This is a genomic window from Massilia sp. KIM, from assembly GCF_002007115.1.
Taxonomy (GTDB): domain Bacteria; phylum Pseudomonadota; class Gammaproteobacteria; order Burkholderiales; family Burkholderiaceae_D; genus Telluria.
In genome coordinates, this window is record NZ_MVAD01000001.1 from 1,993,609 (window position 1) to 2,105,257 (window position 111,649).

103 protein-coding genes, 6 tRNA genes and 1 pseudogene (2 of these 110 running past the window's edge) are annotated in these 111,649 nt (G+C 68.0%); 36 read left to right on the top strand and 74 right to left on the bottom strand.

Annotation, left to right across the window (positions count from 1 at the left end; all coding sequences use genetic code 11):
- Positions 1-232 carry the 3' end of a hypothetical protein gene (locus tag B0920_RS08550; RefSeq protein WP_078032098.1) on the top strand. 545 nt of this gene lie to the left of the window's left edge, so 232 of the gene's 777 nt are visible here — the last part of the coding sequence; its start codon lies beyond the left edge, outside the window; its stop codon occupies positions 230-232.
- Here the strand turns inward: B0920_RS08550 and B0920_RS08555 are convergent.
- The 4 genes from B0920_RS08555 to rnr all read right to left on the bottom strand — a co-directional run bounded on the left by B0920_RS08555 (position 192) and on the right by rnr (position 5,374).
- Positions 192-875, bottom strand: a complete 684-nt coding sequence (locus tag B0920_RS08555; protein WP_078032099.1) for a YceH family protein — start codon at positions 873-875, stop codon at positions 192-194. The two genes, B0920_RS08550 and B0920_RS08555, sit on opposite strands and share 41 nt — an antisense overlap.
- Positions 876-895: 20 nt before the next feature.
- A complete protein-coding gene (gene cysE / locus B0920_RS08560) occupies positions 896-1,633 on the bottom strand; it encodes a serine O-acetyltransferase (protein ID WP_078033347.1) in 738 nt (245 codons plus the stop codon).
- A gap of 283 nt (positions 1,634-1,916) precedes the next feature.
- Positions 1,917-2,660: a 23S rRNA (guanosine(2251)-2'-O)-methyltransferase RlmB gene (gene rlmB, locus B0920_RS08565; RefSeq protein ID WP_078032100.1), complete on the bottom strand. Its 744-nt coding sequence runs from the start codon at positions 2,658-2,660 to the stop codon at positions 1,917-1,919.
- Complete coding sequence (rnr, locus tag B0920_RS08570; RefSeq protein WP_179119121.1) at positions 2,660-5,374, bottom strand: ribonuclease R; 2,715 nt, start codon at positions 5,372-5,374, stop codon at positions 2,660-2,662. Before rnr ends, rlmB begins: the two co-directional genes overlap by 1 nt.
- 332 nt (positions 5,375-5,706) lie before the next feature.
- On the opposite strand from rnr, the gene B0920_RS08575 reads away from it, so the two are divergent.
- From B0920_RS08575 to B0920_RS08590, 4 genes are all read left to right on the top strand, one after another.
- Positions 5,707-5,791, top strand: a tRNA-Leu gene (locus B0920_RS08575).
- A 57-nt stretch (positions 5,792-5,848) separates the two neighbouring features.
- Positions 5,849-5,933: transfer RNA gene (locus B0920_RS08580), tRNA-Leu, on the top strand.
- A gap of 39 nt (positions 5,934-5,972) precedes the next feature.
- Positions 5,973-6,057, top strand: a tRNA-Leu gene (locus B0920_RS08585).
- Between the two features lie 40 nt (positions 6,058-6,097).
- Positions 6,098-6,182: transfer RNA gene (locus B0920_RS08590), tRNA-Leu, on the top strand.
- Positions 6,183-6,275: 93 nt separating this feature from the next.
- Here B0920_RS08590 and cueR read toward each other — a convergent pair.
- Positions 6,276-6,698, bottom strand: coding sequence for a Cu(I)-responsive transcriptional regulator (cueR, locus tag B0920_RS08595; protein ID WP_078032101.1), 423 nt, complete (start codon positions 6,696-6,698; stop codon positions 6,276-6,278).
- Between the two features lie 355 nt (positions 6,699-7,053).
- On the opposite strand from cueR, the gene B0920_RS08605 reads away from it, so the two are divergent.
- Entirely contained in the window at positions 7,054-7,620 is a 567-nt protein-coding gene (locus tag B0920_RS08605; protein WP_078032103.1) for a phasin family protein, read from the top strand.
- 50 nt (positions 7,621-7,670) lie between these two features.
- Here the strand turns inward: B0920_RS08605 and tssA are convergent, their stop codons facing one another.
- Together tssA and B0920_RS08615 are read right to left on the bottom strand one after the other, a co-directional pair.
- On the bottom strand, positions 7,671-8,666 hold the full coding sequence (tssA, locus tag B0920_RS08610; protein ID WP_078032104.1) for a type VI secretion system protein TssA: 996 nt from the start codon (positions 8,664-8,666) through the stop codon (positions 7,671-7,673).
- A gap of 10 nt (positions 8,667-8,676) precedes the next feature.
- Positions 8,677-9,222: pseudogene (locus tag B0920_RS08615) on the bottom strand (AAA family ATPase); the annotation flags it as partial.
- A gap of 62 nt (positions 9,223-9,284) precedes the next feature.
- Between B0920_RS08615 and B0920_RS25525 the strand changes: the two are divergent.
- From B0920_RS25525 to B0920_RS08635, 3 genes are all read left to right on the top strand, one after another.
- On the top strand, positions 9,285-10,112 hold the full coding sequence (locus tag B0920_RS25525; RefSeq protein ID WP_143745680.1) for a hypothetical protein: 828 nt from the start codon (positions 9,285-9,287) through the stop codon (positions 10,110-10,112).
- Between the two features lie 101 nt (positions 10,113-10,213).
- The gene (locus tag B0920_RS08630) at positions 10,214-11,860 is read left to right on the top strand and encodes a VRR-NUC domain-containing protein (RefSeq protein WP_078032107.1); all 1,647 of its coding nucleotides are present in this window, start codon (positions 10,214-10,216) and stop codon (positions 11,858-11,860) included.
- Complete coding sequence (locus B0920_RS08635) at positions 11,857-14,115, top strand: ATP-dependent DNA helicase (protein ID WP_078032108.1); 2,259 nt, start codon at positions 11,857-11,859, stop codon at positions 14,113-14,115. Before B0920_RS08630 ends, B0920_RS08635 begins: the two co-directional genes overlap by 4 nt.
- On the opposite strand, the gene B0920_RS08640 is transcribed toward B0920_RS08635, so the two are convergent.
- From B0920_RS08640 to B0920_RS08665, 7 genes are all read right to left on the bottom strand, one after another.
- Positions 14,112-14,840 (bottom strand): LytTR family DNA-binding domain-containing protein, encoded by a 729-nt coding sequence (locus tag B0920_RS08640; protein WP_078033348.1) that lies wholly within the window; start codon positions 14,838-14,840, stop codon positions 14,112-14,114. The two genes, B0920_RS08635 and B0920_RS08640, sit on opposite strands and share 4 nt — an antisense overlap.
- Positions 14,840-15,913, bottom strand: a complete 1,074-nt coding sequence (locus B0920_RS08645) for a sensor histidine kinase (protein WP_078032109.1) — start codon at positions 15,911-15,913, stop codon at positions 14,840-14,842. The genes B0920_RS08640 and B0920_RS08645 overlap by 1 nt, the downstream gene beginning before the upstream one ends.
- Positions 15,913-16,623, bottom strand: a complete 711-nt coding sequence (locus B0920_RS08650; RefSeq protein ID WP_078032110.1) for a LiaI-LiaF-like domain-containing protein — start codon at positions 16,621-16,623, stop codon at positions 15,913-15,915. The genes B0920_RS08645 and B0920_RS08650 overlap by 1 nt, the downstream gene beginning before the upstream one ends.
- Entirely contained in the window at positions 16,613-16,990 is a 378-nt protein-coding gene (locus tag B0920_RS08655) for a LiaI-LiaF-like domain-containing protein (RefSeq protein WP_078032111.1), read from the bottom strand. Before B0920_RS08655 ends, B0920_RS08650 begins: the two co-directional genes overlap by 11 nt.
- Before the next feature lie 607 nt (positions 16,991-17,597).
- A complete protein-coding gene (locus B0920_RS08660; protein WP_078032112.1) occupies positions 17,598-17,783 on the bottom strand; it encodes a hypothetical protein in 186 nt (61 codons plus the stop codon).
- A gap of 63 nt (positions 17,784-17,846) precedes the next feature.
- The gene (locus B0920_RS25925) at positions 17,847-18,008 is read right to left on the bottom strand and encodes a hypothetical protein (RefSeq protein WP_179119122.1); all 162 of its coding nucleotides are present in this window, start codon (positions 18,006-18,008) and stop codon (positions 17,847-17,849) included.
- A gap of 299 nt (positions 18,009-18,307) precedes the next feature.
- Positions 18,308-21,307: a TonB-dependent receptor gene (locus tag B0920_RS08665; protein WP_229455289.1), complete on the bottom strand. Its 3,000-nt coding sequence runs from the start codon at positions 21,305-21,307 to the stop codon at positions 18,308-18,310.
- Between the two features lie 241 nt (positions 21,308-21,548).
- Between B0920_RS08665 and B0920_RS08670 the strand changes: the two genes are divergently transcribed.
- Both B0920_RS08670 and B0920_RS08675 read left to right on the top strand, forming a co-directional pair.
- Positions 21,549-22,496 (top strand): N-acetylmuramoyl-L-alanine amidase-like domain-containing protein, encoded by a 948-nt coding sequence (locus B0920_RS08670; protein ID WP_078032113.1) that lies wholly within the window; start codon positions 21,549-21,551, stop codon positions 22,494-22,496.
- Between the two features lie 522 nt (positions 22,497-23,018).
- On the top strand, positions 23,019-24,857 hold the full coding sequence (locus B0920_RS08675; protein ID WP_267873374.1) for a nucleoside-diphosphate sugar epimerase/dehydratase: 1,839 nt from the start codon (positions 23,019-23,021) through the stop codon (positions 24,855-24,857).
- Positions 24,858-24,979: 122 nt separating this feature from the next.
- Here the strand turns inward: B0920_RS08675 and B0920_RS25930 are convergent, their stop codons facing one another.
- From B0920_RS25930 to B0920_RS08700, 6 genes are all read right to left on the bottom strand, one after another.
- On the bottom strand, positions 24,980-25,123 hold the full coding sequence (locus tag B0920_RS25930; protein WP_179119123.1) for a hypothetical protein: 144 nt from the start codon (positions 25,121-25,123) through the stop codon (positions 24,980-24,982).
- A gap of 11 nt (positions 25,124-25,134) precedes the next feature.
- Entirely contained in the window at positions 25,135-26,229 is a 1,095-nt protein-coding gene (locus tag B0920_RS08680; protein ID WP_229455302.1) for a polysaccharide biosynthesis/export family protein, read from the bottom strand.
- Positions 26,230-26,491: 262 nt separating this feature from the next.
- A complete protein-coding gene (locus tag B0920_RS08685; protein ID WP_143745681.1) occupies positions 26,492-27,922 on the bottom strand; it encodes an energy transducer TonB in 1,431 nt (476 codons plus the stop codon).
- 497 nt (positions 27,923-28,419) lie between these two features.
- The gene (locus tag B0920_RS08690; protein WP_218669345.1) at positions 28,420-29,376 is read right to left on the bottom strand and encodes an MBL fold metallo-hydrolase; all 957 of its coding nucleotides are present in this window, start codon (positions 29,374-29,376) and stop codon (positions 28,420-28,422) included.
- 241 nt (positions 29,377-29,617) lie between these two features.
- Positions 29,618-29,962, bottom strand: coding sequence for a DUF5710 domain-containing protein (locus B0920_RS08695; protein ID WP_078032116.1), 345 nt, complete (start codon positions 29,960-29,962; stop codon positions 29,618-29,620).
- Between the two features lie 104 nt (positions 29,963-30,066).
- Complete coding sequence (locus B0920_RS08700) at positions 30,067-30,972, bottom strand: LysR family transcriptional regulator (RefSeq protein ID WP_078032117.1); 906 nt, start codon at positions 30,970-30,972, stop codon at positions 30,067-30,069.
- Between the two features lie 103 nt (positions 30,973-31,075).
- Between B0920_RS08700 and B0920_RS08705 the strand changes: the two genes are divergently transcribed.
- Complete coding sequence (locus B0920_RS08705; RefSeq protein ID WP_078032118.1) at positions 31,076-31,486, top strand: TerB family tellurite resistance protein; 411 nt, start codon at positions 31,076-31,078, stop codon at positions 31,484-31,486.
- A gap of 18 nt (positions 31,487-31,504) precedes the next feature.
- Positions 31,505-32,491, top strand: coding sequence for a TerC family protein (locus tag B0920_RS08710; RefSeq protein WP_078032119.1), 987 nt, complete (start codon positions 31,505-31,507; stop codon positions 32,489-32,491).
- Between the two features lie 65 nt (positions 32,492-32,556).
- Here the strand turns inward: B0920_RS08710 and B0920_RS08715 are convergent.
- From B0920_RS08715 to B0920_RS08740, 6 genes are all read right to left on the bottom strand, one after another.
- Positions 32,557-32,633 (bottom strand) — tRNA-Arg (locus B0920_RS08715).
- Between the two features lie 112 nt (positions 32,634-32,745).
- Positions 32,746-32,822, bottom strand: a tRNA-Pro gene (locus tag B0920_RS08720).
- A 77-nt stretch (positions 32,823-32,899) separates the two neighbouring features.
- Positions 32,900-34,240 (bottom strand): phosphoglucosamine mutase, encoded by a 1,341-nt coding sequence (glmM, locus tag B0920_RS08725; protein ID WP_078032120.1) that lies wholly within the window; start codon positions 34,238-34,240, stop codon positions 32,900-32,902.
- A 20-nt stretch (positions 34,241-34,260) separates the two neighbouring features.
- Complete coding sequence (gene folP / locus B0920_RS08730; protein WP_078032121.1) at positions 34,261-35,109, bottom strand: dihydropteroate synthase; 849 nt, start codon at positions 35,107-35,109, stop codon at positions 34,261-34,263.
- 73 nt (positions 35,110-35,182) lie between these two features.
- The gene (gene ftsH / locus B0920_RS08735) at positions 35,183-37,066 is read right to left on the bottom strand and encodes an ATP-dependent zinc metalloprotease FtsH (RefSeq protein WP_078032122.1); all 1,884 of its coding nucleotides are present in this window, start codon (positions 37,064-37,066) and stop codon (positions 35,183-35,185) included.
- Positions 37,067-37,254: 188 nt separating this feature from the next.
- On the bottom strand, positions 37,255-37,935 hold the full coding sequence (locus B0920_RS08740) for an RlmE family RNA methyltransferase (RefSeq protein WP_078032123.1): 681 nt from the start codon (positions 37,933-37,935) through the stop codon (positions 37,255-37,257).
- Between the two features lie 44 nt (positions 37,936-37,979).
- On the opposite strand from B0920_RS08740, the gene yhbY reads away from it, so the two are divergent.
- Entirely contained in the window at positions 37,980-38,450 is a 471-nt protein-coding gene (gene yhbY, locus B0920_RS08745; RefSeq protein ID WP_078032124.1) for a ribosome assembly RNA-binding protein YhbY, read from the top strand.
- Positions 38,451-38,783: 333 nt separating this feature from the next.
- Here yhbY and B0920_RS08750 read toward each other — a convergent pair whose 3' ends face one another.
- The 4 genes from B0920_RS08750 to carA all read right to left on the bottom strand — a co-directional run bounded on the left by B0920_RS08750 (position 38,784) and on the right by carA (position 44,264).
- Positions 38,784-39,272, bottom strand: coding sequence for a DUF4149 domain-containing protein (locus B0920_RS08750; protein WP_078032125.1), 489 nt, complete (start codon positions 39,270-39,272; stop codon positions 38,784-38,786).
- Positions 39,272-39,745 carry a transcription elongation factor GreA gene (gene greA, locus B0920_RS08755; RefSeq protein ID WP_078032126.1) on the bottom strand — a complete coding sequence of 158 codons (474 nt, stop codon included), beginning with the start codon at positions 39,743-39,745 and terminating at the stop codon, positions 39,272-39,274. Before greA ends, B0920_RS08750 begins: the two co-directional genes overlap by 1 nt.
- Before the next feature lie 105 nt (positions 39,746-39,850).
- The gene (gene carB / locus B0920_RS08760) at positions 39,851-43,081 is read right to left on the bottom strand and encodes a carbamoyl-phosphate synthase large subunit (RefSeq protein ID WP_078032127.1); all 3,231 of its coding nucleotides are present in this window, start codon (positions 43,079-43,081) and stop codon (positions 39,851-39,853) included.
- Entirely contained in the window at positions 43,074-44,264 is a 1,191-nt protein-coding gene (carA, locus tag B0920_RS08765) for a glutamine-hydrolyzing carbamoyl-phosphate synthase small subunit (RefSeq protein WP_078032128.1), read from the bottom strand. The genes carB and carA overlap by 8 nt, the downstream gene beginning before the upstream one ends.
- A 418-nt stretch (positions 44,265-44,682) precedes the next feature.
- Between carA and B0920_RS08770 the strand changes: the two genes are divergently transcribed.
- Positions 44,683-46,362, top strand: a complete 1,680-nt coding sequence (locus B0920_RS08770) for an alkaline phosphatase (protein ID WP_078032129.1) — start codon at positions 44,683-44,685, stop codon at positions 46,360-46,362.
- 21 nt (positions 46,363-46,383) lie between these two features.
- Here the strand turns inward: B0920_RS08770 and B0920_RS08775 are convergent, their stop codons facing one another.
- The 12 genes from B0920_RS08775 to alr form a co-directional block, all read right to left on the bottom strand.
- Complete coding sequence (locus B0920_RS08775; protein WP_078032130.1) at positions 46,384-46,791, bottom strand: heme-binding protein; 408 nt, start codon at positions 46,789-46,791, stop codon at positions 46,384-46,386.
- Between the two features lie 26 nt (positions 46,792-46,817).
- On the bottom strand, positions 46,818-47,744 hold the full coding sequence (locus B0920_RS08780; RefSeq protein ID WP_078032131.1) for a patatin-like phospholipase family protein: 927 nt from the start codon (positions 47,742-47,744) through the stop codon (positions 46,818-46,820).
- 133 nt (positions 47,745-47,877) lie between these two features.
- Positions 47,878-49,170 carry a phosphate regulon sensor histidine kinase PhoR gene (phoR, locus tag B0920_RS08785; RefSeq protein WP_078032132.1) on the bottom strand — a complete coding sequence of 431 codons (1,293 nt, stop codon included), beginning with the start codon at positions 49,168-49,170 and terminating at the stop codon, positions 47,878-47,880.
- 116 nt (positions 49,171-49,286) lie between these two features.
- On the bottom strand, positions 49,287-49,973 hold the full coding sequence (locus B0920_RS08790; protein WP_078032133.1) for a response regulator: 687 nt from the start codon (positions 49,971-49,973) through the stop codon (positions 49,287-49,289).
- Positions 49,974-49,975: 2 nt separating this feature from the next.
- Positions 49,976-50,677, bottom strand: coding sequence for a phosphate signaling complex protein PhoU (phoU, locus tag B0920_RS08795; protein WP_078032134.1), 702 nt, complete (start codon positions 50,675-50,677; stop codon positions 49,976-49,978).
- 67 nt (positions 50,678-50,744) lie between these two features.
- Complete coding sequence (pstB, locus tag B0920_RS08800) at positions 50,745-51,545, bottom strand: phosphate ABC transporter ATP-binding protein PstB (RefSeq protein ID WP_078032135.1); 801 nt, start codon at positions 51,543-51,545, stop codon at positions 50,745-50,747.
- A 19-nt stretch (positions 51,546-51,564) separates the two neighbouring features.
- Positions 51,565-52,425: a phosphate ABC transporter permease PstA gene (gene pstA / locus B0920_RS08805; protein WP_078032136.1), complete on the bottom strand. Its 861-nt coding sequence runs from the start codon at positions 52,423-52,425 to the stop codon at positions 51,565-51,567.
- Positions 52,425-53,450, bottom strand: coding sequence for a phosphate ABC transporter permease subunit PstC (gene pstC / locus B0920_RS08810; RefSeq protein WP_078032137.1), 1,026 nt, complete (start codon positions 53,448-53,450; stop codon positions 52,425-52,427). Before pstC ends, pstA begins: the two co-directional genes overlap by 1 nt.
- A 76-nt stretch (positions 53,451-53,526) precedes the next feature.
- Positions 53,527-54,564, bottom strand: a complete 1,038-nt coding sequence (gene pstS / locus B0920_RS08815; RefSeq protein WP_078032138.1) for a phosphate ABC transporter substrate-binding protein PstS — start codon at positions 54,562-54,564, stop codon at positions 53,527-53,529.
- Between the two features lie 502 nt (positions 54,565-55,066).
- Positions 55,067-55,387 carry a PilZ domain-containing protein gene (locus B0920_RS08820; RefSeq protein WP_078032139.1) on the bottom strand — a complete coding sequence of 107 codons (321 nt, stop codon included), beginning with the start codon at positions 55,385-55,387 and terminating at the stop codon, positions 55,067-55,069.
- A 62-nt stretch (positions 55,388-55,449) separates the two neighbouring features.
- The gene (radA, locus tag B0920_RS08825; protein ID WP_078032140.1) at positions 55,450-56,826 is read right to left on the bottom strand and encodes a DNA repair protein RadA; all 1,377 of its coding nucleotides are present in this window, start codon (positions 56,824-56,826) and stop codon (positions 55,450-55,452) included.
- Complete coding sequence (alr, locus tag B0920_RS08830) at positions 56,819-57,925, bottom strand: alanine racemase (protein ID WP_078032141.1); 1,107 nt, start codon at positions 57,923-57,925, stop codon at positions 56,819-56,821. Before alr ends, radA begins: the two co-directional genes overlap by 8 nt.
- 138 nt (positions 57,926-58,063) lie before the next feature.
- Between alr and lplT the strand changes: the two genes are divergently transcribed.
- Positions 58,064-59,329 (top strand): lysophospholipid transporter LplT, encoded by a 1,266-nt coding sequence (gene lplT, locus B0920_RS08835; RefSeq protein ID WP_078032142.1) that lies wholly within the window; start codon positions 58,064-58,066, stop codon positions 59,327-59,329.
- 3 nt (positions 59,330-59,332) lie between these two features.
- Here the strand turns inward: lplT and B0920_RS08840 are convergent, their stop codons facing one another.
- From B0920_RS08840 to tsaB, 4 genes are read right to left on the bottom strand one after another with little or no spacing between them, the layout of a single operon-like run.
- The gene (locus B0920_RS08840; protein ID WP_078032143.1) at positions 59,333-60,304 is read right to left on the bottom strand and encodes a DUF1853 family protein; all 972 of its coding nucleotides are present in this window, start codon (positions 60,302-60,304) and stop codon (positions 59,333-59,335) included.
- The gene (locus B0920_RS08845) at positions 60,288-61,205 is read right to left on the bottom strand and encodes a uracil-DNA glycosylase family protein (RefSeq protein WP_078032144.1); all 918 of its coding nucleotides are present in this window, start codon (positions 61,203-61,205) and stop codon (positions 60,288-60,290) included. Before B0920_RS08845 ends, B0920_RS08840 begins: the two co-directional genes overlap by 17 nt.
- Positions 61,202-61,672 (bottom strand): ribosomal protein S18-alanine N-acetyltransferase, encoded by a 471-nt coding sequence (rimI, locus tag B0920_RS08850; RefSeq protein WP_078032145.1) that lies wholly within the window; start codon positions 61,670-61,672, stop codon positions 61,202-61,204. The genes B0920_RS08845 and rimI overlap by 4 nt, the downstream gene beginning before the upstream one ends.
- Positions 61,669-62,379, bottom strand: coding sequence for a tRNA (adenosine(37)-N6)-threonylcarbamoyltransferase complex dimerization subunit type 1 TsaB (tsaB, locus tag B0920_RS08855; RefSeq protein WP_078032146.1), 711 nt, complete (start codon positions 62,377-62,379; stop codon positions 61,669-61,671). The genes rimI and tsaB overlap by 4 nt, the downstream gene beginning before the upstream one ends.
- Before the next feature lie 129 nt (positions 62,380-62,508).
- On the opposite strand from tsaB, the gene B0920_RS08860 reads away from it, so the two are divergent.
- Complete coding sequence (locus tag B0920_RS08860; protein WP_078033352.1) at positions 62,509-62,931, top strand: thioredoxin family protein; 423 nt, start codon at positions 62,509-62,511, stop codon at positions 62,929-62,931.
- Here B0920_RS08860 and B0920_RS08865 read toward each other — a convergent pair.
- Both B0920_RS08865 and B0920_RS08870 read right to left on the bottom strand, forming a co-directional pair.
- Positions 62,928-65,249, bottom strand: a complete 2,322-nt coding sequence (locus B0920_RS08865) for a molybdopterin cofactor-binding domain-containing protein (protein WP_078032147.1) — start codon at positions 65,247-65,249, stop codon at positions 62,928-62,930. The two genes, B0920_RS08860 and B0920_RS08865, sit on opposite strands and share 4 nt — an antisense overlap.
- Entirely contained in the window at positions 65,203-68,364 is a 3,162-nt protein-coding gene (locus B0920_RS08870) for an EAL domain-containing protein (RefSeq protein ID WP_373887877.1), read from the bottom strand. Before B0920_RS08870 ends, B0920_RS08865 begins: the two co-directional genes overlap by 47 nt.
- A gap of 207 nt (positions 68,365-68,571) precedes the next feature.
- Between B0920_RS08870 and B0920_RS08875 the strand changes: the two genes are divergently transcribed.
- Positions 68,572-69,084 carry a DUF1993 family protein gene (locus B0920_RS08875; protein WP_078032149.1) on the top strand — a complete coding sequence of 171 codons (513 nt, stop codon included), beginning with the start codon at positions 68,572-68,574 and terminating at the stop codon, positions 69,082-69,084.
- Between the two features lie 434 nt (positions 69,085-69,518).
- Here B0920_RS08875 and B0920_RS08880 read toward each other — a convergent pair whose 3' ends face one another.
- Both B0920_RS08880 and B0920_RS08885 read right to left on the bottom strand, forming a co-directional pair.
- Positions 69,519-69,728: a DUF1289 domain-containing protein gene (locus tag B0920_RS08880; RefSeq protein ID WP_078032150.1), complete on the bottom strand. Its 210-nt coding sequence runs from the start codon at positions 69,726-69,728 to the stop codon at positions 69,519-69,521.
- Positions 69,709-70,278, bottom strand: coding sequence for a DUF1415 domain-containing protein (locus tag B0920_RS08885; RefSeq protein WP_078032151.1), 570 nt, complete (start codon positions 70,276-70,278; stop codon positions 69,709-69,711). The genes B0920_RS08880 and B0920_RS08885 overlap by 20 nt, the downstream gene beginning before the upstream one ends.
- A 366-nt stretch (positions 70,279-70,644) precedes the next feature.
- Between B0920_RS08885 and B0920_RS08890 the strand changes: the two genes are divergently transcribed.
- Together B0920_RS08890 and B0920_RS08895 are read left to right on the top strand one after the other, a co-directional pair.
- A complete protein-coding gene (locus B0920_RS08890; RefSeq protein WP_078032152.1) occupies positions 70,645-71,985 on the top strand; it encodes a transglycosylase SLT domain-containing protein in 1,341 nt (446 codons plus the stop codon).
- A gap of 351 nt (positions 71,986-72,336) precedes the next feature.
- Positions 72,337-73,950 carry a DEAD/DEAH box helicase gene (locus tag B0920_RS08895; RefSeq protein WP_078032153.1) on the top strand — a complete coding sequence of 538 codons (1,614 nt, stop codon included), beginning with the start codon at positions 72,337-72,339 and terminating at the stop codon, positions 73,948-73,950.
- Between the two features lie 56 nt (positions 73,951-74,006).
- Here B0920_RS08895 and B0920_RS08900 read toward each other — a convergent pair whose 3' ends face one another.
- Complete coding sequence (locus B0920_RS08900) at positions 74,007-76,370, bottom strand: DUF4214 domain-containing protein (RefSeq protein ID WP_179119124.1); 2,364 nt, start codon at positions 76,368-76,370, stop codon at positions 74,007-74,009.
- A gap of 171 nt (positions 76,371-76,541) precedes the next feature.
- On the opposite strand from B0920_RS08900, the gene senB reads away from it, so the two are divergent.
- On the top strand, positions 76,542-77,540 hold the full coding sequence (senB, locus tag B0920_RS08905) for a selenoneine biosynthesis selenosugar synthase SenB (RefSeq protein WP_229455308.1): 999 nt from the start codon (positions 76,542-76,544) through the stop codon (positions 77,538-77,540).
- Positions 77,537-78,595, top strand: a complete 1,059-nt coding sequence (gene selD / locus B0920_RS08910; RefSeq protein ID WP_078032156.1) for a selenide, water dikinase SelD — start codon at positions 77,537-77,539, stop codon at positions 78,593-78,595. Before senB ends, selD begins: the two co-directional genes overlap by 4 nt.
- 1 nt (position 78,596) lies before the next feature.
- Here selD and B0920_RS08915 read toward each other — a convergent pair whose 3' ends face one another.
- The 10 genes from B0920_RS08915 to egtD all read right to left on the bottom strand — a co-directional run bounded on the left by B0920_RS08915 (position 78,597) and on the right by egtD (position 88,242).
- Positions 78,597-79,802: a glycosyltransferase gene (locus B0920_RS08915; RefSeq protein WP_143745683.1), complete on the bottom strand. Its 1,206-nt coding sequence runs from the start codon at positions 79,800-79,802 to the stop codon at positions 78,597-78,599.
- 35 nt (positions 79,803-79,837) lie between these two features.
- Positions 79,838-81,766: a CocE/NonD family hydrolase gene (locus B0920_RS08920; protein ID WP_218669346.1), complete on the bottom strand. Its 1,929-nt coding sequence runs from the start codon at positions 81,764-81,766 to the stop codon at positions 79,838-79,840.
- Between the two features lie 202 nt (positions 81,767-81,968).
- Complete coding sequence (locus B0920_RS08925) at positions 81,969-82,577, bottom strand: PH domain-containing protein (RefSeq protein WP_078032158.1); 609 nt, start codon at positions 82,575-82,577, stop codon at positions 81,969-81,971.
- A 79-nt stretch (positions 82,578-82,656) separates the two neighbouring features.
- Positions 82,657-83,289 (bottom strand): DUF1906 domain-containing protein, encoded by a 633-nt coding sequence (locus B0920_RS08930; protein ID WP_078032159.1) that lies wholly within the window; start codon positions 83,287-83,289, stop codon positions 82,657-82,659.
- Between the two features lie 32 nt (positions 83,290-83,321).
- Entirely contained in the window at positions 83,322-84,017 is a 696-nt protein-coding gene (locus B0920_RS08935; protein ID WP_179119125.1) for a DUF2589 domain-containing protein, read from the bottom strand.
- A gap of 218 nt (positions 84,018-84,235) precedes the next feature.
- Complete coding sequence (locus B0920_RS08940; protein ID WP_078032161.1) at positions 84,236-84,745, bottom strand: DUF2589 domain-containing protein; 510 nt, start codon at positions 84,743-84,745, stop codon at positions 84,236-84,238.
- Between the two features lie 6 nt (positions 84,746-84,751).
- On the bottom strand, positions 84,752-85,009 hold the full coding sequence (locus B0920_RS08945; protein WP_078032162.1) for a hypothetical protein: 258 nt from the start codon (positions 85,007-85,009) through the stop codon (positions 84,752-84,754).
- A gap of 94 nt (positions 85,010-85,103) precedes the next feature.
- On the bottom strand, positions 85,104-86,033 hold the full coding sequence (locus tag B0920_RS08950; RefSeq protein WP_078032163.1) for a YihY/virulence factor BrkB family protein: 930 nt from the start codon (positions 86,031-86,033) through the stop codon (positions 85,104-85,106).
- Complete coding sequence (egtB, locus tag B0920_RS08955) at positions 86,030-87,268, bottom strand: ergothioneine biosynthesis protein EgtB (RefSeq protein WP_078032164.1); 1,239 nt, start codon at positions 87,266-87,268, stop codon at positions 86,030-86,032. Before egtB ends, B0920_RS08950 begins: the two co-directional genes overlap by 4 nt.
- 2 nt (positions 87,269-87,270) lie before the next feature.
- Positions 87,271-88,242 carry an L-histidine N(alpha)-methyltransferase gene (egtD, locus tag B0920_RS08960; RefSeq protein WP_229455310.1) on the bottom strand — a complete coding sequence of 324 codons (972 nt, stop codon included), beginning with the start codon at positions 88,240-88,242 and terminating at the stop codon, positions 87,271-87,273.
- Positions 88,243-88,416: 174 nt separating this feature from the next.
- Here egtD and B0920_RS08965 point away from each other — a divergent pair, with 174 nt between their 5' ends.
- The 6 genes from B0920_RS08965 to B0920_RS08990 all read left to right on the top strand — a co-directional run bounded on the left by B0920_RS08965 (position 88,417) and on the right by B0920_RS08990 (position 92,866).
- Positions 88,417-89,292: a putative selenate ABC transporter substrate-binding protein gene (locus B0920_RS08965; protein ID WP_078032166.1), complete on the top strand. Its 876-nt coding sequence runs from the start codon at positions 88,417-88,419 to the stop codon at positions 89,290-89,292.
- A gap of 18 nt (positions 89,293-89,310) precedes the next feature.
- Positions 89,311-90,126 carry a phosphonate ABC transporter ATP-binding protein gene (locus B0920_RS08970; RefSeq protein ID WP_078032167.1) on the top strand — a complete coding sequence of 272 codons (816 nt, stop codon included), beginning with the start codon at positions 89,311-89,313 and terminating at the stop codon, positions 90,124-90,126.
- Entirely contained in the window at positions 90,126-90,947 is an 822-nt protein-coding gene (locus tag B0920_RS08975) for an ABC transporter permease (protein WP_078032168.1), read from the top strand. The genes B0920_RS08970 and B0920_RS08975 overlap by 1 nt, the downstream gene beginning before the upstream one ends.
- Positions 90,944-91,738, top strand: a complete 795-nt coding sequence (gene phnE / locus B0920_RS08980) for a phosphonate ABC transporter, permease protein PhnE (RefSeq protein WP_078032169.1) — start codon at positions 90,944-90,946, stop codon at positions 91,736-91,738. The genes B0920_RS08975 and phnE overlap by 4 nt, the downstream gene beginning before the upstream one ends.
- An 11-nt stretch (positions 91,739-91,749) precedes the next feature.
- A complete protein-coding gene (locus B0920_RS08985) occupies positions 91,750-92,394 on the top strand; it encodes an ABC transporter ATP-binding protein (protein ID WP_078032170.1) in 645 nt (214 codons plus the stop codon).
- A 178-nt stretch (positions 92,395-92,572) separates the two neighbouring features.
- Positions 92,573-92,866, top strand: coding sequence for a hypothetical protein (locus B0920_RS08990; protein WP_078032171.1), 294 nt, complete (start codon positions 92,573-92,575; stop codon positions 92,864-92,866).
- 271 nt (positions 92,867-93,137) lie between these two features.
- Here the strand turns inward: B0920_RS08990 and B0920_RS08995 are convergent, their stop codons facing one another.
- From B0920_RS08995 to B0920_RS09010, 4 genes are all read right to left on the bottom strand, one after another.
- Positions 93,138-93,593: a hypothetical protein gene (locus B0920_RS08995; protein ID WP_229455633.1), complete on the bottom strand. Its 456-nt coding sequence runs from the start codon at positions 93,591-93,593 to the stop codon at positions 93,138-93,140.
- 67 nt (positions 93,594-93,660) lie between these two features.
- Positions 93,661-94,803 carry a two-component system response regulator gene (locus tag B0920_RS09000; protein WP_078032173.1) on the bottom strand — a complete coding sequence of 381 codons (1,143 nt, stop codon included), beginning with the start codon at positions 94,801-94,803 and terminating at the stop codon, positions 93,661-93,663.
- Positions 94,800-97,898 (bottom strand): hybrid sensor histidine kinase/response regulator, encoded by a 3,099-nt coding sequence (locus B0920_RS09005; protein WP_078032174.1) that lies wholly within the window; start codon positions 97,896-97,898, stop codon positions 94,800-94,802. Before B0920_RS09005 ends, B0920_RS09000 begins: the two co-directional genes overlap by 4 nt.
- Positions 97,876-98,673 carry an ABC transporter substrate-binding protein gene (locus B0920_RS09010; RefSeq protein WP_078032175.1) on the bottom strand — a complete coding sequence of 266 codons (798 nt, stop codon included), beginning with the start codon at positions 98,671-98,673 and terminating at the stop codon, positions 97,876-97,878. The genes B0920_RS09005 and B0920_RS09010 overlap by 23 nt, the downstream gene beginning before the upstream one ends.
- 228 nt (positions 98,674-98,901) lie before the next feature.
- On the opposite strand from B0920_RS09010, the gene B0920_RS09015 reads away from it, so the two are divergent.
- On the top strand, positions 98,902-99,864 hold the full coding sequence (locus B0920_RS09015) for an MYG1 family protein (RefSeq protein ID WP_078032176.1): 963 nt from the start codon (positions 98,902-98,904) through the stop codon (positions 99,862-99,864).
- Between the two features lie 13 nt (positions 99,865-99,877).
- Here the strand turns inward: B0920_RS09015 and B0920_RS09020 are convergent, their stop codons facing one another.
- The 3 genes from B0920_RS09020 to B0920_RS09030 form a co-directional block, all read right to left on the bottom strand.
- Complete coding sequence (locus tag B0920_RS09020) at positions 99,878-100,828, bottom strand: hypothetical protein (RefSeq protein WP_078032177.1); 951 nt, start codon at positions 100,826-100,828, stop codon at positions 99,878-99,880.
- Between the two features lie 65 nt (positions 100,829-100,893).
- Positions 100,894-102,066, bottom strand: a complete 1,173-nt coding sequence (locus B0920_RS09025) for a GGDEF domain-containing protein (protein ID WP_078032178.1) — start codon at positions 102,064-102,066, stop codon at positions 100,894-100,896.
- A gap of 1 nt (position 102,067) precedes the next feature.
- Positions 102,068-102,343, bottom strand: coding sequence for a hypothetical protein (locus B0920_RS09030; protein ID WP_078032179.1), 276 nt, complete (start codon positions 102,341-102,343; stop codon positions 102,068-102,070).
- Between the two features lie 118 nt (positions 102,344-102,461).
- Here B0920_RS09030 and B0920_RS09035 point away from each other — a divergent pair, with 118 nt between their 5' ends.
- The 3 genes from B0920_RS09035 (at position 102,462) to B0920_RS09045 (ending at position 106,603) form a co-directional block, all read left to right on the top strand.
- A complete protein-coding gene (locus tag B0920_RS09035) occupies positions 102,462-103,244 on the top strand; it encodes a transferase spermidine synthase (protein WP_078032180.1) in 783 nt (260 codons plus the stop codon).
- Positions 103,245-103,400: 156 nt separating this feature from the next.
- Entirely contained in the window at positions 103,401-106,241 is a 2,841-nt protein-coding gene (locus B0920_RS09040) for an EAL domain-containing protein (protein ID WP_078032181.1), read from the top strand.
- A gap of 146 nt (positions 106,242-106,387) precedes the next feature.
- Positions 106,388-106,603: a hypothetical protein gene (locus B0920_RS09045; RefSeq protein ID WP_078032182.1), complete on the top strand. Its 216-nt coding sequence runs from the start codon at positions 106,388-106,390 to the stop codon at positions 106,601-106,603.
- Between the two features lie 48 nt (positions 106,604-106,651).
- Here B0920_RS09045 and B0920_RS09050 read toward each other — a convergent pair whose 3' ends face one another.
- A complete protein-coding gene (locus B0920_RS09050; protein ID WP_078032183.1) occupies positions 106,652-107,023 on the bottom strand; it encodes a hypothetical protein in 372 nt (123 codons plus the stop codon).
- A 105-nt stretch (positions 107,024-107,128) separates the two neighbouring features.
- Positions 107,129-107,266: a hypothetical protein gene (locus B0920_RS25935; protein ID WP_179119052.1), complete on the bottom strand. Its 138-nt coding sequence runs from the start codon at positions 107,264-107,266 to the stop codon at positions 107,129-107,131.
- A gap of 189 nt (positions 107,267-107,455) precedes the next feature.
- On the opposite strand from B0920_RS25935, the gene B0920_RS09055 reads away from it, so the two are divergent.
- Positions 107,456-107,692, top strand: a complete 237-nt coding sequence (locus B0920_RS09055) for a hypothetical protein (RefSeq protein WP_078032184.1) — start codon at positions 107,456-107,458, stop codon at positions 107,690-107,692.
- 5 nt (positions 107,693-107,697) lie between these two features.
- Here B0920_RS09055 and B0920_RS09060 read toward each other — a convergent pair whose 3' ends face one another.
- On the bottom strand, positions 107,698-107,892 hold the full coding sequence (locus B0920_RS09060) for a hypothetical protein (RefSeq protein WP_078032185.1): 195 nt from the start codon (positions 107,890-107,892) through the stop codon (positions 107,698-107,700).
- A gap of 147 nt (positions 107,893-108,039) precedes the next feature.
- On the bottom strand, positions 108,040-108,216 hold the full coding sequence (locus B0920_RS25940; protein WP_179119126.1) for a hypothetical protein: 177 nt from the start codon (positions 108,214-108,216) through the stop codon (positions 108,040-108,042).
- Positions 108,217-108,359: 143 nt separating this feature from the next.
- Between B0920_RS25940 and B0920_RS09065 the strand changes: the two genes are divergently transcribed.
- Complete coding sequence (locus tag B0920_RS09065; RefSeq protein WP_078032186.1) at positions 108,360-109,268, top strand: alpha/beta hydrolase; 909 nt, start codon at positions 108,360-108,362, stop codon at positions 109,266-109,268.
- Between the two features lie 19 nt (positions 109,269-109,287).
- Here B0920_RS09065 and B0920_RS09070 read toward each other — a convergent pair whose 3' ends face one another.
- A complete protein-coding gene (locus B0920_RS09070) occupies positions 109,288-109,584 on the bottom strand; it encodes a 2Fe-2S iron-sulfur cluster-binding protein (protein WP_078032187.1) in 297 nt (98 codons plus the stop codon).
- Positions 109,585-109,702: 118 nt separating this feature from the next.
- Here B0920_RS09070 and B0920_RS09075 point away from each other — a divergent pair, with 118 nt between their 5' ends.
- Together B0920_RS09075 and B0920_RS09080 are read left to right on the top strand one after the other, a co-directional pair.
- On the top strand, positions 109,703-110,749 hold the full coding sequence (locus tag B0920_RS09075) for a L,D-transpeptidase (protein ID WP_078032188.1): 1,047 nt from the start codon (positions 109,703-109,705) through the stop codon (positions 110,747-110,749).
- A 28-nt stretch (positions 110,750-110,777) separates the two neighbouring features.
- Positions 110,778-111,536, top strand: a complete 759-nt coding sequence (locus B0920_RS09080) for a M23 family metallopeptidase (RefSeq protein ID WP_078033354.1) — start codon at positions 110,778-110,780, stop codon at positions 111,534-111,536.
- Here the strand turns inward: B0920_RS09080 and B0920_RS09085 are convergent.
- A protein-coding gene (locus B0920_RS09085; protein ID WP_078032189.1) for a M4 family metallopeptidase crosses the window boundary here: on the bottom strand, positions 111,508-111,649 show its 3' portion. The gene runs 1,718 nt beyond the window's last position; only the last 142 of its 1,860 coding nucleotides appear in the window; the start codon falls outside the window, past its right edge; the stop codon is at positions 111,508-111,510. The two genes, B0920_RS09080 and B0920_RS09085, sit on opposite strands and share 29 nt — an antisense overlap.

Below are 111,649 nucleotides of genomic sequence, written 5' to 3' on the forward strand. Positions count from 1 at the left end.
CTGGTGCGGCTTCTTCAACGACAGGCAGCGCGGGTTCTGGTTCAGCACCCAGTTGCCGGCCAGCGCCGCCGTGCTGAAGGAAGGTGAACGCAGCGAGCCGCTCCAGAGCAGTGCACGGGGTTTCCGCATCCCGTTGCACGAGGGTGACTGGAGCGACGAGGCCCTGGTGGAGCTGACCCCGGCCGAGACGCCTACTGGAACTGCTGGCGAAACGCCTCGAACTGCGCCTTGAGCTCCTCGAGCTCGCCGCGCAGGGCCGCGACTTCCTGCTCCAGCTGGCCGATGCGGCCGCCCTGGGTCAGGCCGGCGGCGGCGCTGCTCACCTGCTCGGCGCCGCCGACCACGGTGATTTCGCCGCCCAGCAGCTGGCCGTAGCGCGGCTCCTTGGTGCCCGGGGCGCGCTCCAGGCGCGCCACCAGCGGCGGGTATTTATCGATCAGGAACTGGAGCGCGGATTCGACCTCGGCCACGCTCTTGAATTCGTGCAGGCGACCGGTGCGGGTGCGGATCTCGCCGGCGGTCTGCAGCCCGCGCAGCATCAGGACCGCGAGGACGGCGACCTTGTCCTGCTCCAGGGTCCACTTGATGCGCATGCGGTGCTCGTACTTGATGACGCGCGCGCCGGCCTGCGAGATGCCGTTGACCAGCTTGCGCTCGATGAGGCGCTGCAGGGTGTCCTGCACCACCTCGTCGGTGAGCTGCATCACCGGGTCGCGGCTGGACAGCTGGTTGCAGCCGTTGACGATGGCGTTGAGCGACATCGGGTAATTGTCGGGTGTGAGCGCCTCTTTTTCGGCGAGCACCGCGAGCACGCGGATCTCGATCGGGTCCAATACGGCTGCGGCGTCCATGCCGCCAGTCGTTTCATTCGTCATGCGCGTTCCTGGAAAAGTGCTTAGTCGACCAGCCGGTTGAGCTGTTCCGAATCGAGTTTATCACCCTCGGCGATGTTATTGCAGCACAGGCCGGCCGCCTTCATGGTGGCCTTCATGCCTTCGATCTGCTCGTCCTGGTTGGCGACGTGGTCGATCAGGTGGCGCAGGGCTTTCGAGAGCGGGTCGTCGCCGTTGGGCGTGATGCCGTAGGCCGCGAACACACGCGCGCTGCGCGACTGGTCTTCCTTGCGGATGATGTGGGCCGGGTTGCCGACCGCGGTGGCGCCGGCCGGCACCGGCTTGATGACCACAGCGTTGGAGCCGATCTTGGCGTATTCGCCCACGGTGAAGGCGCCCAGGACCTGGGCGCCGGCGCCGACGATGACGCCGCGCTCGAGGGTGGGATGGCGCTTGGCGCCGGCCACCAGGGTGGTGCCGCCCAGGGTGACGCCCTGGTAGATGGTGCAGTCGTCGCCGACCACGGCGGTTTCGCCGATGACCACGCCGAAGCCGTGGTCGATGAATACCCGGCGGCCGATCACGGCTCCCGGGTGGATCTCGATGCCGGTGATGATGCGGGCGATGTAGGAAATGAAGCGGCCGAGCCACTTCAGGTTCAGCGTCCAGCAGGCGTGCGCCCAGCGGTGCAGGATGACGGCGTGCAGGCCGGGATAACAGGTGAGCACCTCCCAGCCGTTGCGGGCGGCGGGGTCACGTTCGATGATGCTCCTGATATCGTCGCGAAGAGAGGAAAACATGGTGGTCACCAATGCAAGTCAACGCCCATGGTAGCGTATGTGGGGGCGGATTGCTGAATGTGAAGTCAAAGCGGGGGGAAGGATGGGGAGGTGGCTGCGGAGCGAACTTGGGTCACGGCGGGGCCGCCTAGGCCTTCGCCGGGACGACGTGCTGTCGCAGCAGCATAGAGCCGACCGTATCAGTCTTCTTAGTGACCGTACCGTCTTCTTGGTTAGCTTGTAAACGTCGTCCCGGCGAAGGCCGGGACCCAAGTTTGCCAGCAGCCCAGCTGCTCAGAACGAATCAGCCCTCCCGCCCCATCCTCTGCCGCCGCGCCTCATACAGGCACACGCCCGAGGCCACCGACACGTTCAGGCTCTCCACCGAGCCCATCATGGGAATGCTCACCAGCACGTCGCAGGTCTCGCGGGTCAGGCGGCGCATGCCCTCGCCTTCCGAACCCATCACCAGCGCCGCCGGCCCGGTGAAGTCGGCTTCGTACAAGCCCTTGTCCGCGTCGTCCGAGGTGCCGATCAGGAGGATGTCGCGCTCCTTCAGCTCGCGCATGGTGCGCGCCAGGTTGGTCACGGTGATGTAAGGCACGGTCTCGGCCGCGCCGCTGGCCACCTTGGCGGCGGTGGCGTTCAGCCCCACCGCGCGGTCCTTGGGCACGATCACCGCATGCGCGCCGACGCCGTCGGCCACGCGCAGGCAGGCGCCGAGGTTGTGCGGGTCGGTGATGCCGTCCAGGATCAGCAGCAGCGGCGGACCCTCGATCGCATCCAGCAGCTCGTCCAGGTTGCGCGCCAGCGCCAGCTGGGCCGCGAAGGCGATCACGCCCTGGTGGCGGCGGGTGCCGACGATCTTGTCCAGGCGCGAAGCCTCCACCGGCATGACCCGCACGCCGGCCGCTTTCGCGTTGGCGATCAGGTCCTGCATGCGGCGGTCATGGCGCTCGGCGTCGACGAAGATCTCTTCCACCGACGAGGCTTCGTGACGCAGGCGCGAAGTCACCGCGTGGAAGCCGAAAATCATTTTGTTTTTCATTACTTACTTCTTTTACTAGTTTTGGATGCGGTCTTGGCCGCCTTGGGTGCGCCTTGGGTTTTCCCCTGGTTTTTCCCTTGGGTTTTCCCTTGGGTTGCGTCTTGGGTTCCCCCTTGGGCTCCCCCTTGAGTTCCCCCTTGGGCTCCCCCTTGGGGTGCGCTATTGGAGGCAGCTTTCGCGGCGCTCTTGCTTGCCGCCGACTTCCTGGCGGCGGACTTGCCTGCCGACCCGCCCCGCGACCCGCGCGAAGTGCGTGGCGGCGGGACGAACACGACTTCTTCTTCGACCTCCTCGACCACCAGCTCGGCCTGGATGGGCGGGGCCAGCAGCTCGTCGGCCTGGGCCCGGGCGCGCGCCTTGCGCGACTTGGGCGGCTTCGGTTCCAGCGCCTCCTGCGCGGCCTGGCGCGCACGCTCGAGCGGGCTCGGCAGCGCGGCAGCTTCACCGCTGGCGCCGAGCGCCGTGCCCGGTGCGCCCAGCGCCTGCTGGTCGCCCAGCACCAGGTCGATCTTGCGCGACTCCAGGTCCACGCGCGCCACCTTGACCACCACGCGGTCGGTCAGGCCGAAACGCTTGCCGGTGCGCTCGCCACGCAGCTCGTGGCGCGCCTCGTCGTACTGGAAGTAGTCGTTGCCGCCCAGCTCGGAGATGTGCACCAGGCCTTCGACATACAGGGTGTCGAGGGTGACGAAGATGCCGAAGGTGGTCACGCCGGAAATCGTGCCGGTGAATTCCTCGCCCAGCTTGTCCTGCATGAAGAAGCACTTCAGCCAGTTCTCGACGTCGCGCGAGGCTTCGTCGGCGCGGCGCTCGTTGGCCGAGCAGTGCACGCCGAGGGCGTCCCAGATGGTCAGGTCTTTTTCCTGCTTCTGCTTGCCTTCGGCGCGGTCCTTGGCGGCCTGCTTGCGGGCCGAGTTCGACAGGGTGGTGTTGAGCTTGCCCAGCTCGATGCCCTTGGGCTCGTACTTCTTGCCTTGCAGCAGGGCCTTGATGACGCGGTGGGTCAGCAGGTCCGGATAGCGGCGGATCGGGCTGGTGAAGTGGGCATAGGCCTCATAGGCCAGGCCAAAGTGGCCGACGTTGTCCGGGCTGTAGACCGCCTGCTGCATCGAGCGCAGCAGCATGGTCTGCAGCAGGGCTGCGTCCGGGCGCTCCTTGATCTGCTGCATCACCTCGGCGTAGTCACGCGCGCTCGGCTTGCTGCCACCGCCCAGGTTCAGGCCCACCTGCTTGAGGAAGGTGCGCAACTGGTTCAGCTTTTCTTCGGTCGGCACCGCGTGGATGCGGAAGGTGCCCGGGTGCTTGTGGCGGATCAGGAAGTCGGCGGCGCACACGTTGGCGGCCAGCATGCATTCCTCGATCAGGCGGTGCGCATCGTTGCGGGTGCGCGGGATGATCTTCTCGATCTTGCCCAGCGGGTTGCAGACGATATAGGTTTCGGTGGTCTCGAAGTCGATCGCGCCGCGCTCCTGGCGCGCCTTGAGCAGCGCACGGAACACCTCGTTGAGGTTGAGCAGGTGGGGCACGATGCCCGGACGGCGCTGGGCTTCCGGACCACTGGTGTTGCCGAGGATCTCGGCCACTTCGTTATAGGTCAGGCGCGCCGCCGAGTGCATCACGGCCGGATAGAACTGGTAGGCCTTGACCTCGCCCTCGGCGGACACGACCATGTCGCACACCAGGGTGCAGCGGTCCACCGCCGGGTTCAGCGAGCACAGGCCGTTGGACAGCTTCTCGGGCAGCATGGGGATCACGCGGCGCGGGAAGTAGACCGAGGTGCTGCGCTCGAGCGCGTCGGCGTCGAGGGCGTCGTTGGGACGCACATAATGACTGACGTCGGCGATCGCGACCAGCAGGCGGTAGCCCTTGCTGCGGCCGATCTTCACCGGTTCGCAGTACACGGCGTCGTCGAAGTCGCGCGCATCCTCGCCGTCGATGGTGACCAGGGGCACGTCGCGCAGGTCGACGCGGTCGGCCAGGTCGGCGGGCAGCACTTCGTTGGGCAGCTTGGCGGCCTGCTTGAGGGCGCCGGCGGAGAACACGTGGGGCACGCCGAACTTGCGCACCGCGATCTCGATCTCCATGCCGGGGTCGTCCAGCTCGCCGAGCACTTCGACGATGCGGCCGGTCGGCTGCTGGAAGCGGCCCGGCTGTTCGATCAGCTCGACGCTGACCACCTGCCCGGCCTTGGCCTTGCCGGGTGAGCCGGCCACCAGGATGTCCTGGCCGATGCGCTTGTCCTCGGGCGCGACGATCCACACGCCGCCCTCGTTGAGCAGGCGGCCGATCACGTGGGTGTTGGCGCGTTCGACGACTTCGACGATCGAGCCTTCCGGACGGCCGCGGCGGTCGGTGCCGGTGACGCGCGCGAGCACGCGGTCGCCATGCAGGACCTTTTGCATCTCACGGTCGGACAGGAACAGGTCGTCGCCGCCTTCCTCGGGAATCACAAAACCAAACCCGTCGCGGTGCGCACTGACACGGCCGGCGACGAAGCCGGTGTGGTCGGTCAGCATATAGGTGCCGGACTGGCGGTCCGCACGGATCTGGCCGTCGCGCTCCATGGCGTTCAGGCGGCGTCCGAGCACTTCCTGCGCGGCTGGCTTGACCTTCAGGACGCGCGCCAGCGCGACCGCGTCGAGCGGTTCAGCGGCGTCGCGAAAGACGGCGAGGATTTCCTCGCGGCTTGGAATGGTATGAGTAGGTTGCTTCAAATCGGTTTCTTTATTCTTGTTGCCGTTGATGTGAGAGATGTGGCGCCGCATCCGGCCCCAGGTTTCGTTGACAGCTTGACAGGCGTAGTGTAACGGAGGTCCACGCGATTCGCCTAACGCCATGCGCGAAGCGGACATGCTTTCGCCATGTCGGCTTGCTCTTTGACTTTTGTATTTCGTCCGCTATAATCTCGGTCCCTTCAGCAGTGAGCGCAAGCTGGTTGCGAGAGGGATGCAGCGGTAGCGGGACAGTGTTTGACGCGGCGATCGACGAAAGTTGATCTAGCGAAAAATGACAAAGTCTGCTATTGTAGCAGAGTTAGCAGTTCAGTGCCCACGTGGCGGAATTGGTAGACGCGCATGGTTCAGGTCCATGTGCCGCGAGGTGTGGGGGTTCGAGTCCCTCCGTGGGCACCACTCTACCGGAGTTGTTATCCGCAGCAGTAAGGTAGTAAAGTAGTCGAGTATTGATTGGCCCACGTGGCGGAATTGGTAGACGCGCATGGTTCAGGTCCATGTGCCGCGAGGTGTGGGGGTTCGAGTCCCTCCGTGGGCACCAATGAATACGAGACGATAAAGCAGTGCAGATTGATTCAGTGCCCACGTGGCGGAATTGGTAGACGCGCATGGTTCAGGTCCATGTGCCGCGAGGTGTGGGGGTTCGAGTCCCTCCGTGGGCACCAAAATCTACCTCAGCAGTACAGTAGTGTCAGCAGTATCAGTGCCCACGTGGCGGAATTGGTAGACGCGCATGGTTCAGGTCCATGTGCCGCGAGGTGTGGGGGTTCGAGTCCCTCCGTGGGCACCAAACTCTACCGGACATCGGACCTTGGTCCCGCAAAACGCCGTAGCCTTTGCAAGAGGGTTACGGCGTTTTGCGTTTCCGCCCTCCCTCTACTGCTCAGTGCGCCGCCAGGTCGTCCAGGATCGGGCAATCGGAACGCGCGTCGCCATGGCAGGAGGCTGCCAGCGCTTCCAGGGTGCGGCGCATCGCTTCCATCTCCGCGATCTTGCGGTTCAGCTCATCGATATGGGTGCGAGCCAGGGCGCGCACGTCGGCGCTGGCGCGCTCCTTGTCCTGCCACAGCGCCAGCAGGTCGCGGATCTGGTCCAGGGAAAAGCCGAGCGCCCGCCCGCGGTGGATGAACTGCAGCACGCGCACGTCCTGCTCGGCGTAAACGCGGTAGCCGGCCTCGGTGCGCCGCGCGGCGCCGATCAGGCCGATGGACTCGTAGTGGCGGATCATCTTGGCGGACACGCCGGACGCGGCGGCGGCGTCGCCGATGTTGAAGCTGCCGCCGGACGGCGGGCAATGCTGGGCCATGGTGTTCTCCTGTTGTTTCCCGGAGCAGCATACACCTTCCCACGATGGGAAGCTCAAGACCCCGCTTGACTTGGCGCCCAGTACGGTTAAGCTGGGGCCATGCACTTCCCTCGCTTCGCGGCCACCGCCGCCCTCCTGCTTGCCGCAACGTCCAGCTTCGCCGCACCGGCGCCCTACTTTCAATGGCGCAGCACGGTCGACGGCGCCCTCGCCTGTTCCCAGACTCCGCTGGGCGAAGGCTGGGTGAAATTCGCGGGTCCGTATCGTGACGCGCGTTGCGAAAAGCCACTTGTTGTTAAATAATACAAACGCAGGCGCAGCGCTCACTTCACAATCCCATCACTGAGGAGACAGCATGTTTACCAGCCCGGAGCAGTTTGCCAACGCCACCAAGACCTTGTTCGACCTGCAGGTGCAGACCTTCAACGCCCTGGCCAGCAAGACGGTCAAGGGGGTCGAGCAGGTTGTCGCCCTCAACATGAACACGGCGAAGAACTCCCTGGCCGGCGGCCTGGAGACAGGCAAGAGCATGGCCCAGGCCGGCGATCCGAAGTCGGCCTTCGAGACCCTGTCGGCGCGCATGCAGCCGGGCGCGACCAGCGCGGCCGAGTACCACAGCCAGCTCAAGGCCATCATCGACGAGATGCACGAGGAGTTCCGCCACGCCGCCGACGCTCACGTGGCCGAGGCCAAGAGCACGCTCTCGGCCCTGATCTACGACGTCACCCAGAACGTCAAGCCGGGCCAGGAGAACGCGGTCGAGATCATCAAGAAGGCGATCGACAATGCCTTCCAGGGCTATGAGCAGGTGACCCAGGCTACCCGCCAGGCGGTCCAGACCGTCGAAGCCCAGTTCGAGCGCGCCACATCGCTGGTGCAGCCGGGCGCCGCCAAGCCGGCCAAGGACGCCCAGGCCGGCTGATTTCCGCTCTTCCGGAAGAAACCCACCACGGCATGCCGGGTGGGTTTCTTTCATTCCGCCGCTTCGATTCCCAGCAATTCCTCCAGCCGCGTCAGCGAGGCGTCGTCCTTGATGACCGAACGCAGCCAGGCGTGCAGCGGCTGTTCGCCCCAGCGCGCGGCCTTCTCGGCAAGGTAGGCCACCGGGCTGTGCGGCTCGGTGCGGCGGAAAAAGGCGGCCACCTGGCGCAACTGGGCCAGGGCCTGGTCGCGGTGCTGGAGCGGCCCCTCGCCCAGCACGATAGCCGCCGGCGAGTGGCTCAGGGCCGTGCCGGTGACCACGCCCGCCCCCTGGGTCGTCAGGGCCGTCGTCGGGGTGGCGACCGTAGCGGGCGTGGCGAATTCCTTCAGGTCGCGCAGCACCGCGCGCGCCACGCTGAAGCTCGGCCCATCCGCGCCCAGGCGCGCGTCCACCACCCTTTCCAGCTCTTCCAGCGCGGTCAGGCAGGCGTCGGCATCCTCGGCGAGGCCCTGGAAGAAGGCGGTGGAGCTGCGCTTGCGCGCGGCGTCCAGCTCGGCCGCCGCTTCGGCGTCGCGTCCATGCGCGGCCTCCCACTGCATCAGGCTCGCGCCGCTTTCCAGCACCGGCATGCCCTTGGCCAGCGGCGAGATGCGCGCCGCGATCCAGGCCAGGTTGCCGATGCGCCGCTCGAAGCCGTCCTCGTCCGCCAGCGGGTGCAGGCCGTCCCAGTAGCGCTCGCACAGGGCGGCCAGCAATTGCAGGCCCTCGGCCAGGCCGCGCAGGCCGGCCGTCTTGGCGCTGGCCTCGGCCAGCCAGACCGCCAGTTGCAGGTCCTTGCTGCGGGTCTCGATCAGCAGGGCGCAGCGCTTGCCGACGAACTTCCAGTCGGCTTCCTTGAGCGCCGTGACCCAGGCGCCCTGCTCCAGCGAGGGATCGTCGGCCAGGCGGGCGCGCGCGATTTCGTCGACCTCCGGCGAGAAGGCCAGGTCTTCGCCGCAAGGGTGCTCGGGACTGATGGGCGCGAGCAACGCCTCGATGTTCAGCATGACGTTCTCCTCAGGCCGCTTCGACCGTGTACTTGAACTTGCCGGCCTTGGTGGCGCTCAGCTTGACCCGGGCGATCCCGCCGCCTTCGGCCATGCGCGCCAGCACGCTGTCCGCGATCTCGGGCAGCAGGGTCCCGTTCAGGACATTGTCGACGTTGCGCGCGCCCGAATCGACTTCGGTGCAGCGGCTCAGCACCGCGTTCACCAGCGCCTCGTCGTACTCGAAACCGGCGCGGTGGTTGGCCGCCACGCGCTCGCCGATGCGCTCCAGCTTGAGGCGGATGATGTCCGCCAGCACCTCGTCGCGGATCGGGTAGAAAGGCACCACGCTCAGGCGCCCGAGGAAAGCCGGCTTGAAGTGCTTCGTCAGCGCGGGCCGCAGGAGTTCCGACAGCTGCTCCGGCGTCGGCAATTCGCTGGCGGGCTTGTTCAGGCAGGCCTGCATCAGCTGGCCCGAGCCCAGGTTCGAGGTCAGGATGATGATGGTGTTGCGAAAATCGATCTGGCGCCCTTCGGCATCGTCCATCACGCCCTTGTCGAATACCTGGTAGATCAGCATCGGGGCTCCCTAAATTGTTTCTAATCAGAACCAGGAAAGCCCATCTTAGGAGTACTGCCGTGCGTCCTTCAGACGAAAATCAAGCCAGCTCCACGCGCCCCAACCTGATGTCGGCGTCGCACCGCGGCGGCGAGGACAGCATCCTCGCCAAGCTCGAACGCGACCCGGCGCGCCGCCACCGGAACCACTCGCCGCTCCGGGTGCTCTGGTACGGCGCCAGCGCCCTGGTCGCGGTCGGGCTCACCGCGACCCTGGTCTGGCTGGCCTCCGGCACCGGCAAGCAGCAGCCCATCCTGGCCCAGGCCACGGTGCTGGCCGCGCCCGCCGCCGATCCGCCGCCGGTGAGCGGCGCCGCGGCCCTGGTCGACGAGCCGCCGCCGCCTCCGCCGCCGCTGCGCATGCTCGAGAAGGAGAAGCTACCGCCGGCCGTGGCCACGCCGTCCGTAGCGGCCGTGGCGACGTCGGCCGTGCCGGAGCCGGCAATGGCGGCGCCGGCACGGCAGGCGGTTCCTCGCCCCGCCCCCGCCCCCACGCCCCGTTCCGCTTCCGCGCCCGCGCCCGCGCCGAAAGGCGGCGCGCGAAGCGCGGCCAAACCGGCTGCGCTGGCCAAGGCCGAGCGCGCCCCCGCGCCGGCCCAGCGCGAGCGGGCGGCGGCGCGTACCGAGGCGCGTGCCGAGGTCCGTCCCGCAGCCCGTCCTGCGCCCCGTCCCGCCGTCCGCCCTGCCCGCCCGGCGACGCCGGCCAAGCCGGCCGAGCAGCCGGTCGACAGCGACGTCGCCCTGATCTCGGCGGTCATCGTGCACGCCAATGGCCATGCCGAGGCCCGCACCGAGGAGAACCCGCCCTGCGCCGACGACGCCTGCCGGGCCCGCAGCACCCGTCCCTAGCGTGGTAAAAAGCCAGCGCTCGCACCCGTGGCGGGCGAAACTGCTGGGGTTTGCGGGCGCGGGACGTTATACTGTACATAAGTACAGTAAGGCGTTCGGTCATGCTCAGGGTGTTGGAAAACGAGTTTTATTATCTGGATAATTTCCAGCGCGTCCTCGACTGGATCGGCGAGCGCTATGCCGACCTGCTCGACGAGGGCGAGCACGCCTTCCTGTCCGCCTTCCCGCGCCTGCCGCAGAACGCCCGCGCGCTGTTCGTGCGCATGGTCATGCGCAAGGGGAACCTGTTCAGGGCCAGCAAGCTCGCCTACGCCGAAATCGGCTGCCCGGTCGAGGCGGCCCGCCACCTGGCCGGCGCCGGCTGGGTCGAGGCCGATCCCGAACTCACGCTGGACGAATTGTTCGAGCTGCTGCTCAAGCCCGAGATCGCCCAGGTCTTTCAGCTCCACCTGCGCCACAAGAACGCACGCAAGGCCGAGCAGCTCGAAGCCCTGCGCGCGGAGTTCGGCGACAGCCGCCGCTTCTCCCAGTGGCACCGCGAATGCACCGACGTGGCCCTGCGCATCCTGGTCAAGCCGCTGTGCGAGCGCCTGCGCCTGATCTTCTTCGGCAACCTGCATCAGGACTGGACCGAGTTCGTGCTGTCCGACCTGGGCCTGTACCGCTTCGAGCAGGTCGAGTTCTCGCAGGACTCGCGCGGCTTCCGCCAGCGCTGCGACGTCGACCATTATCTCCAACTGCACGCCTGCAAGGAACGCTTCGCCAATGGCGAGCCGCCCGACGAGGTGGTGCGCGACCTGCCACGCCAGGCCTTCGGCAACGACTGGCTGGAGAGCCGGCGCGAAAAGCTGCTGTTCCAGATCGGCCAGCACTACGAGCGACTGAAGGACTGGAGCCAGGCCTACGCCGTCTACCAGGAGTGCCGCTTCCCCGGCGCGCGCGGACGCGCGATCCGGGTGCTGGAAAAGCACGAGCGCTTCGACGAGGCCTATGTCCTCCTTCAGCAGGCCCAGGCCGCACCCGAGAACGAGGCCGAGCGCCAGCACCTGTCGCGCATCGGGCCGCGCCTCGCGCGCAAGCTCGGCCACGCGAGGCTGGCCCCACGCCGCAAGCAGGAGGTGGCGCGCATCGACCTGCGCCTGCCGCTGCCGGCCGGCGACTGGTGGGTCGAGGGCGTGGTGCGCGACCACCTGGCCCACGAGGAAGCGCCGGTGTTCTACGTCGAGAACGCGCTCGCCAATTCGCTGTTCGGCCTGCTGTGCTGGCGCGCCGTGTTCGCGGCCATCCCCGGCGCCTTCTTCCACCCCTTCCACCGCGGCCCGGCGGACCTGCACAGCGCCGACTTCCACCAGCGCCGCGCCGCCGAGTTCGCGGCCTGCCTGGCCGGCCTGGAGGATGGCAGCTATCGCGACACCATCCGCCGCAACTACGCGGACAAGTCCGGCCTGTCCTCGCCCTTCGTCTACTGGGACGCGCTCACGCCCGAGCTGCTCGAGCTGGCCCTGGCCTGCATCCCGGCCGCCCACCTGCGTCGCTGGTGCGAGCGCATCCTGGCCGACGTCAAGGAAAACCGCAGCGGCTTTCCCGACCTGATCCAGTTCTGGCCGCGCGAGGCGCGCTACACCATGATCGAGGTGAAGGGTCCGGGCGACCGCCTGCAGGACAACCAGCTGCGCTGGATCGACTACTGCGCCGCCCACGGGATGCCGGTGGCGGTGTGCTACCTGCAGTGGGAGCAGGCTGCTTGAGCTATACCGTCGCGGTCCGCGCCCTGTGCGAGTTCACCGCCAAGCAGGGCGACCTCGACCTGCGCTTCACGCCCTCGCCCAGCGCCCAGGAAGGCATCGTCGGCCACGCGGTGGTCCAAGGCCGGCGCGGCGGCAACTATCGCGCCGAAGTGGCCCTGTCGGGCCAGTGGCAAGACCTCACCGTGCGCGGACGCGCCGACGGCTACGACCCCGACGAGAACCTGATCGAAGAGATCAAGACCCACCGCGGCAAGGCGGAATCCATTCCCGACAACCACCGCCAACTGCACTGGGCCCAGTTGCGGGTGTATGGCCACCTGATGTGCGTGGAGCTGGGCATGCAACAGGTAAACCTGGCCCTGGTCTACTACGACATCGGCAGCGGCGTCGAAACCGTGCTCCGTGAAACCCGCGACGCCGCCTGGCTCGCCGCCCACTTCGAGGACTTGTGCGCGCGCTTCTCGCACTGGGCCGCGCGCGAGGCGGCGCATCGCGAGAAGCGCGACGCCGCGCTCTCCGATCTGCGCTTCCCGCACCCGGACTTCCGGCCAGGCCAGCGCCAGCTCGCCGAGAACATCTACCGCGCCAACACCAGCAAGCGCTGCCTGCTGGCCCAGGCCCCGACCGGCATCGGCAAGACCGTCGGCAGCCTGTTCCCGGTGCTCAAGGCCATGCCCCAACAGGGCATCGACAAGGCCTTCTTCCTGGCCGCCAAGACGCCGGGCCGCCAGCTCGCCCTGCACGCGGCAGCCAGCCTCGGGGCCGGTCCGGGCGGCCTGCCGCTGCGCGTGCTGGAGCTGAGCGCGCGCGACAAGCTGTGCGAGCATCCGGACAAGGCCTGCCACGGCGAATCCTGCCCGCTGGCCAAGGGCTTCTACGACCGTCTGCCCGCCGCCCGCCTGGCCGCGTCCGAGGTGCCGGTGCTCGACCGAGGAGCCCTGCGCGTAGTAGCGGCGGCGCACGAGGTCTGCCCCTACTACCTGGGCAGCGAAATGGCGCGCTGGGCCGACCTGCTGGTGGGCGACTACAACTATTATTTCGACGGCGGCGCCATGCTCTACGCGCTCAGCCTGAACAACGGCTGGCGCGTGAGCGTGCTGGTGGACGAAGCCCACAACATGGTCTCACGGGCGCGCGCCATGTACTCGGGTGAACTGAGCCGCGATCTGCTGCGCCTGGCCCGCGCCGGCGCCCCGCCCCAGCTCAAGAAGGCGCTGGAAAAGGTCGGCCGCGCCTGGACCGAGGTCGATCGCGGCGCGGCCGCGCCCTACCAGGTGCTGGAAGGCGTGCCGGAAAAACTCGTCAACGCCCTGCAGAACGCGACCTCCGCCGTCAACGACTTCCTGGCCGAGTTCCCCGGTCCGCTCGACCCCGACCTGCAGCGCTTTCACTTCGACGCCCTGCACTTCATCCGGCTCGCGGAATCCTTCGGCGAGCACTCGCTGTGCGACCTGGCGCGCGAGGGCGTGCGCGATTCGACCATCAGCATCCGCAACGTGGTGCCCGCGCCCTTCCTCGGCCCGCGCTTCGCGCTGGCGCATTCGAGCACGCTGTTCTCGGCCACGCTCAGTCCCTGGCACTACTTCGGCGACCTGCTCGGGCTGCCGCTTGACACCGCGTGGATCGACGTCGAATCGCCTTTCCGCGCCCACCAGTTGCAGGTGCACGTGGCGGCGGACATTTCGACCCGCTACCAGCACCGGGCGGCATCAACGCGGCCGATCGCGGACCTGATCGCGCGCCAGTACGATCAGCAGCCGGGCAACTACCTGGCCTTCTTCAGCAGCTTCGACTACCTCGAGCAGGTGGCGGCGGAGCTCGCACGGCGCCATCCCGAGGTGCCGGCCTGGCGCCAGGAGCGGCGCATGAGCGAGGCCGAGCGCTCGGCCTTCCTGGATCGTTTCGCGCCGGGCGGGCGCGGCGTCGGTTTCGCCGTGCTGGGCGGGGCCTTCGGCGAAGGCGTCGACCTGCCGGGCGAGCGCCTGATCGGGGCCTTCGTGGCGACCCTGGGGCTGCCACAGGTGAATCCGGTCAACGAGCAGCTCAGGGAAAGAATGCAGAAACTGTTCGGCGCCGGCTACGACTACACCTATCTCTACCCCGGCATCCAGAAGGTGGTGCAGGCGGCGGGGCGCGTGATCCGCACCGAGAGCGACCGGGGCGTGGTCTGGCTGATCGACGACCGCTTCGCCCAGGCCAGCATCCGTTCGCTGATGCCGGCCTGGTGGGAGCTCGATGGCGCCGCGCCGAGCTAGCCGAGCAGCTCGCGGATCTTCTGGTAGCCGCTGCGGCTGATCGGCAGGCGCGCCTCGTTCTTCAGCACCGCGCAGTGGTTGTCCTTGCTGACCGCCTCGATCCGCGCCACCGCGCCTACGTTGACGATGTAGGAGCGGTGGATACGCACGAACACCGCCCCATCCAGCTGGCTTTCCAGTTCCGACAGGCGCTGGTTCTTCAGGTAGCTCTTGCCCGCCGCCGCGATCTGCACGTAATCGTCCTGGGCCTCGATGTAGTCGATGCTGGCCGCCGCCACCACGTGCACCCGCGCCCCGTCACGGATCAGGATCCGCTCCAGCGGCGCATGGCGCTGGGCCGCCTCGGCCACCACCGCGGCCATGCGTTCCGGCTGTGGCGCCCGCGCGCGCGCATGGGCCAGGGCCTGGGCCAGGCGCTCGCGCGAAAAGGGCTTGAGCAGGTAGTCGAGCGCATGCACCTCGAAGGCCCGCAGGGCGAACTGGTCGTAGGCGGTGGCGAAGATGTAATGCGGCTTGCTGCCGGCCAGCTCGACCACCTCGAAGCCGTCCAGCTTGGGCATCTGGATGTCGAGGAAAACCAGCTCCGGATCCAGCTCGGCGATCGCCTTGACCGCCTCGAAGCCGTTGGCGCACTCGCCCACGATCTCGACGTCCGGCCAGGCTTGCAGGTACTCGCGCAACAGCGCGCGCGCCAGATGTTCATCGTCCACGATCAGCACTCGCATCATGCGTCTCCCGTTTCCGCGGGCAGCACCAGGTCCACCCGGAAGTGATTGTCGTCGCGCGCCCAGTGCACGCTGCCTTCCCGTCCATAGGCCGCCGCCAGGCGCTGGCGCACGTTGAGCAGCCCGATCCCGTTGCCGGCGCGCGGCCAGGCGCCATCCTCCCCGTCCACCTCGTTCTCGACCCGGATGCGCAGCAGCGAGCCGCTGCGCCGCGCGCTGACCCGCACCACCCCGCCCTCCAGGCGCTGTCCGATGCCGTGCTTGACCGCATTCTCCACCAGCGGCTGCAGGATCATCGGCGGCAGCAGGCAGGACGCCGCCTCCGGCGCGACTTCGCTCGCGAAGCCGAGGCGCGGGCCGAAGCGCACCTGCTCGATCGCCACGAACTCCGCCACCAGGGCCAGTTCCTCGGCCAGGCTCACCTTGCGGTGCGCTTCCAGCCCCAGGGTGCGGCGGAAGAACCCGGCCAGCCTCAGGGTCATGTCGCGCGCCTTGCCCGGGTCGATCGCGGTCAGCGCGCTGATCGAGTTCAGGCTGTTGAACAGGAAGTGCGGATCGATCTGGGTGCGCAGCATGCGCAGTTCCGCATCCTGGGCCAGCAGGCGCAGCTCGAGTTCGCGGGTCTCCAGCCTGCGGGCGCGCTCGAACTCCATCGCCAGGTAGTGGGCCGCCGCCGTCATCCCGTACAACAGCATCCCCACCCCGAACATCACCGCCACCAGGGGCCGCGACACCGGCACCCCCGGCCACTGGGGCGCCGCCCAGGCCCACAGCCCGGCCCAGGCGGCCCCCGCCGCGCACCACAACAGCGCTGCGGTGGCGGCGCTGAAGAAAAATACCGCCAGCACGACGCCGAGGGGGCGGGCCGCCAGCGGATAGGCGCGCGACAGGTAATAGCTTGAAAAGCCGCAGGCGGCGGCATAGACCAGGGCCAGCGGCACCGCGAACAGCAGGCTGGCGGACGCGCCGGCGCCGGTGCTGGCGTCGATCAGTCCGGCCAGCAGCAGGCCCAGCATCAGCCAGGCCAGCAGGTAGAGCGCGGCGCTGCGCCGCGCCCAGAAGCCTGCTCCCATCAGTTGCGCACTTCCACGCCGCCCATGATGGCGTAGCCGCGGATCACCAGGCGCTTGGCGCCCTCGGGCGGCGTCATGGTCTTGTCCTCGAAGCCGCCCATCAGGGGCGTGCCTTCCATGACGATGCTCCAGTCGGGCGGGCACTTGAGGGTCACGCCGCCCCAGAAGGCGAACACGTTCAGCACCGCTTCCTTGTCGATCGAGGCGTTGCGCAGGTCGAGCGAGCAGCCGCCCATGACCGCCGTGATCTCGCCGCCCCGGAAGTGCTGCGTCGTCACGCGGCGCTGGACGGCGGCGATGATGGCGGTGACGTCGACCACGTCGTGGTCGTAGACGCCCTCCTTCAGTCCGCCGCCTTCGACCAGGCGGCGCCCACGGATGGCCTTGGCCAGCACCACCGCGCCGAAGCCGATCAGCAGCAGCGGCCAGACCACCGCCCAGTTGAAGTGGATGAGGTCCATGCGGTCGAGCGCCAGCAACCCGCCCCAGGCCGCCAGGGCCACGCCCACCAGGCGGCCGCCGCTGGATTTGCTGTCGATGATCTTGACGGTGCCGATCGCCATGAAGAACAGCGGCCAGAACGAGAAGGCGCGGTGGGTGTCGATGATGTCGAGGGTGTCGAGCAGGAACACCAGGCCGATCGTAATCACCATCACGCCCAGGATCACCTGGCTGGTCACGGCATAGCGCGGCTGGATCTCATTTTTCATGACGGTTCTCCGGATTGTGATTGGCGAGGCGGCGGGCGATGAAGGGGTCTAGCACCATCTTGATACCGGCGACCAGGATGAACAGCGGCCAGCTGTTGCGGAAGGTCAGGCCGAACAGGTTCTCGAACACGGCGAACAGCCAGAGGCCGATGAAGACCAGCCACAGCCCATTGCCGAACTCGCGCGGGGTCGGATAGCCGATTGTCTGGTTGATGCCGATCAGGACCAGCAGCAGCGGCCAGTAGTGCCACAGCGTTTCTGCTTCCATGTAGCCCAGGCGGTCGGCGAGGAACACCGCACCCACCAGAATCATGATCAGGCCCCAGACGACCTGCTTGCGCCAGCGATAGGACTCTTCGGAATTCATGGACTGCTCCCTGTGTGTTATCGAACTGGAAGCACGATACCGGAAGCCGAGGCGGGGGCGGAAGTCCTTTTCGGCGAATGGCGGTCGGGAGGCGGCGAATGGCGAAGCATTCGGCGGGTGGAGAGGATGGAACGGGCGTGTCAGCCGGGTCGGGGGCGGATCGGTGGAACACCATGCAGGCCGCATGCGTGAAAGGTAACAGACGTAACGAGGTGTAATCCGGGCGCGATTTAAGGCGCAAGCGGGTGCTTAAACGAGCGCGTAGACTTGCCCGTGAGTGGGCGCGTGAACAAGCGTCTCAGTGAACGCATGAGCGAACGCGTATTGGACGCGAAAGTGAATGCGAAAGCGAAAGCGAAAGCGAAAGCCTAAGCGAATGCGAATGCTTAAGCGAATGCGTAAGCGAACGCGGAAGCAAGCGCGTAAACGTCGTTCCGGCGAAGGCCGGAACCCAAGTTTGCGTGCGTGGCTGCTCAACGAAACTTGGGTTCCGGCCTTCGCCGGAACGACGTGCTGGTGCTAACTATATATGGTTCCGAAGGTCCCACGGATCCCCGGGGGATCGAGCGGATATCCAGTGGTTTCCTAGATGGTTTCCCGCCCCGAATCAAGAAGGAGAAACGATCCCCACCTCTTCCTCGCGCCGTGCCAGGCCCTTCTGCTGGTGCCGGTACTTGGCCCGGGCCTCGGCCTGGCGCAGGGCTTCGCGCGCCACGTTGGCGCGCTTGATCTCGAGCCTTTCTTTCTTCCCGCGATGCTGGGCGACGTGCTTGCTGCCGATCTTGCTGGTCATGTTCCCTCCTTGGTCAACTGGTCGCGATGGCGGACCCGCCGGGGCGAGGCCGCCGCCGCCGTGTCAGGAGCGGTTGCTGGCCATCTTCATGTCGGAAGGCATCAGCATCCCCCAACCCAGCTGGCGCCGGATTTCTTCCGGGGTAGGAGGCGGTTTCGGGTCCTTGGAGCGGCGCTCGAGGTATTCGCGAACCAGATGCTTGGGGGGGTGCTTGACGTCGGACATGGCTGCCTCCGCTTCGTTGGGGCCGGCGCTTGCCACAGGGCCGCGCCGGCCTGAATTCTGGTGCCGGTCCTCGAGGCGACCGGCTAACCTGTTGAGGTATCGGGCTCGCGGAACTGAATCGCGCCTCCCTCACTCACACGGCTTCATGATATCGGCGTGACCTGGGCCTTACCGTTAGGTGGCGCACAAATGCTTGTCGGACGAGATGCCGTTCATTTGAAGGGCAATAACGCATGAGCAAGAGAGCAACATAAAAAAAGGGGAGCCGAAGCTCCCCTTTCACACTAAGTGGATTGCACTCAGAACTTGTAGCGCAGGTTGACGAAGTATTGACGGCCGCTGACGTCCAGCTTCTGCTGCTCTTCTTCGCTATAGCGATACTGGGCGCGCTTGGCGTTGGTCAGGTTGGTCGCGCTGAAGGCCAGCTCGATGTTCTTGGTGAAGTAGTAGTTCAGCGAGAACGCGAGCGTGGTGACGTCGTCGGCGTAGGTCGGCGCAGTCGGCATCAGGATGCCGTTGATGGTCGACAGGCCCTGGCTGTTGGCGGTCGGCGCCGGCGCGGTGGTGCTGTTCACGTACTCGCCGCGGTAGTTGGCCACCAGGCGGGTCGAGATCTTGTCGGTCTCGTAGTACAGGCCCAGGTTGCCGGTCCACTCCGACGCGCCCACCAGCGGACGGCCGTCGTCGACCTTGGTCTTGGCGCGGCTGACGTTGGAAGTGAAGCCGAAGCCGGTGTTGCCGAAGGGCTGCTCGTACTGCACGTCGATGCCGTTGATCTTGGCGCCCTGCTGGCCGGCGGTGTTGACCACGAAGGCCTTCACCGTGTTGTCGCGCGGGTCGGTCAGGTCGATGGTCGAGGTGCCCACGCCGGTCTTCGGGTAGCCCTTGATCTTCGAGTGGTACAGGCTCACGGCGATGATCGAGCGCGGCGCGAAGTACCAGGCCCAGGACAGGTCCACGTTGTCGGCGGTCTGGGGCTTCAGGTCCGGGTTGGGGCCGGTCACGCGGCAGCCTTGCGCATCGCAGGTCGGGCTGCCGAAGCCCGCGCCCAGGATGTTGTAGTTCTGGCGGCCGATGGTGCGGCCGGCGCCGAAGCGCGCGATCATGTCCTTGCTGATCTCGTAGCGCAGGTTCATGCTGGGCAGCCAGTTGTCGAAGTCGCGCTTGGTGGCCGTCTTGTAGTACATGGTGCCGCTGAACGGGTTGAAGGGCTGGCCGTCGAAGTAGCCGACAGCGTCGCCCGCGTCCACGATCGCGCCCGGGAAGGTGGCGCAGGGAACGACCGGCTGGTTCGGCTCGATGCGCGCGCAGGCATTGCGCGGGTTGATCGGGGTCGGGATGTTGGACTTGACGGTGGTGCGAACGAAGCGCAGGCCGACGTTGCCCGACCAGCGATCCCACTCGAGGTTGGCCATCAGGTAGCCGGCGGTCTGGCGCTCACGCACGTCGAGCTCGGTGCCCACGCGGCGTTCCCAGGCGGCGCTGGTTTCCTTGGTGTTCTCGGCGGTGTACTGCTTGGTGAAGTCGCGGGTATAGGTGAAGCCGGTGTTGTCCCAGAAGCTGCCGCCCAGGTCCCCGCCGAAGTCGCCCGGATACGGCTGCCAGCCGGTGGTCGGGGTAATGGCGGCGGCGTTCAGGGCGCCGGTGGTGCCGTCGATCAGGGCGGCGCGGAAGGCCGGGCCGCGGCGCGCGGTGGTGCGCTCGTGGTCGGCCACGCGCACGCCGGCTTCCAGCGACTGCACGAAGCCGCGATTGAGCTTGTACTCGGCATCGAACTGGGCGTTCCACTCCTTGTCGATGGTCTTCACGCCCGAGGCCGCGCGGTCGACGATGCGGTAGCCGCTGCCGTCCGGGTTCAGGCCCGGCTGGTTGCTGCCGGCGCCGTGGTATTTGACGTAGGGCGCGTCGTGCAGGCCGCCCAGGGCGTAGGAGATGCCGGTGCCGTAGCGCGCCAGGGTCAGGCCCTGGTCGAGTTCGGTGCGGCCGGTGGCGCGGGTTGCCGACAGCAGGGTCTTGACGGTCAGGTCGTCATTGACGCGATACTTGGCGTCCAGGTCCAGGAAGGAGCTGGTGGCCTTGGCGCCGTCGCGGAAGAAGCCTTCCGAGTTGCCGACGTACTGGGGCGTGGTGCCGTCCGGGAAGACGATGTCGGCGGCCTTCAGCACCTTCAGCGGGTGGCCGTAGACGGTGGTCTCGTTGACGATCACCGGGTTGCGGATCTGCGCGTACACGCGCTGGCCGTTGGAGTTGGTGTTGATCGCGGTCGCGGCGGTGCTGCCCAGCGGATGGTTTTTACCCAGCAGCATGGAGTAGATCGCGCTCGAGGTCAGGCGGCCGTGGTTGTCGGCGTCCAGCACCGAGTGGAAGCCGGTGACCACCACGTCCAGGTCGCGGTTGGGCTTGAACTGCAGCGACAGCATGCCGCCCTTGCGGTCGCGGACCGATTCCACGAATTCCGAGCTCATCGAACCCGGCAGGCGCACGCCGTTCAGGTCCGAGGCCTTGTAGCCGGTTCCGGCCAGCGAGGCGTCGGTGATGCCGAGCATGGTGGCGGTGTTGATCACGTCCCAGCCGCTGTTGGTGCCGTAGGCGAAGCGCGAGACCGAGTCGCGGCGCACGTAGCGCTTCTCGGCGAACAGCGCGCCCAGCACGCCGAAGGTGCCGGCTTCGTTCTTCCAGGTGACCGAGCCGTTCAGGTCGGGCGCGTAGCGGCCCGGCAGTTCGGCATAGCTGGCGCCGGCGCTGATGTAGCCCGAGACGCGCTCCTTCTGCGACAGCGGACGGCGGGTGCTGACGTTGATGGTGCCGGCCAGGCCGCCGTCGACGATGTTGGCCTGGGTGGTCTTGTACACCACCGCTTGCTGCAGCACGTGCGAGGGCATCAGCGACAGGCTGGTCGAACGCGAGGCGGAAGCCTGGTCGGCCACGTACCAGTCGGCGCTGGCCACGGCGTGGCCGTTGAAGATGATGAGGGTCTGGTCGGGGTTGGTGCCGCGCAGCGAGACCTTCTCGGCCTCGTCGTAGTCGGTGCGCACCGCCACGCCGGACAGGCGCTGCAGCGAGTCGGCCAGGTTCTTGTCCGGCATCTTGCCCACGTCTTCGGCAGTGATCACCTCGACGTTGGCGGCGGCGTCCTTCTTCACGGCCAGCGACTTGGCCAGCGAAGCGCGGATACCCGTCACTTCCACGGTCTGCATCGGCGTACCGGCCGGAGCCTCCTGGGCCATGGCCGGCAGCGTCGCGAGGCTCCACACAGCCATCGACACCGCCACCGCGAGCGGCTTCTGTTTGAACATCATCTCTCTCCTGGGAAGGGAACTATGGATCTTGCATAAGGCGGACGAAGCGCCGCCATGCTCGGAGTATTCATGATTCCCCGTCTGCATGAATAATCACTTGTTTTAACGCCTATATAACTTGAAGGAATGTTCATATTCTGAACAACCGTGGAAGTTATGGCCGCATGATGAAATTTCATTACCCCTGCCTCGCGCGCACGCGTTAGCGTGGCGTTTCCGATCCACTCTACTTCTCACCGCCATGCGTCTTGCCAGCCTCCTGTTCGCCAGCGCCGTCCTCGCCGGATGCGCGGGCGCGCCCGCCCAGCGCGCCCCTGCGCCCGCCCCCATCCCCCTCGCCGAGGTGCTGAACAAGCAGATCTACCAGATGAAGCCGGAGGAAGCGGGCCGCTACATCGCCCACGTCCACGCGAGCGAGCCGGACCTGCGCAAGCGCATCGCGGCGATCGGCCGCAAGAACATCGGCCAGCCCTATTCGCTGCACCTGCTGGGCGAATTCCCCTACGAGATCCACGACGAGCTGCCCTTGTTCAGCCTGAGCCACAGCGACTGCGTGGTGTTCGCCGAGCACACCTATGCGATGGCGCTCTCGCAGTCCTGGGAAGAATTCTTCTGGATGCTGCAGCGGATCCGCTACCGCGACGGCGTGATCGGGGTGGCCACCCGCAACCACTACACCGAGATGGACTGGAACGTGGCCAACCGCTGGCTGCTCACCGACGTCAGCGCCGAACTGGCGGGCCCCGACGGCCCCTCCTACGCGATGACGGTCGACCGCGCGCGCTTCCTGCGCACCCGCCACAACACGGTGCGCGAGATCCCGGTCGAGACCAGCCGCCAGGCCTACGTCGCCAAGGACCAGGTGGCGGCCATCGCCGGCCAGCTGCAGGAAGGCGATTTCGTGAACGTGATCTCGACCCGCGACGGCGAATACTGGGCCTCGCACGTGGGCCTGGTGGTGCTGGGCCCGAACGGCGAGCGCCACTTCCTCCACTCGGCCGAGCCGAAAGTGCGCGAGGAGACCTTCGCGTCCTACATCGCACGCGCCGCCGAACGCGAGGCGCGCAACGCGAAGGAAGGCAAGAAGGGCCTGGTGCTGGCCGGCTTCAAGTTCCTGCGCCTGAACGAGCGCATCGAGGTGCCGCCGATGGCGCCGCAACCGCGTCCCGGCCGTCCCGCCGGGGCCTGATCCCTCTTCCGCCGCCGGCATCCAGGCCGGCGGCGCCCCTCCCTCCCCCTGCCGGCGCGCGCCGGCCCGTCCCGTCCCGGCTTCCCCTTTTCTTCCATTAATCGTTTCAGCTGTTCATTCAATTCTCGGGATTAACAAATGCTCCCGGCAATAATACGAACGGCATTTTCCAATATTAAATTTCCAGTTTGAAGCTTTAGCGATCTTTAATTAATTCCCTTGATGCTGTTGAGTGATCTCAAACCGATAATTCAGGCACAGCCAGATAATGAATTAATAAATGATCGGTTAGTCTAATCAAGGCATCATTTTCGGCAAGAATGGCCTTGAGATAAAGAGTCTTTGCGTCCGTTTTTTAATGGGCGCGGCGCTCGCTCACTGAAAAGCCACGTCATGAACATTGAAAGCCGCAGTGTCTTCGGCGTGCTGTGCGCACGCATGGTGCAGATGTCTCGCACGACAAAGGTAACGCTGATGGTGGTGGCCGACTTCGTGGCCCTTCCCCTCTGTTTTCTGATCGCGATGGTATTGCGCGGGGGTGACCTGCGCCTTGCCATGAGTTTCAGCCCCGGCTCTTATTTACTCGTCGCATTATTAACCATCGCCGCCTTTTACCTGGCCGATTTATACCGCGCCGTCATCCGCTTTATCGATCACCGATTATTGAGCATGGCCGGCCTATCGCTGGCAATTGCCATTTCCTGCGCTTATCTTTCGCTGCTGGCATTTAATGAGGTGAGTTTCCCGCGCAGCGCCCTGGCGATTTACTGGTTCATCGCTTTTTCCTATGTCGTGGTGTCGCGCATTGGCCTGCGCAATCTGTTACGGGTGCAGCGCGGCTCCCGCGCCGGCAACGCGGTGCCGGTCGCCATCTATGGCGCGGGCGAAGCAGGCGCGCGCCTGGCCCAGGCCCTGCGCGACAGCGACGACTACCGCGCCCTGTGCTTTTTCGACGACAAGCGCTCCCTGCACGAGCGCACCGTGGCCGGTCTGCGGGTCTACCCCACCGCCCGCCTGGCCGAGATGGCCGCCGAACTCGGGATCCGGACCACCGTCATCGCCCTTCCCACGGCGGCCCCCGAGCGGGTACGCGAGATCATGCAACGCCTCGGCCAGGCCGGGGTGCCGGCCAAGATCCTCAACCGCCTGGTCGACCTCGAGGGCGACAAGCCGGCCCCGCGCGACGCCATCCGCGAGCTCAAGTTCGAAGACCTGCTCGGGCGCCCGCCGGTGCCGCCCCGGCTCGACCTGTTCGCCCGCTGCGTGCGCGGTAAGAGCGTGCTGGTCACCGGGGCCGGCGGCTCCATCGGCAGCGAACTGTGCCGCCAGATCGTCACCCTCACCCCGGCCGCCCTGCACCTGCTCGACCATTCCGAATTCGCGCTCTACACCATCCGCCAGGAGCTGGGGGCGCGCTTTCCCGAGCTGCCCATCCACGCCCACCTGGGTTCGGTGTGCAACGCCGACCTGGTCGACCGCGTCCTGCGCGAGGGCCGCGTCGACACCATCTACCACGCGGCCGCCTACAAGCACGTGCCGCTGGTGGAGGCCAACATCGTCGAAGGCCTGCGCAACAACGTGCTGGGGGCCAGGGTCGTGGCCGACTGCGCGGCCCGCCACGCGGTGCGCACCTGCGTGCTGATCTCCAGCGACAAGGCGGTGCGTCCGACCAACATCATGGGCGCGAGCAAGCGCATCGCCGAACTGATCTTCCAGGCGGCCGCCGCGCAAAACGGGGGCGCCACCACCTTCTGCATGGTCCGCTTCGGCAATGTGCTGGGCTCCTCCGGCTCGGTGATCCCCCTGTTCCAGCGCCAGATTGCGCGCGGCGGTCCGCTCACCATCACCCACCCCGAGGTCTCGCGCTACTTCATGCTGATTGCCGAGGCGGCCCAGCTGGTGATCCAGGCCGGCGCCATGGCCAAGGGCGGCGACGTGTTCGTGCTCGACATGGGCGAGCCGGTGCGCATCGTCGACCTGGCCCGCACCATGATCGCCATGCACGGCCTGACCGAGCGCAGCCCGCAGAACCCGCGCGGCGACATCGACATCCAGTTCGTCGGCCTGTTCCCGGGCGAGAAGCTGCACGAGGAGCTGCTCACAGAGGGCGTGGTCTTCCCCAGCGAGCACCCGCGCATCATGCGCATGAAGGAAAGCGCCCTGCGCCCCAGCGTGCTCGACACCTGCATCACCTGCCTGATGATGGCCTGCGACACCCACGAGCGCGGCACCATCGAATCGATGGTCAAGGCAGTGGTCGCCGAGTACGTGCCCCAGGCCCCGCAAGCCGCGCCGGCGGCCGAGGAAGCGGCCGCACCGCGCACCAGCCTGGCGCGCAGGTTCGTGCCCTTCCGCATCTGATTTCCCTCATCCATCCCACCCACGAGGACATACATGCGTGACGAGAACCAATCTGAGCACCTGGAACAGCTGCTGGCGCGGCTGCACGACCGCAGCGCCGTGATCGGCATCGTCGGACTCGGCTAGAGGGTATTGAAATAGCCCTTGAGGTCGACGCTCGGTTCTTCGGGCAGCGGTTCGGGCGGGCGCGGATCGAAGGGCACCGACAGCACGGGCGGGCTGTGGTGGACGTGGCTCAGCGGGTGCGGTTCGTGCGGGCTGCTCATGGTGTCCTCCGTCAGGGCCGGGTGGTCACGCCCACCGCCGAGGTCAGCGCGCCCGGGAAGAGCAGGCTCAGGTGGCGGTTCCAGTTCGCCAGCGGCGAGGCGGCCACGTACACGACGTCCTTCGGTTTCAGCTCGAAGGATTCGGCCATGGCCAGCGCCCCGCTGAGGCGGGCGTCGAGGCGGAACACGCGGGTGCGCTCGGGCGTCTTGCGCACCACGTAAACCTGGCGCGCGTCGCCGCTGGTCGGGCTGATGCCGCCGGTTTCGCCGAGCGCCTCGTTGAGGGTCAGGCGGCCGTTGTGCATGGTGAGGGCCTTCGGAGTGATCACCTCGCCCGAAACGAAGACCTTGCTCTCGTCGCGCGAATGCACCCGCACCACGTCGCCGTGGGCCAGCAGGATGGCGCCCGGGTTCACGCCCTTTTGCACCAGCTCGCGCAGGTTGACGGTCCAGCGCTGCTCGCCGCGCTCGAGCAGGATGCGGCTCTGGTCGGCGTTCGGTCCCATGCCGCCGGCGCGGTTGATGGCCTCCACCAGGGTCATGGGGATGTCGTCGATCGCCTGCAGGCCCGGGGTGCGCACCTCGCCGTCGACGTAGACGCGCTTGCTGCGGTAGGACTGGACACGCAGCGTGATGTTGGGATGGGCGATGTAGCGCGCCAGCTTCTTGGCGAGCAGTGCGCGCGCGCCCTCCTCGGTCTGGCCCTCGACCGTCAGCATGCCGATCAGGGGGAACTGGATGCGCCCGAGGTGATCGACCGCGAAGCCGGGCGGCACCGCATTGGGCGGCGCGGTGTTGCTGTCGGCGGCGGCCGTGGCCGATGTCATGCCGCCGGCGGCCAGCTCGGGGTGGTCCCAGACCACGATGGAGAGAATGTCGCCGCGGCCGATGGTGTAAGGCGGCGGGTCGGGCACGAACAGCGGCGTCAGATCCTGGCGCGCGGCGCTCGCGACCAGCGCCTGGCGCTCGGCCTCGATCAGCTTTTCGGTGATGAGCTCGGTAGGCGGGGCGGTATTGTCGTTCCCGCTCGTGCGCGAAGCGAAGCCGACGCCGGTGGCGCAACCGGTCAGCAAGGCCGACACCAGCACGAGCAAGATCAGGAGCAACAGCACAGGCAACATCGCAGGCAACATCGCAGGCGGGAGCGCTGCCGGCAGCCGCGCAAGGGGCAGCGGTCGCAGCCGGCCGAGCGGCAGCGCCTGTATGGCCCTATGGCAACCCGTTATTGCACCTGAACAAATCGAAGCCATGATTGTTGCCTATCAAAAATAGACGTGTTACTGGAGCCTTTCAGCTCAGCGTACGGGGTCTATCAGGCTTGACTTTGCAGCGCGTCAAAGGTGGGGCCGGCTCGGGCGCCGGCGGGGCTCAGCGCATTTCTTCCATCAGCTTGAGGCCGTCGGCGAAGGCCCAGACGCGGCGGATCTCGATCACGTCGAAGCGCGCCGCGACGTTCGGCGGGAAGGCGGAATAGCGGGCGTTCAGGCGGACGAATCGGCGCACCGCCTCGTCCATGTCGGGCCGGCCGCTGGAGCGCACGATGGTGACCTCGTCGACGCTGCCGTCGCTGCGCAGGGACAGGCTGACCAGCGGATCGATGCGCACCTCGCGCCAGGAGAAGCGGGCTCCACCCAGCACCGCATTGCGTTCGAGCTTCTGGCGCACGCTGTCCACGTACAAGCGCAGCGGCACGTCGCGCTCGCTGCCGTCGGCGAGCGCGCGGCGCGCGTTCGGCCGCGCCTCTGGCGCCGTGGCCGGCGGCGGATTCACGCTCGGGATGGTGACCCCGCGCAGCAGCTCACTGGCCCTGCTGCCGACGCCGCCCGCCAGCGCACCGGCAGGACGCCCGCCCTTGCCCGCTCCCGCGCCGATGCCGGCGGAGCCCGCTCCCTGCCCGTCCGCCCCCGGAGCGGCGGCCTGGCGCCGGGCCAGGTCCTCGGCCGCGCGGCGCGCCTCGTCCCCGGCACGCTGGCGCGCCAGGCGCTCGGCCTCGGCCTCGGCCTCGGCTTGTTGTGCGGCGAGGCGGCGCGCCTGTTCCTCCGCCGCCCGCCGTGCGTTCTCTTCCGCCATCCGGCGCCTTGCCTGTTCCTCGAGGCGTTCGCGCTCGGCCTGTTCGCGCGCCAAGCGCTGCGCTTCCTCGGCCTGCTGGCGCTGCTGCTGCGCCACTTGCTCCTCGAGCCTGCGCCGGGCTTGCTCGGCCTCGCGCAGGGCCGCCTCCTCGGCCGCCCGCTGCTGGGCATGGAGTCGCGCGGCCACTGCCTCCTGTTCGCGCTGGCGCAACTGCGCCGCATTTTCCTGGGCCTGGCGTTCCTGCTCGGCCGCGACGCGCTGCGCCGCGAGACGCTGCGCCTCGGCCTCCCGCTGCTGCGCTTCGCGCTCCGCCTGCTCCCGGGCCAGGCGCTGCAGCTCGGCGCGCTGATCGGCCTCCTGCTGCGCCAACCGGGCCTCGGCCTCGCGCGCGGCTGCGGCCAGGCGCGCCCTCTCCTCTTCTTCCCTACGCCGGGTTTGCTCGGCGGCCAATGCCTCGGCCTGCCGGCGCGCTTCGGCCTTGGCCTCAGCCGCCGCCATGGCCTTGGCCTCGGTTTCGGCCTTGGCCTCTTCCTCGGCCTGCCGCGCCAGCACGGCCGGATCCGGCGTGTCGGGCGCTTCGACCGGCTCGGGCGGCGCGTCCGGTGTTTCGGTTTCGGGCGCCGCCTCGGCCAGCACCGGCTCGCCCTGCTCCAGGTCCGGCAGCGGGACGCTGAATTCGGCCTCCTTGTCCAGGTCGGTCGCGATGAGCGGCGTCGATACCGGCGCCACCCGACGCTTCGGTCGGACCGGCCTGGCGGCCTTGCGCGCCGCGGGCGCGGCTTTGAGTGCGGCGGCCGGTTCGGCAACGGGTACGGCAGGGGTCGGGTCGATCAACCTCAGGCCGGTCGCAGGCGCGGCGACGGGCGGCGCGGCAGGCGCCGGGTCGACCGGCGCGGGCGTGGATACGGGAGGCGATACGGGAAGGGGTGCGGTCGGCGCCTGCGGGGCAGGCGCATCCGGCGCCAGCGTGACCGTCAGCGGCCCGCCGCTGCCCAGGTCCAGGCCTGGCACGCCGAACTGCAGCGACAGCAGCAAGGCGTGCAGCAAGACGGAAACAGCACCCCCGGTCCAAAGACGGCGGTCGGCGCGGCCCTGCTGCGAATGTCGGCTGGCTGGATGCATGCCCTCATGTTGCAATATTGTCAGGCAGGCATCTTAGCGTTTACTCAGCCGTTGCGCGAGTTGCGCACGATAGGAACCGGGCGGGCCCACACCTGGCGGCGGGCCTAGCGCGCGGCGGGCTCGAAGCGGTAGGTCTCGCCGTGCTTCAGGTAGATGACGTCCTTCTCCAGACCGGCCGCCCTGACCTCGCGCGCGAAGTCCTCCAGAGGCGACTTGAACACGTCATAGTCGTTGTAGTGGATCGGCAGGGCTTTCTTGGGCCGTACGATCTGCATCATGCGCACGCCGTCCTTGCCGTCCATGGTCACCTTGACGAAGCCGAGGATGCGAGTGCCGCCCAGGTGCAGCAGGGCCAGGTCGATGCCGGGGTAGCGGTGCGCGATCTCCTGGATGTCGTCGTAGACCAGGGTGTCGCCGCTGATGTACATGCGGTAGTCGGGCGTGTCCGGCGCCGCGCCGAAGTCGAGCACGGCGCCCATGACCTTCGGCAACAGGGCGGCCACCCCGGCCGGACCGTGGCGGCCCGGCGTGCCGGTGATGCGCAGGCGCGCTTCGCCCTTGCTCACCTCGAGGCGGTCCCAGACCGACAGCCCATAGACCCGCTTGAAACCCATGCGCTTGAGCCCTTCGCCACCTTCCTTGGTGGTGACGATCGGCGTGGCGCGGTCCAGCTTCTGTTCGACCAGTTGGTCGAAATGGTCGCCGTGCAGATGCGACAGCACCACCAGGTCGATCGGCGGCAGCTGCTCGAAGGGGAAGGCAGGATCGGTCAGGCGCTGCGACTTCAGCCCATAGCCCAGGTGCACATGGTCGCCCTTGTGCAGGAAGTTCGGGTCCGTGAGGATGGTGAAGCCCTGGAAGCGGATCAGCACCGTCGCAGTGCCGATGAACTGCACGCTGCCCTCGCGCGCGGGGGCGGCGTCCGCAGCGGCCAGTTCCAGGCGGTAGGTGTCCGCAGCCGGCATGGCGGCCTGCGGCTGGGCCTGCGCCACGGCCAGTTGCGCGGAGCAAGCGAGCAGGAGCGTGATGGTCAGGCGGTGCAGCGTGCGGAACAGGGCCATGCGCATTCCTCCATGGATGGGACGCACCCGAACGGTGCGTCCGCAGCCGCACAGTAGCACGGGCGCAGTCAGCCAGGCGTACGCTTCGGCTCCCGCTCAGCGGTCCGCTCAGCGGCTCACGCTCAGCGGTCCCGCTCAGTTGCAACCGCTCCGTGGCCCCGCTCAGTGGCCCCTTCAGTGGCCCCGCTCAGCGGCTAAGGCTCAGCGGTCCCTCGCAGCGGCTCCCGCTCAGCAGCCCGGATCAGGTCTTGCCGCGCAAGGCCAGCAGGCGGGCGCGCGCCGCGGCCCACTCGCTGCCGGCCAGGGCCGCCTCGCAGACGGCGCAGGGCTCGAAGGGATTGCAGTCGTGGCTGTAGTCGATGCAATTGGCCCCGACCACCAGCTTGGCGGCATAGGCATCCACCCTGCCCTTGGGTCCGCCGCTCGCGCCGCCGGCCTCCGCGCCGCCCCCTTTCGGCAGCCACTGGGCGAAGGGTGCGGGGTCGACGCCATCGGGCACGTACCAGCGCTTGCGGGTCGGGTTCCAGCGGGCGCCCAGGGCTTTGGCGCCGTCTTTTTCGGCATACGGTACGTCAAGAAACTGCATCGTGGTGGCAAGCGACTTGGTTCACCCTGGCGGCGCGCAGGGCGGCGGCTCGGCCGCGGCACGCATGATAACCCGGCGCCCGCCCGCAGCCCAAGCACGGCTCGCTAGGTCGCGCCCTCCCCGGCGAAGATCGCGCCGGCCCGGTCCAGGATCCGGCGCAGCGCCGGGTGGTGCACGCGCCGCTCGACGGTCACGGCATAGAACTGCTCGACGATGGCGTCGATCATGCCGGCGAGCTCGAGTTCGTGCTGCTCGCACACGGTGCGCGCCAGCACCGCCGGGACCACGATGAAGCCGGCGCCGGCGCGGGCGAAGGACTTGAGCAGCGCGCCGTCGTCGAACTCGCCGACCACGATGGGACGCAGCTGCTGGGATTCGAGCCAGCCCTTGAGCTGGGTATGGATGATGGCGTCCTGGCCCGGCATCAGGAAGGGTGCTTCGCGCAGCCGCTGCGGGAAGGTGCCGGCGTAGCGGCGGCACAAGTCGGCGTGGCCGACCACCGCCACCGTGCTCGATCCCAACAGGTGGGTGTGGCCGCGCACCGTGCCGCCCGGCGGCAGGCCCTGGTCCGAGATCACCAGGTCGAGCCGGTGCGCGCTCAGGTCCTGCACCAGGTCGGCGAAGCGGCCTTCGCGGCACACCAGCCGCATCGCCAGCCCGGCGTCGCGCGCCGGCTGCAGCAGGCGGAAGGCCATGGTCTTGGGAATCACATCGCAGATGCCGACGCGCAAGGTTTCGGTGCCGGTGAAGACCCCGCGCCGGATCGCCTGCTCCAGCTCGTTGCCGAGGCTGAAGATCTGCTCGGCATATTGCAGCACTGTCTTGCCCGCCTCGGTCAGCTCCAGGAGCCGCCCTTTCTTGCGGAACAGTTCCTCCCCCAACTGGTCTTCCAGCACCTGCAACTGGGTGCTGATGGCCTGGGCGCTGACGTGCAATTGCTGGGCGGCGCGCGCTACCGTGCCCGCTGTCGCCACCACGTGGAAGTACTGCAGGTGCTTGTAGTTGATCATGAATACACCAAAAAAATTGATGATTGCGAAAGATTATTCGATTTTACTTTCGGATTGTCGCTTCGTATAGTGAGCTCACTAGTTCACCAACGAGAGGATTACCATGCGAACCTACCCGAGCAACAGTCACAAGGCGATTTGCCGATTGCTGGCGCTGACGATGATCGTCGACGGGCGCCTCGCGCCCCAGGAGCTCAAGGCCCTGCATCACAGCGGCCTGCTGCGCCGTCTCGAGATCTCGGAAGACGTCTTCGACGAGACCGCCGGCGAGCTGTGCCAGGACCTGCTGGCGGGAGCCACCGACCTCGACGCCGGCGACGTCGAACTCGATCCCGAGCTGATCGACCGCCTGCTGGGCGAAGTCGATTCTCCCCTGCTGCGCTTGCTGGTGCTGCAGGGCATGCTCGACATCGTGCGCGCCGACAAGGTGATCGACCATCGCGAGCGCCGCCTGCTGCGCCGCGCCACCAATGCGTGGACGGCGGTCGACGAATCCAGCCTGACCGGCACTTGACGCCGCAAGGAGACCATCATGGAACTTTTGTATCAGGTATGGCTCGGCGCGCCCGTCTGGATGTGGCTGAGCTTCCTCGCCATCGTCGTGCTGCTGCTCGCCTTCGACCTGGGCGTGCTGCACAAGGATGACCAGGTCATCGGCGTGTCCGAGAGCCTCAAGCTCTCGGCCATGTACATCGCGGCCGGCCTCGCCTTCGGGCTCTGGGTCTGGCATGCCTTCGGCGACGAGAAGGCGATGCATTTCTACACCGGCTTCCTGATCGAGAAGAGCCTGTCGCTAGACAATATCTTCGTGATCTCGCTGATCTTCGCCACCCTGGCGGTGCCGCCGATCTACCAGCACCGCGTGCTGTTCTGGGGCATCATCGGCGTCGTCGTCATGCGCGGCATCATGATCGGCGCCGGCGCGGCCCTGGTCGCCAGCTATTACTGGGTGCTGTATATCTTCGGTGCGATCCTGGTCCTGACCGGCATCAAGATGTTCTTCGCCTCCGACGATCCGGACCAGGTGCGCGACAGCGCGGTGCTGAAGTGGCTCAAGAGCCACCTGCGCATGACCGACGGACTGCGCGGCCATGCCTTCCTGGTGCGCGAGGAAAATCCGGCGAAGCCGGGCAGCAAGCTGCTGTACGCGACGCCGCTGTTCCTGGCGCTGTGCATGGTCGAGGTGACTGACCTGATCTTCGCGGTCGACAGCGTGCCGGCGATCTTCGCCATCACCAGCGACCCCTTCATCGTCTACACCTCGAACATCTTCGCGGTGCTCGGCCTGCGCGCCCTGTACTTCGCGCTGGCGGCCCTGATCGAGCGCTTCGCCTACCTGAAGTACTCGCTGGCGGCGGTGCTGGTCTTCATCGGCTCGAAGATCTTCCTCGGCGACTTCGTATTCGGAGGCAAGGTGCCGGCAAGCCTGTCGCTGGCGGTGACGGTGAGCCTGATCGCGGTCGGTATCGCCTACTCGCTGTGGCGGACCCGGGACGGGCAAGGCGGCCACGCGGCTTGAGCAAAGGAACATCCCTGCGGAGTCCGCTCCGCAGGGATTGTTCCTTGGGGAATAGGTAGAAAACGTGGCCCGCCCTACACGAATCGAACGTGTGACCCACAGCTTAGAAGGCTGTTGCTCTATCCAACTGAGCTAAGGGCGGTATGCGATGAGGTCGCGAAAAGAGGCGCTACTATAGCCTGCAAGCGCTGGGCTTGCAACACGGCAAGCCAATGCGCGCGGATGACCGCCAGGCGGCAATCGGGGAAGGTGGATGGTCGGAGTACAAGGATTCGAACCTTGGACCCCCTGCTCCCAAAGCAGGTGCGCTACCGGGCTGCGCTACACTCCGACGTAGGTTCATCATACTCCCACGCCGAAAAATACGTCAACGCCGTGATGCTCAGCAAGGCACCTGCTTGCGCTGGATCAAGCCGCTAACTTGTCCGCGAGGCGGCGCGCCATGCGTTCCGCCACGTCGGCCTGCTTGGCTTCCACCATCACACGCACCAGGGGCTCGGTGCCCGAGGCGCGGATCAGCACGCGGCCGCCCTCGCCCAGCTCCTTCTCGACCGCCTCTTTCTCGGCCACCAGGGCCTGGTCCTTGGTCCAGTCGAAGCCGGCCGGCACCTTCTTGTTGATCAGTGTCTGGGGATACAGCTCCAGTTCGCTGCAGCATTCGGCCAGGCTCTTGTTGCCGCGCTTGAGGGCCGACAGCACCTGCAGGGCCGAGACGATGCCGTCGCCGGTGGTGTGCTTGTCCAGAGCCAGCAGGTGGCCCGAGCTCTCGCCGCCGAACAGCCAGCCGCGCTCCTGCATCACTTCCAGCACGTAGCGGTCGCCGACCTTGGCGCGCGCGAAGCCCACGCCCATTTGCTTGAAGGCCACTTCCAGCGCCATATTGGTCATCAGGGTGCCGACCGCGCCGGCCACCGGGCCGGTCGAGAGGCGGTCGCGCACCATCAGGTAGAGCAGTTCGTCGCCGTTGTAGACGCGGCCGCTGGCGTCGACCATGATCAGGCGGTCGGCGTCGCCGTCCAGCGCGATGCCGAGGTCGGCCTTGTGGGCCACCACCGCTTCCGACAGCGCCTTGGGCGCGGTGGCGCCGACACCGGCATTGATGTTGAAGCCGTCCGGCTGGGCGCCGATCGAGACCACCTCTGCGCCGAGCTCGTGGAACACGTGCGGGGCGATGTTGTAGGCGGCGCCGTGGGCGCTGTCGACCACGATCTTCAGGCCGCGCAGGTCGAGTTCGTTGGGGAAGGTGCTCTTGCAGAATTCGATGTAACGGCCCTGGGCGTCGCGCAGGCGGGTCGCGCGGCCCAGCTTATCGGAAGGCACGCAGCCCATGGGCTGGTCGATGGCTTCCTCGATTTCGAGCTCGACCGCGTCCGGCAGCTTGGTGCCGTGCTCGGAGAAGAACTTGATGCCGTTGTCCTGGAAGGGGTTGTGCGAGGCCGAGATCACCACGCCGGCCTGCAGGCGCAGCGCGCGGGTCAGATAGGCGATGGCCGGGGTCGGCATCGGGCCGGCCAGCATGACATCCACGCCGGCGGCCGAGAAGCCCGCTTCCAGCGCGGCTTCCAGCATGTAGCCGGAAATGCGGGTGTCCTTGCCGATCAGGACCACCGGACGGCCGCTGCTGGATTTGCCGCCCTTGGCGAGCACGGTGCCGGCGGCGTAGCCGAGGCGCATGACGAAGTCGGGGGTGATCGGCGCAGTGCCGACGAGACCACGGACTCCATCCGTACCGAAATATTTGCGAGCCATTCTTGTGTTGTTCTCCGTTGTTAATCGTTGGTCGCCGCGTGCCAGACCTTCAGCGCATCGACGGTATCTGCTACATCATGAACACGCACAATTCTAGCGCCATGCGCTACCGCAGCCAATGCCGCTCCAATACTGCCGGCCACGCGTCGCTCGACCGGCCTGCCGGTGACGGCGCCGATCATGGATTTTCGCGACATGCCGGCCAATACTGGCAGGCCGAGCTCGTCGCGGATGCGTCCCAGCTGGCGCAGCAAGGCGTAGTTGTGCTCGACGGTCTTGCCGAAGCCGAAGCCCGGATCGACGCACAGGCGCTCTCGCGCGATGCCGGCGGCGCTCAGCGCGTCGACGCGCTCGCGCAGGAAGTCGATCACCTCCTTCACCACGTCCCGGTACTGCGGCGCGTCCTGCATGGTCTGGGGCGTGGCCTGCATGTGCATGATGCACAGGCCGCAATCGCTGTCCTGCACCGCCTCGATCGCGCCCGGGGCGCGGAAGGCGTTGACGTCGTTGATCATGTCGGCGCCGGCGATCAGGGCTTCACGCATCACTTCGGGCTTGCAGGTGTCGACCGACAGCGCCACGTCCAGGGTCTTGAGGGCGTACAGGGTCGGCATCACGCGCCGCAGTTCCTCATCCAAAGGCACGCTGGGCGAGCCCGGGCGGGTCGACTCGCCGCCGATGTCGATCATGGTGGCGCCGTCGCGGATCATCTCCTCGGCATGGGTCATGGCGAACTCCAGGCCCTGGTAGCGCCCGCCGTCCGAGAAGGAGTCCGGGGTCACGTTGAGGATGCCCATCACGACGGGAAAAGCGGCGTCCGGCCCTTCCAGCGCAAAGCTGAAGCGGCCGCAGTGCAGATTCTTTGGCATAACAAAAAGACAATATCGTTGGCAAACAAAAGGCATCCGTGTGGATGCCTTTTGTCAGGGGGAGCTCAGCGCATCAGGCCGGGGCGGTGGCGTTCGGGGCCACGCCGCCCGAGCCATTGTCGCCCGGGTTGCGCTTGGTCAGGATGCTGGCCTTCGGCGCACGCGGCTCGCGGCCGGCCATGATGTCGTTGATCTGCTCGGCATCGATGGTTTCCCAGTCGAGCAGGGCCTTGGTCATCATTTCAACCTTGTCGCGGTTCTCTTCGAGCAGGCGGCGCGCCAGGGCGTACTGCGTGTCGAGGATGTTGCGGATCTCGGCGTCCACCTTTTGCTGAGTCGCCTCCGAGATGGTCTTGGTGGCGCCGCCGAAGAAGCCTTCGTTCTCGGCATCCTCGTACACCATCACGCCCATGCTCTCGGACATGCCGAAGCGGGTCACCATCGAGCGGGCCAGCTTGGTGGCGCGGGCGAAGTCGTTCGAGGCGCCGGTCGACATCTGGCCGACGAAGATTTCCTCGGCGATGCGGCCGCCGAACAGGATCGAGATCTCTTCCAGCATCTTGTCCTTGTAGCCCGACAGGTTGTCGTGCTCGGGCAGCTGCCAGGTCAGGCCGAGGGCATAGCCGCGCGGCATGATCGTGACCTTGTGCACCGGGTCGGCCTTGGGCAGCAGCTTGGCGACCACCGCGTGGCCCGACTCGTGGTAGGCGGTGTTGCGGCGCTCTTCCTCACGCATGACCATGGACTTGCGTTCCGGGCCCATGAAGATCTTGTCCTTGGCGTCCTCGAAGTCGATCATCTCGACCAGGCGCTTGCTGCGGCGCGCGGCGAACAGCGCGGCCTCGTTGACCAGGTTGGCCAGGTCGGCGCCCGAGAAGCCCGGGGTGCCGCGCGCCAGGATGTCGGCCTTGACGTCGGTACCGATCGGCACCTTGCGCATGTGCACGTTCAGGATCTGCTCGCGGCCACGGATGTCCGGCAGGCCCACCATCACCTGGCGGTCGAAACGGCCCGGACGCAGCAGCGCCTTGTCGAGCACGTCGGCGCGGTTGGTTGCGGCGATGACGATGACGCCCGAGGAGGCCTCGAAGCCGTCCATCTCGACCAGCAGCTGGTTCAGGGTCTGTTCGCGCTCGTCGTTGCCGCCGCCCATGCCGGCGCCGCGGTGACGGCCGACCGCGTCGATCTCGTCGATGAAGATGATGCAGGGCGAGTGCTTCTTGGCGTTCTCGAACATGTCGCGCACGCGGGACGCACCCACGCCGACGAACATCTCGACGAAGTCGGAACCCGAGATCGAGAAGAACGGCACTTTCGCTTCGCCGGCGATGGCGCGCGCCAGCAGGGTCTTACCGGTACCCGGAGGGCCCACCATCAGCACGCCGCGCGGGATACGGCCGCCCAGTTTCTGGAACTTGGTCGGGTCTTTCAGGAAGTCGACGATCTCGCCCACTTCTTCCTTCGCTTCGTCGCAGCCGGCGACGTCGGAGAAGGTCACGGTGTTGTTGGTTTCGTCCAGCATGCGCGCCTTCGATTTGCCGAAGGAGAAGGCGCCGCCCTTGCCGCCGCCCTGCATCTGGCGCATGAAGAACACCCAGACGCCGATCAGGAGCAGCATCGGGAACCAGGAGATGAAGACCTGCTGCAGGAAGGACGGTTCTTCGGGCGGCTTGACGTCGAAGCGCACGTTGTTCTCGCGCAGGTCGCCGATCAGGCCGCGGTCGAGGATGGTGGCGGTCGCGCGCACCTTGGTGTCGTCCGTGCGGGTGGCCGTGATGTTCGAGCCCTCGATCACGACGTCCTTGATGCGGCGCGCCTTCACATCGTCGAGCAGCTCGGAATAAGCGATGGTCTTGCTGCCGCCAGCGACGCTGTGGGTGTCGAACTGCTTGAACAGCATGAACAACAGCAGCGCGACCACCACCCAGATGGCGGATTTGGAAAACATATTATTCACGAAGACTCCTCCGATGCGATGCGCATCTTTTACCGATTACAGTACGCCGATTTTAACCGCATTAAGCCGACGCTGCCACGCAGCGACCGCAATAGTGCTGAAATGCCATAAATTCTAGGCTGAATGACATCCCCGGACCAGCGGACCACCAGCACAACAAGCCTGATGTGTGGCTCAGACACACGAAATCAAGGGCTATCGTCCTCGTCATCGGTCGATTTTGGCCCCGCCGGGTGCTTCAGCCCCCGCCCCAACAGGAAGATCTCGGACGACTTGTCACGGCTGGCCTTGGGTTTGACCTGCTTCACGGTTCGGAATTCCTCCCGAAACTTTTCGAGAATTTGGGTAAAACCCATGTCCTTAAAGCACTTTACCAGCAATGCCCCGCTCGGTTTCAAATGTAACTGAGAAAATTCGATGGCCAGGTCGATCAGGTGCTCCATGCGCGCCGCGTCGGCGTGGGGAATGCCGGACAGGTTCGGCGCCATGTCCGAGAGCACCACGTCGACCTTGCGGCCGCCCAGGACCTGGTCCAGCTGGGCCAGGATTTCCTCTTCGCGGAAGTCGCCTTGGATGAAATGCACGTCCGCGACTGGCTCCATGGGCAGGATGTCGAGGCCGATCATGGTGCCGTGGATGCCGCCGCCCTCCTTGCCCGCCAGCTTGCGCCGGGTGTACTGGGCCCAGCTGCCGGGGGTGCAGCCGAGGTCGACGATGACCTGGCCGGGCTTGATCAGCTTTTCGCTTTCGTCGATTTCCTTGAGCTTGTAGGCGGCGCGGGCGCGGTATCCCTCTTTTTGCGCCAGTTTGACGTAGGGGTCGTTAATGTGGTCGTGCAACCAGTTTTTGTTTAATTTGTTCTTGGCCATTCGCGTAGAATACTGCTTTTATAGGTACATCCAAAAAAATTATTATGCTTAAACTCACACCGGCCGAGCGCAGCGCCCTTCGCGCCGAAGCCCACGGCCTCAACCCTGTCGTCATGATCGGCGAAGCCGGCCTGACCGAGTCGGTCATGAAGGAAATCGCGTCCAGCCTGGACGCGCACGGCCTGATCAAGGTCCGCGTCTTCGGCGACGACCGCGAAGAGCGCGTCGCGATCTACGAACAGATCTGCCAGGAACTCGACGCCGCCCCGGTCCAGCACATCGGCAAGCTGCTGGTGCTCTACCGCCCCAAGAAGGAAGCGGTCAAGGAACGCAGCGGCAAGTCCGGTCCGGGCATGCGCGAAGTCACCATCGTCAAGGCCAGCGCCAGCGGGCTCAAGAAGCCGAGCGTCACCAAGGTCCTGCTCAAGGGGAACGAACGCGTGACCCAGGGCGGCAACATCAAGCGCGCCAAGCCGCGCCAGGCCAGCACCAAGAAAAACGCACTGAACAAGTGATGAAAACCGGGGCGACCCGGTTTTTTTTCGTCACTGTGGGGCGGCGCCGATCAGCGGCACGGCGCAAGAACCGCCTGAACCGCTTCGACAGTCCGGACCGCACGAACGCTTTTCTCACCCGTAGCCCTCGAACGTCGTTCCCGCGCAGGCGGGAACCCAAGTTCGACGCATTCCGTTGACGCGGCTCACACCTGCAGCATCAAGGTACTGACGATCTCACTGTGCTTGGGAATTGGGTTCCCGCCTTCGCGGGAACGACGGTGGAGCTGCGTGAACGACGGCGGAGTTATCGGTTGCCAGCGAGTCCGAAGACTGGCCAGCGTCGCACGAGGCTCAACGGCTCTTGAGGATCAGCCATGCCCCCAGCAGGCTCTCCGCCAGGTGGAACAGCTGCGACACCCCATGCATCACCGCGAACTGGGTCCAGTAAGGCGATGCCCTCACCCCGCCAGGCCCGGCGAGCTCGCGCAAGTGCGCCATGGCCGGCTGCAGCCCCACGTAGATCACCAGCGCGCAGGCCATCATGGCCAGCACCAGCAGGTTCAGGAAGCGCCTGCGCGGCGGCTCCAGGTCGGTCGCCATGCGCAGCAGCACCAGCAGCAGCCCCGCGCAGGCGATCGACAGCCAGGCCTGGCGCGCGAGCAGCACGGCCACCAGGTCGCCCGCCTGGCCGCTGGGCAGCACCGCGAAGGCCGCCGGCGCCGCGATATAGCCCAGCGCCCACAGGCTGCCCGCCCACAGGCAGGCCACCAGCAGGCGCGCGCCGGCCAGCCGGCCGCTCAGGGGCCGGACGACGCTGGCGCTGGCGGACGGCAGGGCCATCAGACGTAGCGGACTTCCAGGATTTCGTATTCGCGCGGACCCGACGGGGCCTGCACTTCGACCACGTCGCCGGCGTACTTGCCGATCAGGGCGCGCGCGATCGGCGAGGTGACCGAGACCTTGTTCAGCTTGAGGTCGGCCTCGTCGATGCCGACGATCTGGTAGCTCACCTTCTGCCCGCTCTCCAGGTCTTCCAGGTCGACGGTCGAGGCGAACACCACGCGGCCCTCGGCGTCCAGGGTGGCCGGATCGATGATCTGTGCAGTGCTCAGCTTGCCTTCCAGCTCGGCGATGCGGCCCTCGATGAAGGCCTGGCGCTCCTTGGCGGCATCGTATTCGGCGTTTTCCGACAGGTCGCCGTGCGAACGGGCCTCGGCGATGGCGTCGATCACGTTGCGGCGCTCCTTGGTCTTGAGCTGGTGCAGCTCTTCCTTGAGGAGTTCGGCGCCGTATTTGGTCAGTGGAGTGTTCATGGTCTTCTGTTTCGTCTGTTTTTACGGGAGTACCAAGTGAAAACCACAGAGGCACACGGCGCAAGGCCGCGCGAGCTCTGTGGTTTGACTGGTACTACGTGACGCTTAGTGTAAAGTCTTATGCAGACCTTGTAAATCGTACACGCGCAGTTCGTCGATATGGGGCATGCCCTGGATCGCGGCTTCCGCACCGGCGATGGTGGTATAGGTTACCACGCGCGACTGCAGGGCCGAGGTACGAATGGTGCGCGAGTCATTGATCGCCGAACGTTTTTCCTCGACCGTGTTCACGACCATGACGATCTCATGGTTCTTGATCATGTCGACCACGTGCGGACGACCCTCGAGCACCTTGTTCACGGCGCGCACCGGGATGCCGGCGGCGGCGATCACGGCCGCGGTGCCCTTGGTCGCCACCAGCGAGAAGCCGAGGCGCACCAGTTCACGCGCCACCGCCACCGCGCGCGGCTTGTCAGAGCCCTTCACCGACAGGAACACGGTGCCGCTCTTGGGCAGGGTGATGCCGGCCGCGAGCTGCGACTTGACGAAGGCTTCGCCGAAGGTCTGGCCCACGCCCATCACTTCGCCGGTCGACTTCATTTCCGGTCCGAGGATGGTGTCCACGCCAGGGAACTTCACGAAGGGGAACACGACTTCCTTGACGCTGTAGAAAGGCGGCACCACTTCGGCGGTCACGCCCTGCTGGGCCAGGGTCTGGCCGACCATGCAGCGCGCCGCGATCTTGGCGAGCTGCAGGCCGGTCGCCTTCGACACGAAGGGCACGGTGCGCGAGGCGCGCGGGTTCACTTCCAGCACGTACACGGTGTCGACGATCTTGCCCTCGACTTCCGACTGCTGGATCGCGAACTGCACGTTCATCAGGCCGACCACGTTCAGGGCCTTGGCCATCAGCGAGGTCTGGCGCTTCAGTTCGTCGATGGTGTCCTGGGACAGCGAGTAAGGCGGCAGCGAGCAGGCCGAGTCGCCCGAGTGCACGCCGGCCTGTTCGATGTGCTCCATCACGCCGCCGATGAAGGTGGCTTCGCCGTCCGAGATGCAGTCGACGTCGACTTCGATGGCGTCGTTCAGGAAGCGGTCCAGCAGCACCGGCGAGTCGTTCGAGACCTTGACCGCTTCGCGCATGTAGCGCTCGAGGTCGCGCTGCTCGTGGACGATCTCCATCGCGCGGCCGCCCAGCACGTAGGACGGGCGCACCACCAGCGGGTAGCCGATTTCCTGGGCCAGCTCGAGCGCCTCGGCCTCGGTGCGCGCGGTACGGTTCGGCGGCTGGCGCAGGCCAAGCTGCTGCAGCAGCTGCTGGAAGCGCTCGCGGTCTTCGGCGGCGTCGATCATGTCCGGCGAGGTGCCGATGATGGGCACGCCGTTGGCTTCGAGGTCGAGGGCCAGCTTAAGCGGGGTCTGGCCGCCGTACTGGACGATCACGCCCAGCGGCTTTTCCAGTTCCACGATCTCGAGCACGTCTTCCAGGGTCAGGGACTCGAAGTACAGGCGGTCCGAGGTGTCGTAGTCGGTCGAGACGGTCTCGGGGTTGCAGTTGACCATGATGGTCTCGTAGCCGTCTTCGCGCATGGCGAGGGCCGCGTGCACGCAGCAGTAGTCGAACTCGATGCCCTGGCCGATTCGGTTCGGGCCACCGCCCAGCACCATGATCTTCTTCTTGTCGGTCGGGTTGGACTCGCACTCCTCGTCGTAGGTCGAGTACATGTAGGCGGTGTTGGTCGCGAACTCGGCGGCGCAGGTGTCGACCCGCTTGTAGACCGGACGGATGCCCAGGGCGTGGCGGCGCGCGCGCACGGCTTCCGGGGTGGACTTCATCAGGAAGGCCAGGCGGCGGTCGGCGAAGCCCTTCTGCTTCAGCTTGTACAGGGTGGCCTTGTCGAGCGACTCCAGGGTCTGGGTCTCGAGCCACAGCTCGATGTCCACGATCTCCTTGATCTGCACCAGGAACCACGGATCGATCTTGGTCAGGTTATGCACTTCTTCCAGGGTGAAGCCCTGGGCGAAGGCGTCGCCCACGTACCAGATGCGCTCCGGACCGGGCTCGCCCAGTTCTTCCTCGATCTTCTCGCGGTCGCGGGTCTTTTCGTTCAGGCCGTCGACGCCCACTTCCAGGCCGCGCAGGGCCTTCTGGAAGGATTCCTGGAAGGTGCGGCCCATGGCCATCACCTCGCCCACCGATTTCATCTGGGTGGTCAGGTGCTTGTCGGCGGTCGGGAATTTCTCGAAGGTGAAGCGCGGGATCTTGGTGACCACGTAGTCGATCGAGGGCTCGAAGGACGCCGGGGTGGCGCCGCCGGTGATCTCGTTGCGCAGCTCGTCCAGCGTGAAGCCGACGGCCAGCTTGGCCGCCACCTTCGCGATCGGGAAGCCGGTGGCCTTCGAGGCCAGGGCCGAGGAACGCGAGACGCGCGGGTTCATCTCGATGACGATCATGCGACCGTCTTTCGGGTTGATCGCGAACTGCACGTTCGAGCCGCCGGTGTCGACGCCGATCTCGCGCAGCACGTTGATCGAGGCGTTGCGCATGATCTGGTATTCCTTGTCGGTCAGCGTCTGCGCCGGCGCGACGGTGATCGAGTCGCCGGTGTGCACGCCCATCGGATCCAGGTTCTCGATCGAGCAGATGATGATGCAGTTGTCCTTCTTGTCGCGGACCACTTCCATCTCGTACTCTTTCCAGCCGAGCAGGGACTCTTCGATCAGCAGCTCGTTGGTCGGCGAGGCCTCGAGGCCGCGCTTGCAAATCTGCTCGAATTCTTCTTCGTTATAGGCGATGCCGCCGCCGCTGCCGCCCATGGTGAAGGACGGACGGATGATGGTCGGGAAGCCCAGCTCGCGCTGCACGGTCCAGGCCTCGTCCATCGAGTGGGCGATGCCCGAACGCGCCGAGCCCAGGCCGATCTTGGTCATCGCGTCCTTGAACTTGGCGCGGTCCTCGGCCTTGTCGATCGCTTCCGGGGTCGCGCCGATCAGCTCGACCTTGTACTTGTCCAGCACGCCGTGGCGGTGCAGGTCGAGCGCGCAGTTCAGCGCGGTCTGGCCGCCCATGGTCGGCAGGATCGCGTCCGGACGCTCTTTCTCGATGATGCGCTCGACGACCTTCCAGGTGATCGGCTCGATGTAGGTGACGTCGGCCGTTTCCGGGTCGGTCATGATGGTCGCCGGGTTCGAGTTGACCAGGATGACCTTGTAACCCTCTTCGCGCAGCGCCTTGCAGGCCTGGGCGCCCGAGTAATCGAATTCGACCGCCTGGCCGATGACGATCGGCCCCGCGCCGATGATCAGGATGCTTTTGATATCACTACGCTTAGGCATTTACTTTTTCCCCTGCATTTACTTTTTCTCCGCTCGCTTGCATCAGGCTGATGAAGCGGTCAAACAGGTAGGCGACGTCGGTCGGGCCGGGCGAGGCTTCCGGGTGGCCCTGGAAGCAGAAGGCCGGCTTGTCGGTGCGCTCGAAGCCTTGCAGCGAGCCGTCGAACAGCGACACGTGGGTCACGCGGCAGTTGGCCGGCAGGGTCTCCGGGTCGACGGCGAAGCCGTGGTTCTGCGAGGTGATCAGGACCTTTTTGGAATCCAGGTCCTGCACCGGGTGGTTGGCGCCGTGGTGGCCGAACTTCATCTTCATGGTCTTGGCGCCCGAGGCCAGGGCCATGATCTGGTGGCCGAGGCAGATGCCGAAGGTCGGGATGCCCTTCTCGATCAGCTCGCGCGAGGCCTTGATCGCGTAGTCGCAAGGTTCCGGGTCGCCCGGGCCGTTGGCCAGGAAGATGCCGTCCGGGTTCAGCGCCAGCGCGTCGGCGGCGGTCGATTCGGCCGGCAGCACGGTGACCTTGCAGCCGCGTTCGGCCAGCATGCGCAGGATGTTGCGCTTGACGCCGTAGTCGAAGGCGACCACGTGGTATTTGGGGCTCTCCTGCTTGCCGAAGCCCTGGCCCAGCTTCCATTCGGTCTCGGTGAACTCGTAGGACTCCTTCACCGACACCACCTTGGCCAGGTCCATGCCTGCCAGGCCCGGGAAGGAGCGCGCCAGTTCCAGCGCCTGGGCGGTGGACGGCTCGGCGCCGGCGCTGCCGGTCAGGATCGCGCCGGCCTGGGCGCCCTTCTCGCGCAGGATGCGGGTCAGCTTGCGGGTGTCGATGCCGGCGATGGCGACCACGTTTTCCTGCTTCAGGTAGTCGGACAGCGATTGGGTCGAGCGGAAGTTCGATGCCAGCAGCGGCAGGTCGCGGATGATCAGGCCGGCCGCGTGCACCCTGGAGGCCTCCACGTCCGCCGGATTGACGCCATAGTTGCCGATGTGCGGGTACGTCAGGGTGACGATCTGACGCGAGTAGCTGGGGTCGGTCAGGATTTCCTGGTAGCCGGTAATGGCGGTGTTGAACACCACTTCACCGGTCGTGTGGCCGGCGGCACCAATGGAAACACCTTTGAAAATCGTTCCGTCTGCAAGGGCCAGGACGGCCGGGACGGCGGGGCCAGAAAAAAATGGCGGCAAGGGTAACTCCCAATAAAGTTACCGTAGCTGCGCCACGTCAGACCGACATCCAATGGACCTGGGCAGGTATGCTCGCCAGGGTTTGGAGGCCAAGTTGAATGAGGGATGGTGGGTAGTCGCTACGGCTGATGTGTGAATGGTTAAACTTCCAAATTATAGCGCGATTCGGCCTGTTCGGCAATGCAGCAATCCCAGAAAAAGTCGCCCGGCAGCACCCGTTTGCATGGCGAAACGGGTGGGAAAACGCCTTTTTTGCTGCTCTCGCGAAATATTCAGATGCACGCGCACCGGACTGCGCCGCGATCAGGGAAACGGATGACCCGGTCCGGACATTGGAAATATTGTTCCCCCGTCATTAAAGCGTCATCTGGAGCGACTAGGCTCCCGGCTGCCTCCTTCAACTCATCCGCTCGCAGCCATGACCAATTCCGCATCGCGCCGCACCTTCCTCCGCCACCTCTCCGCCGGCACCGTCGCCGCCGCCACCCTCTCCGCCTGCGGGGGCGATGACGGCCAGGACGCCTCGATCCGCTTCTCGCACGGCGTGGCGAGCGGCGACCCGCTGAGCGACCGCGTCATCCTCTGGACCCGGGTCGACACCAACGCCACCCAGGATCTCGAGGTCAGCTGGTTCGTCGCCGAGGACAGCACCCTGAGCAACATCGTGCGCAGCGGCAGCGCGGTGGCCAGCGCCGCCGCCGACTGGACCGTGAAAGTCGACGCCACCGGCCTTGCGCCGAACCGCCGCTACTACTACCGCTTCCAGTGCAACGGCGTCGCCTCACCGACCGGGCGCACCAAGACCCTGGGGACGGGCGACATCGCCCAGGTCAAGCTGGCGGTGTTCAGCTGCTCGAACTACCCGGCGGGCTATTTCAACGTCTACGGCGAGGCCGCGAGGCTGGACGACCTGGACGCCGCCTTGCACCTGGGCGACTACATCTACGAATACGCGCGCGACGGCTACGCCTCCGGCGACGCGGCCTCCCTCGGCCGGGTGTCGGAGCCGGCGACCGAGATCATCACCCTGTCGGACTACCGCCGCCGCTATGCCCAGTACCGCAGCGACCCGGACCTGCAGGCCCTGCACGCCGCCCTGCCCTTCATCGCCGTGTGGGACGACCACGAGCTGACCAACGACACCTGGCGCGAAGGCGCGGAAAACCACAATCCGGCCACCGAGGGCCTGTTCCTGGCGCGCAAGCAGATGGCGATCCAGGCCTACCACGAGTGGATGCCGATCCGCGCGCCGGAGCCCACTCGCCTGGAACGCGTCTACCGCTCCTTCGACTTCGGCAACCTGCTGTCGCTGCACATGCTCGACACCCGCGTGATCGGGCGCGACAAGCAGCTCGCCTACGAGAACTACATCGGGGCCGCAGGCTTCGACGCCGCCGGCTTCGCCCGCGACGCCGGCAATCCGGCGCGCCAGCTGATGGGCGCGGAACAGACCACCTGGCTGCAGCGCCAGATGACGGCCTCGAAGGCGCGCTGGCAGGTGCTGGGCCAGCAGGTGCTGATGGCACGCATGGACATCCCTGCGCCGCTGGTGCTGGGATCGATTTCCTTCAGCGCCTATACCGCCCTGCTGGCCAAGGCCCAGCGCGCGCCAGCCGAACTGACTGCGGCCGAGCGCGCGGTGCTGGCCCAGCCCGCGATTCCCTACAACCTGGACGCCTGGGACGGCTACCAGGCGGCGCGCGAGACGGTGCTGGGGATGGCGAAGTCGCTCGACAAGAACCTGGTGGTGCTGGCGGGAGACACCCACAATTCCTGGGCAAGCGACCTGCAGGACCGCGCCGGCGCGGCGGTGGGTGTGGAGTTCGGGGTGACGTCGGTGACCTCGCCCGGCTTCGAGCAGGTGTTCGCGAGCGAGGATCCGGCGGCGGTGGCGGCCGGGCTGACCCAGGTGATCGGGCCGCTGCAGTACGCCGAGACGCGCTCGCGCGGCTTCATGGTGCTGGTGGTGACGCCGGCCGAGACCCGGGCCGAATACCGCTATGTCAGCACGGTCAAGTCACGCACCTACAGCGCGGCCCCGCCCCAGGTGCTGCGCACCTTGCCCGGAGCGGCGAACCGCAGGCTGATCCTGTCCTGAGCCGGCGGCGGCCTGGATCGGTCAGGCGCCCAGGGCCGCGATGCCGGCCTTGGCGATCTGGGCATCCTGGTCGGACTTCACGCCCGACACGCCCACCGCGCCGATCACATGACCGTCGACGATCACCGGCACGCCGCCCTCCAGCATGCCTTCCAGGTAGGGCGCGCTGAGGAAGGACATGCGCCCGTTGTTGATCACGTCCTCGTAGACCTTGGACTCGCGGCGCCCCACCGCCGCCGTATTCGCCTTCTTCGGCGCGATGTGGGAGGACACCGGCGGCGCGCCGTCCAGGCGCTGCAGCCACAGCAGGTGGCCGCCGTCGTCCACGATGGCGATGGTCACCGCCCAGTTGTTGCGCAGGGCTTCCGCTTCGGCGGCGGCGGCGATGGTCTTGACCTCGGCGAGCGTCAGGTAGGGCTTGGTCTGCATGGGGTTCCTTGTCAGCGTGATGGTTACTATTTGGCCTCGGCCTTGGCCTTGAGCTTGGCCTTGATCTGGGGCATGACGGCGGCTGCCGCCTGCTCCCCCGCCAGGATGGCGAGGTTGCGGTTATTGAAATCGGCCGAGCCCATGTTGCCCAGGGCCGGCGTGATCACGATGTCGGCGTCCTTCAGCTCATAGTGGTTGAGACGCTGGCCCATGATGCTGAAGGTCTGCATCAGGACGTCGAGCGAGCTGGCCGTGGCCGCGCCCTCGGTCTGGCTCGAGATGTTCACGGCGATGATGAAGTCCGCGCCCATGTCGCGCACGAAGCGCACCGGCACCGGCGCCACCAGGCCGCCGTCCACATAGGTCTTGCCGCCGATCGAGACCGGCTGGAACACGCTCGGCACCGCCGAGGAGGCGCGCACCGCCTGGCCGGTGTTGCCGCGGTTGAAGAGGATGGGCTGGCCGGTCTTGAGGTCGGTGGCCACCGCGCCGAAGCGCAGCTTGAGCTTCTCCATCGGCTGGTTGTTGACCGCCTTGTTGACGTAGTTTTGCAGGGCCTCGCCCTTGAGCACCCCGCTCGACTTCGAGAAGAAGGGCAGCGCCCAGTCCGAGATGGTGGCCTCGTCCATCTGCAGCGCGGTCCTCTGGAGCGCGAAGCCGTTCAGGCCCGATGCGTACAGGGCGCCGACCACCGAGCCGGCCGAGGTGCCGACCACGATCTCGGGCACGATGCCCTGGGCTTCCAGGGCCTTGATCACGCCGATGTGGGCGAAGCCGCGCGCGGCGCCGCCGCCCAGGGCCAGGCCGACCTTGAGCTTCTTGGGCGGCAGAGGAGCCGCCGGCTGGACGGGCGCCGCGGTCGGGGTCGGGGTGGTCGGCGTGGTCGGGGTGCTGCCGCAGGCGGCGAGAAGCAGCGCGGCGCAGGCGAGGAGCGAAGTACGGCGAGTGAACATGGACAGTGCGGGAAGGATCGAGGCCAAGATTGTACCCCGAGCCCTCCCCCTGCGGCACATTCCCGCAACTGAGGCCGCGCCGCGTGGCCCCGTATTGACATCGCGGCGGCGCGGCGCCGCCCTGCCCCCGGATCTAACCCGGCAGCGAGGTGTTCGGCAGCGAGGCCGTGAAGGTGCTGCCCTTGCCCGGCGTTGACGCGATCGACAGGCGCCCCCCATGGCGCAGCAGGACGTGCTTGACGATCGCCAGCCCCAGGCCGGTGCCCTGGGTCTCGCGCGAACGGCTCTTGTCGACGCGGTAGAAGCGCTCGGTCAGGCGCGGGATGTGCTGGGGATCGATGCCGATGCCGCAGTCGGCGACCTCGAAACGCAGTTCGCCGTCGCCGCGCTTCCAGGCCAGGCGCACGGTGCCGCCGTCGGGAGAATAGCGCACCGCGTTCGACGCCAGGTTGGCGAAGGCGCTGCGCAGCTCTTCCGGGCTGCCCATCACGTCCGGGCCGTCGATCTCGACCTCGACCTGGTGGCGGCCGTTGGACAGGGCGCGCGCCTCGGCGGCCACCGAGCCGATCATCTCCTTCATGTCGACCCGCTCGCGGCGCAGCGGGAATTCGTCCGACTCCAGGCGCGACAGGGTCAGCATGTCCTGGATCAGGCGCTGCATGCGCTGCGCCTGCTCGGTCATGAGCTTGAGGTGGGTGGTGCGGGTGGCCACGTCCAGGCCGGGGTCTGACATCGCGATCTCGAGGAAGCCGACGATCACGGTCAGCGGCGTGCGCAGCTCGTGCGAGGCGTTGGCGATGAAGTCGCGCCGCATGGCCTCGATGCGCTCGGTGTCGGTGGCGTCGTGGGTGACCAGGATCTGGCGCCGGTTCTCGAAGGGGATGATGCGGCATTCGAGCTTGCGGCCACGGAAGGACAGGGTCAGCGGCTGCTCGTAGCGGCCCAGGATGATGTAGTCGATGAAGTCCGGGTGGCGCACCAGGTTGGTCACGCGCAGGCCCTTGTCGCGCTCCATGGTCAGGCCCAGGTGGCGCTCGGCCGCGGTGTTGCACCACTCGAGGAACAGGACGTCGTCCATGATCGCCACGCCTTCCGGCAGCAGCTGCATGGCCTGGCGGAAGCGCGCCAGCCACTCGGTCAGTTCGGCCTGGTGGCGCTCGTCCTCGCGGCGCAGGCGGTACAGGCGGGCGAAGACGTCGGTCCAGGCGCCCCAGCCGTCCGGCAGGCGGGCGCTGTGCGGCTCGTTGAGCCACTCGCCCAGGTGGTGCAGGTAGGAGAGCTGGACGAACAGCGCGGTGACCGCGCCGGCCAGGGCCAGCGACAGGCCGGCGACCACGCCGAACATCCACCAGACGATGCCGGCGGCGGCGAACACGAGGCCGAGGCGCAGGAGGGCCGGGACCCAGAACAGCAGTTTTGGATTCATCGCGTCGTTTCTTGGGAAAACCGTATTGTGGGCGATGTCGCGGCGCAGGTGAAGGGGCGCGCCGCGGCCGGGGAGCGCGGGAAGCGGCCCTCAGGCGGCGCGGCGGTGCGCCCTCCTCACTTCTCGGACAGCATGTACCCGACGCTGCGCACGGTGCGGATCAGGCCATCGGCGGTCTTGAGGGCCTTGCGCAGGCGCAGCACGTGCACGTCCACCGTGCGCTCCTCGATCACGGCGTGGTCGCCCCACACCTTGTCGAGCAGCTGGGCGCGCGAGAACACGCGCTCGCGGTGCGCCATCAGGAACTTGAGCAGCTTGTACTCGGCATTGCCGATGTCGATCTGCGCCCCTTCCACCGTGACGGTGCAGCTGTTCGGATCGAGGGTCACGGACCCGGCGCGCAGCGGCGCCTCCGCCAGGTGCGGGCTCTTGCGGCGCAGCAGCGCGCGCGAGCGGGCCAGCAGTTCGCGCGGCGAGAAGGGCTTGGTGACGTAGTCGTCGGCCCCGTTGTTCAGGCCCGCGAGCTTGTCCTCTTCCATGCTCTTGGCGGTCAGCATGATCACCGGGATGTCCTGGAAATCGCGGTCGGCGCGCAGGCGCGACAGCAGTCGCAGGCCGCTCTGGTCGGGCAGCATCCAGTCGAGCAGCACCAGGTCGGGCTTGCCGCGGCTGATGCTGTCCCAGGCCCCCTGCGCGGTGTCGGCGGTGCGGATGTCCCAGCCGGCCTCGCGCAGCGAGTAACTGACCAGCTCGACGATCGCCGGCTCGTCCTCGACCACCAGGACCTTGGTCATGTCCGCCATCGTCAGACCGCCGGCTGGTCGTTGAGCGCCGGCTTGCTGTGGCGGATGTCGCGTCCCTCGACCACGTAGATCACGTATTCGGCGATGTTCTTGGCGTGGTCGCCGATGCGCTCGATGGCCTTGGCCACCCACAGGGTGTCGAGGGCGGTCGAGATGGTGCGCGGGTCTTCCATCATGAAGGTGACCATGGTGCGCAGGATGGTGCGGAACTCGTGGTCGACCACCTCGTCGGCGGCGATCAGCTGCAGGGCCTGCTTGCCGTCCAGGCGCGCGAAAGCGTCCAGCGAATCGTGCAGCAGGTCCGAGGTGGCCTTGGCGATGGTGCGCACCATGTCGTAGTGGTTGAACGAGGACGCGCCGCGCTCGTGCAGGCTCTTGGCGGTGCGCGCGATCTTGGTGGCCTCGTCGCCGATGCGCTCGAGGTCGGTGATCACCTTGATGGTGGCCATCACGGTGCGCAGGTCGTTCGCGGTCGGCTGGCGGCGCACGATCAGGTGGCTGCAGGCGTCGTCGAGCGAGACTTCCAGCTGGTTGACGGCCTGGTCCTCGGCCATCACGCGCTCGGCGCGGCCGGCGTCGCCGGTGCGGAAGCATTCCAGCGCCTCCTCGAACTGGGTTTCCACCATACCGCCCATCAGCAGGACCTTGGAACGAATGGCTTCCAGTTCCTGGTCGTACTGCTTGGATGAATGCTCGCCTGTCATTACAACTCTCCGTAAGTGTTCTTGTTGGCCGGCCCGCGGGCCGGTTCAGCGTGGTGTGCGGCCAGGATCAGCCGAAACGGCCGGTGATGTAGTCCTGGGTTTCCTTGCGCGCCGGGTTCATGAAGATCTGGTCGGTCTCGCCGAATTCGACCAGCTCGCCAAGATACATGTAGGCAGTGTAATCGGAGCAACGCGCCGCCTGCTGCATGTTGTGGGTCACGATGGTGATCGTGTAGTCCTGCTTGAGCTCGCTGATCAGTTCCTCGATCTTGGCGGTCGAGATCGGGTCGAGCGCCGAGGTCGGTTCGTCGAGCAGCAGCACGTCCGGCTTCACCGCCACGCCGCGCGCGATGCACAGGCGCTGCTGCTGGCCGCCCGACAGCGACAGGCCGCTCTTGTTCAGCTTGTCCTTGGCTTCTTCCCACAGCGCCGCCTTCTTGAGCGCCCATTCGACCCGCTCGTCCATCTCGCCCTTGGACAGGTTCTCGTAGAGGCGCACGCCGAAGGCGATGTTGTCGTAGATCGACATCGGGAAGGGAGTCGGCTTCTGGAACACCATGCCGACCTTGGCGCGCAGCATGTTGACGTCGACGCCGGGCTCCAGGATGTTGCGGCCGCGGTAGAGGATCGAGCCTTCCGCGCGCTGGCCCGGGTACAGGTCGTACATCCGGTTCAGGGTGCGCAGCAGGGTCGACTTGCCGCAGCCGGAGGGGCCGATGAAGGCCGTCACCTGCTTGTCGTGGATGTCGAGGCTGACGTTCTTGAGGCTCTGCGTTTTACCGTAGTAGAAGTTCAGGCCGGAGATCTCGATCGTCTTGGCTTTGGCAGCGCTGGCGGTCGGCGCCATGGTGGGCATAGGTTGGGTCATCACTTTTAATATAGGTAAATTAACGCGGGGTCTTTTGGCTGAACACGGTCCGCGACAGGATGTTCAGCAGCAGCACGGTAAAGGTCACCAGCAGGGCGCCGCCCCAGGCCAGCGAGCGCCAGTCGTCGTAGGGGCTCATCGCGAACTGGAAGATCACCACCGGCAGGTTGGCCATCGGGGCGTTCATGTCGGTGCTGTAGAACTGGTTGTTCAGGGCGGTGAACAGCAGCGGCGCGGTCTCGCCCGAGATGCGGGCCACGGCCAGCAGCACGCCGGTCACGACGCCGGCCTTGACCGCGCGCAGGCGCACCGTCATGGCCACCTTCCAGTGCGGCGCGCCGAGGGCGTAGGCCGCTTCCAGCAGCGAGTTGGGCACCAGGCGCAGCATGTTGTCGGTGGTGCGCACCACCACCGGCACCGCGATCAGGGCCAGCGCGATGGTGCCGGCATAGCCCGAGAAGTGGCTGACGTTGGCCACGTAGATGGCGTAGACGAAGAGGCCGATCACGATCGACGGGGCGGACAGCATGATGTCGGTCACGAAGCGGGTGATGCTGGCGAACTTGTTGTTGTCGCCGTACTCCGCCAGGTAGATGCCGGCCAGGATGCCGATCGGGGTCGAGACCAGGGTCGACAGGCCCACCATCAGCAGGCTGCCGATGATGGCGTTGCGCAGGCCGCCGCCTTCGCTGCCCGGGGCCGGGGTGTCGGCCGTGAACAGCGAGCCGGACAAGGCGCCGAAGCCGTTGATCAGGAGGGTGGCCAGGATCCACAGCAGGAAGCCGAGGCCGATCGCCATCGCGATCACGGACAGGATGATGCCGACGCGGTGCGCCAGCAGGCGCTTGCGGTAGACGGGGTTCTTGACGATGGTGTGCATTATTTGGTGCCTTCCTTGCGCGACATACCGACCAGCATCAGCTTGGCGGCCGACAGGACGATGAAGGTGATCGCGAACAGGATCAGGGCCAGCGCGAACAGCGAGGACGAGTGCAGCGTCGTGGCCGCCTCGGCGAATTCGTTGGCCAGGGTCGAGGAAATCGAGTTACCGGCCGAGAACAGCGACCAGGACAGGTCGTGGGCGTTGCCGATCACGAAGGTGACCGCCATGGTCTCGCCCAGGGCGCGGCCCAGGCCCAGCATGACGCCGCCGACCACGCCGTTGCGGGTATAGGGCAGCACCACCTTGCCGACCACTTCCCATTTGGTGCAGCCGAGGCCGTAGGCCGATTCCTTGAGCACGGTGGGCACGATCTCGAAAACGTCGCGCATCACCGAGGCGATGAAGGGAATGATCATCACGGCCAGGATCAGGCCGGCGGTCAGGATGCCGATGCCCATGGTCGGGCCCTGGAACAGCTGGCCGATGACGGGCAGCTGGCCGATGGTGTTCTTCAGCAGCGGCTGCACATGGTCGGCGAACAGGGGCGCGAACACGAACAGGCCCCACATGCCGTAGATGATGGAGGGCACGCCCGCCAGCAGCTCGACCGCGGTGCCCATCGGGCGGCGCAGCCAGACCGGGCAGATCTCGGTGAGGAACAGGGCGATGCCGAAGCTGATCGGGAAGGCGATCGCGAGCGCGATCAGCGAGGTCGCCAGCGTGCCCCAGATCGCGATCGCCGCGCCGTAGATGTCGTTGACCGGGTCCCATTCGACCTTGGTGATGAAGCCCAGGCCGAATTCCTTGAAGGCCGGGGCCGCGCCGATGGCGAGCGAGACGATGATGCCGACCAGGACCAGCAGCACCGAGGCCGCGAACAGCCAGGTGATCTTATGGAAGAAGAAGTCCTGGAGGCGCTGCTTGCGCATGGTGTTGCGCAAGGCCGCGGCCTGGCGCGCCTCGGCTTCGGACACGGCTGGCGTTGGCAGCTCGTTCAGGGCGACGGGTGGATGTGCGCTCATAGTATTTTGTCAATCTTGCTGGCGAACGAAAGGGCCGGTTGTGAGGCCGGCCCGCTGCGTTGGCGGTTGGGGTGGATTACCAGATCGCCTTGCCGGACGCGTCCTTCACGTTCGCGCGCCAGGCGTCGTACACCAGCTTGGTGACGCCATCCGGCATCGGGACGTAGTCCAGTTCGGCGGCGGCGGCGTCGCCGTTCTTGTAGGCCCAGTCGAAGAACTTCAGCACTTCCTTGCCCTTCACGCCATCGGCCTGCGATTTGTGCACCAGGATGTAGGAGGCGCCGGTGATCGGCCAGCTGGCCTTGCCCGGCTGGTCGGTCAGGACCACCGCGAAGCCCGGGGCCTTGGCCCAGTCGGCGCTGGCGGCGGCCGCGGCGAAGGCGGCGTCGTCCGGCTGCAGGAACACGCCGTCCTTGTTCTGGAGCTGGGTGTGGGACATGCGGTTCTTCTTGGCATAGGCCCACTCGACGTAGCCGATGCCGCCCTTGATGCGCTGCACGTTGGCGGCCACGCCCTCGTTGCCCTTGCCGCCCACGCCCACCAGCCATTTCACGGCGGTGCCGGAGCCGACCTTGGTCTTCCATTCCGGGTTGGTCTTGGACAGGTAGTCGGTGAACAGGAAGGAGGTGCCCGAGCTGTCGGCGCGGCGCACCACGGTGATGTCGTCGTCCGGCAGCTTGACGCCCGGGTTTAGGGCGGCGATCTGGGGCGCGTTCCACTTGGTGATCTTGCCCAGGTAGATGTCGCCCAGCACGGCGCCGGTCAGCTTGATCTGGCCCGGGGCGATGCCCGGCAGGTTCACGACGGGCACCACGCCGCCCATGATGGCAGGGAACTGGAACAGGCCCGCTTCGGTCAGTTCCTGAGCCGGCAGCGGCATGTCGGAAGCGCCGAAGTCGACGGTCTTGGCCTTGATTTGCTTGATGCCGGCGCCCGAACCCACCGATTGGTAGTTCAGGCCGGTACCGGTGGCGGCCTTGTACAGCTCGGCCCACTTCGCATAGATCGGGTACGGGAAAGTCGCGCCGGCGCCGGTGATGGTGGCTGCCTGGGCGCTGGAAGCCAGCGTGACGGCGGCCGCGGCGAGGGAGACGAGCAGGTGTTTCATGCGCATATCAGATCCTTCGGAGATTAACCACGGGAACACCCCGGTGAGTTGCTGCGCAGTCTACTGACCGAATATGACAGCTTCATGACATATTTCGGCAATGTGACACGAACATGACAGGGGCGCAAGGGGCGCGCCCTCCTATGGCGGAGCAGTGTTTCCGGGAAATATGACAGCACTTTGTGACAGCCTGGACAAAGAGTTCTCCCTTGCAAAACCACTCTTATCTGCTAACCTGAAATCGGGTTCATGTCCGATGTCGTTCCAAGGAGGGGATGCCGAAAGGCGTTTTGCTGTGATGTTTGAACTGATGGTGATGGGTGTCCTCGGAGGACTCGCCGCACTGGTGGGCTTCCAGGCATATGAAGCGTACAAAAACAGGTCGGAAGGCCTGCATGACCACTATCACGAATAGTGGAACAGTCCGCCACCGCGGACTACCGACGAAAGCGGCGAGGCCCATGGCGCTCGCCGCTCGTCGTTTACGGGGTGCCCGACAGGGCGAGACTCAGCGCATGAAGCGCGCCAGCGCCGTCATCGCCGCCAGTTCCAGGTTCAGGAACTGGAAGCCGGCCTTGAATTCGTCGTTGCTGATAATGCAATACATTACCTTGACGCGCGCCTTGATGGTGACGATTTTACCGTCCACCATGAGGTCGAAGCTCACCTGCCCCGCCTGCCCCACCAGGAGCGGCCTGGGCACGCCGATGCTGACGCCGTTGGCGCCGACGTCCGTGGTGCGGCCGCTGATCGGGGCTTCGCCCTCCATGGCCAGGGTGGCGCGGGTCTTCAGGACCTTGCGCGCGGATTGTCTTTGTTCTCCGAACATGCGAATAATGCCAGAAGGTTAAAAGCTGGATGATACTGAAAATCGTGGACGGCGTGGCGGCTTCAGTCGAGCTCGCGCAGTTTGGTGAAGGCTTCGTCGATGCGTTCCACCGCGATGATGGTCATGCCTTCGATTTTCTGCTTCGGCACATTGGCCTTCGGGATCACCGCCACCGAGAAGCCCAGCTTGGCCGCTTCGCGCAGGCGCTCCTGGCCGCGCGGCGCCGGACGGATCTCGCCGGCCAGGCCGACCTCGCCGAATACCACCAGGCCGCGCGGCAGCGGCTTGTTGCGCATCGAGGAGTTAATCGCCAGCAGGACCGCCAGGTCGGCGGCCGGCTCGGTGATCTTGACCCCGCCCACCGCGTTGATGAACACGTCCTGGTCGAAGGCGGCGATGCCGGCATGGCGGTGCAGCACCGCCAGCAGCATCGCCAGGCGGTTCTGCTCCAGGCCCACCGACAGCCGGCGCGCATTCGGCAGGTGGCTGGCGTCGACCAGGGCCTGGATCTCGACCAGCAGCGGGCGCGTGCCCTCCTGGGTCACCATCACGCAGGAGCCCGGCACCTGGCTGTCGTGCTGGGACAGGAACAGGGCCGAGGGATTGGACACGCCCTTCAGGCCCTTCTCGGTCATGGCGAACACGCCCAGTTCGTTCACCGCGCCGAAGCGGTTCTTGATGGCCCGCACCAGGCGGAAGCTCGACTGGGTGTCGCCCTCGAAGTACAGCACGGTGTCGACGATGTGCTCGAGCACGCGCGGGCCGGCCAGCGCGCCCTCTTTGGTGACGTGGCCGACCAGGATGATGGTCACCCCGGTCTGCTTGGCCACCCGGGTCAGCTGGGCGGCGCACTCGCGCACCTGGGCCACCGAGCCGGGGGCCGAGCTCAGGGCGTCCGAGTACAGGGTCTGGATCGAGTCGATCACCGCCACGTCGGGCTTGAGGTCGGCCAGGGTGCCGAGAATCTTCTCGAGCTGGATCTCGGCCTGCAGCTTGAGCTCCTTGGCGTCCACCGCCAGGCGGCGCGCGCGCAGCGCGATCTGGGCGCCGGACTCCTCGCCGCTGACATACAAGGTATTGCGCGCCGCCGCCAGGTTGGACAGCGCCTGCAGCAGCAGGGTCGACTTGCCGATGCCGGGGTCGCCGCCGATCAGCACCACGCCGCCCGCCACCAGGCCGCCGCCCAGCACGCGGTCGAATTCCTCGATACCGGTGCCGAAGCGCGGCACGTCGATCGCTTCGATGTCCTTGAGCGAGAGCACCGGAGCGGTCTGCGCCAGGCTGCGGTGCTGGGTCTGGGACATGCGGTTCACGCCGGGCGTGTCCACCACGGTCTCGACCATCGTGTTCCAGGCCTTGCAGTCCTGGCACTGGCCGGTCCAGCGGCTGGAGATCGCGCCGCAGTCGCTGCAGGTGTAATTCGTCTTTGCCTTAGCCATCGCTTCCCATTCTTCCTTCGCAGACGCGCACGCGCGGCGCCAGTGCGCACATCAGCTCGTAGCCGATGGTGCCGGCCGCCTGCGCCACCTCGTCGATCGGCAGGCCGTCGCCCCACAGGGTGACCTTGCTGCCCACGCGGGCATTGGCCACCGGACTCAAGTCCACCGTCATCATGTCCATCGAGACCCGGCCCACCACCGCGGTGCGCACCCCGTCCACGATCACCGGGGTGCCGTGCGGGGCGTGGCGCGGGTAGCCGTCGGCGTAGCCGCAGGCGACCACGCCCACCGTCATGCGGCGCTCGGCCTCGAAGCGGCTGCCATAGCCCACCGTGTCGCCCGGCGCCAGCTCCTGGATGCCGATGATCTCGGAGCGCAGGGTCATGGTCGGGCGCAGGCCGTAGTCCTGGGCGCTGCGGCCGCCCGGGGTGCCGCCATAGAGCATGATGCCGGGACGGACCCAGTCGCTGTGCAGGCGCTCGCCCAGCTCGGGCTGGTGCAGCACCCCGCCCGAATTGGACAGGCTGCGCTCGCCCGGCAGCTCGCCTGCGCCCAGTTCGAAGCGGCGCAGCTGCTCGCCGATCGACAGGCGCGGATGCTCCAGCTCGTCGGCGTTGGCGAAGTGGGTCATGTGGGTGATGTTGCGGACGCCGGGGATGGCGCGCAGGCGCCGGTAGGCGGCCGCGTAGTCCTCGGGCCGGAAGCCGAGCCGGTTCATCCCGGTGTTCATCTTGAGGTGCACGTCGATCGGGCGGTACAGCTGCGTGTATTCGAGCATCTTGATCTGTTCGATGCAGTGGACCGCGCTATTGATATTATGTTCCGCCAGCAGGGGCACGTCGGAGGCGTCGAAGATCCCCTCCAGCAGCAGGATGGGCTTGATCCAGCCGGCCTCGCGCAGGCGCACCGCGTTCTCGGTCTCCACCAGGGCCAGGCCGTCGGCCTGGGCGAAGCCGCGCATACCGCGCTCCAGGCCGTGCCCGTAGGCGTTGGCCTTGACCACCGCCCACAGCTTGGACATGGGGGCGCAGCTGCGCGCGCGGCCCAGGTTATGCTGCATGGCGTCGAGATGAATGGTGGCGCTCAGGGGACGTGGCATGGCTGAAAAACGGGTTTTCCGCTGATCGTGAACGAAACCGTCTATTTTACCGGAGCGTGCACGGCCGTGCTTTTGTTCCTTTGGCGCGGCGACCTTTCATGGTATAAAGCAACTCGGACCAGTTTTTAAGCTTATCGAATGAACCGTGGTTTCTATACCATCATGGCGGCGCAGTTCTTCTCGTCGCTGGCGGACAATGCACTCTTGTTTGTTGCAATCAGTCTGCTGACGGCGATGAACGCCCCGGCTTCGCTGACGCCGCTGCTGAAGCTTTCATTCGTCCTCTTCTACGTCCTGCTGGCCGCCTTCGTCGGCGCCTTCGCCGACTCCCTGCCCAAGGGTCGCGTGATGTTCATCGCGAACCTGATCAAGATCTTCGGCTGCGCGCTGATGTTCCTCACCGTGCACCCCCTGCTTTCCTATGCCGTGGTCGGCTTCGGCGCCGCGGTCTATTCGCCCGCCAAGTACGGCATCCTGACCGAACTGCTGCCGCCCGAAAAGCTGGTCCCGGCCAACGGCTGGATCGAGGGCCTGACCGTGATGTCGATCATCCTCGGCACCGTGCTGGGCGGCGCCCTGGTCAGCGATCGCGGCGGCGCCTTCCTGCTCGGCATCGACCCCCTGCCCGGCATCGACACCGGCATCACCACCGGCGCCGAGGCGGCGATGGCGGTGGTGGTCGGGATCTACGTGCTGGCCGCCCTGTTCAATCTGCGCATCCCCGACACCGGCGCCCGCTACGAGCACCAGGAGCGCAACCCGGCCAAGCTGATCGCCGATTTCGCCAACTGCTCGGCCACCCTGTGGCGCGACAAGCTGGGCCAGATCTCGTTGGCCGTGACCACCTTGTTCTGGGGCGCCGGCGCCACCCTGCAGTTCATCGTGCTGAAATGGGCCGAGCGCTCGCTGCACATGCCGCTCGACAAGGCGACCAACCTGATCGGCGTGGTCGCGATCGGCGTGGCCCTGGGCGCGGCGATGGCGGCGCGCATAATCCCGCTGCGCAAGTCCCTGACCGTGATCCCGCTCGGCATCATCATGGGACTGGTGGTGTGCGTGATGGTCTTCGTGCACTCGGTGAACATCGCCTATCCGCTGCTGGCCCTGATCGGTTTCCTGTCCGGCTTCTTCGTGGTGCCGATGAACGCGCTGCTGCAGCACCGCGGCCACGTCCTGATGAGCGCCGGCCACTCGATCGCGGTGCAGAACTTCAACGAGAACCTGTCGATCCTGACCATGCTCGCGGCCTATGCGATCATGATCACGCTGAACCTCGACCTCGACGTGATCATCGTGATCTTCGGCATGTCGGTGGCCGGCATCATGTTCCTGATCCAGCGCCGCCACCTGGCCAACCAGCGCGAGCACGACGCCCTCGGCCTGATCGGCGAGGGCAAGCACTGATCCTCAGGCGGGCGCCTGGCCGACCGGCTTCACCATGCGCAGGGCCGCGGCGCGCTCGCGCCAGTCGTTGGGCACGATGAAACCGCGCTCCACCTCCTCGATCCAGCCGCCCTGGCGGCGCGCCACCGCCACCAGCACCGGCGTGGCGGATTCTTCGAACTGCCAGGCCAGCTCCTGCATCAGCTGACCGCGCTCCAGCATCCACACCGCCGAGGCGGCGCGAAACGGCGCCAGCCATTGCAGGCGGGGCAAAATCAGGAATTCCTCTCCCGCCACCTCGTCCAATTCGTCCAGCGGGCACCAGAAGCCGCGGCAATGCCCTGCCGCGATGCCTTGCATGCGCGGCCAGCTGCCGCGCGGGTAGAACAGCCAGCCCTTGACCAGCGCCCTGGCGCGCGCCACCGGGCGCGGCAGGATGGCCTGGGCCGCCGGGTGCTCGCCCAGCGAGAGCTGGCGCTCGAACACCTTGCGCATCTTCCGGCCCAGGCTGTCGGCCAGGTTGGGGCCGACCAGGGCGTCGAAGTCCTGCTCCCCGTCACCGTCGAGCAGATAGAACTTGGTGGCGAATTCGATGTGCTCGACCGCGTCCGGGCCGGCGTCGAGGAGGAAGTCGAATTCGCCGACGGTGTCGTTGCGGCTGGCGCGCACCTGCAGGCCGTGGGCCACCAGGCTGCCCTGGCTGGCAAAGTAGAAGGCCATCAGCTTTTCGGCGTACAGGCCGAGGCGGGTGTAGTTCCTGGCGCCGAGCGCGGCATCGAGTTCGGCGGGATCCTGGTCGAGGCGCGCCAGCCAGGCGGCGACGTCCGGGCTCACCGGACCGAGCGAGGCGATGCGCCCGGCCCAGAGCGGGTCCTGGGCGTCGAGCAGGTCGGGAGCGTCGAGCAGCCAGGCCAGGGCGCGCACCCGGGCGCGCCGCAACTGGCCCCAGCGGCGGTGAAAACCTTGCTGGTAAGTCTCTTCAGCCCTGTCCGGCATCGAGCGACCTCGCCCGGCACAGGTCGGCCCATGCGAGCGCCTTGTCCTGGCCGCGCCGCAGCAGTTCGCCCGGATGCAGGGTGGCCACCAGCGGCACCCCGGCCAGCGCGTGGACCGCGCCGCGCACCCCGGCCAGGGGCTCGGTGAGCGCGCGGCCAAGCAGGCCGTTGGCCGCCACCTGGCCCAGGGTCAGCACCGTGACGGCGCCGCTCAGGGCCAGTTCGCGCTCCAGGTAGGGGCGGCAGGCCGCCACCTCCTCGGCGGTGGGCGCGCGGTCGCCGCCGCTGGCGCTCACCGGACGGCATTTCACCAGCGGCGTCACGTAGGCATCGCGCTCGCGCGACAGGCCGACCGCATGCAGCATGTTGTCGAGCAGCTTGCCGGCCTCGCCCGACAAGGGCTGGCCGGCCGCCTCGTCCTGGGCCCCGGGGGTGCCGGCCGCGACCAGCCAGCGCGCCTGGCGCGGACCGGCGCCGAACATCGGCTTGTGCTTGTCGCTGCAGGCGCCGCAGCGGCGGCAATTGGCCACCGCCAGGCGCAGCGCGGCCCAGTCCATGCGCGCCACCTCGGGCTCGCCCTCCTCGACCGCGGCCTCGTCCCAGGCCGCTTCGCCCGCGCCGGCCGCCGGCGCAGGCGCCGGGGTGGCGGGAGCCGCCGCACCTGGCAATCCTGATGGCGCTCCCGGCGGCACTGCTTGCGGCACTGCTTGCGGAACTGCTTGCGGCGCTGCCTGCGCCCCCGGCGCGGCGGGCGCCGCCGCGGGCACGGCGGCGTCCGCCACCACGTCCACCTCGTCCGGCACGGCCTCGCCGGCGGCCGGCGCCGCGCTGCGCAGCCGCCACAGCGGGCCGATGCCCATCTCGGTCAGGAACAGGGCGTCGCGTTGGCTGATCGTCTTCATAGCTCGAGCCTCATCACGATGGCGTCTTCGCGGCCGGCGGGACCGGCCGGGTAATATCCCTTGCGGCGTCCGATCTGCTCGTAGCCGTAGCGCTGGTAGACCGCCAGCGCTCGCTCGTTGGAGGGGCGCACCTCGAGCAGCACCGAGGCCATGCCGCGCTCCTGCGCGCGCGCTGCGATGCGGTCGAGCAGCTGGCGGCCCAGGCCCTGGCGCTGACAGGCGGCGGCCACCGCGACGTCGAGCAGGTGGGCTTCGTCGAGCGCGTACATCAGCAGATAGTAGCCGACCAGGGCCCCGTCCTGCGCGCGCACAGTCCAGCAGTCATAGCCGCTGGCGACCGAATCGACGAAGTTGGCGCGGGTCCAGGGAAAGGGAAAGACCGATCGTTCGAGCGCCCATACCTCGTCCACGTCGCCCTGGGTCATGGGCGCGTAGACCAGCGCGGAATCCTTGGGCACCGCGCTCATGCGTCGGCCTTCGCGGCATTGATGGCCTGGCGCTCGGCGCTGGTATAGGCCACCTTGTTGCGCAAATAGATGGGCTGGGCCTGGGCCGCGGGCACGCCCTGCCCGTTCGCCAGCGCGGCCACGCCCAGGCACGCCAGTTCCTGGGCGTGCGGGACGATGTCGGCCAGGGCGCCCGCCGCGAAGGGCTGGCCGGCGAAGGCCTCGGGATAGGCGGAAAAACCGTTGCCGCAGGCCTGCAGCCCGGGGGCGTCGAGCGGGGCCACGGCGCCGGGGGCCGACAGGCACGGGGCCGCCAGCTCGCGCCAGGCGCCGCCCTCGTGGCGGTACTGCGCCCAGTACACCTCGCCCATGCGCGCATCCAGCACGGCCAGCACCTCGGTGGCGCCGGTGCGGGCGCGGCAGGCCTCGGCCATCGCCTCCAGGGTCACCAGCGGCAGCACCGGCAGGCCCAGCCCGTAGGCCAGGCCCTGGGCCACGCCGCAGGCGGTACGCACCCCGGTGAAGGAGCCGGGGCCGGCGCCGAAGGCGAGCGCGTCGACCTGGGCCAGCTGCAGGCCGGCTTCGGCCAGCAGTTCCTGGACCATCGGCAGCACCGCTTGCGAGTGGGTCCGCACGCCCGAGGAGGCGCGCACGTGCATCGCGTCGCCGGCCAGCAGGGCGCAGGACGCGAGTTCGGAGGAGGTTTCGATTGCGAGGATATTGGGCATGCCGTATTTTAACCGCTCGGGCGGCTTGAAACCACGGCCCTGGCCTGCTGCGCGCCCCGCGTGGTGGGCTTGCGCAGCAGGCCCGGGGCTGGCGGGCGCGCATCCGCGCAACGCGGTAGAATGCCGCTCATGCATAGCCTGACCCTCGATTCCACCACCCGCGACACCATCGCCGGCGCCCTCGACGGCGACCGCTGGACGGTCGCCTGCCTGTGCGCCGCCTGGTGCGGCACCTGCTCGAGCTACCGCGCCACCTTCGAACAGCTGGCCGCGCGCCATCCCGACAAGCATTTCGTCTGGATCGACATCGAAGACCAGGCCGATCTCATGGGCGACCTCGACGTCGACAACTTCCCCACCCTGCTGCTGCAGCGCGGCGACACCGTCGCCTTCTTCGGCGCCATGCTGCCCGACGGGGCCGTCGCCGACCGCCTGATCCAGGCCCAGGCCGCCCTCGACGAGGCCGAACTGGCGCGCCTGGCCCAGTCGAGCGACGAACGGCGCGCCTGGCAGCGCGACTGCAACCTGCGCGCGCTGCTGGCGGACGGCTAAGCGAGGCGCAGCGGCAGGCTGCGCAGGCGCTGGCCGGTCAGCTTGAACACCGCCGCCGCCACCGCCGGCGCCACCGGCGGCACGGCCGGCTCGCCCACCCCTTCCGGATGCGCGGCGCTCGGCAGGATCACCGTCTCGACTTCGGGCGCCTGGGCCATGCGCAGCACCGGATAGTCGCCAAAATTGCTCTGCTCGACCCGGCCCTGCCTGAGCGTGATCTCGCCGCCCAGCGCCGCCGACAGGCCGAACACCACCGCCGACTCCACCTGCTGGGCGACGATGTTGGGGTTGACCACGATCCCGCAGTCAATCGCGCACACCACCCGGTGCACCCGGATCTCCTTGCCCTCGACCGAGACCTCGGCCACCTGGGCCACCGTGCTGCCGAAGGAGCGGTGCAGCGCCACCCCGTGGGCGCGCCCGTCCTCCGGCTGGCCGGCCGCCTTCAGGGCGGCGTCCAGCACCGCCAGCGCGCCGGGGTGGTGGCGCAACAGTTCGCGCCGCAGGTCCACGCTGTCGCGCCGGGCCGCATGCGCCACCTCTTCCAGGAAGCCCTCCTTGAAGAAGGCGTTGTGCGAATGGCCGACCGAGCGCCAGTAGCCGATCGGCACCGGGCTGTCGACGATCACGTGTTCGATGCGCTGGTTGGCGAAGGCGTACTGGTGGTCGTACGCGCCCTCGGCCGTGGTCTTGTCCGGTCCCACGCCGGGCAGGCCGAGATTGCGCGGGAAGTACTGGTGGCCGATCGCCCCGCTGGCCGACTTGCTGGACCAGGCCAGCAGATTGCCCCGGGCGTCCAGGTGGGCGCGCAGGCGCGCCAGCGCCGCCGGGCGGTAGACGTCGTGGGTGGTGTCGTCCTCGCGGGTCCAGATCAGTTGCACCGGCTTGCCTTCGAGGCTGGCGGCCACCGCCACCGCCTGGGCCACCATGTCGACTTCGAGGCGGCGGCCGAAACCGCCGCCCAGCAGCATCACCTCGATCTCGACCTGCTCGCGGCCGACCCCGGCCACGCGCGCCGCCACGTCCACCGCGACGCTCGGCACCTGGGTCGAGGCCCACAGCTTGAGCCTGCCGCCCACGAGCTGGGCGGTGCAGTTGATCGGCTCCATCGTCGCGTGCGCCAGGAAGGGCGCGCGGTATTCGGCGCTGACCGTCATCGCGACGCCTTCCTGCTCGACCGAGCCGCTCTCGAAGTAGACGTGGCCGCTCTCGTCCTCGAGGGCGCGCGCCAGCTCGTCGAACAGGCCCTCGCTCGACAGGCGCGCGTGCTCGCCCTCGTCCCAGGTGACCGGCAGCGCGGCGGCGGCCTGGCGCGCCTGCCACCAGGTGGCGGCCACCACCGCCACGCCGGCCCCGGCGCCGGTGCGTCCGCCCGGCGCGGGCGAGATGTCGGTCACCGCCAGCACGCCCGGCATGGCGCGCACGCGCGCCGCGTCGAAGCTGGCCAGCCGGCCGCCCACCACCGGCGACATCCGCAGCGCCGCGTACACGAGGCCCGGCGGGCGGGCGTCGATGCCGAAGCGCGCGCTGCCGTCGACCTTGGCGCGGCTGTCCAGGCGCGGCGCCGGCTTGCCGATCAGGCGGAAGGCGGAAGGCTCCTTGAGGCGCACCTCGTCCACCCCGATGTCCTGGCCCAGCCGGGCGGCGTCGGCGGCGAGCGCCCCGTAGCCGGCGCGCCGGCCGTCTGCGTGGATCACGAAGCCGTCTTCGGTGCGGCAGGCGCCCGGCTCGGCCTTCCAGCGCGCGCAGGCAGCCTTGATGAGCATGGCGCGCGCCACCGCGCCGGCCTCGCGCATCGGCATCCAGGCGTCGCGCACGCTGCTCGAGCCGCCGGTGAACATGATGCCCAGCTCGCGCCCGAGCTTGGCCGCCAGCCAGTTGGCGCCCTGGCGCAGGCTGCCCGCGTCGTCCGGGTGGAAAGGCAGGGTCTCGCGCATCACGGTGAGGTTGGCGAAGATCTTGTCGATCGGCGCGGCGGCCACGCGCACGTGCGACAGCGGCAGGTCGAGCTCCTCAGCGACCAGCATCGGCAGCGCGGTGTGCACGCCCTGCCCCATCTCGCTGCGCGGCACCACCACCGAGACCGCGCCATCGGGCGCGATCGCGACCCAGCCGTTGAGCGCGACCGCGCCGTCCTTCAGCGCCAGCGGCGCAGCGGTGTGCAGGCGCTGGCGCGGCGGCTGCACGCCCCAGCCGACCAGCAGCGCGCCGCCGGCCAGCAGGCCTCCGAGCAGGAAGCGCCGGCGGCCGCGCCTGGCCGGCAGGGCGGGGTCAAGCTGGGGTGCCGGCGCCTGCACCAGCTTCAAGTGCCTCGTCATGCGGGTGTCCCCATCGTGCCAGCACCTCTTGCGCGGGTACCGGCTTGCTGTACAGGTAACCCTGCGCCCGGTTGCAACCGTGGCGCAGGAGGAAAGCGGCCTGCTGCTCGCACTCGACGCCTTCGGCGATCACGGACAGGTTCAGGCTCTTGCCGAGCTGGATGATCGCGATCGCGATCGCCTCGTCGTTGGCGTCGGTCGAGATGTCCTTGATGAAGCTGCGGTCGATCTTGAGGGTCTGGACCGGCAGCTGCTTCAGGTAGGCCAGCGAGGAGTAGCCGGTGCCGAAGTCGTCGATCGCCAGGCCCACGCCGACCGCGGCCAGTTCCTTGATGGACTGGAGCGCATCGCCGGTGTTCATGATGACCGATTCCGTGACTTCGAGCTGCAGGCGCGAGGCCGCCAGCCCGGCCTGCTCCAGCACCGCGGCCACGGTGGCGGCGATGCCGGCGCGCTCGAACTGGCGCACCGACAGGTTGACTGCGATCTTCGGCACCTGCAGGCCCTGGCGCTCCCAGGCCACCATCTGGCGGCAGGCTTCGGCCAGCACCCACTGGCCGAGCTGGCCAATGAAGCCGGTGTCCTCGGCCAGCGGGATGAAACGGTCGGGCGTGACCAGCCCGAGTTCCGGGTTCAGCCAGCGCACCAGGGCTTCGACGCCGATCAGGCGCCCGGTGTCGATCTCGACCTGCGGCTGGTAGACCAGGTAGATCTCGTTCTTCTCGATCGCGCGGCGCAGCAGCGCCTCCAGGCGCAGGCGCTCGACGCCCTCGCCGCTCATCGAAGGCGCGTACAGGGCGTAGCCGTTGCGCCCGCGCGCCTTGGCCTGGTACATGGCGACGTCGGCGTTACGGATCAGCATGTTCAGGTCCGCGGCGTCCTGGGGGAACAGGCTGATGCCCACGCTGCCGGTGACGAACAGCTCGTAGCCGGAGACCAGGAAGGACTGCTGGAACATGGCGACCAGCTTCTCGGCCACGGTGGTGGCGCCGGCCGCCCCGTCGACGTCCTCGAGCAGGACGATGAACTCGTCGCCGCCCAGGCGCGCCAGGGTGTCGCCCTCGCGCAGGCAGGCCGTGAGCTGGCTGCTGACCTGCTTGAGCAGCTCGTCGCCGACGTGGTGGCCGAGGGTGTCATTGACGTTCTTGAAGCGGTCCAGGTCGATGAACAGCACCGCCAGCTGCTCGCCGTCGCGCGCCGCGCGCGTCATCGCGTGCTGCAGGCGGTCGTGGAACAGCAGGCGGTTGGGCAGCGCCGTCAGCGGGTCGTGGTGGGCCAGGTGGTCGAGCTTGTCCTGCGATTCCTTGACCTTGGTGATGTCGCTGAACACGCACACGTAATGGGTGATCGCGTCGAGGTCGTCGCGCACGGCCGACACGGTGAGCCATTCGAGATAGACCTCGCCGTTCTTGCGCACGTCCCACAGCTCGCCGCGCCAGAATCCGGTCTCGGCCAGGTCGCGCCACAGGGCGCGGTAGACCTCCTCGCCGTTGCGGGTGCCGCGCGTCAGGCTCGAATGCTGGCCCACCGCCTCGGCTTCGCCGTAGCCGGTGATGCGGGTGAAGGCCGGATTGACGGCGACGATGCGCCCCTGCACGTCGAGCACCATGACGCCGTCGGCGATGTGCTCGAGCACGGTCGCCGACAGGCGCAGCTTTTCCTCGGCCTGCTTGCGCTCTGTGATGTCGGCGAAGACCCAGATGCTGCCCTCGTGCGGCCGGGCCGGATCGAGGGCGCAGCCGCTCATCAGGCACCAGAACAGGCTGCCGTCGCGGCGCCGGAACTGACGCTCCTCGCCGTTGTAGCCGCCCTGCTCCAGGCGCGGATACTGTTCGGTCGAGGCGCGCGCGTAGTCGAGCGGACTCGGGTACAGCTGCTCGGTCGAGCTGCCCACCAGCTCCCCTTCGCCGTAGCCGAACAGCTCCTCGCCGCGGCGGTTGGCCGACACCACGCGCCGCTGGCGCACGAACAGCACGCCGAACATGACGTTGTCCAGGATCGCGCCCTGCTCGGTGAGCAGGGCCTCGATGCGCATCTCGTTGTGCTTGCGCTCGCTGATGTCGTAGATGATGCCGTCCACCCGGAAGGCCTCGCTGCCGGGCGCGCCCAGCGGCTGGCCGCTTTCCAGCACCCAGCGCTCGATGCCGCCGGCGTCGACGATGCGGTATTCGATCTCGTAGGCGCGTCCGGCCATCACCGCTTCCTTGGCCACGTGGCGATGCATGCGCCGGTCCTCGGGATGGATGATGTCGGCCCAGTGGTCGGTGGTGGCGCGCATGAAGCGCTCGGCCGGGTAGCCCGAGATTTCCTCGATGGCGTCGCTGACGAAGTCGATCGCCCCGCCCGGACGGGCGCGGAACACCGCGCCGGGAATCTGGGTGACGATGGTGCGGAACTGTTCCTCGCGCCGGCCGATGTCGGTGAACAGGTCGCGGATCGCCATGCGCATGCGTTCCATCTGCTGGCCCAGGCGTCCCAGCTCGTCGTCGCCGGCCAGCGCCAGCGGGGTCTCGAAGTCGCCGCGGCCGAGGCGGTCGGAAAAGCCGGTCAGGGTGCGCAGCGGCTGCAGCAGGCGGCGCTTGAGCAGCAGCGCGATCAGCAGCAGCGACACCCCGAGCTGCAAGGCCAGCACCAGCGCATAGTTGCGCTGCTTGGCGCGCAGCTCCTGCTGGCTGCGCCAGTCGTCCATCTCGAGCAGGACGCGGCCGATGTGCTGGCCGCGCACCACGATGTCGCGCTCGGCGCGATAGAGCCGGCCCTGGGGCGGCTGCGCGGCATGGGTGTCGATGAAGCCGCCTTCGGCGCCGCGCACCTCGACGCGCACCACGGCCGGGTCGCGCATCACCGAGTCCACCAGCGAGCGCGCGGCCTCGACGTTCATGTCCCACAGCGACTCCTGCATGCCCAGGGCCAGGATCTCGGCCTTGCGCTGCAGCGACTCCTCGAGCAGCGCGGCGGCGGCCTCGCGCTCCTGCACTCCGACCAGCAGGTAACTGCCGACCACGGCCGGCACCGCCAGGCCGCCGAACACGACCAGCAGCAGCGCGCCGTAGATGGAGCGGCCGTAGAGCCGCTTCAGGCGGTTGGGCAAGGCACGGAGATCGATGCGGGGCATGGGCATGACGGCGGCACGGGTTTGCCCGGACGTGGTGGGCCGGACATTCGGTAAATTGCAATGCGAATTGTCAGATTATGCACATAAGCTTTCCGTGCGTCACTAACTATGCCATATAGCTAGCGGTTCACAGGCCTGGCGCGGTGCAGTGTGTCTGCACGGCGCGACAAGACTTGTTATGATTGAATTCTTTCGAAGGAGAAACCCATGAGCATGACCATGTATGCGGCCACCGTGCCGGTCTTCCGCCAGATCCTGAACAGCCTGGCCGCGGTGCTGGAGAAGGCCGAAGCCCACGCCCAGGAACACCGCATCGAGCCGGACGCCCTGCTCCAGGCGCGCCTGTTCCCGGACATGTTCCCGCTGGTGCGCCAGGTGCAGATCGCCGCCGACTTCGCCAAGGGCACGACCGCGCGCCTGGCCGGCGTGCCGGTGCCGAGCTACGAGGATAACGAAGGCACTTTCTCCGAGCTGCAGCAACGCATCACCAAGACTCTCGGTTTCATCGACAGCGTGGCGGAGGCGGAGGTGAACGCGGGGGATACGCGCGCGATCACCCACGGTACGGGCGAGCGGGCGCGGCATTTCCCGAATGGGCAGTCGTACGTGACGCGCTTCGCGCTGCCGAATTTCTTCTTCCACGTGACCACCTCGTATGCGATTCTGCGGCATAACGGGGTGCCGATCGGGAAGAAGGACTATATCGGGCAGTACGAGTAACGGAAACGGACGCAGTCCATTTACTAAGTTAACCTGAGCACGCTAACAAGTTAGCTTCAGCACGCTAGTCAGTTAGCCGTAGAACGTCATTCCGGCGAAGGCCGGAATCCAAGTTTGCTCGCACGACTGCGCGAATAAACTTGGATCCCGGCCTTCGCCGGGATGACGTTCTGAGGATGGCTGGTGAATGACGCCGCGCGGCTGCGCGGACTTTCGAGGTGACGTTCCGGGCCGGCTGGCGAATGTGGCCGCGCTGCTGCACGGACTTCCGGGATGACGTTCCGGAGCCGGCTGGAGAATATGGTCGCGCGGCTGCGCGGACTTCAGGGATGACGTTCCGAAGCCGGCTGGTGAATGACGCCGCGCGGCTGCGCGCACTTTCTACCGGCGCGCCGGCAGGGTGAGCGATCGGCCGACCCGTCCAAGCCCAGCCGTCAGGTATTCCTGCGCGGATACCCCTGCGCCAGAATCCGCTGCCACACCACTTCCTTCTGTTCCTTGCTCATCGAGACCCAGTTCGCCACCTCGGCGACGGTCCGCCCGCAGCCGCGGCATACCTCGTCGAAGGTGGTCGAGCACACCGCCACGCAAGGCGTGTCGGGCCGTTCCGGCGGTGCGCCGGCCTCAGCGCGCGGGGCCGACATCGAGCTTGTCCCAGCCTTCATGGCCGAGCTTTTCCATGGTGTCGATATTCTTCTCGAAAATATCGGCCGCATCCGGGAAGGCTTCCACCGCCCGGGCGATGCTGTCCTCGCGCAGCAGGTGCAGGATGGGGTAAGGCGCGCGGTTGGTGTAGTTCGAAATGTCGTTCACGTCGGTGTCGGCGAACTGGTAGTGCGGGTGGAAACTGGCCACCTGCAGCTCGCCCTCGAGCTGCATGTCCTCGACGGCCGCATCGGCCACGTCCAGGAATTCGTTGTAATCCTCGAAATCGTTCAGCACGAAGGGATGGATCAGCAGGGTCGTATCGACCTGCTCGGGATCGGTATCCGACAGGCGCTGCAGCTCGTCCATCAGGGTTTCGAGCAGGGCCTCGGGCGTGGTGGCGTTCGAGACGACGTAACGCACCTGCTCCTTGACGTAGACCGATTTGGCGAAGGGGCAGAGATTCAGGCCGATGACGGCCCGCTCCAGCCAGCGGCGGGTCGCGGCGATGATGGCCTCATCGTCCGCATTCAGGTTGGCAGTGCTCATGTGGAACTTTCTAAAAACGGTGCGTACGGCAGACCCCGGATTGTACGCACTCTTTGCGCCCCCTCATAGATTGACAGGCTGGCAAGGATAAGGTTCATCAGTAGATGAGCCTGTGCTGCGAGGCCGCCCCCCTTCGCCATACCCCCACCGGTATGCGCGAAAAGGAGGCCCGCACGGGGCCAAAAAACGGGAAAATTCCAGATACTCCCGGCATCATCTGTTTATATGATGTCAAATTGCGAAAATGACCAAGGCAGGGATTTTTGTAACGGCGGCGGATTATTTCTTGACTGACTCGCGAATTCATCCGTACACTGCCCTCTTGATTCTCGTCCGTTCGTTCCTGGACGCAACACTGGACACGCTATGCACGACACGACACGCCACACCGCAGCCCTGGCAGCGCTGGCCCTCCTGGCCGCCGCTCCCCTGAGTCAAGCGATGGATACGCCGTCCGCACCCGCCCTGCAGGCGGGAGCCGCCGCAAACGCCCGTCCCGTTCTGCCGCAGGCCCTGGCGCCGCTCAAGACGGACATCAAGGCCGACGAATACCGTGAAACCGACCTCTGGGCCCGTATCCGCAGCGGCTACGCGATTCCCGACGTCGACAACAACCTGGTCAACCGCCACGCCCAGTGGTACAGCGCCCGCCCGGACTACCTGGCGCGCATCTCGGGCCGCGCCTCGCTCTACCTCTACCACGTGGTGCAGGAGCTGGAAAAGCGCGGCATGCCGACCGAACTGGCCCTGCTGCCGGTGATCGAATCGGCCTTCAATCCGCAGGCCTTGTCGAGCGCCAACGCGGCCGGCATCTGGCAGTTCGTGCCGGGCACCGGCAAGGATTTCGACCTCAAGCAGAACATGTTCAAGGACGAGCGCCGCGGCGTGCTGGCCTCGACCGACGCCGCCCTCACCTACCTGCAGCGCCTGTACACCATGTTCGGCGACTGGCACCTGGCCCTGGCTGCGTATAACTGGGGCGAGGGCAATGTTCAGCGCGCCATCAAGAAGAACCAGGCGGCCGGCAAGCCGACCGACTTCGAGAGCCTGGCCGAGCTGATGCCCGCCGAGACCCGCAACTACGTGCCCAAGCTGCAGGCGGTCAAGAACATCGTGGCGGCCCCCAACCAGTTCGGCGTCGCGCTGCCGGCGATCGACAACCAGCCCTACTTCACCGCGGTCGACAAGACCAGCGACATCGACCTCGCGGTCGCGGCCCAGCTGGCCGAGATGTCGATCGACGAATTCAAGGCCCTGAACCCACAGTTCAAGAAGCCGGTCATCACCGGCGGCGAAAAGACCAAGATCCTGCTGCCCAAGGAAAACGCCGAGAAATTCCAGGTCAACCTGGCCCAGTTCGGCAAGGCGCTCTCGTCCTGGACCACCCACACCATCACCAGCGCCAAGGTCAGCATCGCCTCGCTGGCCTCGAAGTTCGGCACCACGCCGGAAGTCATCCGCCAGGCCAACAACATCCCGGACCGCACCGTGCTCAAGGCCGGTTCGACCATCCTGGTGCCCAAGACCTCGGCCAATGCGCACAGCGACATCGCCGAGAACATCATCGACAATGCGGTGGTGGCCTTCGAGGCGGAGCGCACGGCGCGCAAGGGCAAGCTGTCCGGCAACCAGCGCTTCAAGACCAAGGCCGGCGTGACCAGCACCAAGAAGTCGCGCAACACCAGTTCCCAGCGCAAGCGCCGCTGAGCTTGACACTAGAGCAAGAACGCACACGGCCGCGGCCGGGTGCGTGCACGCTTTACGAAAAACCTGTATAGTACGGTTTGTGCGCTGCAAGAATCCGTCAACGAAGCACGGCGTCAGCGCACCGGTTATCACTAACCCATAGCAGCATCGCAAACCCAGGCGGCTCTTTCGAGCGCCTCCCATAAAGCCCTCCGCCCTGCGTGTCGTTGTCAGACACAGTCCCGGCGCAAAGCTTTTGTGCCGAAATTTCTTTCATTTCTGAGTCATTTCGTTTGTCGGTTCGCGTTGCTTTTTTGCGTTCGCTTTCCAAGCGCGAGCGCGCATGATTTATTCCGAAAGAGTTAGAACACAATGAGTTTTGAAGCACTAGGCTTACACGCAGCTATCGTCAAGGCAGTGGCCGACACGGGTTACACCAACCCGACCCCGGTCCAGGAGCAGGCCATCCCTGCCGCCATCGCCGGCCGCGACCTGCTGGTCTCCTCGCAAACCGGTTCGGGCAAGACCGCGGCGTTCATGCTGCCGGCCCTGCACCAGCTGGCGAGCAGCGAAGCCGCGCCCGCAGCCAAGACCCCTGCGCAAGAAGCGCAGTCGGCCCGCGCACGCGGCGAACGCGTCCGTTTCAAGCCGGCCCAGCCGAAAATGCTGGTCCTGACCCCGACCCGCGAGCTGGCCCTGCAGGTGACCACCGCGACCGAGCAGTACACCGCGCACATGCGCCGCATCCGCACCGTCTCGATCCTTGGCGGCATGCCCTATCCGAAACAGATGCAGCTGCTGGCCAAGAACCCTGAAGTCCTGGTCGCGACCCCGGGCCGCCTGATCGACCACATGGAGTCGGGCAAGATCGACTTCTCCCAGCTCGAGATCCTGGTGCTGGACGAGGCCGACCGCATGCTGGACATGGGCTTCATCGAAGACATCGAGAAGATCGTCGCCGCGACCCCGGACAGCCGCCAGACCATGCTGTTCTCGGCCACCCTGGACGGCGTGGTGGGCAACATGGCGCGCCGCATCACCAAGGACCCGATGGTGATCCAGATCGCCAGCGCGACCCAGCGCCACGAGAACATCGTGCAGAAGGTGCACTTCGTCGACGACCTGTCGCACAAGAACCGCCTGCTCGACCATCTGCTGCGCGACGACACGCTGGACCAGGCCGTGGTGTTCACCGCCACCAAGCGTGACGCCGACATGATCGCCGACCGCCTGAACATCGCCGGCTTCGCCGCCGCCGCCCTGCATGGCGACATGCACCAGGGCGCGCGCAACCGCACCCTGGACAGCCTGCGCAAGGGCCGGGTCAAGGTGCTGGTGGCGACCGACGTCGCCGCGCGCGGCATCGACGTGCCGAACATCACCCACGTGGTGAACTACGACCTGCCGAAGTTCCCCGAGGACTACGTGCACCGCATCGGCCGTACCGGCCGCGCCGGCCGCAACGGCATCGCGATCTCGCTGGTGAACCACGCCGAAGGCATGAACGTGCGCCGCATCGAGCGCTTCACCCGCCAGCCGATCCCGGTCGACGTGGTGGAAGGCTTCGAGCCGAAGCGCGCTCCCGCGCCTGCGCGAGCAGGCTGGAAGCCGGGCGACGGCCGTCACGGCAAGCCGGGCCAGCGCAGCTTCGGCAAGCCCTCGGGTCCGCGTACCGGCGGCTACGAGCGTCCGCAGTACGCCGACCGCGCCCCGCGTGAAGGCCAGGGCGAGCGTCCGCAGTACGAAAGCCGCTTCGCCGACCGTGGTCCGCGCGAAGCCGGCCAGGCCGAGCGTCCGCAGCACCCGAACCGCTTTGCCGATCGTGGCCCGCGCGAAGGCGCGCCGCGCCACGGCGAGCAGCGCGACGCCCAGCGCCGCCCGGCCTTCGCCGACCGCGCCCCGCGTGACGGCCAGCGCCGCGAAGGCGGCTACAAGGGCGCGCACCCGCGCTCGATGGAAGGCGCGCGCCGCACCTTCGGCGACTGATCGCCCTCGCATCAACCAGAACGGCTGCCCTCGGGCAGCCGTTTTTCATTGGCGCCTCAGCCCGGCGCGCTCCAGCGCACCCGGCCGCGCAGCGGCGCCATGGCGCCTTCGCAGCGCTGCTCGAAGCGCAGGTCGACGTCGGCCAGCACACCCTGCACGAAACTGATTTTGTCGATCACGAACCAGCCGATGAGTGTGTTGCAGCCGCGGCCATCCCCGCTGAAGCTCAGGCCGCCCTTCACCGGATTGTGGAAGGGATAGCGGCGCAGGTCGCCGTAATAGCCCGGCTGCAGCTGGGTCAGCGAGTTCATGCCGGCGAAGTCGCCGCTGTACCAGCTCGCGCCGCCGATGTTCAGGACCAGGCGCGCGCCGACCGCGCTCAGCGCGAGCGTCGCGTTGGCGTCGGTGAAGGTGCGCGTCGCGCCGCCGCCGATGTAGTCGCCGGGTGAGCTCTCCAGGTAGACGTAGTTGCCGCTGGTCGGGGTGGCGCCCGCCGCGGGCCGCCACAGGCCCGCCGGCGGCGGCGCCACCGGTCCGGGCGGCGCCGTGGTGTCGCCGGCGCGCCAGCGGATCTTGCCGTGCAGCGCAGAAGCGCCGCCCTCGCAACGCTGTTCGAAGCGCAGGTCGAGCGCGGTCATCGTGCCGCCCGAATAGGCCACATGGTCGACCACCATCCAGCCCAGCAACTGGTTGCAGCCACGCCCCTCCCCGCTCCAGGACAGCCCGCCGCGCGCAGGGTTATGGAAGGGGTAGCGCTGCAGCGCGCCGTAAAAGCCGGTCTTGAGCTGCGCCAGGCTCGACATGCCGACGAATTCGCCCCGCCAGTCCTCGTCGCCCTCGACCCGCACGTTGACCTGGGCGCCGCTGCCCGCGATGCTCATGCTGGCGTTGGCCTGGGTGTAGGTGTAGACCCCGCCGCCACCGATGTAATCGCCCTGGGTGCTCTCCAGGTAGATGTAGTTGCCGGACGAGGGTGTGGCGCCGCTGGCCGGCTGCCACAACCCGGCCGGCGGCGTGCCCGGCCCCGGCGGCGCCGTCGAGTCGGCGGCGCTCCATCGCACCCGGCCACGCAGGGCGGGCACGCCGCCCTCGCAGTGCTGTTCGAAGCGCAGGTCGACGGCGGTGATGGCCGTGCCCTGGTAGCTGATGCTGTCGATCGCGAACCAGCCGGTGAGCTGGTTGCAGCCGCGCCCTTCGCCGCTCCACGACAGGCCGCCGCGCGCCGGGTCGTGGAAGGGATAGCGGGTCAGCCCGGCATAGTAGCCCGGCTGCAGCCGGGTGAGCGTGTTCATGCCGACGAACTGGCCGTCCCAGTTGTCGTCGCCGGTCACGCGCAACTGCAGCCCGGCCCCGAGCGGGCTCACGCTCAGCAGGCTGTCGGCGCCCGTGTACAGGCGCTGGCCGCCGCCGCCGATGTAGTCGCCGCCATCGCTCTCGAGGTAGACGAAGTTGCCGTTCGCCGGCAGCGCGGCGTCGTCCGGCTTCCAGGTGGCGACGATCGCCACTTTGGACACGGCGCTGGTGGCGACGCCGTCGCTGACGGTCAGCGAGGCTTCGTAATTGCCCGGCTTGTCGGCGCGGAAGGCCGGCCGAGCGCTGCCGGCCTGGACCAGGGTCGCGTTGCTGCCCTCCGGCCGGGCGCTCAGGGTCCAGGCATAGCTGATCTGGCGGTTGCTGCTGACGGTGCTCTGCCGGCCGTCCAGGGTCACCACGTCGCCGGTCGACACCGTGAGCGCGCGTCCGGCGTGGGCGGCCGGCACATAGCTGACGCCGGGCTCCACGAACAGGACGCCGCCGCGGATGGCCGCCGCCACCACCGCCTGGTTTTCGAGGCTCTCGCTGAAGCCGGCCAGCACCGAGGCGCGGGTCGCCGCCGCGCGGTCGAGCGCATCGGTCCAGAAGGCGATGCCGGCAGGCTCGCCGGCGCGCCCGAGCACGTTCAGGTAATAGCGCTCGACGACCGCGCGGTTGGTGGGCGCGCCGCCATAGACCGACCTATATTCGTCGGACTGGGTGAAGGCTTGGGCGACCGCATCGATGCTGGCGCCGCGCGCCAGCGCGTCGATCCAGTAGCCGACGCCGGCCGGGTCGGGCGTGCGCGCGAAGGCCGCCTGGTAGAGGCGGTAAACCTGCCCGGCGACGCCGTCGGTGTCGGGGGACAGGGTGGCGTCGGCGAAGCGCAGGTGCGCGCTGCGCGGCACGGCCACGCCGGGGCCGCCCTTGACCAGGTCTTCGACCAGGTAGCCGCTGCCGCTGGGCGAGATCCGATAATTGGCGCGCAGCCCGGTGAAGGTATGCAGGCTGCTGGTCACCGCGGCCAGGCTGCGGGGCTGGGAGGCCGGCGTCTCGGCTTCCCCGCCGCCGCAGGCGGCGAGCAGGACGGCGGACAGCAAGGCCAGGAAAAGGTGGCGAATTGGCATGGGACGTCGAGGTGGAAACGGTCGCGGGATGATGACACACTCATCCATGTAAAAGCTTGCGCGAACCGGGCTTCGGCAGCGCCAGGCGCGATTTTATGCAGCGCAGGTAGGATGCCGGCGCGCGCGTATAATCGCGCTCTTCCGGACCCGGCCTCACTGGAGTCGACCGCAGTGCGCACACGTATCCTCATCGTCAGCCCCGCCCGTGCGCGGGACAACAACGGCAACTGGCAGACCGCCAGCCGCTGGGCGCGTTTCCTGCGCGGACGCTACGAGGTCGCCATCGCCGGCCACTGGAGCCCAGCCGATCCGGCCCCGGACCTCCTGATCGCCCTGCACGCGCGCCGCTCCGCCGCCTCGCTGGCGGCCTTCTCCCAGGCCCACCCGGAGCGCCCCTCGGTGCTGGTGCTGACCGGCACCGACCTGTACCGCGACATCGAGGACTCGCCCGAGGCCCAGGCCTCGCTGGCGCACGCGGGCGCCATGGTGCTGCTCCAGGAGGCCGGCCTGTCCCGCCTCGCGCCAGCGCTGCGCGCCAAGGCGCACGTGATCCACCAGTCGGCGCCTGCTCTGCGGCCCTGGCGGCCGCCCGCGACGCGGCGCCACCTCGACCTGTGCATGATCGGCCACCTGCGCGCGGAAAAAGATCCGCTGACCTACATGCGCGCCGCCGCACTGGTCCAGGACCCGCGCGCGCGCCTGCTGCACATCGGCGGCGCCCTCGATCCGGCGCTGGGCGAGGCCGCCCAGGCCGCCATGCTGGCCACGCCGCGCTACCGCTGGCTGGGCGCCCTGCCCCACGCCGAGGCGCGCCAGCGCCTCAAGCGCTGCCACGCGATGGTGATCGCCTCCCGGATGGAAGGCGGCGCCAACGTGATCATCGAGGCGGTGACCTGCGGCGTGCCAGTGCTGGCGTCCCGCATCGAGGGCAATCGCGGCATGCTGGGCGAGGACTACGCCGGCTATTTCGATCCGGGCGACGCCGCGGCGCTGGCGCGCCTGATCGAGCGCAGCATCGCCGACGCGCCCTTTTACGACACCCTGCGCCGCCAGTGCGCCGCCCGCGCCCCGCTGTTCGCGCCGCAGGCCGAGCAAGCGGCGCTGCGCGACTTGGTGGATAATCTGCTGCGCAGCGCGCACGAACAACCCGAGAACCAGGAACAGACATGAGCACCAGCGACCAACCCATCAAACTCACCTCCTTCTCCCACGGCGGCGGCTGCGGCTGCAAGATCGCGCCCGGCGTGCTGGCCGAGATCCTGCAGAAGTCGAGCGGCTTCCCGGTGCCGAAGGAGCTGATGGTGGGCATCGAGACGGCGGACGACGCCGCCGTCTACAAGCTCAACGACGAGCAGGCCCTGATCGCCACCACCGACTTCTTCATGCCCATCGTCGACGATCCCTTCGACTTCGGCCGCATCGCCGCCACCAACGCCATCTCCGACGTGTACGCGATGGGCGGCACGCCGATCATGGCCCTGGCCCTGGTCGGCATGCCGATCAACAAGCTGCCGCTGGAGACCATCGGCCAGATCATCCGTGGCGGCGAATCGGTGTGCGCCGAAGCCGGCATCCCGATCGCCGGCGGCCACACCATCGATTCGGTCGAGCCGATCTACGGCCTGGTGGTGATGGGCCTGGTGCATCCCTCCAAGGTCAAGCGCAACGCCGACGCCAGGGCCGGCGACCTGCTGGTGCTGGGCAAGCCGCTGGGCGTGGGCGTGCTGTCGGCGGCGCTCAAGAAGGACGTGCTGGGCGCCGAAGGCTATGCCGCCATGATCGCCAACACCACCAAGCTGAACAAGCCGGGCCGCCTGCTGGCCGACATGCCGGGCGTACACGCCCTGACCGACGTGACCGGCTTCGGCCTGCTGGGCCACCTGCTGGAACTGGCGCGCGGCGCCGGACTGTCGGCCCAGCTGGACATGGGCGCCGTGCCGCTGCTGCCCGGCGTGCTGCAACTGGCCCACGACGGGTATTTCACCGGCGCGTCCGGCCGCAACTGGGACGCCTATGGCAAGGACGTGGCGCTGGACGCCGGCATCAGCGACGCCCAGCGCGCCCTGCTGACCGACCCCCAGACCTCGGGCGGCCTGCTGGTCTCCTGCGATCCGGGTTCGGTGGACGCGGTGCTCGACCTGTTCCGCCGCGAAGGCTTCGGCGAGGCCGCCGTGATCGGCCGCATGGAAGCCGGCTCGCCGGGCGGGCGCGTGCGCGTCGCCTGAGTCAGGGCAGCAGCGCTTCCAGCCGGGCCGCGACGAGCGCGGCCTGCTCGCCGTCCTGGTAGCCGCGGTAGCGCCGGGCGAAGTCCTGCGCCACCGCGCGATGGCGCGCCCCACCGAGCAGCGCGCGCACCATCCCGTCCCAATCCCGCCCCTGCCCCGCCGCCGGGGCGAACTCGCGCGCATTGATGCCGGCGCCAAGCTGGCGCACACGGCGCGCCAGCAGAAAGCTTTCCGCCGAATGCGGCAGCAGCAGCGCCGGCACGCCGCCCAGCAGCGCGCGCGTCACGCTGGCCTCGCCTGCCATGCCGACGAACAGGGCGCAATCCTCGAATGCCCGCCGCAGCGCCACCGGCGCATGCGCATAGCGCAGCGCCGCATGCGTCAGCGGCGGCGGCTTGCCCGCGGCGACCGCCGGCATGTAGCACAGCACCCGGCAACCCTGGCGCAGCAGCGCCGCCAGGCAGTCGGGCTGCTCGGGCGCGGGCTGGGGAAAATAGACGAATGCGCGCGGGCCCTGGCCGCCGGGCCAGTCCGGAGCCACGCCGGTATCCGCAGGCAAATTCGGTCCCAGCCATTCGGTCGTCGCCGTGCGGCCGTAGTGATCGAGTTCCGGCCAGGTGCACAGCAGGGTGTCGTCGCCGCGCAGCAGGTCGCAGGCGTGGGCGAGCGGCGCGGCGCTTTGCTCGTCCAGCACGGCGTTGGCGCTCGCCAGCAGGCGCGCCTCGGCCGCCGCCAGGCGCGCGGGCGCGACCTCGCCCTGCAGCGCGAACTGGGGCAAGGGCGCGGCGGCGGGCGGCACCGAAAAGCCGGGGCCGACGGCGGCGCTGCGCAAGCCCAGGCTGCGCGCGGCCAGCAGGGCCGTCGGTGCGTAGTCGGCCACGATCAGGTCGGGGCGGTCGCGCTCGAACAGCGCGCGCCAGCCGCCGCACAGGCCGGCCAGGCCATCGGGATCGAGATAGCCGCAGCCGAGCAGGATCTCGGCCAGGCTGGCCGGCTGGGGCGGCAAGCCGGATACCGAATGCAGCCACAGCGGCGCCTGCAAGGCTGGCAGCCCAAGCTCGGCCAGCAGCCTGCGCGGCAGCACCAGGTCGCGCAGGACCAGGCTCACGCGGTGCCCGCGCGCGATCAGGGGAAGCGCCAGCGCGCGGATGCGGCCCGCGTGTCCCAGGCCGCCGCCCAACTCCCAGCAGAATGAAATGTGCGCCATGGCCGGCAGTGTAACGCAGCGCCGCGGCTGGCGGCTTAGCGCGGCGCAGGCGCCGGCACCTGGACGCTGACGTGGGATGGATAGCGCGCCGAACGGTAGATGCGGTGGGTCGCGACCCGGAAGTCGCCCGCCTTGGCCTCGAAGATGTTGGGCACGAAGGTCTGCGGATTGCGGTCGATGAGCGGGAACCAGCTGCTCTGCACCTGCACCATGATGCGGTGGCCCTTGCGGAAGGTGTAGTTCTGGGTGTGCAGGCTGAAGGGATAGGCGAGCACCGCGCCCGGCGCGATCGCCTCCGGCTGCTCGAAGCTGCGGCGGTAGCGCCCGCGAAAGACTTCGCTCGATACCATCAGCTGGTAGCCCGACATCGCCCAGTTGCTGCTCATGTGCTCGGGATAGACGTCGATCAGCTTGACCACCCAGTCCGCGTCGCTGCCGGTGGTGGAGGCGAACAGCTGGGCCTTCACCTCGCCGGCGATGGTGAGGTCGGCCTCGAGCGGCGCGCTTTCCCAGCTCAGCACGTCCGGCCGTCCGTCGACGAAACGCTGGTCTTCCACCAGCCAGGTCGACCAGCCCGAGCCGCCCGGGAAGTAGGTCGCCTGGATCGGCCGCTGCCGGTAGGGCACGGGGTGGGCCGGATCCGACAGGTAGCTGTCGAAGCGCGCACCCTCTTCCCTGGGCGGAGCGAAGGACAGGCTGCGCTCGGGGCCGAAGTAGAGCCTGCGGGTCTCGAGGCCGCTCTTCGGCGGCCAGGCGTCCCAGCGGCGCCAGCGGTTGCTGCCGGCTTCGAAGGTCAGGGCCTCGGGCAGGTCGAGCGTGCCCCGGTCCTTCAGGTGGTAGGCGAACCAGGGCACTTCGATCTGTTCGCGGTAGTACTTGGCGGTGGCGCTGTCGAAGCCGATCGCGCCGAGCGAGTCGCCCTGCCCGAAGCGCGCGCCACCGTGCTTCCAGGGGCCGACCACCAGGCGGTTCAGGCCGCGCCGGTCGCGCGCTTCCAGGGTCTGGTAGATCTTCATCGGCCCGTAGAAATCCTCCTGGTCCCACCAGCCGGCCACGTTCAGCGTCGGCACCTTCACCTCCTGCACCTGGCTGGCGAAGGCGCGCCGCTTCCAGAAGCCGTCGTAGTCCGGGTGGGCCGCGAAATCGTTCCAGGTCGCGATCCTGTCCCCGAAGACCCGCTGCTTCACGGTGGACAGCGGGCCCAGGCCCAGGTACCAGGTGTAGGTGTCGTAGCGGTCGAAGGGGAACTGGGCGCTGCCCTTCCCGCTTTCCATCATATAGGCGTACTCGAAGCCATAGCTCAGGCGGAAGGCCCCGTTGTGGAAAAAGTCGTCGCCCATCCACATGTCGGCCGGCGAGGCCATGGGGGCGATGGCCTTGAGTGCCGGGTGCGGTTCGAGGCTGGCCATGACGGCAGTCCAGCCCAGGTAGGAATTGCCGAGCATGCCGACCCGGCCGTTATTGTCGGGCACGTTCTTCAGCAGCCAGGCGATGCTGTCCCAGGCGTCGGTGCCCTCGTCGAGGGCCTGGTGGTCGCCCGCCGTGCGCGCCGGGCGCAGCATGAGGAATTCGCCTTCCGAGCCGAACTTGCCGCGCAGGTCCTGGAACACCACGATGTAGCCGTCCTCGCCCAGTTCCTTGTAGCGGGTCGCCAGCGCCTCGGCGGAATCGTCGATGCCATAGGGCGTGCGCAGGAAGAGGAAGGGCAGCGGCTCCTTGTGGTTCCTAGGGACGAAGATCCGGGTTCGCAATCGTACGCCGTCGCGCATGGGGACCATCTCCTCGCGCATGGTCCAGGGCTGGGCGCGCGAGCCGCCCGGCTGCGCCGTCTGCAAGCTGGCAGCGCCCCGCTCCTGCGTCCCCTCCTGCGCCCATGCCGAGCCGGAGACCAGGCCTAGGGCCAGGGCCAAGGCCGAGGCCGAAGCAAGAAGGATGGGTGACACGGTGCTGTCGCGGTAGGTCATGGACGTCTCCGGTAGCGGTCGAAGCGGCATATTTTCATATTTGGAAAAATATGCGCAAACAGAAATATATGCCATCCGGCGCAAACCGCAAAGCGATTTCGACGCGGCCCGAGGGCGCGAGCACGCCCTGCTGGCGACCCGAGGGTGCCGGCAAGGGCGAAAGAGCGGACGCCGGAATAGTTTGGCCCGGCGATTGAGGGGACTAGTTGTGAATGTACTTGGCGAACACGTCGCTGAAATCGCGCTTGGTATAGGTGTCGAGCATGGCCGTATTCAGGGCCGACAGCAGCTCACCGTAGTGGCTCACCAACCCGCCCTCGGCCGAGGCGATGTTGAGCTTGTGCACCGAGGCCGTGGCCTCGAGCGCGCGCAGGGCGTTGTCGCGCGCCACCTCGTCGCGCTTTTGCTGCTTGCCGATGGTGATCAAGGCCTTGTAGATGTCCTTGAGCTGTTCGATATAGGACTTCTTGACGTCGATCGAGAACGGCGTGCCGTCCAGGCTGAACTTGAGTTCGATGTCCATGTCCAGCGTGCCCGCCGTCTCGATGCTGACTTTTGAAATGTAGTGAGAGGAATATTCGTAGCGCTTGATCGAGCGCTTCGAGGACACCGCCGAGTCGCCGTCGACGTGGATCAGCGCCAGGTTGGTGAAGCAGTACTCGTCCTTCTTGCTCTTGATGAGAAAAAAGATCTGCTCGCCGTCTTCGCTGAACAGGTAGTCGTCGGCGTCGACCTTGTTGTAGTCCGCGGGCCCGACGATGACCCCGATGTCGCTGATGCCCAGTGCTTCCGCCGCTAGTTTCTTGAACATGAACGCCCCCTTGTCGAAAGCACTCACCTTAGCACTCCTGGATGAGAAAACAATCTCCCAAGCGCGGGCCCGCCAGGCCTCATGCAGCCAGCATGAAGAGGCCCGGGTCGCGCTCCGGATGGCTGGCGTCCGGATCGATGTCGAGCGGCGCGCCGTCGACGCTGATGCGGGCGCCCAGCGACTGGATCAGGTCGTAGCGCATGGCCTGGGCATAGGCCTGGCTGCCGCAATAGCCGCGCGACTGGGCCAGCCAGCTCAGGGCCGCCAGGCCGCGGTCGACCATGGCGCCGCAGCACAGGCCCGAACCGTACACCCCGATGCGGTAGCCCGCCGCGCCATTGAGCGCCGCGCGCAGGGCGCCGAAATAGTCCGCGATCGGGCCGTCGACGTCGGCCCGGCTGGCGTCGTAGTCGACCGCGAAATAGATCGCGCTGCCGGGCGGCTGTCCGAGCGCGCGCGCCTGGCGCAGGGCGTCGCTGGCGTCCTGCAGGCCTTGCTGGCGCGAGAAATAGCCGGCGTGGGTGCCGGCGCTTTCCCATACCGCCCCGAGGCGCAGGCCGGCGCCGCACAGGCTGCGCGCCTCGGCGGGGCCGAGGTTCTTGGCCGTGTCGTGGCTGTAATAGCGGATCACGAAGTCCATGCCCTGCGCACGCAGCGACGCGGCATGGCGGCCCACGTCGAGCGCCGTGTCGAAGCCCTGGAGTACCGCCATGCCCTCTCCCCTTCCCTCGGCTTGGCTGCGGCTCAGCCGTGCGGCGCCGGCGCCGGGATGGGCGTGGCGTTGTTGCCGCCGTTGGCGATGATGGGCTTCATCGTCATGTTCTTGCTGAACATGTCGAGGATCATCTTGATACCTTCGGGAATGGGTTGCTGCTCGGCCTTCACCTCGACATGGTACTTGGCGTCGTTGCTCTTCTGGTAGGTCTGCTTGTCCGAATTCGACTGGGAATTGTCGTGCGAGACCGAGCCCTTGACCTCGACCGAGAAGCAGCCCCAGCTCGCCTTGGCGTCGAAGGAACCCTGTTCCTGGGTGTGCGAGGACGATTCGGCGTCGGTTTCGTGGGTGTAGCTGGACTTGACCTCCATGTCGAAGCTGACGTCCACCGAGGTCACCGCCAGCGAGGGGATGGGCACCATGGTGATCAGGGGGAAGTCGACGTTCAGCTGGGAGTTGGCGGTGCTGACGCTGCCGTCGGCGCCGATCACGGGCTGGCTCTGGCCCATGGCGATGGTGGCGGTGATCGGCGTGTAGGTGATGTTGCCGCTGGCGTCGCGGGTCTGGTTGAAGCCGGTGTTCAGGATGTACTGGGTCTGGGTCATCGCCAGGCCCTGCTGCGCGCTCGCGGCGGCCTGCAGCGGCCCGCCGATGAGGGAATCCATCGGCAAGCCGGAAAATTGCTGGGCCATGCTGACCAGGCCGCCATCGATGCTGTCTGCCATGTTCGTCTCCTTTGCGGTTGGGTGCGGGAAGACCATCCCGCGGTGGGCCGCCGCCCGGAGTCTGCGCGGCAGAAGGGTTCGAGCCAAAACCGTCGAAAACCGAGGAGCGTTTGGTGGTACGCGCAAGCCAATAGCGAGACTATTGGCGCCGCGCGTAGCGCCAAACGCTACCGGTTTCTCGGCGGTTTGGGCCGAACTTCCTTCTGCCGCGCAAACTCCTATGTAGGCAGCTGCGCGTTCAGTACTTTTTCGTACGCGCCGACCAGGCGCGCATAGCCGGGCGGCAGCTCGCCGGCCTGGACCACGATCTTGACCTCGGCGCTGTGCGGGCCGCGGTGTCCGAGATTGACCAGGATGTCGGGCGGCAGGTCGGCTTCGCCGCGCGCGGCTTCGGGCGACAGCGGCGCGGCAAACGAGAAGTCGAGGGTGGTGAGTAATTCCACCCGCTCGATCGCGTGGCTGCGCAGGGGCAGCAGGGTAATCAGGGGGACCTGCACCTCGCGCTGGGCGACGCTGACCTGGCCGTTGCGGCTGGTTTCGTGCGGCACCCTCAGCACCACGCTGCGCGGTTCCCACTGGCCTTCGGGGAAGCGCAGGTCCGCCGGCTGGCCCGGCGCCGGCGTGAAGTACTGGGCCAGCTCTTCCATGTGCTGAGTGGCGACGCTGCGGTGCGCGTCGACCACCGCGCGCTTGATCCCGGCCAGCAGGCCGCCGAGTTTGATCGACATCGCGCGTCAGTCGTGGCGCTGGTCGCGGCGCGGGGTCTGGCCCAGGCCGTCGATGTGCAGGTGGCCGAGGCGGAAGGACGGCTCGCCCTCCTCCCCCGCGGCGCCGGCACGGCCGTCGCGGCCGTGCACCCAGTCGGGGGCGCGCACCCGCGCGGGCTTGCGCAGCGCGATCACGGCGGCGCTCACCGCCAGCATCACCAACACCAGCACCGTCAGCGCCAGTGCGACCGGCAGCGGCAGGATGACAGCTTCGAGAGGGTCCATGGCGTTCCTTTCAGCGTGGCTTGCGCGCCCGCCTGAGCCGGCGCAAGACCTTACTCTGCCATTGCCTTGGAAATGGGAAATTGATTAAACGCAATCACGGCTGGGTCGAGGCGCGCACGCCGGGAGACGCGCCGGCCTGGACACCGACGCGCTCGTACTCGGCGATGGTCTGGGCACCCAGCAGCAGCAGGGTCGCCGCGATCTCGAGGCTGAACATGACCACGATTGCCGTGGTCATCGAGCCGTACACCAGGTTCACCTGGGACACCGTCGAGAAATACCAGACCAGCACGTGGCGCGCCAGCTCCCACAGCAGGGTCGCGGTGACCCCGCCGATCAACGCGTGCCAGACCGAGAGTCGGCCCACCGGCATCACCAGGTAGATCGAGGTCAGCACCAGGATCTCGCCCATCAGCCCGAGCAGGTAGAGCAGCACGCCCGAGACGCCGTCCAGCGACCATTCGAGCCCGAACAGCCACACGCTCTCGGTGCCCATCACCTGCAGGGTGCCGGCCACCAGCGAGACGATCATGATGCCCAGGCCCAGGGCCAGGATGTAGCAGTAAGGCAGCACCGCCGACACCAGGAAGTGGCGCCGCCGCACCGCGGCCCGGTGCACGAAGATCACGCTCATGGCGTTCTCCAGCACCGTGAAGGCGAGCGAGCTGAAAAACAGCATGGTGACCGCCAGCACCCAGGTGATGATGGGCCGGTTGGCGAGGAAGTTCGCGACCTCGGCCACGATCGAGCGCGACTGGCCCGGCACCAGCAATTCCAGGTAGCGGCGCAGGGTTTCGATCAGTTCGGCCTGGTCGAGGAAGTGCGAGAGCACCACCACCACCAGCATCAGGAAGGGCACGATCGACAGCAGCGCGTAGTAGGCGACCGCGCCGGCCAGCAGCAGGCCCTGGTTGGCGCGAAAACCGCTCAGGACCTGCAGGGCGAAGGCCAACGGGTGCGAGACGATGTAGGCGTTGGCGCGGTGGTCCAGCAGGCGCGTGCGCCAGTCCCGCCGACGGCTCATCGGGCCAGCCTGATCCCGGTGAACTGCCAGCGCGCTCCGGCCGGGAAGAAGTTGCGGTAGCTGGGCCGCGCATGGCCTGCGGGCGTGGCGCAGGAGGAGCCGCGCAGCACGTACTGGTTGACCATGAACTTGCCGTTGTACTCGCCGATGGCGCCCGGCGCCGGCGCATAGCCCGGGTAAGGCGCGTAGCTGCTGCTGGTCCACTGCCAGCAGGCGCCGAACATCTGCTGCAGGCCTGCGCCGTCGGCGGCGTCCGGATGCAGGCCGGGGGCCCCGAGGGCCGCCTGGCGCGCCGCGAATTCCCATTCGGCCTCGGTCGGCAGGCGCGCCCCGCGCCAGCGTGCGTAGGCGTCGGCCTCGTAGAGCGAGACGTGGGTGACCGGACGCGCCGGGTCGAGGGGCTGGACGCCGTGCAGGGTGAATTCCTGCCAGATCCCGTCCTGCTCGACCCAGTACAGGGGCTGGACGATCTCGCCGGCGCACACCTGGTCCCAGCCCTCGGCCAGCCACAGCGCCGGATCGCGGTAGCCGCCGGCTTCGACGAATTCGAGGTATTCGCCATTGGTCACCAGGCGCGAGGCCAGCGCGAAGGGCGCGAGGTAGGTACGGTGGCGCGGCAGCTCGTTATCGAAGCAGAACGCGCGGCCGCCGTAGCCGATCTCGGCCAGGCCGCCCGCGAAGCCGATGAACTCCAGGGCCGGCGGCGTGGCCGCGCGGGCCAGCGGCTCGGGCGCGTAGGCGGGATACAGCGGGTTCTGGGCCAGCAGGTGCTTCAGGTCGGTGAGCATCAGTTCCTGGTGCTGCTGCTCGTGCTGCAAACCGAGCACCAGCAGCGCGCCCAGGCCGGCGACCTGCTCCGTCTCGAGCAGGCGCGCCATGCGCCGGTCGACCTGCTCGCGGTAGGCCCTCACCTCGTCCAGCGAAGGCCGGGTCAGCAGGCCGCGGCGCGGACGCGGATGCTTGGCCCCGACCCCGTTGTAATAGGAATTGAAGAGCACCCGGAAAGCCGGATGGAAAGGCGCGAAGTCCTGCTCGCGCGGCTCGAGGAGGAAGGTCTCGAAGAACCAGGTGGTGTGCGCCAGATGCCATTTGACCGGACTGGCGTCGGGCATCGACTGGGCGCAGCAATCCTCCGCCGAGAGCGGCGCGGCGATCTGCAGCGAGCGCGCGCGCACCGCCGCATAGGCCTGGGCCAGCTCCGCATGCGCCGGGGCGCCGAAACCTGCGGCCCCCATCGTCAGGCCGCCTGCGCGTGGATGACCGCGAACCAGCGCTGCGGGTCGGTCCAGACCCGGGTCGCCTCGAAGCCCGAGCGTTCCAGCAGCGCGATGGCGTCGGCCTGCTGGTACTTGTAGCTGTTCTCGGTGTGGATCCGCTCGCCGGCCGCGAAACGGCGGCTGCCGCCGCGCCAACGCACCTCCTGGGCGGTGCGCGCTTCCAGGTGCATCTCGACCCGGCCGCGTTCCGGGCGGTAGAAGCCGTGGTGGCGCCACTGGCGGATGTCGAAGTCGGCGTCCAGCAGCGTGTTCACGTGGCGCAGGATGTTCAGGTTGAAGGCGGCGGTCACCCCGAGGGCGTCGTCATAGGCGGCATCGAGCACCGCCTTGTCCTTGGCCAGGTCGATCCCGATCAGCAGGCCCCCGTCAGGGCCGCACTGGGCGCGCAGGCGGTCCAGGAAAGCCCGGGCTTCCTCGGGGTTGAAGTTGCCGATCGAGGAGCCGGGGTAGAAGAACAGGCGGCGCTCCTGGCGCACCTGGGGCGGCAGCTCGAAGCGCTGCGAGAAGTCCATCCCCAAGCCTTCCATGCGGATCTGGGGAAAGCGCTGGCGCAGCCGCCCCAGGGCCTCGCACAGGAATTCGGTCGAGATGTCGACCGCCACGTACTGGGCCGGCTGCAGCAGCGGGAACAGGCTGGCCGCCTTGGCGCAGTTGCCCGCCCCCAGGTCGACCAGGGTGGCGTTTGCGCCCGCCGCGCGCGCGATCTCGGCGCCGTGGCGCTCGAAGATGCTAGCCTCGGTTCGGGTCGGATAGTACTCGGGCAGTTCGCAGATCGCCTCGAAGAGCTTCGAGCCGAGCGAGTCGTACAGGAACTTGGGGGAGATCCAGGCCTCGCGCGCCAGCAGGCCGGCGTGCAGCTCGCCCGCCACGTGGGCGTTGGCGACCGGCGCGTCGCTGCTGGTGGGATGGTCGGTCGTGCAGGATGTCAGCATAAGGTTTATCATTCGTGCCGCCACGCCGCACCATGCGAGATGGCCAGGAAGTATTGCAGGATTTGCTACGAGGTTTTGCTATCATAAGCGGATTCGCGCGAGCACGCCGCGCGCTCGCGCCCAAGCGTGCTCTCCCCCGGAATACATTTCCCTAACTCAAAAAAAATAGCCACCATGACCCTGTCCATCCGTCGTCGATTCCTGAAAACCGGCCTGTTCGCAGCCAGCCTGCTGTTGTCGGGCGCCGCCCTGGCCCAGAGCAGCAGCGGCGTGCTGCGCGTCTCGGCCATTCCGGACGAAGCCCCGACCGAGCTGCAGCGCAAGTTCAAGCCGCTGGGCGAATACCTGGCCAAGGCCACCGGCCTGAAGGTCGAGTTTACCCCGGTGACCGATTACGCTGCTTCTGTCGAAGGGTTGATTAATCGCAAGATCGACATGGTCTGGTTCGGTGGCTTCACCTTCGTCCAGGCCAACGTGCGCAGCAAGGGCCAGGTCACCCCGCTGGTGCAGCGCGCCGAGGACGAGAAGTTCCGCTCAGTCTTCATCACCACCCAGCCGGGCATCACCAAGCTGGAAGACCTGCGCGGCAAGACCCTGAGCTTCGGTTCCGAGTCCTCGACCTCGGGCCACCTGATGCCGCGTTCCTTCCTGCTGGCCGCCAAGGTCAACCCGGACACCGACCTCAAGCGCGTGGCCTTCTCGGGCGCCCACGACGCCACCGTGGCCGCGGTCGCGGGCGGCAAGGTCGACGCCGGCGCGCTCAACATCTCGGTGTGGGAGAAGCTGGTCGAGGCCAAGAAGGTCGATCCGAAGGAAGTGCGGGTGTTCTACACCACCCCGGGCTACTACGACTACAACTGGACCGTGCGCAGCGACATGGATCCGGCCCTGAAGAAGAAGATCACCGACGCCTTCCTGGCCCTGGACGAGTCGACCCCGGAAGGCAAGCAGATCCTGGAACTGCAGCGCGCCACCCGCTTCGTGCCGACCAAGACCGCGAACTACGCCGCGATCGAGGCCGCCGCGCGCAACGCCGGCCTGCTGAAGTAATCCACCACCGCTGAGGCCATGGCGACTTTCCGGCTCCAGGGACTGACCGTCCGCCACCTCGCGGGCGACAGGTCGGTCGCCCTCGACGCGCTCGACCTCCAGGTCGAGGCGGGCGAGCAGCTCGCGCTGATCGGTCCCTCGGGCGCCGGCAAGACCACCCTGCTGGCCACCCTGGCCTGCGCCCACCGCCCCGCCGCCGGCGCCTTCGAGGTGCTGGGCCAGGACCCCTGGCAACTGGCCGAGGACGAGCGCCACCGCCTGCGCGCGCGCCTGTTCCTGGCGCCCCAGACCCCGCCCCTGCCGCCGCGCCAGCGCGTGGTGACGGCGGTGCTGGCGGCGCGCCTGCCGCGCTGGGGCCTGTGGCGCGCCCTGGCCTCGCTGGTCAAGCCGAGCGATCCCGACGCCGCCCACGCGGCCCTGGCCCGCTTCGGCCTGGGCGACAAGCTATACGCCCGGGTCGACCGCCTCTCCGGTGGCGAGCGCCAGCGCTGCGGCCTGGCGCGCCTGATGCTGTCCTCGGCCGAAGCCCTGCTGGTGGACGAGCCGATTTCCGCCCTCGACCCGCTGCTGGCGCGCCACACCCTGGCCACCCTGCGCGAGGAAGCCACGGCGCGCGGCGCGACGCTGGTGTGCAGCCTGCACCAGGTCGACATGGCGCGCGAGAGCTTCCCGCGCCTGGTCGGCCTGCGCGACGGCCGCATCGTGTTCGACGCCCCCAGCAGCGAGGTCAGCGATGCCATGATCGCCGAGCTGTACGCCAACGAACGGGTCGAGCCGACCGCGCCTAACGCGCACGAAACGCCCGACCGGCTGGCCGTCGGCGCCTGCTACTGATGGCGGTCGCGCACCCCGATCCGGCCTGGCGCCCGCGCCTGGCCGCCGCGGCCGTGTTCGTGGCCGTGCTCTGGCCGCTGCTGGCGGCCAGCGAATTCAAGCCCTGGCTCCTGTTCGACCCGCAAAGCCTGCGCGCGGCCGGCATGTTCCTCAAGGACTTCCTGACGCCTTCGCTGGAACCCGAGTTCCTGGCCCTGGTGCTGCGCGAGACCTGGATCACGGTGGCGATCGCCACCGCCGGCCTGTTCCTGGCCCTGCTGGGCGCGGTGCCGGCCACCATCGTGATCACCGAGAAGCTGTCGATCTCGCGCCTGGGCACGGGGCGCACCCGCCTGCCGGCGGCCCTGTTGCGCCAGGCGGTGCGCTGGGTGCTGATCGTCCTGCGCAGCATTCCCGAACTGGTATGGGCCCTGCTGTTCGTGCGCATCGTCGGCCTCGGGCCGACCGCCGGCGTGCTGGCCATCGCCCTGTCCTATGCCGGTATGCTGGCCAAGGTCTACGCCGAGATCCTCGAGTCGAGCGACGCCCACGCCACCGACACCCTGCTGGCCGGCGGCGCCGGGCGCGTCCCGGCCCTGCTCTACGGCGCCCTGCCCGAATCCAGCGCCGAGCTGGTGTCCTATACGGTGTACCGCTGGGAGTGCGCGATCCGCGGCTCGGCGGTGATGGGCTTCGTCGGCGCCGGCGGCCTGGGCCAGCGCCTGGACGAATCGACCAAGATGATGGCGGGCGGCGAAGTCGCCACCATGCTGCTGGTCTTCGTGCTGCTGGTGGCACTGGCCGACGGGGTCTCCAAGCTGCTGCGCCGGAGGCTGGGATGAGCCGCCCGAGCCTGCCGCCTCCGCCGCCGCGCGCCTGGGGCACCCTGCTGCTGCTGGCCGGCCTGGGACTGCTGGTGGTGGCCAGCTTCCTCACCCTCGACCTGCAGTGGCGCGCCTTCTTCACGCCCGAGGCCCTGGATTCGGCGCGCGAATTCCTGCTCGGTTTCGCGCCGCCCGAACTCGACCCGGCCTTCCTGCGCAAGTGCTGGAACGCCCTGCTCGAGACCCTGGCCATGTCGGCGGTCGGCACCCTGCTCGCGGCCGTGGCCGGGCTCGTGCTGGCCCTGCCCGCGGCCGGCCGCCTGGGGCCGGTGGCGCGGCCGCCGATGCGCATCGTGCTGAACGTGCTGCGTTCGGTGCCGGAACTGGTCTGGGCCGCCGTGCTCCTGATCGCGGCCGGCCTGGGGCCGCTGGCCGGCACGCTGGCGCTGGCCCTGCACACCAGCGGCGTGCTGGGGCGCCTGTTCGCCGACGCGCTGGAAAACGTCGAGCCGCTGCCGGAAGCCAGCCTGCGCGCCAACGGTGCGCCGGCCCTGGCCGCATTCTTCTACGCTACCCTGCCGCAGGCGCTGCCGCAGATGCTGTCCTATACCCTGTACCGCTGGGAGAACAACATCCGCGCGGCGGCGGTGCTGGGCGTGGTCGGGGCCGGAGGCCTGGGCCAGATGCTCAAGTACCACCTGTCGCTGTTCCAGATGCAGAGCGCGGCCACGGTCGTGGTGGCGATGCTGCTGCTGGTAGCCTTCGTGGACGGCATCAGCTTCCTGCTGCGGCGCTCCCTGACCCGCTGAGACCTATTCCGATGCTCGAACTCGACCAGCTCAGCAAGTCCTACGGCGGCCGCACCGTGCTGGCCGGGCTGTCGCATGTGTTCGAGGCCGGCGAGTTCGTGGCCATCATGGGCGAATCGGGGGTCGGCAAGTCGACCCTGCTGAACCTGATCGCGGGCCTGGACACGCCCGATTCGGGGCGCGTGATCGTGGACGGCACGCCGATCTCCAGTCTCGACGACGACGCCGCGACCCGCCTGCGCCGCACCCGCATGGGTTTCATCTTCCAGGCCTTCCACGTGCTGCCCCACCTGAGCCTGCGCCAGAACGTGGCCCTGCCCCTGGTGCTCAACCGCGCCCCGCTCGAGCGCGCCGACGCCATGCTGGAGGCGGTCGGCCTGGGCGGGCGCGGCGCCGATTTCCCGCGCCAGCTCTCGGGCGGGGAGATGCAGCGGGTGGCGATCGCGCGCGCCCTGGTGCACCGCCCGGCCCTGCTGCTGGCCGACGAGCCGACCGGCAACCTGGATCCGGAGACCGCCAACGGCATCCTGCAACTGCTGCGCCGCGAGACCCGCGCCAATGGCGCCGGCGCCATCATGGTTACCCACTCCCACGCCGCGGCCGCCATGGCCGACCGCACCCTGCTGCTGACACGTTCCGGATTGAAATTAGCGTAAGTTCCGCGAAGAAAGCCGGCGTTTCATTCTTGTTTGTTAAATAGCGTGCGTAGCGTCTGACGCACTCGTAGTACTATCACAACGACCCGCCATTCTCATACCCCTAAACAAGAGGCTGGGCACTTCCAGAACCGGTCGATCTGTCTTGAATCCATGCGTCCATTTATGGAGATTCGCCATGAGCGTACGACAGAAAAAACAGGAAATGCTCGCCGCGATGCACCGGGCCCGCGCCCTGGAACCGTCGAGCTTCGTGCCCAACCCGCTGCTCGACACCCTGATCGAACGCATGCAGCTCAAAAACGACGCCGAGCTGTGCCGCGTGCTCGAAGTGCAGCCGCCGATCATCAGCAAGATCCGCCACCGCAAGCTGAACGTGGGCGCGACCATCCTGCTGCGGATGCACGAGAAGTCGAATATTCCGATCCGGGAGTTGAAGGAGTTGACCAATGCGGCGAGGGACGTGCATTAGGGCAAGTCGCTAAGTCGCTACCCCCTGAACGTCATTCCCGCGCAGGCGGGAATCCAAGTTTCACGCGCAGTCGAGACGCATACAAACTTGGATTCCCGCCTGCGCGGGAATGACGTATTGGGGGCGCGGGTCTCGTATTGAGGACGCTGGTCTCGTATTGAGGACGCGGGCCTCTTACTGAGGACGCGGGTCTCGCATTGAGGACACGGGCCTCGTATAGAGGACACGGGCCTCGTATTGGGGACACGGGACTTGTAGGGGAAACGCGAACCTAGGCGGCGGGAGGCCGCCCGGTCTTCAATTGCGGCAAGGCTCCCAGCACCGTTTTGAGGGTCGCCACATCCAGCTGTCCCAGCAAGGCCACGCCGATGCGCAGCAGTTCGCTTTTCTTGACGTCGATCCCGGCCCGCAGGCAAGCCTGCTTCACTTCGGCCAGCACCGCGTACTCCTGCTCCGGCATGGTGAAGCTGTCGCGCACCAGCACCGGACGCGACTCGAGCGTCGCGTCGCGCACCGGCGCCGCCGCCGGCGCCTTGCGCACGGGTTTTTTCGCAGGGGCTTGAGCCAGGGTCCTGGCCGCGGCCTTGACGGCCGACTTCACGCCGGCCTTGGCCGGCGCCGTGCTCTTCGCCGGCGCGCTTCTCACCGCCGCTTTCCTCGCCGGCGCGCTCTTGGGCGCGCTGGTCTTCGCCGGTTTGGCCGGGCTGGCGGCCGTCTTCCTCGGCATGTGCTGCTCCATCGTTCAAAGGGCAAACAATATAAACGATTTGCGCTTCGAACGGTAGGTGCGCACGCTAGGCGCGGGCCAGCTCCTGTTCCTCGGCGTCGTCTTCCGCGTCGCGGTAGGTCTGGGCGATGCGCGCGAAATCCTCCTCCACCGCGAAGAAGGCGTCCAGCACGTCAGGGTCGAAATGGGTGCCGCGCCCCTGGCGCATGATCTCGAGCGACTGCGCATGGGTGAAGGCCGGCTTGTACACGCGGCGCGAGATCAGCGCGTCGTAGACGTCGGCCACCGCCATCAGGCGCGCCGAGACCGGGATGTCGTCGCCGCTCAGGCGCTCCGGGTAGCCGGTGCCGTCCCACTTCTCCTGGTGCGAATGGGCGATCTCGCGCGCGAACATCAGGAAGCGGTTGCTGCCGCCGATCTGCTCCTCGACCAGCATGATGGTGTCGCGTCCGTAGGCCGCGTGCAGCTTCATGACCTCGAACTCCTCCGGATCGAGCTTGCCCGGCTTGCGCAGGATGCTGTCGGGGATCGCGACCTTGCCGATGTCGTGCAGCGGCGCCGATTTGTACAGCAGCTCGATGGTCTCGTCGCTGAGCTTGTCGGCGAAGCGCGGATGGCCGCGCAGCTGCAGCGCCAGTGTGCGCATGTAGTGCTGCACCCGGCGGATGTGGTTGCTGGGGTTGTCGAAGTCATGGTCGCGCCGCTCGGCCATCGAGGCCATGGCCATGATGATCGCTTCCTGCATCAGCATCAGCTGGGCGGTGCGCTGCTGCACCATGCGCTCCAGCACCTGGTTCTGGTCTTCCAGCAGGCGGCGCGCGGCGCGCAGGGTCAGGTGGGTGGCCACGCGCGCGAACAGGATGGGCGGGCTGATCGGCTTGCCCAGGTAGTCGACCGCCCCCACCGACAGGCCCATGGCCTCGTCCTCGACCTGGTTCTTGGCGGTCAGGAAGATCACCGGGATGTCGGCCGTGGCCGGATTGGCCTTGAGCTGGCGGCAGGTCTCGTATCCGTCCATGCCCGGCATCATGACGTCGAGCAGGACCAGGTCGAGGTCGGGCGACGACGCCGCGATCTGCATCGCGGTGCTGCCGTTGTTGGCCACCTTGGTGTGATACTTGTCCTTGAGCAGGCGCGACAGGAGCATGATGTTGTCGGGCGTGTCGTCGACGATCAGGATGGTCGGCTTGTCCTTGAGTGCGGCGTTCATAGGTGTTCTGCGGTGTCGGGTGCGGGCTTGCCCGGGGTGGTGGACGCCGCCTGCTCGAGCAGCAGGCGGGCTTCCTCGAATTCGTAGCGCGACAGGTGGGTCTCGAGGCGCGCCAGCGCGGCGGCCGGCAGCACGCCCGCCAGCGCGCAGCGCACGCTGTCGAAGTAATCGGTGGCCTCGCCCGAGAACTCGGCCAGCAGGGCCGAGAGCTGGGCGACGGCGGCGGCCGCGTCCTGGCCGGGGTCGCAGGGCGGCGCGGCGGCCGGTGCGCGCGCGCCGGCGCTGGCGAAATGGCGGTCGAGCGCGGCCATGACGCTGGCCAGCGCCTTTTCCAGCGCCACCGCGGCGCGCTGCAGGGCCGGGCCGTCGGCCCCGCCGCGGCGCGCCTGCTCCTCGACCTCCTGGGCCAGGGCCTGCACCTCGCGCGCGCCGATGTTGCCGCACACCCCGCGCAGGGTGTGGGCGCGGCGCGCCGCCTGGTCCAGGTGGCCGGCGCCGAGGTCGGCGCGAATGCAGCTGCCGGCGTCGCGCTGCGAGTCGCGCAGGCGGTCCAGCAGTTCCAGATACAGGGCGGCATTGCCGCCCACGTTGCGCAGGCCGAAGGCGGTGTCGATCCCGGTCAGGTTGGGCAGCTCGGCCAAGGGCGCGCCCGTAGCCGCCGGCGCGGAGCGGGCCGGCATGCCCTTGCCCAGCCAGCGCGCCAGGGTGGCGTACAGCTTCTCGGGGTCGACCGGCTTGGTGATGTAGTCCTGCATGCCCTCGCGCAGGCAGCGCTCGCGGATCTCGGCCAGCGCGTGCGCGGTCATGGCGATCACCGGCAGCTCGTTGAAGCGCGCGTCCTTGCGCAGCTCGATGGTGGCGGCGTGGCCATCGAGCTGGGGCATCTCGAGGTCCATCAGCACCAGGCGGTAGGCGCCGGGGCCGTTCAGGTGCAGCTTGTCCAGCGCCTGGTGGCCGTTGGCGGCGACGTCGACGTCGATGCCCTGGGCCTCGAGCAGCTCGCGCGCGATCTGCTGGTTGACCAGGTTGTCTTCGACCAGCAGCACGCGCGCCGCATGCTGGCTGGCGCGCGCCACGCTGGCGCCGCCGGCGTCGAACTGGGCGCGCGCGAACAGGCCGGCCAGCGCCTCGGCCAGCGCCGACTGCACGAAGGGCTTGAACAGGACGCCGTTGACGCCCGCCGCCTCGGCCTCGGCCTGCACGCCCTCGCGCCCGAAGGCGGTGACCAGGATGCTCAAGGGCTGGCTGCGCAGGTCGGGGTTGTCCTTGATCCGGCGCACCAGCTCGATGCCGTCCATGCCCTTCATGCCGCAATCGGTCAGCACCAGGCGATAAGGCATGCCGGCGGCGTCGGCGGCGGCGATCGCGCCCTCCGCCTGGCGCCCGTCGGAACAGCACTCGACCCGCAGCGGCAGCACCGCCAGCGACTCGCGCAGCACCGCGCGCGCCAGCGCGCTGTCGTCCACCACCAGCACGCGCGCCCCGGCCAGTTCGGGCGGCACGCGCAGGCTGACCTCCTGCTCGCCGGAGAGCGCGAAATCGAGGTCGAAGTGGAAGGTCGAGCCCACGCCCGGCGCGCTCTCGACCGCGATGCAGCCGCCCATCAGGCCGACCAGCTGCTGCGAGATCGACAGGCCGAGGCCGGTGCCGCCGTATTCGCGGGTGGTCGAGCCGTTGGCCTGGCTGAAGGCGCGGAACAGCTTGGCCTGCTGCTCCTCGCCGATGCCGATGCCGGTGTCGCGCACCGCGAAGCGCAGGCGCACCTTGCCGGCCGGCGCGCCTCGCAGCGGGATGCAGGACAGCTGGAGTTCGCCCGAGGGGGTGAACTTGACCGCGTTGTTGACCAGGTTGATCAGGACCTGCCCCAGGCGCAGCGGGTCGCCGACCAGCTGGCGCGGCACCGCGTGCGGGACGTGGAACAGGTATTCGAGCTGCTTGTCCGCGGCGCGCTGGCTGGTCACGCTGGCCACGTTGGCCAGCACCTCGTCGAGCGAGAACGGGACCTGCTCGACCTCGAGCTTGCCGGCCTCGATCTTGGAGAAGTCGAGGATGTCGTTGATGATCCCCAGCAGCGACAGGGCCGCGCGGTGGATCTTGCCGACGTAGTCCTGCTGCTTGGGATTGAGGTCGGTGCGCAGCGCCAGGTAGGCCATGCCGATGATCGCGCTCATCGGGGTGCGGATCTCGTGGCTCATGTTGGCCAGGAACTCGGACTTGGCCACGTTCGCCGCCTCGGCGCGCAGGTTGGACTGGGTCAGTTCCTCGGTGCGGGCCGCGATCTTCTGCTCCAGGTCTTCGTTCAGTTCGCGCAGCTGCTGCTCGATGCGGCTCTTCTCGCGCAGCAGGCCGTTGGTCACCTGCTCGGCCTGGCGCAGCCGGTTCAGGGTGTCGCGGAAGCTGCGCACCGCCGAGGACAGGCGCCCCACCTGGTCGCGCCGGCCGATGCCGGACAGGCGGATGTCGGTCTCGCCGCGCGCCAGCTTTTCCAGCGATTCCTGGATGTCGGCGAAAGGCTGGGACATGCGCCGGCCGACCACGAACACGCAGGCCACGATGGCCAGGGTCAGCAGGATGTTGGCGGCGGCGGTGTGGATGATCTGGTGGCGCAGGTCTTCGTCGATCTGCTGGCGCGAGAAGGCCAGCTCGATGGCCCCGACCGGATAGGCGCGGCTGCCGTCGTTGTAGGTGATGCGGCGGCGCACGCGCACGGCGGCCTCGCCGTTGTCGCGGTTGCCCAGCGCCGCCAGCAGGCTGCCGTCCGGGGCCAGCACGCGCAGGGTCTGGACCTCGGGCGTGGCGCCCAAAGCGTCGACCACCGAGGCGACGGCGGCGCTGTTGATGTCGAACAGCGGGCGCGCCAGCGCGTGCGAGAGCACCGTGGCCTGGCGCTCGACCCGCTCCTGCAGCCGGGTGTCGGCCTCGACCCGCAGGCTGTGCAGGGTGTAGGTGGTGTAGACCCCGGTCGACAGGGCCACGGCCAGGACGATACCGGCGCCGAGCCGGAACACGATGTTCTGGCGCCAGTTCTCGACCAGGCGGCGCGGCAGCAGGCGCACGCGGCGGCGCCGGCCGTTAATCTCGGCCCCCGGGCGCACGCCCCGCGCGCTCGCCGAGCAAGGCCTGCTCGCGCTTGCGGTAGGCGGCGCTGGCGCGCGCCTCGCCGATCGCGTCCCACAGGCGCGCGGCCAGCTTTGGCTGGCTGGCGACGAAGGCGTGCGAGAGCACCAGGTAATAGGGTTTCTCGATCAGCGGCGCCGGCAGCACTTCGAGCTGGGCGGCGATCGGGCCGCGCAGCAGGCGCTTGGCGTCGCCGCCGCCGAGGGCGGCGCCGGCCAGGCGGCCCGCGATCAGCTTCTGCGCCAGCTCGTCCGAGCGCTGGCTGCCCTCGTCCACCGGCACGCCGCGCGAACGCAGGAAGTCGGCCACCGAATAGCCGAGCTGCACGCCGATGCGGCCGTCGAGGTGCTTGAACTCCTTGCCGTCCCAGTCCAGGCGGCTGCCGCGGCGGCGCACCAGCACGTAGGTGTCGACATGCATGCGCTTGGACGGATCGGCGCTGGCGCCGCCCGGATAGGCGCCGAGGTCCATGCGCTCGCGGTTGAAGCTGACGGCGAAGGCGCCGTTGACCTGGTTGGCCTTGAGCTGTTCCAGGCAGCGCTTCCAGGGCATGCTCTGGTAGTCGAAGCTGACGCCGGTGCGGCGCGCGACCTCGGACAGCAGCTCGAAATTCAGGCCGCCGCCGTCCAGGGTGCGCCAGGGCGGCACTTCCTGGCGCTCGAAGCACAGGGTCACCGTGCCCGGCGCCGCAGCCTGGGCCAGGCCGGACCAGGCGGCGAGGACGACGACGAGGAGGCGCTGCGGAAGGCTCATGCCGGGCAAATGTGGTTGAACATACAAGAGTTGAAGTATGCCACCATAAATTGCTTAGCAACAGCAAAATGCGCGCGACGTCACCGCGGCGCGACACCGCAGGACCCGCGCGCACGATTGCCCCGGCGATGACTGCCGGCCGCGCCGGCCACCCCGGCCGGCCCTGTATGATGGCGGATCGCGCGCCGAGGATGGCGCGCCCCGCTTTCACATTCAGCTGGAGTATGTATGCTTATTGTCACCCACGGGGGCAAGTTCCACGCGGACGACGCCTGGGCCGTCGCGGTATTGCTGGTCCTGTTTCCCGATGCCGAACTGGTGCGCACCCGCGACCCCGCCATCATCGAGGCGGGCGATTTCGCGATCGACGTCGGCGGCGTCTGGGACCCGGACACTGGCCGCTTCGACCACCACCAGAAGGGCTTCGACGGCGCGCGCCAGAGCGGCGTGCCCTATGCCAGCGCCGGCCTGGTGTGGCGCACCTGGGGCGCGCGCTGCGTGGCGGCGCTGGCCCGCGCCCACCTGGGCAGGGACCTGGACGAGGACACCGCCCAGCAGATCGCCTATGCGATCGACGCCGACATCGTCCAGTACCTCGACCTCTCGGACGTGGGGGCGGCCAAGAACGCGCCCGGCGGCTACGGCCTGTCGGCGGTGATCTCGGGCTACAACCCGGGCTGGATGGACGAGCAGCGCCTGGGCTATGGCGAAGAGGCGGAAGCCTATCGCACGGCCCAGTTCCGGCGCGCGATGGCGGTGCTGACCGACATCCTGGTCAACGCCGTCAAGTACCGGGTCGGCGCCCTGCTGGCGGTGGCCCAGGTGCGCGAGGCCCAGGTGCTCGAAGATGGGCGGGTGCTGTTCCTGGCCAACGGCGCCCTGCCCTGGTCCTCGGTGGTGCGCAAGGAAATGCCCAAGGTGCTGTTCGTGATCAGCCATAACGTGGCCGAGCAACGCTACATGATCCATACGGTGGGCGTGAGCCCGGACAGCTTCGAGGCGCGCGCCGACCTGCCGCAGGCCTGGGCCGGGCTGCGCGACGCCGAGCTGGCGGCGGTGACCGGGGTGGCGGACGCCGGCTTCTGCCACAACGGCCGCTTCATCGCGGCCGCCAGGTCGTATGAAGGGATCAGGACCATGGCGCGCCTGGCGCTGGAGGAAGTGGACCGGCTGGCGGTCTCCGCGGCCTAGCCGCGCTTCCAGCTCAGGCCAGGCTGGCCGCCTCCAGCGCGCGGCGGTGCAGGTCCCACATCGCCCCCACGCGCAGGCCGGCGTGCACCGGCACGATCTCCTTCACCCCCAGCTCGTCCATCATCCCGATCAGGAGCGCCAGCCCGCCCGCCAGGTGCGGCGCCCTGGCCGCCGCCTCCCAGGCCAGGCGCAGCCGCGCCACATGGCCCGCTTCGATGAAGCCGCGCCGCAAGGCCTCGAGGGTCTCGCGCGTGACGGCGCCGGCGCCCTCCCCGCTGTCCTGGGCGATCTCGGACAGGGCGCGCACCGTGCCGCAGGCGCCGTAGGCATGGGTCCAGCCGCCCGCCGCCACGCCCGCGTTGGCGAAGCGGTTGCGGCTCGAGCGCACCGCCGCCTCGAAGCCGGCGGCGTCGATGCGCCCGTCCCCGAAGAAGCTCAGGCTCTGGCGCACCGCGCCCACCGAGAAGGATTCGATGCGCTCGATGTGCGGGCCGCGCCCCAGCACCAGCTCGGTCGAGCCGCTGCCGATGTCGACCACCAGGCGCGGCGCGGCGTCGTCGGCCAGGGTGCTGGCCACGCCCAGGTAGACCAGGCGCCCGGCCTCGTCGCCGGCGATGATCTCGATCGGCCGCCCCAGCGCCTGCTCGGCGGCGGGCAGGAACACCGGCGCGTTGCGCGCCATGCGCAAGGCCGAGGTGGCCACCACGCGCACCGCCTGCGGGCGCCAGGCCTCGAGCGCGCGCCGGAATTCGCGCAGGCAGGCCAGGGCGCGGCGCATGGCCGCGGCGCACAGGAAGCCGTCCTCGTCCAGGGTGGCGGCCAGGCGCACCGGCTCGGCCATGGTCGCCGCCAGCTTCAGGCCGCCCCGCTCGACCCGGCCGACGTGCAGGCGGAAGCTGTCCGAGCCCAGCTCGACGGCGGCGTACAAGGGAGATTCGAAGGAAGAAACCGGGGGAAGCGTCATGGCCGATCCTGCTGTGAAGATGCCGCAGGATAGGCCACGCGCATGACACGCTGATGACGCGGGAATTACACCTCGGCGACCGCCTGGACGGCCTGGGACACGCGGTTGCGCCCGGCCTTCTTGGCCGCCGCCAGCGCCTCGTCGGCGCGCTGGAACAGGGTGGTGGTGGAGTCTTCCGGACGGATGGTGGTGACGCCGAAGCTGGCGGTCATGGAGATCATCGCGCGCTCGCTCTTGACCGGGGTGGCCTCGATGGCGGCGCGGATGCGCTCGGCCACCAGGCTGGCTTCGTCGAGATTGGTGCGCGGCAGCAGGATCGCGAACTCGACGCCCACCAGGCGGCCCAGCATGTCGCTGTCGCGCAGCTGGCGCCGGCACAGCTCGACCACGTGGCGCAGCACGGCGTCGCCGGCCGGGTGGCCGTAGCCGTCGTTGACGCGCTTGAACTGGTCGAGGTCGAGCACCACCAGGGCGGTCGGCAGGCCCGGGCGGCGCGCCAGCGCCATCCAGGGCGCCAGGGCGTTGAAGAAGCCGCGCCGGTTGGGCACGTCGGTCAGCGGGTCCACCACTTCCAGGCGCTGCAGCTCGCGCTGGGCGCGTTCACGCGCCAGCAGCAGCATGCCGAAGCAGTTGGCCAGCATCAGCAGGTAGAGGGCAGCGCTGGACAACTGGCCGAGCAGCTCGTTGGTCAGCCAGCCCCAGCCGCCGGCCAGCACCAGCACGAACAGGCCGCGCGCCGCCACCACCAGGGCCAGCACCGCGGTGACCACGGCCAGGGCGCGCTGCAGCAGGCTGTTGTCGCTCCAGCGCAGGGCCAGCGCGACCGCGCCGGACAGGTAGAAGGCGCCCAGCAGCAGCGAGGCGGCGACCCCGCGCAGGCCCTCCTCGTCGATCAGGTAGCAGACCAAGAAGGCCAGGATCGCCAGCCCGCCCAGCACCAGGGTGGGACGGCGCCAGCCCTCGCGCCCGGCCGCCTGCCAGGACGCCCCGGCCTCGACCGCGACGCCGGCCAGCAGCAGCGCATAGCCGCCCGGCACCGCCAGCGCGGCCGGGACCACGCTGACCGCGCCCAGGGCCAGCAGCAGCCAGGCTCCGCCCTGGATCTGCTTGGACAGGCTCCAGGCGCTCAGCGCCTGGGAGCGCACCGGGCCGGCATCGAAGAAGGTCAGCAGCGCGACCAGGGCCAGGTTGCCCAGCGCCAGGACCAGCACCATGGTGGAGGCGTCCAGCGTGATCATGTCAGTACTCGTGCTCGACGTGGGTGGTGCCGTCGCCGACCTTGCTGGCCCAAGCGCGGGTGAAGTAGTGCTTTTCGTCCTCGCTCGGCGGCTCGTGCCAGAACACGATCAGGTGGCCCTTGTGGTCGTGCAGCTGGGTCAGCTTCTCGACGAAGCGCGGATTGCCGCCGGCGTCGGCCAGGGCCATCGCATACCCATAGACCCGCTGCAGCCTCTCGATCCGGTCCGGTTCGGTGTTGCCGTTGGTGGCGGTGATCGTGGGGTGGTCCAGGAACATGGGGGCGAGGGTCTCCGGTCGGCTGCGGGTGCGTGGCGGTCAGCTTATCAGAAAGCGATGCCCTGCAACAAGCTGCGACGCAGCGCGCCGCCCACCCGCGCTCGCGTATACTGGCGCCATGTCCGCCCTGCCCGAGCATCCCGACCCCCAGCACCGGACCGGCGGCGCGCCGCTGGTGCGCACCGTCGGCGACCGCCGCACCCTGGAATTCACCCCGGGCGACATCCAGAGCGAGATGCGGCTGTCGCGCCCGGACGCCCTGGTGCTGGCCTATGCCAGGGCCATGATGTGCTTCGCCCTGTTCGCGCCGCGTCCGCGCCACATCGTCATGGTCGGGCTGGGCGGCGGCTCGCTGGCCAAGTTCTGCTACCGCCGCTTTCCTGGCGCGCGCATCACCGTGCTGGAGCTGCGCGCCGACGTGATCGCCCTGCGCGAGACCTTCCACGTGCCGCCGGACGACGCCCGCCTGCGGGTGCTGCACACCGACGCCGCGCCCTGGCTGGCGGCCAACCCGGCCAGCGCCGACGTGCTGCTGGTCGACGGTTTCGACGCCGGCGGCCTGCCGCCGGCCCTGGCGAGCAGCGCCTTCTACCGCGACTGCCGGCGCGCCCTGCGCCCCGACGGCCTCATGGTTGCCAATATCTTCACTTACGATCCTGACTATGTATCCGCCCTGCAACGGCTGCGTACGGCCTTCGACGGCCGGGTGAGCTGGCTGCGCGGCGTCGCCGGCAACAACCAGATCCTGTTCGCGGTGCGCCCCGCCGCGCCCGGCGCGCCCCCCGGCCATGCAGAGCGCATGCTGGGGCGCCTGCTGCGGCCGCAGGGCTTCGGCTGGTCCTGGCCCAACCGCCTGCTGGCCCGCCTGGTGCTTGCCTGGCTGTCAATCCGCCCTGTTTGAGGGTCGCCACACGGGGTGGCCGAATTGTCCCGCGCACGACAATTCGTTTGCGGAAGCGGACACTTTTGTGACAAACTGGCGCGCACTAATGCCTGCTGGAAAGCTCATTTACCCTCGTTTATCAACCGGATCACGGACCTGGACCCAGACCTGCCTATGCCGCGCCGCCGCCTGCCCCTGTCGCTGACTCTCGCGGCGGCCCTCACGCTCGGGGGCGGCCTGGCTGCATCCGGCGCGCTGTTCCTGGGGGTGAGCCACCTCGAGTACGACAACATGGCGCTCGCCTTCGCCCAGCGCGCCGACGAGCGGGTGGCAGCGGTGCGCCAGGGCATGGACCAGGCGGTCGAGGTCCTGACCGTCACCAACCAGCTGTTCGCGCGCGGCGAGACGGTGTCACGCCAGCAGTTCGCCGACTTCACCTCGGCACTGCTCGACCGTCACCGCTTCATCCAGGCCTTCAACTACCACCGCGTGGTGGCGGGCGTGGACCGGGCCGCGGTCGAGGCCGAACTGCAGAAGATCCGCCCGGGCACCATCTTCACCGAGAAGCGCCCCGAAGGCCAGGTGCCGGCGCCGGTGCGCGGCCGCTACCACATCGTCGACTACCTGGAGCCGATGGCCGGCAACGAGCAGGCCTTCGGCCTGAACCTGACCCAGAACGCCGAGGTCATGGACGCCCTCGACATCGCGCGCGGCTCCGGCCGGGCGGCCGCCACCGGCCTGTTCGCCCTGGCCCAGGACGCCACGCCCCAGCCCAGCTTCGAATTCATCCTGCCGGTGCTGGACAAGGAGGGGGTGATGATCGGCGACACCGCCGTCGTCATCCGCGGCCACGAGCTGGTGCGCGCCTCGCTGGCCAGCGCCGGCCTGCTCGATTCGCACGACATCTTCGTCTCGGTCTACGCCGGCGAGCACGCCGACCGTCAGCGCCGCCTGCTGTCCACCGGCCCTACCGAGCAAGCCCTGGCCGAGCGCTCCAACGGCTGGTTCGGGTCGAATCACCCGGGCGTGCGCAGCACCGTGCTGCAGATCGGCGGCCGCCCCTGGCGCATCGACGTCGCCGCCGCCGAGCGTCCCTTCCTGGCCGACCACATGGCGTCCACCGCCCTGCTGGCCGGCGGCATCCTGATCACCCTGCTCGGCACCGCCTTCGTGCAGGCGTCCGGCCAGCGCGCGCGCAAGGTCCAGCAGCTGGTGCGCCAGCGCACCGCCGACCTGCGCCGCACCAACCGCCGCCTGATCGAGGACATGGCCGCGCGCGAGCGCGCCGAGCGCGCCCTGCAGCAGAGCGAGCAGCGCTTCCGCCAGCTGGTGTCGATGTCCTCGGACTGGTACTGGGAACAGGACGCCCAGCTGCGCTTCACCATGGTGACCGGCGCCTTCGCCGAGAAGACCGGGGTGGCGGTCGACGCGGTGCTGGGCAAGACGCGCTGGGAATTCGTGCCCCAGCTGCTCGAGACCGAGTCCGGACAGGCCCACATCGCCCAGATCAAGGCCCACGAGCCCTTCACCAACCTCGAATACCAGACCGTCGACGAGCACGGCGACACGCGCTGGTTCTGCGTCAACGGCCAGCCGGTATTCGACGAGAGCGGCCAGCTGACCGGCTACCGCGGCACCGGCAGCGACATCACCGAGCGCAAGCTGACCGAGCAGCGCGTCCACCACGTGGCCCAGCACGACGTGCTGACCGGCCTGCCCAACCGCTCCCTGCTCCAGGACCGCCTGGGCCAGGCCGTCGCCTACGCCAGCCGCAGCGGTTATCCGGTATGGGTGATGCTGATCGACCTGGACCGCTTCAAGTTCGTCAACGACAGCATGGGCCACAAGGCCGGCGACGTGCTCCTGATGACGGTGGCGGCGCGCCTGCGCTCCTCGCTGCGCGACACCGACACCGTGGCGCGCCTGTCGGGCGACGAATTCGTGGTGATCCTGTCCGAGCACGCCGAGGAGCCGCTGAGCCCCGAGATCGTGCAGCGGGTGATGGATTCGGTGGCCCAGCCGGTGATCCTCGGCACCAAGGAATTCTTCGTCACCTGCTCGATCGGGGTTGCGGTCTACCCGAGCGAAGGCACCGCAGCCGACAGCCTGATCGAGCACGCCGACATCGCGATGTACAGCGCCAAGAAGATGGGGCGCAACAACTTCCAGTTCTACACCCCGGCCATGAACGAGGAGTCGCTGGAGCGCGTGCGCATCGAGAGCGCCCTGCGCAACGCTTTGGAACGCAACGAATTCGTGCTGTATTACCAGCCCCAGGTCGACCTCAAGACCGGCCAGATCTGCGGCATGGAAGCCCTGATCCGCTGGAACCACCCGGAGCTGGGCATGGTCGCGCCGAACCGCTTCATCGGCGTGGCCGAGGAAACCGGCCTGATCGTGCCGATCGGGGCCTGGGTGATGCGCACCGCCTGCGCCCAGAACAAGGCCTGGCAGGATGCCGGCCTGGGCCGCCTGCGGGTGGCGGTCAACCTGTCGGCGCGCCAGTTCGGCGCCGCCGACCTGATCGCCAGCCTGGAGTCGGTGCTGAGCGACACCCGCCTGGAACCGGATTGCCTGGAGATCGAGCTGACGGAAAGCCTGTTCATGAGCGACGTGACGCCGGCGGTGGAGCTGCTGCACCGCATGAAGTCGCTGGGCGTGAATTTGTCGATCGACGACTTCGGCACCGGCTACTCGAGCCTGTCCTACCTGTCGCGCTTCCCGATCGACGTGCTCAAGATCGACCGCTCCTTCGTGGCCGACATCACCCACGACGCCAACGACGCGGCGATCGTCACCTCCATCATCGCCCTGGCCCACAACCTGAAACTGGCGGTGATCGCCGAGGGCGTGGAGACCGCGGAGCAACTTGCCTACCTGCGCAACCACGGCTGCGACGAGATGCAGGGCTATTTCTTCAGCAAGCCGCTGCCCGCGGCGGACTTCGAGCAGATGCTGCGCCAGGGCCGCTCACTGGCCCTGCCGGCGCCGGAAGACGAGCCGGTGGCGGCCTGAGGCCAAGGCTGGGAACGGGGCCAAGGCCCCGCCACGGCCTACCCCAAAAGAATGTTTAACTCTGGGTATTTATTTATGGCCAATACGTCATCAATGGCCGTACAATAACCGTGTCTCTTTAGCAATCTTGAGTACGGAGTAAACCCATGAGCAATGAAACGCGTGACTCGACCGCCACGATAGATGCGCCGGCGCGCCGTCAACGCACCGATATCCGCACCCGCGACCTGATCAACCAGGCGATCGCGTCGGTGCCGACCCTCGGCCTGCAGCGCGCAGCCGAATTCCTGGCGACGATGAACGTGCCGGCCGAAGTGGCCGTCCGGGTGCTGGTCTATCCACAGCGCCGCCGCGCCAACTGAGCCGGTCCGCCCTGCCGCGCAGGGCGAACCGGTTGAGTTGGCGCGCCTTCAGCGCCGGGTTTCGTGTTGGGCGATGTCGTCCAGGGATTCGCGTCCCTTGTCGGTGAGCGCGTAGCCGCCCTCGTCGCGCGCGACCACGTGCGACTTGATGCTGAGGAAGCGCAGCACGTCGCCGGCGACCTCGGCCTGCGGGTCCTCGGCGAGGGCGCGCATCGCCTGCACGCAGCGGCGCAGGAACAGCACCTGCTGGCCTTTCTCGGTCAGCGACACACGGCCGTCGCGGCCGTATTCGATCATCTTCAGGCCAGAGAGCCGCTTGGCGTTGCGGCCCACGCAGGCCGTCGCCAGGTCGCGCTTGCTGCCACGCTGCACCAGCTCCAGCGCGTCGTATTCGTCAGTCGTCAGCTTTTCGTTCTTCATTACCGCTCTTTATGGTCCAGGGCGCGACATGGTAACCGCCATGCCGCCCGGCGGCAACCGCCGGCGTGGCGCCTGCCTGTCGCGCGCGGGACCGAGGGTGCGCCCTCAGCGCATCGAGCGGATGGCGAACCAGCCCAGCCCGGCGCTGGCGGCCAGGCCGAGCGCCACCGCCAGCTGCATGCGGCGCGAACCGAGCAAGGGCCGCTGGCCCAGGTAAATCTTGTTGTACAAAGTCGAGCCCATCATCTCCTCCTGCAAAGGCTTTGGTCTTGTTCTCATTATAGAAATCGGAACATTGCAGCTGTGTGACAGCCAGCACACCCGGGTCTGCTGCAACAAAAAAGCAACACTTCCATCACGGCCTAGCGCGCGCCGGACCGCATGGTGGCCTGTTAGGATCGTACGACAGTGACAACTTTCACGGAGCACAGCATGAACGATCCGAACACCAAGTCCGACCCCACCAACGCGCGCCGCGGCGTGTTCGACGAGGCCGACATCGGCAGCGGCGAGAAGTCGCCGGGCCAGCATGAGACGGAAGAAATGATCCGTGAAATCCCACCCCTGCCGGCGAACAACCGGCAGGCCGACGAGCCGCCCCCGGGCACCACCGGCAGCACCAAGGGCAATGGCGTGAGCCGCGACGAGGGCAATCGCCAGGGCGGCTAAGCCGCCTATCCTGCCCGGATCGGCGGTTTGGGCAGGGTCGGTTCCTCGACCGGGGCATTGACCGGGTCGGGGACGTCGTCCGGCACCGGCACCTCGGGCGGCGGCTGGTTGGGATCCTTGGGCGCCTCGGGATCGGGCGCGATGTGCGCCGAGATGGCACTGAAGTCGCGCAGGGGATCCTGCGCCGTGAGCATGTTCATGGTTGGCCTCGCTGTGAAGTCGCGCGCCGCGAAGGCCGCGCACGAAGACGTTGGAAGGCAAGCCTGTTGCCTCTGATTGCTGGTCCATCAGCGGCGGACGAAGGACGGTCACGCCGCAGGAAGCGGCCGCGCGGGGCGGCCGCCGCCTCAGTGGTTCTGCTTCTGCTTGGCGCCGCCACCCGCCCCGGCGTCGGTCTTGGCCCGTTCGCGCGACATGTGGTCGTGGCTGCTCTTGTCCTTCACGCCGGCGCGCTCCTTGGCCAGCTGCTCCTCGGACTTGGCCGACTGCTCGTTCTGGTTGCCGGTCGATTTCGAATTGCTCATCATCTACCTCCTATGAAAACAGGGTCGTCGTGCGCAGCCTAGCATGGATGCGTTGGGCAGGTTTTCAATCGTGCGCCTGCGCTTTCCACCCCTGCCCGGCCTCGGCTATAGTGGCATCCCGACCTTTCTCCGGCTCAAACACCATGCGTCTGCTGCCCGCCGCCCTGCTCCTGTCCGCCCTGCTGTCCGCCTTCCACGCCCGCGCAGCCGGCCCGATGAAACTGGCCGACTACCTCGCCCTGGAGGGGCCGGCGCCGAGCGCGAAGATCGCCTACGGGGCCGCGCTTTCACAGTACGCCGAGCTGTTCCTGCCCCAGGGCACCGGCCCCTTCCCGGTCGCGGTGCTGGTGCATGGCGGCTGCTGGACCAGCAAGTTCGGCGGCATCGGCCAGCTGCGCAACATGGCCGGCGCGCTGGCGGCGCGCGGCATCGCGGTGTGGAACGTCGAATACCGCCGGGTCGACGAGGAAGGCGGCGGCTATCCCGGCATGTACCTCGACATGCACGCCGCCCTCGACGCCCTGCGCGCGCAGGCCGGGCGCCATCCGCTCGACCTGGCGCGCATCGTGGCGGTGGGCCATTCGGCCGGCGGCCAGCTGGTGCAGTGGATCGCCGGACGCGCGCGCATTCCGGCCACCAGCCCCCTGCACCACCCCCAGCCGCTGCCGGTGCGCGCCATCGTCAGCCTGGGCGGGCTGGCCGACCTGCGCGGCGAAGCGGCCCTGATCCAGAAAAGCTGCGGGCGCGACACCGTCCAACTGGCGGGCAGCCCGAGCGCGGCGCGGCCCGACGTGTTCGCCGACACCAACGCCGCCGAACTGCTGCCCAACGGCAGCCGCACCTGGCTGGTGACGGGGGAACTGGACACGATCTCGCCGCCGCGCGTGGCCCACGACTACGCGAGCAAGGCGCGCGCCGCCGGCGACGTTGCCGAGGTGGTGATCCTGCCCGGCGCCAGCCACTACGACGAGGTGGCCGCCACCTCCTTCGCCTGGCCGCGGGTGCTGCAGGTCATCGAGCAGGCCCTCGAACTGGCGCCGCCCAGGCCCTAGCGCGGCGCCAGCGGCGCTTCTATGGAATCCTGCGCCGCGCCAGCGGCGCCTCGAGCACGAGGTCGCTGCGCGCCAGCGCCACGCAGGGCAGGATCCAGCCCTCGCGCTTCTCGTCGAAGGACAAGCCGGGCCATTCGATCTGGTAGGCCACCTGCCCGCTCGCCAGGCGGCAGATGCAGGTGCGGCAGGTGCCGTTGCGGCAGGAGCTGGGCAGCTCCAGCCCGGCGCTCTCGGCCGCGCGCAGCAGGGTGGTGTCGGGGCCGGCCTCGAAGCGCTCGCCGCTCGGCTGCAGGGTGATGGTGTGCTGGGCGTCCATGGCCCATTGTATCGCCGCCGGGCAATCCGCTCGCAAGGAGGATGAGTTCGCTGACGCACAGACCCGGTGCATGCCCCCCACTACGCTGGTAACTCCAGAAGAAATAGTGGGTAATCAAATGAAACGAAAACAAGCAGCCCTCCTGAGCGCCGCCCTGCTGGGCGCCCTTCCCTTCGCCGCGCTAGGCCAGCAGGCCGTGCTGCAGCCGGCAGCGGCGCCGCAAGCCGCCACAACCGCCACAACCGCCGCGGCCCCGCCGGCCCAGTCCCCGTCCCGGAACGCGGCGCCGAACGCCGCCAACCCGGCAGCCGCCAAGCAAGCCGAATTCGAACGCAACCTGCGCGCCCAGGTCCTGCTCGACCGCGCGCACTTCTCGCCGGGCGAGATCGACGGCGCCTACGGCTCCAACATGCGCAATGCCCTGAGCAGCTTCCAGGCCGCGCGCCAGCTGCCCGTCACCGGCAAGCTGGACGAGGCCACCTGGAACGCCCTGAATGCCGACAATACGCCCACCCTGCTCACCTACACCCTGGTCGAGGCCGACGTCGCCGGTCCCTTCCGTCCGGTCCCCGAGGACATGATGGCCAAGGCCTCGCTGCCCGCGCTCGGCTACGCCAGCGCGGCCGAGGGCCTGGGCGAGAAGTTCCACGCCAGCCCGGCCCTGATCGAACGCCTCAACCCGGGCAAGAGCCTGAGCCGCGTCGGCGAGCAGATCGTGGTGCCGAACGTCGTCGGCAAGAATCCGCTGCCCAAGGCCGCCAGGGTCGTGGTGCGGGACGAGGCCAAGATCCTCCAGCTCTACGACGCCGAGGGCCGCCTGCTGGCCCAGTATCCGGCCTCGACCGGCAGCGAGCACGACCCGCTGCCGATCGGCACCTGGAAGATCGAGGGCGTGCACCCGAATCCGACCTACCACTACAACCCCAAGCTGTTCTGGGACGCCGAGCCGGGCGACAAGAAGGCGAAGATCGCGCCCGGGCCGAACAACCCGGTGGGCGTGGCCTGGATCGACCTGTCCAAGCCGCACTACGGCATCCACGGCACCCCGGTGCCCGGCCACGTCGGCAAGACCGAGTCGCACGGCTGCATCCGCCTGACCAACTGGAGCGCCGCCGAGGTGGCGAACCTGGTCGGTGCGGGCACGGAGGTGGTGCTGCAAAACTAAGGCAAAGAACAAGATGACGGAGGACGCGATGAAGTGGCTGATGACCTTGCTGTTCGGCGCGCTGGTGGGCGCCGGGATTTTGTGGGTGATCCTCGACGAGCGGGCGCAGTCCGCGCCAGCCAACGCGGCGGCGCCGCCGCCCGAGGCCACGCCGGCCCCGGCGAGCGCCACGCCCGCGTCCGCGCCCGAAGGCGGCGCCGCGCCGGCCGCCCCGGCCGCCGGGGCGCAGCCGCAAGGCGCGCCCGCGGGCGCCGCGCCGGTGGTGCAGACCGACCTGAGCGAAGCCGAGCTGCCCTTGCGTCCCCAGGCCGGCGACCTGTCCGCCGCCATCGCCACGCCCGGCGCCGCCTCGAGCCCGCCCGCCGGGCTGCTGGTGCCGGTGCAGGGCGTGAAGGCGGCCCAGCTGACCGACACCTTCGACCAGCCGCGCGGCAACCAGCGCCACCACGAAGCCCTCGACATCATGGCGCCCAAGGGCACGCCGGTGCTGGCGGCCGCCGACGGCAAGGTGGTCAAGCTATTCCAGAGCAAGCCCGGCGGCCTGACCGTCTACCAGTTCGACCCGGGCGAACGCTACGCCTATTACTACGCCCATCTGGACCGCTACGCCGACGGCCTGCGCGAAGGCATGCAGCTCAAGCGCGGCGAACTGCTGGGCTACGTCGGCGTCACCGGCAACTCGGACCCGAACGCGCCCCACCTGCATTTCGCCGTGGTTGAGCTCACGCCCGAGAAGCAATGGTGGAAAGGCACCCCGCTCAATCCGTTTCCGCTGCTGAGGGACTAGCCGCGACGTCCTCCTCCTCTTCCTGGGCGTCCTCCTGCGCCTGCTCGCGCGGCGGCTCGTCGACGTCGGCGCCGACGTTGATGGCCGCGTAGGCGCGCTGCACCGCGATCGCT

Coding starts and splice junctions, on each gene's coding strand:
- B0920_RS08555 (WP_078032099.1), bottom strand. CDS start 875: ATGACGAATGAAACGACTGGCGGCATGGACGCCGCAGCCGTATTGGAC.
- cysE (WP_078033347.1), bottom strand. CDS start 1,633: ATGTTTTCCTCTCTTCGCGACGATATCAGGAGCATCATCGAACGTGAC.
- rlmB (WP_078032100.1), bottom strand. CDS start 2,660: ATGAAAAACAAAATGATTTTCGGCTTCCACGCGGTGACTTCGCGCCTG.
- cueR (WP_078032101.1), bottom strand. CDS start 6,698: ATGGCCCAGCATTGCCCGCCGTCCGGCGGCAGCTTCAACATCGGCGAC.
- B0920_RS08605 (WP_078032103.1), top strand. CDS start 7,054: ATGTTTACCAGCCCGGAGCAGTTTGCCAACGCCACCAAGACCTTGTTC.
- tssA (WP_078032104.1), bottom strand. CDS start 8,666: ATGCTGAACATCGAGGCGTTGCTCGCGCCCATCAGTCCCGAGCACCCT.
- B0920_RS08630 (WP_078032107.1), top strand. CDS start 10,214: ATGCTCAGGGTGTTGGAAAACGAGTTTTATTATCTGGATAATTTCCAG.
- B0920_RS08640 (WP_078033348.1), bottom strand. CDS start 14,840: ATGCGAGTGCTGATCGTGGACGATGAACATCTGGCGCGCGCGCTGTTG.
- B0920_RS08645 (WP_078032109.1), bottom strand. CDS start 15,913: ATGGGAGCAGGCTTCTGGGCGCGGCGCAGCGCCGCGCTCTACCTGCTG.
- B0920_RS08650 (WP_078032110.1), bottom strand. CDS start 16,623: ATGAAAAATGAGATCCAGCCGCGCTATGCCGTGACCAGCCAGGTGATC.
- B0920_RS08655 (WP_078032111.1), bottom strand. CDS start 16,990: ATGAATTCCGAAGAGTCCTATCGCTGGCGCAAGCAGGTCGTCTGGGGC.
- B0920_RS08660 (WP_078032112.1), bottom strand. CDS start 17,783: ATGACCAGCAAGATCGGCAGCAAGCACGTCGCCCAGCATCGCGGGAAG.
- B0920_RS25925 (WP_179119122.1), bottom strand. CDS start 18,008: ATGTCCGACGTCAAGCACCCCCCCAAGCATCTGGTTCGCGAATACCTC.
- B0920_RS08665 (WP_229455289.1), bottom strand. CDS start 21,307: ATGATGTTCAAACAGAAGCCGCTCGCGGTGGCGGTGTCGATGGCTGTG.
- B0920_RS08670 (WP_078032113.1), top strand. CDS start 21,549: ATGCGTCTTGCCAGCCTCCTGTTCGCCAGCGCCGTCCTCGCCGGATGC.
- B0920_RS08675 (WP_267873374.1), top strand. CDS start 23,019: ATGGTATTGCGCGGGGGTGACCTGCGCCTTGCCATGAGTTTCAGCCCC.
- B0920_RS25930 (WP_179119123.1), bottom strand. CDS start 25,123: ATGAGCAGCCCGCACGAACCGCACCCGCTGAGCCACGTCCACCACAGC.
- B0920_RS08690 (WP_218669345.1), bottom strand. CDS start 29,376: ATGGCCCTGTTCCGCACGCTGCACCGCCTGACCATCACGCTCCTGCTC.
- B0920_RS08695 (WP_078032116.1), bottom strand. CDS start 29,962: ATGCAGTTTCTTGACGTACCGTATGCCGAAAAAGACGGCGCCAAAGCC.
- B0920_RS08700 (WP_078032117.1), bottom strand. CDS start 30,972: ATGATCAACTACAAGCACCTGCAGTACTTCCACGTGGTGGCGACAGCG.
- B0920_RS08705 (WP_078032118.1), top strand. CDS start 31,076: ATGCGAACCTACCCGAGCAACAGTCACAAGGCGATTTGCCGATTGCTG.
- B0920_RS08710 (WP_078032119.1), top strand. CDS start 31,505: ATGGAACTTTTGTATCAGGTATGGCTCGGCGCGCCCGTCTGGATGTGG.
- glmM (WP_078032120.1), bottom strand. CDS start 34,240: ATGGCTCGCAAATATTTCGGTACGGATGGAGTCCGTGGTCTCGTCGGC.
- folP (WP_078032121.1), bottom strand. CDS start 35,109: ATGCCAAAGAATCTGCACTGCGGCCGCTTCAGCTTTGCGCTGGAAGGG.
- B0920_RS08740 (WP_078032123.1), bottom strand. CDS start 37,935: ATGGCCAAGAACAAATTAAACAAAAACTGGTTGCACGACCACATTAAC.
- yhbY (WP_078032124.1), top strand. CDS start 37,980: ATGCTTAAACTCACACCGGCCGAGCGCAGCGCCCTTCGCGCCGAAGCC.
- B0920_RS08750 (WP_078032125.1), bottom strand. CDS start 39,272: ATGGCCCTGCCGTCCGCCAGCGCCAGCGTCGTCCGGCCCCTGAGCGGC.
- greA (WP_078032126.1), bottom strand. CDS start 39,745: ATGAACACTCCACTGACCAAATACGGCGCCGAACTCCTCAAGGAAGAG.
- carB (WP_078032127.1), bottom strand. CDS start 43,081: ATGCCTAAGCGTAGTGATATCAAAAGCATCCTGATCATCGGCGCGGGG.
- B0920_RS08770 (WP_078032129.1), top strand. CDS start 44,683: ATGACCAATTCCGCATCGCGCCGCACCTTCCTCCGCCACCTCTCCGCC.
- B0920_RS08775 (WP_078032130.1), bottom strand. CDS start 46,791: ATGCAGACCAAGCCCTACCTGACGCTCGCCGAGGTCAAGACCATCGCC.
- B0920_RS08780 (WP_078032131.1), bottom strand. CDS start 47,744: ATGTTCACTCGCCGTACTTCGCTCCTCGCCTGCGCCGCGCTGCTTCTC.
- phoR (WP_078032132.1), bottom strand. CDS start 49,170: ATGAATCCAAAACTGCTGTTCTGGGTCCCGGCCCTCCTGCGCCTCGGC.
- B0920_RS08790 (WP_078032133.1), bottom strand. CDS start 49,973: ATGGCGGACATGACCAAGGTCCTGGTGGTCGAGGACGAGCCGGCGATC.
- phoU (WP_078032134.1), bottom strand. CDS start 50,677: ATGACAGGCGAGCATTCATCCAAGCAGTACGACCAGGAACTGGAAGCC.
- pstB (WP_078032135.1), bottom strand. CDS start 51,545: ATGACCCAACCTATGCCCACCATGGCGCCGACCGCCAGCGCTGCCAAA.
- pstA (WP_078032136.1), bottom strand. CDS start 52,425: ATGCACACCATCGTCAAGAACCCCGTCTACCGCAAGCGCCTGCTGGCG.
- pstC (WP_078032137.1), bottom strand. CDS start 53,450: ATGAGCGCACATCCACCCGTCGCCCTGAACGAGCTGCCAACGCCAGCC.
- pstS (WP_078032138.1), bottom strand. CDS start 54,564: ATGCGCATGAAACACCTGCTCGTCTCCCTCGCCGCGGCCGCCGTCACG.
- B0920_RS08820 (WP_078032139.1), bottom strand. CDS start 55,387: ATGTTCGGAGAACAAAGACAATCCGCGCGCAAGGTCCTGAAGACCCGC.
- radA (WP_078032140.1), bottom strand. CDS start 56,826: ATGGCTAAGGCAAAGACGAATTACACCTGCAGCGACTGCGGCGCGATC.
- alr (WP_078032141.1), bottom strand. CDS start 57,925: ATGCCACGTCCCCTGAGCGCCACCATTCATCTCGACGCCATGCAGCAT.
- lplT (WP_078032142.1), top strand. CDS start 58,064: ATGAACCGTGGTTTCTATACCATCATGGCGGCGCAGTTCTTCTCGTCG.
- B0920_RS08840 (WP_078032143.1), bottom strand. CDS start 60,304: ATGCCGGACAGGGCTGAAGAGACTTACCAGCAAGGTTTTCACCGCCGC.
- B0920_RS08845 (WP_078032144.1), bottom strand. CDS start 61,205: ATGAAGACGATCAGCCAACGCGACGCCCTGTTCCTGACCGAGATGGGC.
- rimI (WP_078032145.1), bottom strand. CDS start 61,672: ATGAGCGCGGTGCCCAAGGATTCCGCGCTGGTCTACGCGCCCATGACC.
- tsaB (WP_078032146.1), bottom strand. CDS start 62,379: ATGCCCAATATCCTCGCAATCGAAACCTCCTCCGAACTCGCGTCCTGC.
- B0920_RS08860 (WP_078033352.1), top strand. CDS start 62,509: ATGCATAGCCTGACCCTCGATTCCACCACCCGCGACACCATCGCCGGC.
- B0920_RS08865 (WP_078032147.1), bottom strand. CDS start 65,249: ATGACGAGGCACTTGAAGCTGGTGCAGGCGCCGGCACCCCAGCTTGAC.
- B0920_RS08870 (WP_373887877.1), bottom strand. CDS start 68,364: ATGCCCCGCATCGATCTCCGTGCCTTGCCCAACCGCCTGAAGCGGCTC.
- B0920_RS08875 (WP_078032149.1), top strand. CDS start 68,572: ATGAGCATGACCATGTATGCGGCCACCGTGCCGGTCTTCCGCCAGATC.
- B0920_RS08880 (WP_078032150.1), bottom strand. CDS start 69,728: ATGTCGGCCCCGCGCGCTGAGGCCGGCGCACCGCCGGAACGGCCCGAC.
- B0920_RS08885 (WP_078032151.1), bottom strand. CDS start 70,278: ATGAGCACTGCCAACCTGAATGCGGACGATGAGGCCATCATCGCCGCG.
- B0920_RS08890 (WP_078032152.1), top strand. CDS start 70,645: ATGCACGACACGACACGCCACACCGCAGCCCTGGCAGCGCTGGCCCTC.
- B0920_RS08895 (WP_078032153.1), top strand. CDS start 72,337: ATGAGTTTTGAAGCACTAGGCTTACACGCAGCTATCGTCAAGGCAGTG.
- B0920_RS08900 (WP_179119124.1), bottom strand. CDS start 76,370: ATGCCAATTCGCCACCTTTTCCTGGCCTTGCTGTCCGCCGTCCTGCTC.
- selD (WP_078032156.1), top strand. CDS start 77,537: ATGAGCACCAGCGACCAACCCATCAAACTCACCTCCTTCTCCCACGGC.
- B0920_RS08915 (WP_143745683.1), bottom strand. CDS start 79,802: ATGGCGCACATTTCATTCTGCTGGGAGTTGGGCGGCGGCCTGGGACAC.
- B0920_RS08920 (WP_218669346.1), bottom strand. CDS start 81,766: ATGACCTACCGCGACAGCACCGTGTCACCCATCCTTCTTGCTTCGGCC.
- B0920_RS08925 (WP_078032158.1), bottom strand. CDS start 82,577: ATGTTCAAGAAACTAGCGGCGGAAGCACTGGGCATCAGCGACATCGGG.
- B0920_RS08930 (WP_078032159.1), bottom strand. CDS start 83,289: ATGGCGGTACTCCAGGGCTTCGACACGGCGCTCGACGTGGGCCGCCAT.
- B0920_RS08935 (WP_179119125.1), bottom strand. CDS start 84,017: ATGGCAGACAGCATCGATGGCGGCCTGGTCAGCATGGCCCAGCAATTT.
- B0920_RS08940 (WP_078032161.1), bottom strand. CDS start 84,745: ATGTCGATCAAACTCGGCGGCCTGCTGGCCGGGATCAAGCGCGCGGTG.
- B0920_RS08945 (WP_078032162.1), bottom strand. CDS start 85,009: ATGGACCCTCTCGAAGCTGTCATCCTGCCGCTGCCGGTCGCACTGGCG.
- B0920_RS08950 (WP_078032163.1), bottom strand. CDS start 86,033: ATGAGCCGTCGGCGGGACTGGCGCACGCGCCTGCTGGACCACCGCGCC.
- egtB (WP_078032164.1), bottom strand. CDS start 87,268: ATGGGGGCCGCAGGTTTCGGCGCCCCGGCGCATGCGGAGCTGGCCCAG.
- egtD (WP_229455310.1), bottom strand. CDS start 88,242: ATGCTGACATCCTGCACGACCGACCATCCCACCAGCAGCGACGCGCCG.
- B0920_RS08965 (WP_078032166.1), top strand. CDS start 88,417: ATGACCCTGTCCATCCGTCGTCGATTCCTGAAAACCGGCCTGTTCGCA.
- B0920_RS08970 (WP_078032167.1), top strand. CDS start 89,311: ATGGCGACTTTCCGGCTCCAGGGACTGACCGTCCGCCACCTCGCGGGC.
- B0920_RS08975 (WP_078032168.1), top strand. CDS start 90,126: ATGGCGGTCGCGCACCCCGATCCGGCCTGGCGCCCGCGCCTGGCCGCC.
- phnE (WP_078032169.1), top strand. CDS start 90,944: ATGAGCCGCCCGAGCCTGCCGCCTCCGCCGCCGCGCGCCTGGGGCACC.
- B0920_RS08985 (WP_078032170.1), top strand. CDS start 91,750: ATGCTCGAACTCGACCAGCTCAGCAAGTCCTACGGCGGCCGCACCGTG.
- B0920_RS08990 (WP_078032171.1), top strand. CDS start 92,573: ATGAGCGTACGACAGAAAAAACAGGAAATGCTCGCCGCGATGCACCGG.
- B0920_RS08995 (WP_229455633.1), bottom strand. CDS start 93,593: ATGCCGAGGAAGACGGCCGCCAGCCCGGCCAAACCGGCGAAGACCAGC.
- B0920_RS09000 (WP_078032173.1), bottom strand. CDS start 94,803: ATGAACGCCGCACTCAAGGACAAGCCGACCATCCTGATCGTCGACGAC.
- B0920_RS09010 (WP_078032175.1), bottom strand. CDS start 98,673: ATGAGCCTTCCGCAGCGCCTCCTCGTCGTCGTCCTCGCCGCCTGGTCC.
- B0920_RS09015 (WP_078032176.1), top strand. CDS start 98,902: ATGCTTATTGTCACCCACGGGGGCAAGTTCCACGCGGACGACGCCTGG.
- B0920_RS09020 (WP_078032177.1), bottom strand. CDS start 100,828: ATGACGCTTCCCCCGGTTTCTTCCTTCGAATCTCCCTTGTACGCCGCC.
- B0920_RS09025 (WP_078032178.1), bottom strand. CDS start 102,066: ATGATCACGCTGGACGCCTCCACCATGGTGCTGGTCCTGGCGCTGGGC.
- B0920_RS09030 (WP_078032179.1), bottom strand. CDS start 102,343: ATGTTCCTGGACCACCCCACGATCACCGCCACCAACGGCAACACCGAA.
- B0920_RS09035 (WP_078032180.1), top strand. CDS start 102,462: ATGTCCGCCCTGCCCGAGCATCCCGACCCCCAGCACCGGACCGGCGGC.
- B0920_RS09040 (WP_078032181.1), top strand. CDS start 103,401: ATGCCGCGCCGCCGCCTGCCCCTGTCGCTGACTCTCGCGGCGGCCCTC.
- B0920_RS09045 (WP_078032182.1), top strand. CDS start 106,388: ATGAGCAATGAAACGCGTGACTCGACCGCCACGATAGATGCGCCGGCG.
- B0920_RS09050 (WP_078032183.1), bottom strand. CDS start 107,023: ATGAAGAACGAAAAGCTGACGACTGACGAATACGACGCGCTGGAGCTG.
- B0920_RS25935 (WP_179119052.1), bottom strand. CDS start 107,266: ATGGGCTCGACTTTGTACAACAAGATTTACCTGGGCCAGCGGCCCTTG.
- B0920_RS09055 (WP_078032184.1), top strand. CDS start 107,456: ATGAACGATCCGAACACCAAGTCCGACCCCACCAACGCGCGCCGCGGC.
- B0920_RS09060 (WP_078032185.1), bottom strand. CDS start 107,892: ATGAACATGCTCACGGCGCAGGATCCCCTGCGCGACTTCAGTGCCATC.
- B0920_RS25940 (WP_179119126.1), bottom strand. CDS start 108,216: ATGAGCAATTCGAAATCGACCGGCAACCAGAACGAGCAGTCGGCCAAG.
- B0920_RS09065 (WP_078032186.1), top strand. CDS start 108,360: ATGCGTCTGCTGCCCGCCGCCCTGCTCCTGTCCGCCCTGCTGTCCGCC.
- B0920_RS09070 (WP_078032187.1), bottom strand. CDS start 109,584: ATGGACGCCCAGCACACCATCACCCTGCAGCCGAGCGGCGAGCGCTTC.
- B0920_RS09075 (WP_078032188.1), top strand. CDS start 109,703: ATGAAACGAAAACAAGCAGCCCTCCTGAGCGCCGCCCTGCTGGGCGCC.
- B0920_RS09080 (WP_078033354.1), top strand. CDS start 110,778: ATGAAGTGGCTGATGACCTTGCTGTTCGGCGCGCTGGTGGGCGCCGGG.